The sequence below is a fragment of the Micromonospora sp. IBSANI012 genome (assembly GCF_052814045.1).
Window position 1 is genome coordinate 5,948,916 of sequence record NZ_CP199933.1, and the last position, 114,532, is coordinate 6,063,447.

The window sequence follows — 114,532 nt, forward strand, 5'->3', positions numbered from 1 at the left end:
CGCGTCGGCCAGCTCGTCCGGCACGGCGAACGCGCCGTGCAGCGCGCGTACCCGCTGGGCGCTGTTGCCGCGCGGCCCGCCGGGCCCGGCGGCACCGGTCGGGACCACGCGGCCTAGCAGCGGCAGCCGGCCCACCGCGGCGATCCGCTCGGCCAGCGAGCCGACCAGCGCGGGGTGCGTGCGGGACCCGACGGCGACCACGCCGGCCGGGCGGCGCGGCCACGGGTCGTCGCCGTGCGCCCACGCCTTCAGCACCTCCACCACGGCCGCCGCCACGTCGTCGGGGACCGGGCCGTCCGCCGCCTCCGGGCCGACCAGGCCGCGCAGCCGCCCACCCCAGCCCAGGTCCGACAGACGTCCCACGGCCCGCCCGGGCAGCGCCTGCTCACCGGCGGGAATCCGCCCCTTCAGCGGTACGCCGACCGCGTCCAACCCGGTCGGCCAGAGCTTCTTCGGCGGGATCTCCACGCCGGGGCGGCCGAGGAAGGTCTGCGCGGCGGTCAGCGCCGCGTCGGACACCTCGGGTGTGAACAGCGGCTCGGCGCAGCGGTCGCACCGGCCACAGCCGCCCGCCCCGGTGTCGTCCAGGCACTCGCGCAGGTAGCGCATCCGGCAGCCGGAGGTGGTCGCGTACTCCCGCATGGCCTGCTGCTCGGCGGTGCGCGCCTGGGCGACGCGGCGCAACCGGGCCTCGTCGTAGACCCAGGGCTCGCCGGTGGCGAGCCAGCCGCCGCGGACCCGGCGGACCGCGCCGTCGACGTCGAGCACCTTGAGCATCAGCTCCAGCCGGGCGCGGCGCAGGTCGACCATCGGTTCGAGGGCCTGGGTGGAGAGCGGCCGGTCGGTGTGCAGCGCGCCGAGCACCGCCCGGACCTGCTCCTCGGGCGGGAAGGCGAGCGAGGCGAAGTACCGCCAGATGGCCGCGTCCTCGACGCCGGGCAGCAGCAGCACCTCGGCGTGCTCGACGGCCCGGCCGGCCCGGCCGACCTGCTGGTAGTAGGCGATCGGCGAGGGCGGCGCGCCGAGGTGCACCACGAACCCGAGGTCCGGCTTGTCGAAGCCCATGCCCAGCGCGGAGGTGGCGACCAGCGCCTTGATCTTGTTGTCCAGCAGGTCCTGCTCGGCGGCCCGCCGGTCGGCGTCGTCGGCCTGCCCGGTGTAGGAGGCCACCGACCAGCCACGGGAGCGGAGGAACTCGGCCGTCTCCCCCGCCGCCGCCACGGTCAGGGTGTAGATGATCCCGGAGCCGGGGAGCCGGTCCAGGTGGTCGGCGAGCCAGGCCAGCCGGTGCGCCGGGCTGGGCAGGTCCAGGACGCCCAGCCGCAGCGACTCGCGGTCGAGGGTGCCGCGCAGCACCAGGGCGTCGCCCAACTGCTCGGCGACATCGGCGGTGACCCGCTCGTTGGCCGTGGCGGTGGTGGCGAGCACCGGGGTGCGCTCGGGCAGGTTGCCGAGGAAGGTACGCAGCCGGCGGTAGTCGGGCCGGAAGTCGTGCCCCCAGTCGGAGACGCAGTGCGCCTCGTCCACCACCAGCAGCCCGGTGGTGGCGGCCAGCTTCGGCAGGACGGTGTCCCGGAAGTCCGGGTTGTTGAGCCGTTCCGGGCTGATCAGCAGCACGTCCACCGCACCGGCGTGGATCTCGGCGGTGATCTCGTCCCACTCGTCCAGGTTGGCGGAGTTGATGGTGCGGGCCCGGATGCCCGCCCGGGCCGCCGACTCCACCTGGTTGCGCATCAGCGCCAGCAGCGGCGAGACGATCACGGTCGGCCCGTGCTCGCCGTGCTCCCGCAGCAGGGCGGTGGCCACGAAGTAGACCGCCGACTTGCCCCAGCCGGTGCGTTGGACGCACAGCACCCGGCGCCGGTCCACCACCAGGGCCTCGATCGCCCGCCACTGGTCCTCGCGGAGTCGGGCGTGCTCGCCGGCGAGCCGGCGCAGCACCGCCTCGGCCCGCTCCCGTACCGCCGCCCGATCCTGGCTCATCCGGCATTTCTACCAGCGGCGCCGGACATCTCCGAGCCGGCCGGGAGTTCGCCCGGTCACCGTGGCGCGGTCGACGGGGCTGTCGCGGGCGGCAGGGGTGGCAGGAAGAGGAGGACGTCACGCAGACCGTCACTGACGGTCGGCGGAAGCAGGCAACGCCCGGCCAGTTCCTCCATCGACCCGAACGGACCGCGCAGCCAGCGGTCCATCACGACCTGGCGGCGCTGCTCCGCGCTGAGCCCCGGCAGCCCCGCGATCACGTGGTCGGGAACCGCGTTGATGTCGACCAGTCCGCCGTCGTCGAAGGCCCGGGGCAGGTCGGGTCGGCCGATGGCCAGCTCGTGTCGGGCCGCCGGGTAATGGTGCAGCAGGTAACGGGCCTGCTCACGACGTACCCGGCGATGCTCTGCGAGGGGGTCCGGCGGCGGGCTCCCGGTGCCGGTGATCGCCTGCCAGAGCCCACGGCTGAGCAGCACCACGTGCCCGGCCCCGAGCAGCCAGCAGACCGCCACCAGCCCCGTCACGAGCACCACCTCGACGTACGACGGTTCCGCTTCCGGGTCGCCGGTGGCCAGCACCCCGAACGCCACGGCCGCGGCAGCCAGGTACCCGACCGCCGCCAGCCCGAGCCGCCAGCTGCGCCGCCACAACGCGTACGCCCCGATCACCGCCCACGTGAAACAACCGAACGAGAGCAGCGCCAGGGCGCCACCGGCGATGGTGCCCAGCGCGCTCGCCCAGCCGGGAGCCTGCCGGCGCGCACGCGCGGGCGCCGGCGGCTCGGGCAGGAACGGCGGCAGCCCGCCGGGGTACGCCGCCGGGATGGCCGCGACCGAAGGTGGGGTGGTCGGCACCGCGCCGGCGATGGCGTACGGATTCGGACCCGGCGGCACCGGGACGGAACCCGCCGGCATGGCGTCCAGAGCCGGACCACCCGATGTCGGACCGGCCGGGGTGCCCGGCTCCGGGGCCCGGTCTTGGTCGGCGGAGATGGGGCCGACCTGCTGCGGGACCTGAAGACCCGGAGCCGCCACCGGGGTGACCTGCCGCGGAACCTGATCCTCCGGGGCCGGCGCCGGGGTGGCCTGCGGCGGCTGGTTCCCCGCGGCGAGGGCGGGGCTCACCTGCTGCGGGACTTGATCCTCCGCAGCCGGGACCGGGATCGCCGGGGTCGAGGCCGGCGCGGGCGGGACCACCGGGGTCAAGGCCGCCGGGGTCGAGGCCGGCGCCGGGACGGCCGGGGCCGGAGCAGAGGCCGGCGGGGGCGGGGTGGGCTGCCCGGCCGTACCGGCGGGCAGGAGCGCTGGGTCGGAGCGCAGGATGCGCCGGTGCAGCTCCTGGAGCGCGTTGCCCGGCTCGATGCCGTACTCCTCGCGCAGCAGGTCGCCGATCTCCCGGTACGCGGCGAGCGCCTCGGCCTGCCGGCCGCTGCGGTAGAGCGCCAGCATGAGCTGGTGGCGCAGCCGCTCCCGCAGCGGGAACTCGGCCACCAGCTCCACCAGCTCGCCGATCACCTCGCGGTGCCGGCACAGCTCCAGCTCCAGCTCGGCCCGGGTCTCCAGGGCGGCGGCCCGTAGCTCGACCAGCCGGTGCCGCGCCGAGTCGAAGAGCGGACCGGGCAGGCCGGCCAGCGGTTCACCGCGCCACAGCTCGGTGGCCGCCCGCAGCTCGGCGACCGCGTCGATGGGTCGCCCCTCGGCGCGCAGCCCGCGCGCCCGGTGCACCGACCGTTCGAACCGGATGGCGTCCACCGCCTCCGGCGGCACCCGCAGCCGGTAACCGGCCTCGGTGAGGGTGAGCACCTGACCCGGCGTACGCGGGGAGCGGTCCGGTTCGAGCACCCGGCGCAGTCCGGCGACGTACTTCTGCACGACGTTGGGGCCGTTGGCCGGCGGATCCTCCGGCCAGACCGCGTCGACGATCTGCCCGGTCGGCACCGCGCGGCCCGCGGCGAGCAGCAGCACGGCCAGCACGGCGCGCTGCTTGCCGGGGCCGGTGTCGATCTCCCGGTCGTCGTACCAGGCCCGCTGAGGACCGAGAATCTCGAAACGCAGCGTTCCTGACATGCGAGTTTCCGCTCCTGACACCCCCGCTCGTGCCGGCGGCAGCCGCACGGCAGTCGGACGGCAGCATAGCGGCAGCCATCCGGCAGTGGCGGCCCGCAGCATCGTCATCGGCAACACCGGACATCCGAGAAAGAGAAACCGATGACACAGCGCACCCGTACCGCCGGGCTCCTCCGTCGGGTCGTCACCGCCACCACCGCCGCCCTGGCCGCGACCACCCTGGTCGCCGGCTGCGACGCCGGCGACGGCGACCGGGCGGCCGCGCCGGCGGGGTCGAGCGCCGCGCCGACGCCGAAGGCCGCGCTGCTCGCGGCCGTCCCGGACGGTACGGAGGGGACGTTCCGGTTCACCGGCCACGACTCGTCCAGCGACATCTCCGGACTGGTCGACCCGACGGCGAAGGGGGCCGAGCTGACCACCGCCGTCAAGGACCCCGACCTCGGCTTCACCACCCGGATGTCGTTCCGGATCGTCGCCGACCAGACCTGGATGAAGGTGAAATTCACCGGCACGAAGGGGCTGACCGGCCTGCCGAAGCTGCCCGACCGCTGGCTCAGGCTGGACCGCGCGCGGCTCGCCGACGCCGCGAGCGCGCCGGTCTACGACGGCGTGGACGTCGGCAACACCGGGCCGCTGATCGAGGCGGCGACGGCGGTCGAGGAGAAGGGCGCCGGCCGGTACGCCGGGACCGTCGACCTGACCGCCGGCGAGGCGGCGAAGGTGCTCGACGCCGAGGAGATGACCGCGCTCGGCGACGCGGCGAAGGCGGTGCCGTTCACGGCGGAGGTCGGCCCGGACGGCAACCTCGCCAAGCTGACCCTCCAGGTGCCGGCGGTGGGCCGACACAAGGCGTACGCGTACCTGGTCGAGTACCGCGACTACGGCACCGCCCCGAAGGTCACCGCGCCGACGGGCGCCGCCGCGCAGGACGCGCCGAAGGTGGCGTACGAGCTGCTCAACGGCTGACCGAGGACGAGGAGTGGGGACGCGGCCGCACGGGGGGCCGCGTCCCCGCTCACGTTCCGGGGGTCAGCGGCCGAGCACGGACCCGCCGTTGACCCCGAGCACCTGACCGGTGACGTACCCGGCCGAGGGGCCGGCCAGGTAGCGGACCGCCGCGGCGACGTCGTCCGGCTCGCCGGCCCGCCCGACCAGGGTCGCCGCGACCCGCTTGGCGTGCCCCTCGGGGGTCATCCGGTCGCCGAAGAACTCGGTGTCGGCGACGTAGCCGGGGCTGACCACGTTGACCGTGACCTGTTCCGGGCCGAGCTGGGTGGCCAGGTCGTACGCCCAGCCGTGCAGCGCCGCCTTCGCCGCCGAGTACGCCCCGCCGCCGCCCCGCTGGGCGGCGATCGAGCTGAGCAGGATCACCCGGCCGCCGGGGCGGCGCAGCGCCGGTCGCAGCGCCTCGGTCAGCAGCACGGCGGTGAGCACGTTGGCGTCGAAGTTGGCGCGCCAGTGCGCCGCCACCCCGGCCGGCGTGCCGGTGTCCCCGCCGAGGTAGCCCCCGGCGTTGTTGACCAGCACGTCGACCGCCCGCTCCGCCACCGCCTCGACGACGAGGTTCGCCTGCTCCGGGTCGGTCAGGTCGGCGACGACGGCGCGTACCGCGCCGGCCCGCCCGCACTCCGCCGAGATCCGCTCCGCCGCCGCGGCCAGCACCACCGCCCGCCGCCCCACCACCAGCACGTCGAGCCCGTCGGCAGCCAACCCGGCCGCCACCGCCCGCCCGATCCCCGTCCCCCCACCGCTCACCACGGCCAACCGCTCCCCCACCGCGCCTCCCCTACTGCTCCCTACCGTCCCCAGCCAGAACCCCGTCGATCATGAAGTTATCGCCACCGCCCACGGCGCCTCGCGGCAATAACTTCATGATCAACGGGGTCGAGAGGGGCGAGCGGGGGGTGGGTGGGGTTAGTGGGGGCGGCGGGGGGTTAGGGCGGTGCGGAGGGGGGTGAGGCGGGAGGCGAGGCTGGCCAGGCCGCCGGGGAAGAAGTAGACGGCCAGGATGAAGACGGTGCCGAGGACGAAGAGCGGCTGGCTCAGCGGGCGGCTGAGGACGGCCGGGAGGCTCTCCACGGCGTCGCTGGTGCCGAAGGCGGTGAGGCGGTGGTCCAGGTACATGTAGAGGATGCCGCCGAGCACCGGGCCCCAGCGGGTGCCGGGGCCGCCGAGCACCACCATCACCAGCAGCGACAGGGTCAGCTCCGACGAGGTGATGTGCGGCGAGGCGCCGCCGACGATCAGGCAGTAGACCACCCCGCCGCTCGCGGCGAGGCCGCCGGCGAGGGTGAACGCCACCAGCTTGAACCGGTACGGGTCGAGCCCGAGCACCCCGATCCGCCGCTCGTCGTCGCGCAGCCCGGCCAGCACCCGCCCGGTGGGCGAGCCGGAGACCCGGTGCACCACCAGGACCACCACCGCCAGGTACGCCAGCGCCAGCCAGTACAGGTTGACCGTGTTGGTCACCCCGACCAGGGCCGACGGCAGCCCGGACACGTCCAGCGGCAGCCCCTCCTCACCACCGGTCCACCCGCCGAAGTCCCGGGCCACCAGGATCGCGCCGACCTGGGCGAAGGCGAGCGTCACCATGGCGAAGGCGATCCCCACGGTGCGCAGCGCGACCGCGCCGAGCAGCGCGGCCAGGGTCGTCGCCCCGGTGACGGCGAGCAGCGCCGCCTGCCACAGCGGTAGGCCCGCCCGGGTGACCAGGATGTCCGTGCCGTAGACGCCGGCGGCGAAGTAGAGCGCGTGCCCGAACGACAGCATCCCGGTACGGCCGAACAGCAGGTCGTAGCCGGCCGCCAGCCCGCCGAAGACCAGGCAGACGGCGAGCAGTTGCAGGGTGCCCGGCGAGTTCAGCGGCCCCTCGAAGATCCCCGGCAGGCTGACCGTCGAGTACGGCAGGATCGCCGCCACCGCCAGCGCCGCCAGCGGCAGCCACGGCCGTACGTCGTGCCAGCGGCGGCGTCCCGGAGTCAGCTCGTCGGGCACCGCCGCGGGCGGGGCCGGGACCTCGGGACTCTTGACCTCGGTCATGCCGTTGCCACCTTTCCGGCGAAGCCCTGCGGACGCAGCAGCAGCACCACGGCGAGCAGCCCGACCACGCAGATGTCGCCCAGTCCGGACTCGCCGTAGTAGTTGACGAACTGTTGCAGCAGCCCCACCGCGACCGCGGCGTACGCGGACCCGACCACCGAGCCCATCCCGCCGATCACCACCACGATGAACGCGAAGATCAGCAGCGAGCCGCCCTGACCGGGCGAGACGGTGCCGAAGTAGACGCTGCCGAGCGCGCCGGCCAGCGCGGCGGCGGCCCCGCCGATCGCGAAGACCAGGGTGAACGCCTTGCGGACGTCGATGCCGAGGGCGGTCACCATCTCCCGGTTCTCCACCCCGGCCCGGATCACCAGGCCGTAGCGGGTCCAGCGGAGGAAGGCGAGCAGCGCGCCGAGCACCAGCACCGCGGCGACGATCAGCAGCAGTCCGCCGTTGGGCACGTTCGCGCCGAGGATCGAGGTCACCTGACGGGTCCACTCGGGGCGCGGGAACGGGCGCGCGTCGGCGCCCCAGGTCGCCTGGAGCAACGCCACCCCGGCCAGCGACAGGCCGACGGTGACCAGCACCTGCTCGATGGTCCGCGAGTAGAGCGGCCGGATCAGCACCAGCTCCACCAGCACCGCGACGAGGGCACCGGCGAGCACGCCGAAGGCGACGGCCACCACGAAGCCGAACCCGTCGGAGCCGGCGCCGGGCAGGTTGCCCGCGGCCCACCAGGTCGCGTACGCGCCGACGCCGAGGAAGAGCCCGTGCGCGAAGTTGAGCACGTCGGCCAGGCCGAAGACCAGGGAGAGCCCGGAGGCGACCAGGAAGTAGAGCGCCGCCAGGCCGAGCCCGGTCAGCGCCAGCAGGATCACCGTGTTCACGAGTGCACCTCCGCCGAGCCGACCCCGAGCAGCGACTTGGTCAGTCCGGTTTCCAGCAGCAGTTCCTGGGCGTTGCCGGCCCAAGCCACCCGGCCGGCGGCGAGCACCACCGCGTCCCGGGCCAGCCGCCGGACCACGGCCAGGTTCTGCTCGACCAGCAGCACCGGCACGGACTCGGCCACCCGTTCCAGCACCTCGGCCACCTCGGTCACCACCTTCGGCGCCAACCCCTTGGTCGGCTCGTCGACCAGCAGCAGCCGGTTGTCGTTGAGCAGCACCCGGCCGATGGCGAGCATCTGCTGCTGCCCGCCGGAGAGCGAGCCGGCCCGTTGCCGTCCACGCCGGTCCAGCTCCGGGAAGAGCGCGAAGACCTTGTCGTACGCGGGGGTGGTGCCCCGCCGCTCGGCGAGCCGCAGGTTCTCGGCGACGGTGAGGCCGGCGAAGACGCAGCGGTCCTCCGGCACGTAGCCGAGCCCGCCGCGGACCAGCCGGTGGGTGGGGCGGGCGAGCAGACTCTGCGCGCCCATCCGGATGGCGCCCCGGACCTCGCCGTTGCGCGGCGTCAGGCCGACGATCGCGCGCAGCGTGGTGGTCTTGCCGACGCCGTTGCGCCCGAGCAGCACGGTGACGCCGGTCGGCGCGACCGTGAACGACACGCCCTGGAGGATGTGCAGCCCGGCGATCCGCACGGACAGGTCCTCCACGCTGAGAACCGGTTCACTCATAGCGATTCCCCCAGGTACGCCTCCTGGACGGTGGCGTTGGCCATCACCGTGTCCGGGGTGTCGCAGGCCAGCAGCGCGCCGTGGTGCATCACGGCGATCCGGTCGGCAAGTTCCAGGATCACGTCCATGTGGTGTTCGACCATCAGCACCGCCCGGCCGCTGTCGCCGGTCAGCGACTTGATCACCGCGACCAGCTCGGGCACGTCCTCGGCGCTGACGCCGGCCATCGGCTCGTCCAGCAGCATCACCCGGGGCTCCCCGGCGAGCAGCAGGGCGATCTCCAGCTTGCGCTTCTCGCCGTGGGCGAGGGTGCCGGCGAGCGCCGCGCCCCGGTGCTGCAGGCCGACGCGGTCGAGCGCCGCGTCGGCGGCGGCGGCCACCTCCCGGTCGGCCGCCGCCCGCCGCCACAGCTTCATCGAGCCCCCGCGGTACGCCTGCACCGCGAGCCGGACGTTCTCCCGGACGGTGAGCGAGCCGAAGACCGAGGACGCCTGGAAGGTGCGTCCCAGCCCGAGGCGGGCCCGCCGGTGCGGGGGGAGGGCGGTGATGTCCTCCCCGTCCAGCAGGATCCGGCCCTCGGTGGGCCGGCGCAGGCCGGTGATCAGGTTGAACAGGGAGGTCTTGCCGGCGCCGTTCGGCCCGATCACGCCGAGGAACTCCCCGGGCGCCAGGTCGAGGTAGACGCTGTCGACGATGGCGACCTCTCCGATCCGCCAGGTCAGACCGCGGGTGGCGAGCACGGTTCAGCCCTTCATCTGGGTGACCGGCGGCGCGGTCTCGTCACCGGTCAGGCTCTTCTGGGCGGCGGCGGTGAACGCGGTGCCGCTGCCGGAGAGCTTGGCCTGGTACATCGGCTGGAGCAGCGCGTGGTCACCGGCGCGGATGGTCATCGACCCCTTCACCCCGTCGAACGTCCAGCCTTCGAGGGCCTTGACCATCTTCTCGACGTCGTCGCCCCCCTCCTGTACGGCGCGGACGACCATCTGCGCGGCGGCGAAGCCGTCCGGGTGGAACAGGTCGATGGTCCCGCCGGGGATCTTCGCCTTGGCGGCCTTCGAGGCCTCGGTGTCGCTGGCCCCGTCGAAGTAGTGCGACAGGAAGGAGATCTTGCTGCCGGCGGCGCCGAAGGTCGGCCAGGAGGCGCGGATGTCCAGGCCGGTGACGACCGTGGTCGAGCTCAGCACACCCTGCTGGTCGAGGGTCTGCCACATGGCCGGGGCGGTGGTGCCGGCCCAGGCGACGAAGAGCAGGTCCGGCTTGGCGGCCTTGATCTGGCTGGCGAACGGGGTGAACTCGGTGGCGCTGGCGGGGGCGCGGACGCTGCTGACGCTGGCCCCGGCGCCACCGATGACGGCCTTCACGGCGGCCTCGTTGGCGTCGCCGAAGGCGCCGTCCTGCGCGAAGACGACGACCTTCTTGCCGGCCGGGTCGCCGATGAACGACTTGGCCGTCACCACGTCCTGGTACGACTGCCGGCCCGAGCGGAACGTGTACCGGTTCGCGCCGGTGAGCGCATCGGTGGCGGCCGGGCCGGAGATGAACAGCACCTTGTTCTGGGCGGCGATCGGGGCGACCTGGAGCGCGACGCCGGACGCGGTGGAACCGGCAATGATCTTCGTACCCTTGCCGATCAGGTCCTTGGCGGCGGAGACCGCCTTGGCCGGGTCGCCGGCGTCGTCGACCTCGGCGACTTCGATCTTGCGGTCACCGACCTTGCCGGTGCCCTTGGTGGCGTAGTCGAGGCCGGCCTTGAACCCCTCGATGTACTGCTTGCCGTAGCTGGCCAGCGGCCCGGACTGGGAATACACGAGGCCGACCTTGACCGGTGCGGCGTCGCCGCCGCCGGAGGCGGTGTCCTGCGGGCTGCCACAGGCCGTGGCCGCGAGCGCGGCCGCCATCGCGGTGGCGGCGGAAAGGAACACCCGTCGCGTGTGCCGGATCGTCATTGCGACTCCAGGTGGGGACAGGGGGAAGTGTCAGTTGTCGGCTCACGCTAGAAGTGACGCCACCCACGGGCTATGTGGCCGAAACACACAAGTAACCGGGGTAGGGTAGCCGGCCGTTACAACCGCCCCCGGCCGGTGGATCGCCGCCCCGTGCCCGGTGGCCGCCGGCACCACCGGGCGGGACGCCGCTGTGTCGCGTTCCGCCATCGATCCCGGACGCGCGGCGGCCCGGCGGTGTGTTTCGCCGGGCCGCTGCGATCAGGTACGGGTCAGAGCTGGAGGTGTGCCTTCCGGCGCATCCGGCTGAGCCCGATCAGGAGGCCGCCGGCCGCCAGCAGGCCGCCACCCAGGGAGAGAGTCTGGGCCATGGTGTCGCCGGTGACCGGCAGCTCGGGCTTGCCGCCCTTGCCGTCCCAGCCACCCTTGTCGTCCTTGTCGTCCTTGTCGTCCCAGCCGTCCTTGTGGTTCTTGTCGTCCCTACCGTCCTTGTCGTCCCAGCCGCCCTTGTCGTCCTTGTCGTCCTTGCGGTGGTCGAACTTGCCGTCCCGGATGCAGATCGTGACGGTAGCCGGGTCGGAGACCACGGTCCGGTAGCCGTACCTGCCGGTCGCCCGGGCGGTGTTGACCACCTTGCCCTTCTTGACGTCGGCCCAGGTCACCACGTACGGCTTCACGGCGTGGCAGTCGGTGCTGGTGCCCGGCGCCAGCGTGGTGCTGTTGCAGCGCACGTGGCCGGCGGTCGGGTCGTGCACCCCGACCTCGGTGATCTTCACGGTTCCGGTGTTGGCCACCCGGTAGGTGTAGAAGATCTTGTCGCCCTTCGCCGCGAAGCCGTCGTTCGCACACTTCTTGTGGCAGTCCGACTCGACCCGGGCCTTCTTGTCGATCGACAGGCTGACCTGCGGGTCCGCCGGATCTCCCGGATCGCCCGGATCGCCCGGATCCCCCGGGTCTCCCGGTGGAGGCGTCGAATCGGAGGCGGCGCAGGTGTGGGCGAGCACGAAGGACTGGGCCGTTCCGGAGATCACCGCGGTGGCGCCGGTGAGCGTCCAGCCGGCGGGCAGCCGGATGAAGGCCCGGCTCACGCCCTCGAAGTCGACGATCTCACTGTTCGGCGTGCCGGGGATCGCCCGCGTGACGGTGCCGCCAGGCGTGCCGAACGTCGTCGACAGCGACTGGAAGATGCCGCTGGTCTGCGGGTTGCCGGGCAGGTCGAACACCCAGGTTTCCTCGTCCGGGAAGGGCCCGCCGCCGGGATAGCAGAACTGCGTGGCGTCCGCCGCCCTCGTCGGCACGTTCGCCGGGTTGATACTGATCGTCTGGGCGGCCAGGGCGGGCGTGCCACCCAGCAACAGGGCGCCGGCCAGCAGCCCGACGGCGGCCAGCCGCGCACCGATGCTCGCCCGCCTGCTCTGCGCAGAGGTCATTCTCATCTACATCCCCCGTGTCGTGGATCCTTGACACGGTTCGAAACGACCCATAATCGGACATGTTACGCAAAGCGGACACGAATCCCTCGGACGGTGGAAGGTCGTCCAATCCTCACCGAGGACGGGCGGGGGCGCACTCGCCTTCGTGGTCGGCCGGGAGCGGGCACCGTCGGCCGCCGTCGAGCAGCCGGTCGCACCAGACCCAGTGGCGTACGCACTGGGCGTCCTCGGCCGACACGGTCGTGCCCAGCCGGTCCACGTCGGCGAGGAAGCCGAGCGACCGGCAGATGACCCGGGCGAAGCGCCGCGCCCGGTCGAGGTCCGTCGCCAGCACGGGCAGGTGCACGACGAAGCGCTCCTTCTGCACGACATCCTCCCCTGGGCCGGAGCCTGTTGAGGTCCGGCCCCGCGGTTTGCCGAACCAACCGGAGCCGGACGGACCGAAGCTACCCCAAATGTTTGTGTAGGTCGAGCCTCTTTTCTGACGACACGACAACCTGTTGCAGTTACTGGTGTAGGCCGGGCATGATCGAGGAGCCGAACCAACCGGAGTCCTCACCATGCCCACAGCCGAAGCTCCATACCGCCAGATCGCCAACGACCTCACCGCGAAGATCAGAAGCGGGGAGCTGAAACCGGGTGACAAGCTGCCCTCCACCCGGGAGTTGGCCGAAACCTACGGCGTCCACATGAACACGGCCTCCCGTGCCTTGTCGCTGCTGCACGACCGCGAGCTGATCACCGGTCAGCCGGGACGCGGCACCTACGTCGCCGACCGCCCCGGGCGATAACTCCCGACGCCCTACACACGTGATGTCGTGAACGACTCACGCCCGCCGCGCCCGGGCTCAGCCGGCCGAACTTGAGTCGTTCCCGACATCAGCTCGAAAGGCTCCGGCGAGGACACTCTGACATCGCCTGATCCATCCACGTCATCACGTTCGTAGCGGCGAACACGACCACGCCCGGCCGCGGCGACGAAGCGGTGCCCGGCGAGACGCGAACGACCGGCAGGCCCGCGTACCCCGGTAAAGGCGTGTGGGGTGACCGGCCGCAGCCGGTCACCCCACATCACCCACGACGCCGCGCGGACGCCGGTCAGAGTCCCGCGCGGGCCGCCACGGCGGTGTCGGGCTGGTCGGCGAAGACGCCGTCCAGGCCCAGGCCGTAGAAGAGCTCGTACTCGGCGGTGATGTCGCCGCGGGCGTTCGGGTCGGCGCCGATCCGGAAGTCGACCGGCAGGAACTGGTTCTCGGCGCGGAAGGTCCAGGCGTGCACCAGCAGCTTCACCCGGTGCGCGTCGCGGATCACCGAGGTCGGCGCGAGCAGCTTGCCGGCGGCGTCCCGGGGCACGATCAGGTTCTTGTTGAGGCCGACGCCGTCGGCGTACGTCGCCACCCAGGCCAGGCCGGCGGCGGTGGCCAGGTCGGCGTAGCGGCGCGGGTCACCGGCGGCGGTGAAGTCGTAGGGGGCACCGACGGCGTCCATGAGCTGCACCAGCCGCACGTCGATCATCCGGTCGAGCTTGCGCAGGTTGGCCGTCTCGAAGGACTGCACGAAGACCGGATCGTTCCGGTGGGTCAGCCCGTTCCTGTGCAGGACCTCGACCAGCGGCTCCTCCAGCGTCAGCCCGATCGAGGCGAAGTAGCTGGGGTGCTTGGTCTCCGGGTAGACGCCGATCGTCCGGCCCCGCGCCTTCGACTCGGTGCGGGCCAGGTCGATGACCTCCTGGAAGGTCGGCACCTGGAACTTCCCGTCGAAGGCGGTGTTGGCCACCCGCACCTGCGGCAGCCGCTCCTTGGCGCGCAGCGTCTTCAGCTCGGCCAGGGTGAAGTCCTCGGTGAACCAGCCGGTGACCTTGACCCCGTCGATGGTCTTCGTCGCCTTGCGTCCGGCGAACTCCGGCCGGGCCGACACGTCGGTCGTACCCGAGATCTCGTTCTCGTGCCGGGCGACCAGCACGCCGTCCTTCGTCGAGACCAGGTCCGGCTCGATGTAGTCGGCGCCCATCCGGATCGCCAGCCGGTAGGCCTCCAGGGTGTGCTCGGGGCGGTAGCCGCTCGCGCCGCGGTGGCCGATCACGATGGGCCGGTGGCTGGCCCGGTCCTGGCCGGCCTGGTCCGCGCGGTCGGCGTCGTCCTCGCGGGCCGACGCCGAGCCGGGGACGGCGACGGCCACCGCGAGCAGGGCGGCGGCCAGGCCGAGGGCGGAAAGGGTACGTCGCAACGCCGTCTCCTGTCGTCGATTGGTCGCCGCCCAGCAGACCGGTCCGGGCTGACCGCCAGTTGGTCGGCGGCTGACCAGCCGGTGAACCCTGCGGGATACGCCATTCACCGACCCGAAGATGCCCGAAACCGGAAGATTGTCTGGTGCGCCGGTTCCTTCGTCACCCCGTCCGGCTGGTGCCGCTCGGCTTCCTGGTGGCGATCGCGACCGGCACCGGCCTGCTGATGCTGCCCTGGGCGACCAGCGAGCAGCGCTACACCCCGCTGGTCACGGCCCTGTTCACCGCGACCTCCGCCGTGTCGGTCACCGGCCTGGCCGTCAACGACACCCCGAACTACTGGAACGGGTTCGGGCTGGCGATGATCACCGTGCTCACCCAGGTCGGCGGCCTGGGCATCCTCACCGGCGCGGCCCTGATCAGCCTCGCGGTGTCCCGGCAGCTCGGGCTGCGCAACCGGCTGCTGGTCCAAGCCGAGACGGCCGAGTACGGCGTCGGCGACGTGGGCTGGCTGCTGGCGCGCATCGCGATGACGGTGGTGGTCACCGAGGCGCTGATGACCCTGGTCGTCACCGGGCGGCTCTGGCTGACCTACGGCTACCCGCCCGGCCGGGCGCTCTGGTCCGGCACCTTCCATTCGATCCAGGCCTTCAACAACGGCGGGTTCACGCTCTACTCCGACGGGCTGCTCGCCTTCTCCCGGGACCCCTGGGTGGCGCTGCCGCTGGGAATCGGCGCGATCATCGGTGGCCTCGGCTTTCCCGCCCTGTTCGAGGCGGCCCGGCACTGGCGCCGCCCGGCCCGCTGGGCGGTCGCCACCAAGCTGACCATCTGGGGCAGCATGGTGCTGGTGGCGGGCGGCTTCCTCGCCCTGCTGCTCGCCGAATGGGGCAACCCCCGCACCATCGGCACCTACGACGCGCCCGGCAAGGTGCTCGCCGCGTTCACGCAGATCGCCCTCAGCCGCACCGGCGGCTTCGACGTGATCAACATCGAGGGGCTGAGCGAGGAGAGCTATCCCCTGCTCATCGCCCTGATGTTCATCGGCGGTGGCAGCGCCAGCACCGCCGGCGGCATCAAGGTCTCCACGTTCTTCCTGCTCGCCTTCGTGATCTGGGCGGAGGTGCGCGGCGAGCCCGATGTCGTGGTGGGCCGGCGGCGGGTGGTCGGGTCGAGCCAGCGGCAGGCGATCACCGTGGCGCTGCTCAGCGTCGCGCTGGTGGTCATCGGCACGGTCGGGCTGATCCTGATCACCGAAGGGGTCCGGTTCAACGAGTCGCTCTTCGAGGTGACCTCGGCCTTCAGCACCACCGGCCTGTCGGTGGGGCTCACCCCGAAACTGCCCGAGCTGGGCCAGTACGTGCTGACCGTCCTGATGTACATCGGCCGGGTCGGGCCACTCACCCTCGGCTCGGCGATCGCGTTGAACACCCGGCGCCGGCTGTACCGCTACCCGAAGGAGCAACCCATTGTCGGCTAGAGGAACGAGCGACGGCGACATCGCGGTGATCGGGCTGGGCCGGTTCGGCTGTCACCTGGCCGACGCGCTGACCCGGCTGGGCCACGAGGTGCTCGCCGTCGACCGGGACTCCGAACAGGTCCAACGCTGGGCGCCGTATCTGGAACGGGTGGTGCAGGCGGATTCGACCGAGGAGGACGCGCTGCGCCAGCTGGGTCTGGCCGACTTCCGGCGGGTGGTGGTGGCGATCGGCGCGTCGCTGGAGGCGAGCGTGCTCACCGTCCTGGCGCTGACCGAGATCGGCGTGCCGCAGATCTGGGCCCGGGCCACCTCGGACAAGCACGCGAGGATCCTCGCCTCGGTCGGCGCCCACCACGTGATCTTCCCCGAGGCGGAGACCGGGGAACGGGTGGCGCATCTGATCGTCAGCCGGATGCTCGACTTCATCGAGTTCGGCGACGACTTCGCCATCGCCAAGGTGCCGGTGCCGCCGTCCCTGGTCGGCCGGTCGCTGCGCGACCTGGCCCCCGACCGCTACGGCGTGCTGGTGGTGGGCGCGAAGCTCCCCGGGGAACGCTTCCGGTACGCCACCGCGGACACCCGGCTCAGCAAAGACGGCGTGCTGATCGTCGAGGGGACGATCGCTCAGGTGCAGCAGTTTGCCAACCTCGGCTGACTGCTCACTTCCCCTTGCTCTTGCTCTTGCCTCCCTTCGCCGGCGCTACCGGCCGCCTTTTCCCTTGCTGTCACCCGACCCCTTGCCCTTGCCGGAGGTGCCGGACTTCGCCTTCGACGTGCCGGACCCACCGCTGCCCGAGGACTTGACCGTGGTCTTCGCCGGCGGCTTCTTCGGCGGCGCCTTCGGGGTCGCCTTCGGGGTCGGCACGGTGGTCGGCATCGCCCCGGCCACCCCGGAGACCCGTACGCCGCAGGCGTTCTCGCCGATCTTGAATTCCAGCGGCAGCGGGTTGCCGCCGGCGTACCGGCCGGACAGGGCGATCTTCTCGGAGGCCCCGGGTGCCAACGACTCCCGACCGGCGGCCGGGCCCACCCGGACCGTCCGGCCCTCCTGCCGTACCGTCGGGCCCGGGGCGGTGAGCGTCTGCTGGCCGGGGAAGGCGAAGCTCATCGTCCAGTCCCGCAGCTCGCGGGTACCGGTGTTGGTGAGGGTGAGCTGGGCGGCGAAATCCGTGCCGGAGTCGCTGCGCAGCGCGTACTCGACCTCGCAGGGGCTCGGCTGCTCCAGGCCCATCCGCGCCTCGGTGGGCTGATCGACGCCACCGCTGGCCGGGGTCTTCGAGGTCATCCCCCACATCGCCGCGGTGACCGCGACCAGGCCCGCGGCGGCCACCCCGGCCTCCACCCGACGCCGCCGGGTCGCCACCCGGCGGCTGCGGGTCCGACCGGAGAAGGGCAGCGCGTCGGTGTCGGTCGACCAGGGCAGGATCGTGGTGCCGGCGCTGGCCAGCAGCGCCGGGTCGAGCGTGCCGGGCGCCGGGGAGACCGGCACGGCCGCGATCATCCCGGCCGCCTCGGCCAGGGTACGGGCCAGCTCGGCGGTGGTCGGCCGATCCTCCGGCTGCTTGGCCAGGCAGCGGTGCGCCAGCTCGGCCACCTCGGCGGGCAGCCCCGGCACCTCCGGCATCGGCTCCGGGTCGTTGTACATGTGCGCCCGCAGCATCTCGGTGGTGGTGCTGGCCTCCCACGGCAGCCGGCCGGTCAGCATCCGGTAGAGCAGCAGCCCGACGGCGTACACGTCGGTGGCCGGCGAGACCTGGCCGTTGTCCAGCCGCTCCGGCGCAAGGTAGGCGGGGGTGCCCAGCAGGGCGCCGTCCGGTCCCTTCTCGCTCTCCCCCACCAGCGCGGAGATGCCGAAGTCGACGACCTTCACCCCGTTCGGGGTCAGCATGACGTTGCCGGGGGTGACGTCCCGGTGAACCACGCCCCGGGCGTGCGCGGTGGCCAGCGCCGAGGTGACCTCGGCGGCGATGGTGACCGCCTCGCGCCAGGCCAACTTCCCGTCCCGGCCGAGCTGCACGGTCAGCGGGGCACCGTCGACCAGCTCCATCACGACGTACGGCACGGTCAGGCCGACCTGCTCGGACTCGCCGTAGTCGTACACGTTGGTGATGTTGGGGTGGCAGAGCCGCGCGGCGGCCTGGGCCTCGACCCGGATCCGGTGCCGGAAGGCCTTGTCGCTGGCCAGCCGGGAAGCGAGCACCTTCACCGCGACCTGCCGACCGAGCACCTCGTCGTAGCCACGCCACACCACGGACATGCCGCCGGCACCGAGCTGCTCGATCAGCCGGTACCGCTCACCCAGCAGCTGCGTGCCGTTCTGGATTCCACCACCCATGGTCGGACGTGTTGCCCGGGAAGGACCCCGCTACACCTCGCTGGTCGTAATCGGTCAGCGGATTCACCCGATCAGGCTGTCGCGAGCAGTTGGTCCACCGGCGCGTAGTCGTCGGTGAGGACCAGCGCGTCGTCGACGAAGGCGGCCAGCTCCCCGCCGGCCAGCAGGTCCGGCACCGCGTCGAGGCGGCCCAGCCGCTGGGTGAGCGCGTCCACCGGCAGCGGCGCGTCCGAGGCGACGATGAGGAAGTTGGAACCCTGCTGACCGGCGATCGCGGCGGCCGGGGCGACCAGCGCGACGTGCCGGAACTCGGCGGCGACCGTGGCCAGCTCGCTGCGGATGAAGCGGCCCGGCGGATAGTCGATGACGTTCTGCACGTACATCCCGCCGGGCCGGAGCACCCGGCGGACCTCGGCGGCCATCTCCCGGGTGGCCAGGTGCCAGGGCACCACCAGGTGGCCGAAGGCGTCCCCGACCACGAAGTCGCGGCTGTCGGTGAGCTCGCCGCCGACCAGCATCCGGGCGTCACCCACCACCGCGCGCAGCCCCGGCCCCGGCCGTACGCCCAGCAGCCGCCGGTCCAGCTCGACCAGCTCACCGTCGATCTCGAAGACCACGTTGTCGGTGCCGGGGCGGGTGGCGCTCAGGTAGCGCGGCACGGTGAAGCCGCCGCCGCCCAGGTGCAGCGCGTCCAGCCGCCGCCCCGCCGGCGCGACCACGTCCGCCGCCGCGCCGATCCACTGCGTGTACGCGTACTCCAGGTGGGTGGGGTCGGCCAGGTCCACGTACGAGTGCTCGGCGGAGTTGAGGTAGAGCACCCGCCCACTGGCGCGGGACGGGTCGTCGGCCACCCGCGCGCAGTGGTACGCCGTCTCCACGTCGCACGGGTTCGGGGCGACCGCGCTGAGCCCCGCCCCGAGCAGTCCGAGCACCGCGAGGGTGGCCTTGGTCCGGGCCGCGCCGGGCAGCCCGCCGCCCTCCTGCCGGCGCAGGTGGAACCCGAGCGCGAGGCCGGTGACCCCGAGCAGCACCGCCAGCGCGATCAGGATGACCGTGGTGGGCAGCGCCGCCACCAGCACGAAGCCGGTGACCAGGGTGGCGGTGATGCCGCCCAGCGTGCCGATGCCGGAGAGCCGCCCGACCACCTGCCCGGTGCGGCGCAGGTCGGCCAGTTGGAGCTTCACCACCAGCGGGGTGACCGCCGCGAGCAGGGCCGCCGGAACGAAGACCGCGAGCGCGGTGAGCAGCAGGATGGCGCTGGCCGCGCCGCCGCGCAGCACCTCACCGGCGTACCGGACCACCGGCAGGGTGACCGCCGTGGCGATGCCGGCCAGCACCAGCGCCGGGGCCAGCAGGCCGCGCGGGTCCCGCCGGTCGGCCAGCCAACCGCCCGTCCACGCCCCGTACGCGATGGCGGCCAGCGCGATGCCGATCACCGAGCTGGTGACCTGGAGGGTCACCCCGACGTACGGGCCGACCAGGCGGAGCGAGACCGTCTCCAGCACCAGCACGGCACCGCTGGAGAGGAAGACCAGGAACGCGGCGAGCCCGTTGGGCAGCGCGCGGGCGGCGGCCGGCGCGGGCGCCGGGGTGACCACGACGTCGGACGATGAGCTGCTCACCGTCGCGATGGTACGCAGCGTCCCTGGCGCTCCGGGTCAGTACATCGAAAGATGAACATGGTTTGTGTGGTCGGCGGCCGGGCTGCCGGATCCGCTGTACGACCGCCAACCCGTGTTCGGCATCCAGATCTGCCGGTACCAGATCACGTAGAGCACGCCGAGCCGGCTGGCGTTGTTCTTGAAGTAGTTGGCCAGGCTGTCGCCGTACGCCTTGTCCCCGCCGGTGGCCGTGCGGTCCTCGAACCCGCCGGTGGCGGCGGCGAAGTCGCAGGCCCGCCCCTTCGGGTGCTCACCGTCGCCGCCGCTGCGGAAGCAGGAGACGTACCGCTTGTAGCCGGCGGCCTGGGCCTGCCGGAGGGCGTGCAGGGTGCGCGGGGTGATGCAGCCGTTGGTGGTCGGGTCGTCGACCGAGCAGGACTCCGACGGCCAGGACCCGTCCGAGTTGCGCGGCGCCGGGCTCGCCGAACGCGAGCCGCCGCTGAAGCCGGAACTCGTGCCGGAACTGACCGTGGCGAGCGCCCGCTCGGCGTCCCGCTTCCGCTTGGCCAGCGCGGCGAGCTGCTTCTGCTGCTCGCGCACCTCGTTGTCGATGGCCGCCTTGGCCTGCGCGGCGGTCTGCTTGGCCTCGGACAGCTCGCGTAGCCGCTTGGCGTCCCGCTGGCCCATCACGTCCAGCTCGGCGGCGCGTTGCAGCAGCGCCTGCGGGCTGGCGCTGTTCAGCAGCGCCGAGGCGGTGCTCAACCGACCCAGCCGGTACGACTGCGCGGCGACCTCGCCGACCTGGGCGTTCAGCCCGACCAGCCGCCCCTCGACCGTCTTCAGCTCGCCGGTCAGGGCGGCCTGGCGACGCTTGGAGTTGTCCAGCTTCGCCTTGGCCTCGATGTGGCCCTTGGCGGCGGCCTCCAACGCCTCACGGAGCTTCTTGGTGCCACCCTCGTTCGGCTCCGCGGCGGCCGGCGCGACGCCGGCGCCGAGCAGCAGCGCCACGACGGCGAGCAGCACGATCAGCGGCCGGCGGGCGGCCGGCCTGGTGAGGCTGGTCCTCGGCACGACAGTGTCCTTCCTCGGCCGCCAGGGGGACGGCGGCGCGGCGGCGGCCCCGCCGGGCTCCGAAAGGACGGGCCTGCGGGCGGCGACCGCCGGACACGATACCGGACCCAGGCCGGTTGACCAGGCCCGCAACCGCCGAGGGCATAGATCGTCGACGCAGCGTCCCGACGTGGTCGCAGAGCGCCGCGACAGCCTGCCGGCCTCGTCTGCGGCGTCGTGATCCACTCCGATTGCGGCGAGTCGCGGCTTTCGGCCGCCCCGACACCGCGACGCGCCGCAAACGCGGCGGAAAGCCGAAGGGTCGGGTCAGCCGCCGAGGAGGGCGCCGCGGACCTCGTGCCAGGTCCGCTCGTCGGCCGCGACCAGCAGCCCCTTGTCGTCGTCGGCCGGGTGGTACTCGGCGCCGTCGAACCGGCGGGCCACGCCGCCGGCCTCCCGCACCAGCAGCACTCCTGGGGCGTGGTCCCAGGGCAGGGTCCGCCAGAAGAGCACGAACTGCTGCTCGCCGGTGAGCAGGTCGAGGTACTCCCGTCCGGCGCAGTGCTGCCCGGCCAGCAGTTCGCCGATCCGCTCCCCGCCCGCCTCGGCGGTCCGGCGGGTCTCCGGCGGCAGGAACCGGGTCATCGCGGTGCCGCGCAACGCGCCGAGCGGCGGTACGCCGTCGGCGGTACGCACCGGTCGGCCGTCGAGCACGGTGCCCTCCCCGGCGACGGCCACCGCCAGCGTCTCGGCGAGCGGGTCGAGCACCCAGGCGGCGGCCGGCTCGCCATCGGTGAGCAGCGCGACCATCAGCGCGAACGGGCGTCGGCCGGCGGCGAAGTTGCCGGTACCGTCGATCGGGTCGACCACCCATACGTCGCCGTCGCCGCGCAGGTGGCGCAGCAGGGACGGATCGTCGGCGACCGCCTCCTCGCCGACCACCACCGAACCCGGCCGCAGCCGGCGCAGCGCGGCGGAGATCTTCTCCTCCGCCCGCCGGTCGGCCACCGTGACCAGGTCGCCGGGGGCCTTCTCGGCGACGTCGGCGACGTCCAGCCGGCGGAACAGGGGCAGCACGACCTCGGCCGCGGTCTCCCGCAGCAGCTCGCCGACGTCGTCCCGCAGCCGGTCAGCCACGCGGCGGGAGCTTGACCACGCTGACGAAGAACTCGTCGATCTGCCGGACCACCGAGATGAAGCGCTCGAAGTCGACCGGCTTGGTCACGTAGGCGTTGGCGTGCAGCTGGTAGCTGCGCAGGATGTCCTCGTCGGCCTGGGAGGTGGTGAGCACCACGACCGGGATGCGGCGGAGCTGCTCGTCCTCCTTGATCTCCTCCAGCACCTCGCGGCCGTCCCGGCGGGGCAGGTTCAGGTCGAGCAGGATCAGGTCCGGCGTCACCGCGTCGCCGTACGGGTCCTCGCGGCGCAGGTAGGCCAGCGCCTCGGCGCCGTCGGAGACGACGGTGAGCCGGTTGCGCAGCTTGTGCTCCTCGAACGCCTCCTGGGTCATCAACACGTCACCCGGGTCGTCCTCGACCAGCAGGACCTCGATCGGGCTCTTGCCGTCCGCTGGCGCGGTCATCTCACCGTCTCCTTCATGCCACCCGTTGTACCGTGCTCCGGCGCCGCCTCGGGCGTGTCTGCGCCCGCCGGGCCGTCCGGCTGCCGGCCCACGGTCGGCGCGGAAGTCTCCGGCTCACCGTCGGCGTCAATCTCCACCACCGAGGCCAGGTCGTCACCCGCCGGCTCCTCGCCGGTGACCGCCTCGACCTCGGCCTCCGCCGCCGCCCGGGCCGCCTCGACGTCCTCCGGCAGCGCCGGCAGGGTGAAGCGGATCGCGGTGCCCTCGTCGGTGTCGGTGTCCACCCAGACCCGGCCACCGTGGTACTCCACGATCTTCTTGACGATCGCCAGGCCGATGCCGGTGCCGGGGTACGCGTCCTTGGCGTGCAGCCGCTGGAAGATCACGAAGATCTTGTCGGCGAACTCCGGCTCGATCCCGATGCCGTTGTCCTGGCAGGTGATCTCCCACTCGTCGTCGACGAGCCGGGCGGAGACGTGCACCTTCGGCGTGACGTCCGGGCGGCGGAACTTGATCGAGTTGCTGACGAGGTTGGCCAGCAGGTTGGTCAGCAGCGGTTCCTCGCCGCGGATCACCGGCATCTCGTCCCAGGTCAGCGCGGCGTCGGCGTACTGGCGGGCAGCCTCGGTCTGCCCGGCCACGTCGCCCATCACCTTGTTGAGGTCGACCTCGGTGAAGCCGGTGGTGAGCCGGCCGATCCGGGAGAAGGCCAGCAGGTCGTTGATCAGGCGCTGCATCCGCTGCGCGCCGTCGACCGCGAAGGCGATGTACTGGTCGGCCCGCTCGTCGAGCTGGCCGGCGTAGCGGCGCTGGAGCAGCTGGCAGAAGCTCGCCACCTTGCGCAGCGGCTCCTGGAGGTCGTGCGAGGCCACGTACGCGAACTGCTCCAGGTCGCGGTTGGAGCGGGTCAGCTCCTCGGCCTGCTTCTGGAGCTGGCTGTTGACCCACTCGATGCTCTCGCGCGCCTCGCGCACCTCGGCGAGTTCCCGGGCGATCTTCTGCCGCATCGCGTCCACGTCGCCGGCGAGCTGTTGGAACTCCGGTGGGCCGGACCCGGCGATGCGGTGCTGGTAGTCGCCCTCGGCGACCTCCCGTACCTGCTCGGCCAGCCCGGTCAGCGGCTTGATCACCATCCGGTCCAGCGACAGCAGCAGCACCGAGCCGGCCACCGCCACCACCACCGCCGCGACGATCAGCAGGACCACCAGGATGTTGCTGCTCTGGTAGACCTTGTCCGCCGTGCGCTGCCGCTCGTCGAGGATCTCGGCCTGGAGCGCGCCGGTCGAGGCCCGGATCTGGTCGAACTGCTGCCGTGCCTGGTCGGTGATGAGCGCCTGGCCGGCCGCCGTGCCGTCCCGCTCGGTGGTGGTGATCACCGGCTGGGCGACGGCGCTGCGCCAGTCGGCCGCCTGCTGCTCCACCACGGCCAACGCCCGCTGGATGTCGGGATAGTCACCGATCAGCGCGTTCATCTTGCTGACCGTGTCCCGCTCCTGCTGCAGGCCGCTGTCGTACGGGGCGAGGTCGGCGCGGTCGGCGCTGACCGCGTACCCCCGGATTGCGGTCTCCTGGTCGAGCAGGGCGTTCAGCAGTTCCTGGCCCTGCACTCGCAGCGGGCCGGTCTTCACCAGCACCGCGTCCATGTTCTGCCGGGTCTTGGTGGCCAGCGCGGCCTCGGCCGCGGCGAGCCCGAGCAGCAGCACCACGACCACGGTGAGCAGCACGCTCACCCGCCGGCGCAGCGTCCACCCGGGGCGGTACGAGTTCACCGGCCACCGCCGCGGGTGACCAGCAGCATGGCGACGTCGTCGGCGAGCGGACCACCGTTGATCTGCTCGGCCCGGCCGACCAGCCAGGCCGGCAGCTCGGCCAGCGGCACCGCCTGGTTGGCCGGCTCCTCCAGCAGGCCGACCAGCCCCGGCACGTCCAACCGGTCGTCGCCGTCGCCCACCCGTCCCTCGATCAGGCCGTCGGTGTACATCAACAGGGACCAGTCATCGGTGTCGAACTCCAGGTCGAACGCTACGGGTCGGCGGGGTCGTACCCCGAGGAGCAGGCCACCGCGCGCCGGGACCGGCGTGATCTTGCCCCCGGAGAGCAGCAGCGGCGGCGGGTGCCCGGCCAGCCGGACGGTGGCCCGGTTGCCGTTCAGGTCCAGCCGGACCGTGGCGACGGTGGCAAAGATCTCCTGGAGTCGGCGCTCGCTCATCAGCACCTGTTCGAGGGCGGGCAGCACGTCGTCGTCGGCGACTCCGGCCAGGATCAGCGCCCGCCAGGCGACCCGCAGCTCGACGCCGAGCGCGGCCTCGTCCACACCGTGCCCGCAGACGTCGCCGACGATCAGGTCGACCCGGTCGGGCCGGGTCTGCACGACGTCGAAGAAGTCCCCACCGATCAGGGCGGCGTGCCGGCCGGGACGGTAGAAGGTGTGCACCGACACCTCGTCGGTGCTCATCAGCGGCTGGGGCAGCAGGCCGCGCTCCAGGCGGGCGGACTCGGCCTGGCGCAGCTCCACCTCGCGCAGCCGCCGGGCGTTCTCGTCGGCCCGCTTGCGTTCCACCGCGTAGCGCAGCGCGCGGGTCAGCAGGACGCCGTCGACCTGTCCCTTGACCAGGTAGTCCTGGGCTCCCTCGGCGACCGCGACGATGCCCAGGTGCTCGTCGGAGCGGCCGGTCAGCACGCAGACCGCCGCGCCGCTGGCCATCTCCAGCACCTTGCGCAGGCCGTCCAGGCCCTGGGCGTCGGGCAGCCCGAGGTCGAGCAGCACGCAGTCGACGCCGGCCACCCGCTGCCGGGCCTCGCTGAGGCTGGTGGCGACCAGCAGGTCGATCATCGAGTTGGTCTCGGCGAGCAGCTCGCTCACCAGGAAGGCGTCACCCTCGTCGTCCTCGACCAGCAGAACCCGCAGCCGCTCGCCGGGCGGCAGGTTGGGGTTCGGCCCGAGGCCCCCCTGCGGGTACGGCGCCACGGAGGGACCGGCCATGCCGGGCCCCCGGTGCGGCCGGGTCACCGCCGCGAGACGCGGGAGTTCGCTGGTGATGTCGGGCTCCTTCCGAGTGCCCCGCTGATCCTGTATTAGACAACGGTCGCACACAACACGGCCGTGCCGGCACGGGCGTACCCGGGCAAGGCCGTCACACGGACAGCGGTCGGGCGGGAAGGAGCGTTACGGGAGGCCCCGGGGTGTCGCGGCTCACCCCCGGCGCGGTGCAGGATGATCCTCACCCTTCGCCCCACCCCCGAGGAGCCCGCCGTGGGCGCACCCGTAGTTCCCGCCGCCGAGGAGTCCCCCGGGCGCACCCCCGTGGTCCGCGCCGCCGATCGGGCGCTCGCCCGGCCGCGCCGTAGAGCGCTCGCCGCCGTCGCCGCGCTGGTCGCGCTGCTCGCCGTCGGCGCCGCCGTCCTGGTCGGCCTGCGTACCCCGGCGCCGCGTCCGGCGGACGCGCCGGCCGGCGAGTTCAGCGCCGCCCGGGCGTACCGGACGGTGCAGACCGTCGCGGCCCGCCCGCACGTCGCCGGCAGCCCGGCCAATGATCAGGTACGCGAGCACCTGGTCGGCGCGCTGCGTGGCCTCGGGCTGGAGACCGAGGTGCAGGACGCCGTCGCCCCGGAGGCCGGCCAGCTCCAGCGGGGCAACGGCAACTACTCGATGGGTCGGGTCCGCAACGTGGTCGCCCGACTTCCCGGCACGGACTCGACCGGCAGGATCTTCCTGGTCGCGCACTACGACTCGGTGCAGTCCGGGCCGGGCGGCAACGACGACGGCGCCGGCACCTCCACCATCCTGGAGGTGGCCCGCGCGCTGACCACCGGGCCCCGCCCCCGTAACGACATCGTCTTCGTGCTCACCGACGCCGAGGAGGCGTGCCTGTGCGGCGCGTCGGCCTTCGTCGCCAGCCATCCGCTGGCCAAGGACGGCGGAGTGGTGCTCAACCTCGAGGCGCGCGGCTCGACCGGGCCGGTGATCATGTTCGAGACGTCGCGGAACAACGCGGACCTGGTGAAGCTGTTCGGCCGGGCGGCGCCACATCCGGTGGGCACCTCGTTCGCGGTGGAGATCTACCGACTGCTGCCGAACGACACCGACTTCACCCCCTTCCGCGACCAGTACGACCTCGACGACCGTCCGCGCTTCATCGGGTTGAACTCGGCCTACATCGACGGCGGCGCGATCTACCACACGCCCCTGGACACCCCCGAGGTGATGGACCGGGCCAGCCTCCAGCAGCACGGCGACAACGCGCTCGGCCTGGCCCGGGCGCTCGGCCGCGCCGACCTGCCGACGCTCTGGTCCGGCGACGACGCCACCTACTTTCCGGTGCCGGGTGGGCTGGTCCGCTATCCGGGCTGGCTGACCTGGCCGCTGGCCCTGGCCGCGGTGATCGGCGTTCTCGCGCTGGGTCTGTTCGCCCAGTCGCGGGGCCGGACCACCGGGAAGCGCCTGCTCGCCGGCTTCGGCCTGGCGCTGGTCCCGATCGTCCTCGCCCCGCTGACCGCCCAGCTGTTCTGGGCAGCGGTCACCGCGATCCGCCCCGGCCACGCCGAGCTGCTCGACCCGTACCGGCCGACCTGGTACCGGCTCGCCGTGGTGGCGCTCGCCGCGACGGTGCTCCTCGGCTGGTACGCGCTGGTCCGGCGCTGGGCCGGGCCGATCGCGCTGGCGATCGGCGGGCTGGCCTGGCTGGCCCTGCTCGGCGTGCCCCTCGCCCTGTTCGCACCGGGCGGGTCGTACCTGGTCGTCCTGCCCGCCCTGGCCGGCGTCGTCGCCGGCGTCGTCGCGCTGAACACCCGGATCGACGGGCCGTGGCCGGTGGTCGCGGTGACCGCGGCCGCAGCGGTGGGCGTGGTCATCCTGCTGCCCACCGTGGTGCTGCTCTTCCCCGCACTGGGCATGGCGATGGGCGGGGTCGCCGCCCTCTTCGCGGTGCTGCTCGGCCTGGCCGCGCTCCCGGTGGTCGACCTGCTGCACCCCCAGGCCGGCGGGCAACGTGCGATGCGCGCGCTCCGCGCCCGGAGGCTGGGCGCGTTGCCGGTCGGCGCCGCCGCGCTCGCGGCGGCGGTCTTCGCCGGGGTGGGGCTGTCCGTCGACCGCTTCGACGCCGCGCACCCCGCGCCGACCCACCTGATGTACGCCATGGACGCCGATACCCGGCAGGCGCGCTGGCTCAGCCACGAGGAGAACCCGCAGCCGTGGACCGCGCAGTACGTCGGCGGGGTGGCCAGGGTCGGTGGCGAGTTCCCCGGCCTCGACGACGCGGAACTGCGCTCGGGGCCCGCGCAGCCGGCCGACCTGCCCGCTCCGAAGCTGGAGGTGTTGAGCGACACCGCCGACGGCGACGTGCGCCTGCTGCGGCTGCGGGTGACCCCCCAGCGTCAGGTCCGCCTGCTCACCATGCATGTGGACGGGGACAGCGCCGAGGTGCTGAACGCCGAGGCGGAAGGTCGGATGAACGAGCTCTCCTGGCCATCGCCCAACCCACCGTGGACCGCGGGGTTGACCTTCCACGCGCCCCCGCCGGAGGGGATCGAGGTCACCCTGAAGCTGCTGCGCAAGGGCGAGCGGGTCCGGATCCGGGTGATGGACGTCAGCGACGGGCTGGACGGCCTGCCCGGCTTCCGCCCCCGGCCCGCGGGCGTCGGCGTGGCCGGCTCGCACAGCTCCGAGATGCTGGCGGTGGCCCGGACGTATCCGTTGTAGCCGGATCGGCGGGGGCCGGTGTTCCGTCCGGGCCCTGTGGAGCTGATGTCATGAACGATTCAGGCAGCGCGCTCGCTGTGGGTGGAATGGCCGGGTGGGGCGCTGATGGCCATGACGGCGGTGTCGTCGGTGAGCCCGGCACCGAAGGTACCGAGCAGATCGGTGACGGCGGCGACGGCGGCGACGGCGTTGGTGGGTGCGAGATCGGCGGCGAATCGGGCGAGCGCTGCGCTTCCGTAACGGCCGTCGGGGGTCTCGCTGCTGACGGTACGGGCCTCGGTGAGTCCGTCGCTGTAGAGCAGCAACGTATCGCCGGGATTCGCCACGACAGTGGTGTTGGTGTATTGGGAGTTCGGAAAGGCCCCCACGATGCGGCCCTTCGTGAATTGGTAGTCGGCGGAGCCGTCGGCCCTTAGCAGCAGTGGTTCGGGGTGTCCGCCGCTGGCGATGACCGCGGTGAATCCGCCGACGGCCGGTGTGGGTGTGAGGATGCCGAAGACGACAGTGCAGTAGCGCGCGTCCTCGCGGTATTCCTGCCAGAGCACGGTGTTGAGGTTGTGCAGCGCGGTGGCAGGGTCGGGGTTGTAGACGGTCGCGGCGCGCAACGTGTAGCGGGCCAGGGCGGTGACGGCGGCCGCTTCGACGCCTTTGCCGCTGACATCGCCGAGAAAGAATCCCCAGCGGCCGTCGTCGAGGGGGAACAGGTCGTAGAAGTCGCCGCCGACTTCGTCGGTGGAGGCCATCCGGTAGTACGCGGCGCTCTCCAGTCCAGGCGGGGCTTGCAGCACGGCGGGGAGCAGACTTCGTTGCAGTTTGCCGACGAGTTGCCGTAGCCGTTCGTCCTCGCGTTCCGCGGCTCTGCGGGCGTCGAGGAGCTCTCGTTCGTAGCTGCGGCGTTCGCTGGCATCGAAAATGGCCGTGCGGATGAGTTGGGGTTCGCCTTCGCTGCCGGCCTTGACGACGGAGGTGACGAGGACCGGCAGGCGGGAGCCGTCCTTGGTGCGAAGCTCCAGGGCGATCCCGCGGATCTCGCCCTGCATGGCCAGCATGGGTGCGAAGTGGGTTTCGTGATAGATGCGACCCCCGCCGGTGAGCAGATCGCTGAAGCGGCGCCGGCCGACGAGTTCCTCGCGGGTGTAGCCGAGCCAGGCCAGCAGGGTGCTGTTGATCTTCGCAATCGTGCCGTCCAGGAGGGTGGACAGGTTCCCGCACGGCGCGTTCTCGTACAGGTCTTCGAGGTTGTCTTCGAGCAACGACGGGAACCCCACCTCGCTCGGCCGGGCGCTCCCGTCATCGCTCCGACCTTGGCCGGAAGGATCACGCCCGGCAGCGGCGGTCATCGGTAAGCGGCCCTGACGAACGACGTGATCGCTGCGTTCGTGGCCTCCGGCGCGCTCAACTGGGGGCAGTGCCCGGTCGCGTCCAGGGTGACCAGCTGACTTCCGGCGATCTGCGCGTGTACGAATGCGCCGACCTCCGGCGGCGCGATGGCGTCCTGGGCGCACTGCAGGATCAGCGTGGGAACCTTGACTGCGGCGAGGTCGGCACGGTTGTCGGACAGGAACGTGGCACGGGCGAACACCTGCGCCATCGCGGGGTCCGTCCGGCAGAAACTTGCCGTCAGCTCTGCACCCAGCTCCGGCCGCTCCGGATTGCCCATGATCAGGGGGGCCATGCTCGACGACCAGCCGAGGTAGTTGCTGTCGAGCGACTCGAGCAACTCGTCGATGTCGTCGCGGGTGAAACCGCCTCGGTAGTTCGCGTCGTCGATGTAACACGGTGACGGCGTGACCAGCACGAGTGCGGAGAAGCGGTCCGGTTCGCGGTTTGCCGCGAGGACGCCGATGCTCGAACTGACCGAGTGTCCGACGAAGATCGGCTGCTGAAGGTCCAGGTCCTGGCAGATGCTCAGCACATCATCGGCGTAGCCGTCCAGGGAGGCGTACCGGTCGGCGTCCCAAGCCGCCGGGTCAGCCTGGCCTGATCCGACGTGGTCGAACAGCACCACCTGGGCCCATTGTCCGATTTCGGCGGTAAGGTGGCGCCACATGTGCTGGTCGCAGCCGAAGCCGTGCGCGAGCACGACGGTGGGACCGCCCTCGCGACCGGCCACCCTCACGTTGTTGCGGTTCCGCACACGCATTCACCTATCCTCCATCCTCGGCACCTCGGGACCAAGTGCCCGCTCACCTGGGCAAACCTTGTCGTGCCCGGCCTGCGAGCCCCGCAGGACGGCACACCCGAGCGCGAGCAACGGCGGAAGATGCTGCTTACTTCCAGCGGTAATGATCCTGTAGCAATGGAGACCCGATCAAACGGGGCGACACGCCGTCTGACCTGCGGGCCAGATAGCCATCGGTAGCCATCGTTTGTCACTGCTGGTCAGCGCTTCACGGCCTGACGACGGCCTGATCTTGTAGCCCCTCGTCGCCCAACGAGGCCTGCCGAAGCTTCCGCCCACGACGTCCGGTGGCTGAAGCCGTGCGCACTCGGCATGATCGTGCGATCGAACCCATCACGCTGGATCGGCGGTTCCGCCCATGGCGCTACGGCGTCGGCCATTCCCAACTGTTGCTGCACGCGCACGCCGGCAGCAGCCACGACGAGCACATCAATGTCTTTTTCGAAGATGTCCGCGCAGTCAAGCTCCGCTCGTCCTACCACCCGCTGATCCTTCAACCCGCAAACCAGGACACCCGCGCCAGCATCCTCGCCTTCGCCCAGGTGCCCCCATGCCACCAAGCCCGGTTCCTCTGCCTGACCCTGCCGACACCGGACGCCGAGTCCGGATTCATCGTCTGCGCACGAGCCACCGTCCTGGCCACCAACGCCAGCGGCCCTGGCGATGCCTACACCTGGAACGAGCACTCCCGTCTGCTCTACGTGCTGAAACAACCACGCCTGCCGTAACCCGATTGCCAGCCCGGGAAGCCTTCCGTCCGTCCCGGTTGCAACCCGAGTTAGTCACCCACTCGGCCGGCGTCGGCATTCCCCCGCTGCGCCTCCTAGCCATCCCGTCGGCCTTCGTCCGCACACTGTGGAGTGGGTGGGGCCTGCCCGGTCAAGGTGGAGCACCCAGCGGCTGAACGACCTTGACCGGGCAGGCCCTGCCCGCTCGGCTCTGCCCGGACGGAGGCTGTCGGGATGGCGCCAACCATCCCGGAGCGCCCGAGGCCCCGCCGGAGGCACCCGCCCTTGTCCCGATCAACACCGAAGCCCCGGATCTGCCAGCACACATGGCGGCCCGGGGCTTCGTCGTATGTCGCGCCGCCGGCGGGCTAACACCGACGCGCTGGCGGCCGAAGGCCAGAGGCGCGGCGGCGAGCCATCGGCCCGGCCCAGGTTCGGCGGCGCGAGCGGCCTGCGAAGCGGGCCGCCTTGATCTCGTACAGAAAGTTCTCACATAGCCCCGTTCTGGGGAATGTCGTGTCTCGGCACCTGTGTGACACATCGGTATCAGGACCTGAATGACACTCCGTCGCCTCTTAGCGCCGGCCCGACGGCTGGGCCAGGTCGGTGAGCTGGTCCGAATCGGCGGCGACGGATAGAAGGAACTGACCGGCCTTTGCCGTCGCCCGCCCGTGTAGCGCGGCCACGGCCGCAGATCCGTGTTCACCAACGCTGGCGCGTGGTACGAATGCCTCAACGCGGGCACAAAGCCACAGGACGGGCGGGTCGATGAGGAGTAGGGCGGGCGAGCTGCTGCGGAAGCCCGAGGAGCCACAGCAGGCGACGTTCCTGGAACTGTTCTTCGACCTTGTGCTCGTCCTAGCGATCACCCAGCTCTCACACGGGCTGATCCAGCACCTGACGTGGAGCGGCGCCTTCCAGGCGCTGGTGCTGCTGCTCGCCGTTTGGTGGGTCTGGACCTACACGGCGTGGATAACCGACTTGTACAACCCGCAACGGCCGGCGATACAGCTGCTGGTCATCGCAACCATGCTCGGTGTCTTCGTGATTGCGGTCGCGCTGCCCGACGCGTTCGGCAAGCGAGGCCTGGTCTTCGCAGGCACCTACGTCGCTATCCACATCGGCCGTCAACTCTTCCTCGTGCTCGCCCTGCGTGGCCACGGGGCGCAGCGTAGAGCCGCGCGGGCCTTGTTCTGGTTCGGCGTGTCCGCCGTGCCGTGGATCGCGGGGGCGCTCGCGGACGCGACGGCGCGAGGGGCGCTGTGGACACTCGCGTTGGCCGTGGAATACATGGCAGTCGTACTCCGCTTCCCCATTCCGGGGCTTGGCCGCCTACCCACATCGGCGTGGCCGATCGTGGCCGAGCACCTGGCCGAGCGATACCGGCAGCTTTTCATCATCGCGCTCGGCGAGTTGATCCTGCTCTCCGGTCTGACCCTTTATGGCAGCGGCGTTGCGCCCGACCGGACCGCGGCGGCCGTGGTGTCGTTCTCCACCACGGTGCTGCTGTGGCGGATCTACATCTACCGCGCTGGGGAGGTGCTGCCCGCTGTCATCGCAGCAGCGCCCGCCCCACACCGCCGTGCCCGATCGGCGGCGGTCGCTCATCTGATCATGGTGGCCGGTATCGTCGCCACCTCCGTCGGCGTCGAACTCGTCATCGCTCACCCGTTCGGGCACACCAAACCGGCCTGGATCGCCGTCATCCTCGGCGGGCCTGCGCTGTTCGTGGCCGGACGTGCCGTCTTCGAATACCAGGTCTTCAAGCGCGTCTCCCGGGATCGGCTGGTCGGACTGCTCGTGCTGGCCGCCCTGACACCGGCGGCGCTCCTCATGCCGCCGCTGCTGGCAGCCCTCGCCGCCACCGCAGTCCTAGCCGGGATCGCCATCGCCGACGCCGCCCGCGCGAGAAAACACCCACCCGAGCCGCCGTCACCACCCGGCTAGCCGGAAGTGTCACGCACGTCCTGATACCGGTCTGTCACGCAGGTCCCGAGACACGACACCCCGTTCTGGGGAGAGCAGGAAGGAGGACCTTGTGATAGACACTGGTCATGCCGGCCTCCTCCTACCTCATCGGCCGTCGCCTCGGCAAAGTCTCTCAGGTCCTCAACGACGGGCAAGATGTCGCGGATTTGTTGTTTGCGGCCCAACGCCTTGATGGCACCAACCTTTCAGGCGTCACCTTCAGGCACTGCACGTTCGCGAACATTAGTTTCAAAGACTGCGTCGTCGAGGACATGGCGTTCGTCGACTGCGTATTCGTGGATTGCTACTTCCGCGGCACCCTTCTTAAGCAATCCAAATTTGAGGCATGCAAGTTCATTGACTGCGACTTCACAAAGATTGACCTTCGCAGCAACGATTTCCGCTATTACAATCACTTCAAGGGATGCTGGCTTCCGCGCCGAGCCCTAGAGCACGGAGGATTACCAACCGAGCCAAACCTGAAGCATCACCTATGCGCGAATCTGTCTGACGAGGCGAGGTTGGCTGGCGCACTCAAGGACGCAGAGTGGTATAGGCAGGCAGGCGTCAAGGCTAAGGAAGCACACCTTTTCGCGGCAATGTTTCATTTGTCCCCCTACTATAAGGAAAAGTTCCAAGGCACCGAATGGGTGTCGGCCTATGTCGACTACATTGCCAGCCGCGCCCGTGGATGGCTTGGGGCTACAAGAGAAGCTACCAAGTCGTGCTTCGAAACTGGGCCATTGTAACTCTAATTGGGTTCCCCTTGCTACTCTTCCTTGGTAGGGATGGGCTGGAGAAGGCAAGTGGACCAATTCGCTGGACCGACGCATGGATAGCCAGCATCGGTTCAGTGCTTCCCGGATCTAGCATCTCTCAGATCAAATATGAATCCGAATTCGTGCAGACAGTGGCGTTCTTGGAAGTTCTGGTTGGATTCGTTTTTGCGGGTCTCATGGTGACCCTTCTATTCAGGGCGGTCTTCGAGCGATGGAAGTGACCGAGCCGTTCGTTGTCGTTCTCTATGGATCGCATGCCCGCGGTGCTGCAGATGAGCAAAGTGATCGCGATCTCCTAGTTGTGTCCGACGACTCTTCTGTCTATTCGGGCATCGAGGCTGCGAACCCCCAGGCTTGTGTCAGTCAGTACAGGTGGAATGAGTTTAGGGCCATGCGAAACGCCGGGTCGCCATTCCTCGTCCATCTGAAGCTTGAGGGCAGGGTTATCGGTGGAAACGACCATGGTCTTCGCCATTACCGTACACTCCTCGCGGACTTGCCCGCCTACGCAAAATCTCGCGAGGACGTCCGTGCATTCGACATGTCGCTCGATGACATAGAGTCGGCAATCCGAGAGCGGGACAGCACTCCAGAATTCGAGGCTGCGGCCGTTGCGACGACAATTCGGCACGCCGCCATTCTTGGTTGCTACCTATTAGGGCAGCCGAGGTTTGAGCGTTACGCTGCAATTGAGCACTTCTGTTCGCAGCGAAATCTCCCAGCCGAAATCGCGGAACAGTTTCCAAAAATCTATGCGTACCGCATGTCCCTTGCTCGTCTCCGTCGCTGGCCGGATGACGCGAACTATGAGTTGGTTAAGCTGTGGACCCAAAGAGCTAGGATCCTGGTAAAGGAGGTGGATCGACTTGCGGTATGAACGTTGTATTGCTCGACTAGACGAGGTCGTGCGGGCAGCCGATGAAGCGACATCGGCATATCTGATGCGCACGCGCCTTCAAAGAATGCTGGTAGCCACGACTCGCCTGATCGCTGCTGAACTTGGTGTGACTGTTCGGGGGCCTGTAGAGGTCGAGGTTCCGGCAGACGTGCCGGAGCACGTGCGGGCGATAGCGCCGTTGTTGAACTCCCTCACGGCGGAAAGCCGGCGCTTGGCTCAGCGGAGCGAGTCCCTAGATGAGCGGTGGCGGAAGGGCTGGGCTCGACTTAACGAGGATCTGGGCAAGCTGCGCGCCGTACTGGTTGATCTGGAGAAGGAGGCACGTGTGCCGTCTGCGGATGCTGCTAGCGGGGGTTCTAGCTGAGCCGGCCTGCGTCCCCGTACCATCCTTCTGTGGATGGACTCCTTCAGCGCGCGTCGCAGATTGCTGAACGCCACCTTTCGTGTCCGCTGCCTCGCAGATGGCGTCATGTGGAGGCTGTGGGTGCGAAAGCACAGCGGCTGGGGCTCTTGGTGGGTCCGGACGCTGAGCTGCTCGCCGCTGCGGCCTGGTTACATGATATTGGTTATGCGCCCGACGTTGCCGATACGGGGTTTCATTCCCTGGACGGTGCGAGGTGGCTGCTGCGCCAAGGCTTCAGTCTTCGACTGGCTGCTTTGGTTGCCCATCACTCGTGTGCATCCTACGAGGCGGACGAGCGTGGCCTGGGTGATGCGCTGGCGTCCGAGTTTCCCTTGGAAACGTCTGCTACATCGGATGCTCTCTGGTACGCAGACATGACAACCGGACCGGACGGCCAAGACTTCACCGTCCAGGAACGCCTTGCTGAAATCCGAGAAAGGTATGGCCCAGACGATTTGGTGACACGCTTCTGGATGAAGGCCGAGCAACCGCTAATAGAAGCCGTCCGGCGGACGCAAGCGAGGATGGCGTCTCACCCAATGTAAGGCTCGTTCCGCCGCTCGTAACCGTGTTCGATACGGAGTCTCATCGATGGGTGCATTGCTAGCTCGTTTAGTTCGTCGCGCCTGACCCACTGGACAGCCGACGACTCATCGCTCGTGGTCGGCTCGCCGCTCAGGTACTGGCCGCGAAAGCAGATCGAAAACTGCTGCCGCACCTCGCCGTCGCTGTACTCCACGACGTGGTTCGGGTTGGTGTAGATCCCAACCACGCCGGTCACCTCGACCTCGACGCCGGTCTCCTCGCGCGTCTCCCGTACGGCAGTCTCGGCGATGTACTCGCCGAAGTCCTGGGCGCCGCCGGGCAGTGCCCACAGGCCGTTGTCGGTTCGCTGGATCAGCAGCACCCGTCCATGCTCGTCCTGAACGAAGACGGTTACGGCCACGACGATGCTGTTCGGCTTCGGGGCGTTCGGGTTGTTGAAGTGCTCGATCCGGTCGGAGGAATCCACGCGGAGTCCTAAATGAGGGCGGTGCCCACCACAAGCGCGATGATGCCTGTGACCCAACCGAAGAGCAGGCCCAGGCCGAGGCCGCGGTCGCCGCGTAAGACCAGCACACTGCCCGGCACCGCGCAGCAGGCGAACAGTGCCAGCTGGAGGAGTACGACCAGGCAATCCACCATGAACAGCGAGTCCGGGCTCGCGTAGTGGACGAACGTGTAGTACGAGAAAAGCCAAAGGCCGCTTGCGGGCAGGTGGCCGGCGAGGGCGATGCCGATGCCGGCGGCGAAGCGCCCAGGTCTGACCAACCCCAGGCGTGCCGGCAGTTCAGCCGGTACCGATGGCCGCTGCTGCGGTCCTGCCCACTCGGGATCGGGCGAAGAGGGAGGCGGAGCAGCCATCACAATTGGCCTCCACGGCCGCATCTCGCAAGCCACGCTGTGCGATTCCGTGGAGAGACCCGAAGCATGCACGGAGACTACGGCGACCCGGCGTGCACGTGGGGCCCCTCTGAAGCGCTGCTCGGCCCAAGGCGCCGACGGACGCGGCGTTGCGGTTCCCTAGGCTCCGCCGAATGTCCCGCAGATCCTGATAACGAACTGTCACGCAGGTCCTGAGACCGGACAGCCGGCTGCCGGCGGAGTTGTTCAAAGTTTCTGTACGTCTTCAAGGCGGCCCGAGACGGGCCGCACGCACCGCCGCCTGGGCGCGCGCCGGCCGCTTAGCTGTCGCACGCGGCCGACACGCCAACGCCCGGCGGCTGGCGCGGAAGCGGAAAGCCCAAGGGCCGCCGCAGAACGACAGACCTTTTCGGTGAGGGATTAAGCCGGCAGCCGGCCGGGCCGCGCGGCCACGAGCCCGCGCGGCGCAAGGAAACGCACGCCAGCCGCGACGGCGACCTGGCGGCGGTCGCGAGGTTGCGGCTACTGCGCCTCCGGCGGGGGCGCTCGGGCTCCGAGATGGTTGCAACCCGTCGGCGGGTTGCGGTCCGTGGTTGGTTGCGCGGGCCATCCCGCCGGCCGGCGACCCGGGCAAGCCGAGCAGACCACCGCCCGACCCGCCAGCGTTCCGACCGCGCGTCAAGGCCGTCTTGACGTCTGCCTGGCCGCGGCACTACCGCCGTCGACCACCGCTTCGCCAGCGGCCGATTGAATCGCCGCCGGGCACAGATCCGGCACAACCGAGCGCGAGCAACGGCGGAAGATGTCGGAAACCGACGGAATGCGTTCCGGCAGGTCGGAGGCCGTTTGGGAGTGACGTGGGAGGTCGGAGAACCGAGGCTTCTACTTCCAGCGGAAGTGCACGAAGAGCCGGCCGAAGTTCTTCGAGTCCTTCTCGACCCGGTGGTAGAGCTGCTTGACGTCCTTCTGGTCGAGGAACCGCAGCACCCGCTTCTTGAGCTGCCCGGAGCCCTTGCCGGGGATGATCTCGACGAGGGTGGCCTTCTTCGCCACCGCCTCGTCCATGATCCCGCGCAGCGCCCGGTCGATGTCGTGGCCCTTGTTGAAGATCTCGTGCAGGTCCAGCTTCAGCTTCATGCCGCGCCCACCGCCAGGTCAGCTCCCATGCGCCCAATCGTAGGCGGGCCCGCGGCCGGCCCGCGGACACGCGTCGGGGCGGCCCCGCAGGGCCGCCCCGAGGATCGTGCGTCAGCGACCGAGCCCGACCCGGGTCTCCACCCGGCGCAGCGCGGTCGTGTAGTCGTCGTTGGTCGAGTGCATCGCCGCGGCGATCCGCAGGTGCCGCAGCGCGTCCGCGTGCCGGTTCAGCCGCTCCAGCGTGCGGCCCAGCACGTGGTGTGCGTAGTGGTCGCTCGGGTCCCGCTCGACCAGCTCGCGCAGCTGCTCCTCGGCCCGGTTCAGCTGGGCCGACTGGAAGTACGCGCGGGCCAGCAGCTGGCGTACCGAGGAGTTGCCGGGCTCGGCCTCCACGATCGGCTCCAGCAGCCGGGCCGCCCCGGTCGGGTCACCCGCTTCGAAGAACATGGTCGCCCGCCGGTACTCCGCGAGAAGATCCATCCCGACCCACCTCCTCCTGTCGAGCCGTCTCTCGTCCGACGCTGGCACAACACCGGCCGCTCCGCGAGTGTTCCTGGACCGCAATCGCTCAGGGGGCCGGGTCGTACCGGCCGTCGATCAGCTCCCACGCCCGGACACCGCCCACGATCCCGGCCGTGTTCGGGACGACCACGACATCCTCGCCCATTCGGGCCAGTTGCTCCGGCCGGATCAGCCGGGAGTTGCCCCCGCCCAGGTAGAGCCGGTCCCAGCGGAACACCGGGCGCAGGCCCTCCACCACCTGCCGGATCCGGCGGGACCAGAACGCGTCGCCGAGCCGGCGCCGCTCCGGCTCCCCGACGTACGTGTCGTAGGTGGTGCCCCAGCGCACCGGCGCGTGCGACAGCTCCAGGTGCGGGGCGAGGCGCCCGCCGTCGAACAGCGCGCTGCCCAGCCCGGTGCCGAGGGTCAGCACCAGCTCGCAGCCGGTCCCGGCGACCACCCCGGCCCCGTGCACCTCGGCGTCGTTGAGCACCAGCGCCGGCACCCCGAAGGCGTCGCCGAGCGCGCTGCGGACGTCGTACCCGGACCACTCGACGACCAGGTCCGGGTCGACCCGGCTGCGCGGCCCGGAACGGGTCACGTAGTGCGGGGTGGCCACCACCACGCCGTGCCGGATCATGCCGGGCATCCCGACGGTCACCCGGTCCGCCGCGGGCAGCCGGGCGCCGAGTTCCACCAGCGTCTTGACGAAGAGCGCCGGCGGCAGGGGGTACGGCGTGGGCACCCGCAGCGGCCGGGCGCGCATCGTGCCGGCGGCATCCAGCACGCTCGCCTTGATCCCGCCACCGCCGCAGTCGATCGCCAGTGTGGTCACCACGGGAGTGAGTCTGCCTCGCGTCCCAGGCCCGCGTACCGCGGGTCGCCCGATCCGGCGCGCGCGGCGGCGACGGTACGCTCGGCTCCTCATGAGCGCCACGCTGATCGTCAAGGACCTCGCCGCCGGGCACGGTGACCGGCTGCTCTTCTCCGACCTGGAGCTGGTGGTCGCCCCCGGCGACGTGGTCGGGCTGGTCGGGGTCAACGGGGCCGGCAAGTCCACCCTGCTGCGCACCCTGGCCGGGCTGCTGCCAGTGGAGCTGGGCAGCGTGTCGCTGAACCCGCCCACCGCCACCGTCGGCTACCTGCCACAGGAGCCCGAGCGCCGGCCGGGCGAGGCCGTCCGCGACTTCCTGGCCCGGCGCACCGGGGTCACCGCGGCGCAGGCCGCGCTGGACGCGGCCACCGAGGCGCTGACCGCGGGCGGGCCCGGCGCGGACGACGCGTACGCGGACGCGCTGGAGCGCTGGCTCGGTCTCGGCGGCGCGGACCTGGAGGAGCGCGCGGAGCAGGTCGCCGCGGAGCTGGGGCTGACCGTCGACCTGGACCACCCGATGACCGCCCTCTCCGGCGGCCAGGCGGCCCGGGCCGGGCTGGCGTCGCTGCTGCTCAGCCGGTACGACATCTTCCTGCTCGACGAGCCCACCAACGACCTGGACCTGGCCGGTCTGGAACGGCTGGAGCGGTTCGTCACCGGGCTGCGCGCCGGCACGGTGCTGGTCAGCCACGACCGCGAGTTCCTGACCCGGACGGTGACCCGGGTGCTGGAGCTGGACCTCATCCAGCAGCAGGTCCGGCACTACGGCGGCGGGTACGCGGCGTACCTGGAGGAGCGCGAGGTGGCCCGCCGGCACGCCCGCGCCGACTACGAGGAGTACGCCGACACCCGCGCGTCGCTGGAGGCCCGGGCCCGCACCCAGCGCGCCTGGATGGAGAAGGGCGTGAAGAACGCCCGGCGCAAGGCCACCGACAACGACAAGATCGGCCGCAAGTTCCGGGCCGAGGCGACCGAGAAGCAGGCGGCGAAGGCGAAGCAGACCGAGCGGCTGATCGAGCGGCTGGAGGCGGTCGAGGAGCCGCGGCGGGAGTGGGAGCTGCGGATGGAGATCGCCGCCGCGCCCCGGGCCGGCGCGGTGGTGGCCTCGCTGCGCGGCGCCGTCGTCCGCCGGGGCGGCTTCACCCTCGGCCCGGTGGACCTCCAGATCGACTGGGCGGACCGGGTGGCGATCACCGGGGCGAACGGCTCCGGCAAGAGCACCCTGCTCGCCGCGCTGCTGGGCCGGCTGCCGCTGGACGCCGGGCACGCCGCGCTCGGCCCGGGCGTGGTGGTCGGCGAGGTCGACCAGGCTCGGGGGCTCTTCCTCGGCGATCAGCCCCTGGTGGACGCGTTCGGTGCCGCCGTACCCGAGCTGACCCCGGCGGACGTGCGGACGCTGCTGGCCAAGTTCGGCCTGCGCGCGGAGCACGTGCTGCGGCCGGCGGCGACCCTCTCCCCCGGCGAGCGGACCCGGGCGGCGCTGGCGCTGTTGCAGGGGCGGGGGGTCAACCTGCTGGTGCTCGACGAGCCGACCAACCACCTGGACCTGCCGGCGATCGAGCAGCTGGAGTCGGCGCTGGCCAACTACCCGGGGACGCTGCTGCTGGTGACCCACGACCGGCGGATGCTGGACGCGGTGAGCGTCAACCGGCGGCTGCGGGTGGATGCCGGACGGATCGCCGAAGATTGATCCGTGCCGACCGGCGCGCGGCGGGTGAGAATGAGCCCATGCTCAAGTGGGAGTACGCGCTGCTGGTGCGGCGACGTCAGGCGGCCACCAACGACATCGGGTGGGAGGTCGTCTTCGTCTGGTACGGCCCGGACGGCTCGATGGTCGACGTCACGCCGTACGGCGACACCGCGCTGGCCCACCTGAACCGGGCCGGCGACCAGGGCTGGGAGCTGGTGGCGATGAGCGAGGACCCGTCGCTGCCCGGCAACACCGAGCTGCACCGCTACCACCTCAAGCGGCCGAAGGCGACCGCCGCGCCGCGCCAGCGGATACGGGGCGGGGGCCGGTCCGCCCGGCGCACCATTTCCGGCTGAACCGGGCGCGCCACGCATACCGGGCGGCGATGCGGGTAACGGCCGGCGGGAGGTGGCCATGGTCGCGCTGGCTCAGAAGCCGCCCTCGGCCGAACGGCTGCGGGCGATCGACGGATTCCTCGCCGAGGCCTGGGCGGACCAGGTCCGCCACGACGAACGGCTGCGGGGGCTCGCCGTGGACGTGCGGTTCGACCGGGGGGTCGCCCACCTGACCGGTGCGGTGACCGAGCCGGCCGAGCTGCGGATGGTCCGCGACCTGGTGGGCCGGCTGGCCGGCGTGTACGGCGTGTGGTCCCGGGTCGGCGTGGGCGGCCGGGAGCCGGTGGTGGTGGACCTGGGCTGCGGCGGCCAGAAGCAGTACCCGACCAACCTGGGGCTGGACATCTTCCCCGCTCCCGGGGTCGACGCCGTGGCGGACCTGTCCGGCTCGCTGCCGCTGGCCGACGACTCGGTCGACGTCTTCTTCGCGGTGCACATCCTGGAGCACCTGATCGACTTCCTGCCGCTGGTGGACGAGTGCCATCGGGTGCTGCGTCCGGGCGGCGTGCTGCACGTGATGAGCCCCTGGTGGGGGCACGTCAACGCCGTGGCCGACCCGACCCACGTACGCCTGCTCGACGTGCAGACCATCAAGGGCATCTGCGGCCAGCGCCCGCCGGGCACCCCGCGCTGGTACCCCCTGCACGCCGGCTGCGACGGCGCCTCCATCTTCGCCGACCTCACCCCCCTCCCGCCCACCGAGCCCCCACCCTCCCCCTCCCACCTGGCCCGCTTCTTCGCCTGACCCCTGCCTCACCCCCGTTGATCATGAAGTTATCGCCGCGACACGCCGACGAGGCGAGCGATAACTTCATGATCAACGAGGGCCGGCGGGAGGGCGGGAGGGCCGGGGGTCAGTGGGGGTGGGTGCTTTCGCGGGGGGTGAGGCGGTAGGGGGCGGTGAGGTCGCGGGGCGGGGTTTCGCGGTCGCCGTCGACGCGGGCGGCCAGCAGCTCGACGGCGAGCCTGCCGATGCGCTCCTTGTCGGGGGCGATCGTGGTCAGCGTGGGCACGCTGAACCGGCCGTCCTCGATGTCGTCGAAGCCGGCCACCGCGACGTCCTCGGGCACCCGCAGGCCGGCCTCGTGCAGGGCGCGCAGGGCGCCGAGGGCGAGGGTGTCGTTGAAGCAGAAGACGGCGTCGGGGCGTACCCCGGTGGCGAGCAGGTGGCGGACGGCGGCGGCGCCGTCCGCGCGGTGCCAGGCCGGCGCGGGCGCCACCAGGGCCTCGTCGTAGGCGATGCCGGCGTCGGCGAGCGCGGCGGCGTAGCCGGCCAGGCGCAGCCGGGCGCTGGCGCCCTCGGGGGTGCGCTGCGACCCGACGGCGGCGATCCGGCGGCGACCGAGGCCGACGAGGTGGGCGGTGATCTCCCGCGCGGCGGCCACGTTGTCGATGCCCACGTGGTCGGCCGGGCCGTGGTCCACCCGCTCGCCGAGCAGCACCATCGGCGTGCCGTCCAGGCCGGCGAGGTCCTCGGCGGTGAGCGCGAGCGGACTGAGGATAAGGCCGTCGATCATGTGGTCGCCGATGCCGGCGGCGGCCACCCGCTCGCGCTCGGCCCCGCCGCCGGTCTGGTCGATCAGCACCGTCCAGCCGCGCTCGGCGGCGGCGGTGACGACGTGCCGGGCCAGCTCGGCGAAGTACGGGATGTCCAGCTCCGGCACGGCCAGCGCGATCACGCCGGTACGCCCCTTGCGCAGGTTGCGGGCGGAGAGGTTGGGCCGGTAGTTGAGCTCTGCGATGGCCTCCTCGACCCGGGCCCGGGTGTCCGGCCGGACGTGCAGGTAGCCGTTGACCACGTTCGAGACCGTCTTGACCGACACCCCGGCCCGCTCGGCCACGTCCTTGAGCCTGTGTCGCACGCTCTCGTCCTCCCCGCCGGTCGTCGTCCCCGGACTCTATCGCGCGACGGCCTCTTTACAACGTTGCTTACAACGTTGTACAAACCTGTGGTACGGCGTGACCGCAGTCACCCGGTACGGCAGAGGAAAGGTGGCAACCCTTGCGCAACGCCCGGCTGACGATCGATCCGGCCTTCGCGATCGGCCCCGCTGACCGGCGGCTCTTCGGCTCCTTCGTCGAGCACATGGGGCGCTGCGTCTACGGCGGGGTCTACGAGCCCGGCCACCCCACCGCCGACCCGCGCGGCCTGCGCGGCGACGTGCTCTCGCTCACCCGTGAGCTGGGCGTCTCCGTGGTCCGCTACCCCGGCGGCAACTTCGTCTCCGGCTACCGCTGGGAGGACGGCGTCGGCCCGGTCGGCGACCGCCCCCGCCGGCTCGACCTGGCCTGGAAGACCATCGAGACCAACGCCTTCGGGCTGGACGAGTTCATGACCTGGGCCGCCGAGGCCGACGTCGAGCCGATGATGGCGGTCAACCTGGGCACCCGGGGCGTGCAGGAGGCCTGCGACCTGCTGGAGTACGCCAACCACCCGGGCGGCACCCAGCTGTCCGACCTGCGCCGCAAGCACGGCGCCGAGGAGCCGTACGGGGTGCGGCTCTGGTGCCTCGGCAACGAGCTGGACGGCCCGTGGCAGGTCGGCCACAAGACCGCCGACGAGTACGGCCGGCTCGCCGCCGAGACCGCCCGGGCGATGAAGATGATCGACCCCTCGATCAGCCTGGTCGCCTGCGGCAGCTCCAACCGGCGGATGCCCACCTACGCGTCCTGGGAGGCGACGGTGCTGGAGCACACCTACGAGCACGTCGACTACATCTCCGCGCACACCTACTACGACCCGTCCGACGGCGACCAGGCCAGCATCCTGGCCTCGGCGGTGGACATGGACAACTTCATCCGCGAGGTGGTCGCCACCGCCGACCACGTGGCCGCCAAGCAGCGGCACCGGCGCAAGCTCAAGGTCTCCTTCGACGAGTGGAACGTCTGGTACGAGTCCCGGCTCAAGGCCGACCTGGACCGGCGCGGCTGGGTCGAGGCGCCCGCGCTGATCGAGGACGACTTCACCGCGGTCGACGCGGTGGTCGTCGGTGACCTGCTGATCACCCTGCTCCGGCACGCCGACCGGGTCGGCGTCGCCTGCCAGGCGCAGCTGGCCAACGTGATCGCCCCGATCCGCACCCGCACCGGCGGGCCGGCCTGGCGGCAGAGCATCTTCCACCCGTTCGCCCTCACCGCCCGGTACGCCCGGGGCACCGTGCTGCGCACCGAGCCGGTCACGCCGGACTACGAGACGAAGCGGTTCGGCGCGGTGCCGGTGCTGGACACCGTGGCGGTGCACGACGAGGAGTCCGGCGAGCTGACCCTCTTCGCGGTCAACCGGGGCTCGGACGACCTCCCGCTCGACCTCGACCTGCGCGGCCTGCCCGGCCTGCGCGCGGTCGAGCACCTGAGTCTCGCCGCCGGGGACGACCCGGAGGCGATCAACACCGAGGCCGAGCCCGACCGGGTGACGCCTCGCGCACTACCCACCCCCACCCTCGACGGCGGTCGGTGCTCCGTGCGCCTGCCCGCGGTCTCCTGGAACGTGCTGCGCTTCGCGTCTCGGCTCTGACCAGGGAATACTTCGTCCCGTCCCCCAAGGAGAGAACCGCATGATGCACAACGAAATGAGCCGCCGGCACCTGCTCGGGCTCGGCGTGGGCCTCGGCGCGGCCGCTTCGCTGACCCTGGCCGGATGCGGCGGCGGCAGCGCCAGCAAGTCGACCGCGACCGGCAACGGTGGCAAGGAGTACACCGGCCCCAAGGTCTCGCTGAACCTGTGGAACGGCTTCACCGGCGGTGACGGCGACATCTTCAAGAAGTTGGTCGAGCAGTTCAACGCCGAGCACCAGAACATCGCGATCGCGGTGAACACCTACCGGTGGGACGACTACTACAGCAAGCTTCCCGGCGCGGTCTCCAGCGGCTCGGGCCCGGACATCGCGGTCATGCACATGGACCAGCTGGCCACCTTCGCCGCCCGCGGCGTGATCACCGAGCTGGACGACGTGGCCAAGGCCCTGGAGCTCAGCGAGGGCGACTTCGCGCCGACCGTCTGGAAGGGCGGCCTCTACAACAACAAGCGGTACGGCATCCCGCTGGACATGCACCCGCTCGGCTTCTACTACAACAAGGCCGTGATGCAGAAGGCCGGCCTGGACCCGAACAAGCCGCCGACCACCCGGGACGAGTTCACCGCCGCGCTGACCGAGCTGAAGAAGTCCGGCGTGCAGGGCTTCTGGATCAGCCCGTTCCAGTTCACCGGCGGCATGACGTTCTACTCGCTGCTGCACCAGTGGGGCGGCACCCTCTTCGACGCCGAGGTCACCAAGGCGACCTTCAACTCCGACCCGGCGGTCGAGGCGTGCACCTGGCTGGTCGACCTGATCAAGCAGGGGCACTCGCCGTCGAACGTCGGCCAGGACGGCGACTACCTCGCCCTCAAGAGCGGCAAGAACGCCTTCAACTTCAACGGCATCTGGCAGATCAACGACATCGCCAAGGACCCGAGCGCGCAGATCGGCGTCGCCGAGCTGCCGCAGATCGGCAGCCAGAAGGCCGCCTGGGCGAACTCGCACAACTTCACCATCGTCAAGCAGCGCAGCGCCGACAACAACAAGATCTCCGGCGCGAAGGTGTTCATCAACTGGCTCAGTGAGCACTCGCTGGACTGGGCGAAGGGCGGTCAGGTCCCGGCCCGCAAGGAGGTCCGGGAGGGTGCCGAGTTCAAGGCCATCCCGAACGTCGCCACCCTCGCCCCGGAGCTGGAGTACGCGGCCTTCCCGCCGGCCGTTCCCGGGCTGGGCGAGGTGGTCACCACCTTCTACACCTCCTTCAACGAGGCCGTGCTGGGCAAGAAGTCGCCCAAGCAGGCCCTCGACGACGGCGCGGCCAAGGCGACCAAGCAGCTGGAGGACAACCGCAAGAAGTACGGGAGCTGATTTCCCGTGGCGGACGTGATCGAGGTCGGGGCGGCGCGCAGGGACGCGCCGCCCCCGGCGGGCGGGAAGAACCGCCGGGGCGCGACGGAGCGGGGCAGCCGCGCGACCCCGTACCTCTTCCTCGCGCCGTACCTGCTGCTCTTCCTGGCGTTCGGGCTGCTGCCGATCCTCTTCGGCGTCTGGCTGAGCGTCCACCAGTGGGATCTCCAACTGCCCAACCGGCCCTTCGTCGGGCTGGACAACTACCGTGACCTCTTCGACAGCGAGTCGGCCATCTACGGCGACTGGTGGTCCAGCGTCCGGGCCACCGCGATCTTCACGGTCTTCTCGGTGCCGCTGCTGGTGGTCGTACCGCTGGGGCTGGCGCTGCTGCTCAACCGGTCGTTCCCGGGGCGGACGTTCTTCCGGGCGCTCTACTTCGCGCCGTACGTGCTCGGCGTGGCGGTGATCGGCCTGCTCTGGCGCTTCCTGCTCGACGCCAACCTGGGCCTGGTCAACCGGCTGCTCGGCGCGGTCGGCCTGCCGTCGGACACCCCGTGGGTGACCGACGTGCCGTGGGCCTGGGTGTCGCTGGTCGGGGTGACCGTCTGGTGGACCTCCGGGTTCAACGCGGTGATCTACCTGGCCGGCCTGCAGGACATCTCGCCGGATCTCTACGAGGCGGCGAAGATGGACGGGGCGAACGCCTGGGACCGGTTCCGCAACGTCACCCTCCCCGGGCTGCGCCCGGTCATGCTCTTCGTGCTGACCACCACGATCCTCGCCTCGGCGAACGTCTTCGGGCAGTCGTTCCTGATCACCCAGGGCGCGCCGGGCCAGCAGACCCGCACCGTGGTCTGGCGGATCGTCGACGAGGGGCTGCGGGACAACGACGCGGGCCGGGCGGCGGCGATGAGCATCGTCTTCGCGCTGGCGCTCGCGGTGATCAGCATCGTCAACTTCCGGTTCTTCCGGTACCGGGAAGACTGAGGGGCCGACCATGACGACTCTCCGCCGCTTCACGCGCTACGCGGTCCTGGTGCTCCTGGCCCTGGTCTTCCTGACCCCGCTGCTCTGGATGGCGATCACCTCGGTGAAGACCTACGGCGACGCCCAGAAGATCCCGCCGAGCTTCGTGCCCCACCCGTTCTCCATCTACGGCTACGAGCAGATCCTCGGCAACACCTCGAACCCGGTGCTGCGCTGGTTCGTCAACAGCATGCTGGCGGCCGCCCTGCACGCGCTGCTGGTGCTGGCCACCGCCTCGATGGCCGCGTACGCGCTGGCCCGGCTCCGGTTCCGCGGCCGGGCGGTCAGCTTCGCGCTGATCGTGGGGACGCTGTTCATCCCGCCCACCTCGCTGATCATCCCGAACTTCGTGATCGCCGACCGGCTCGGCTGGCTGGACACCCTGACCGTGGTGATCGTGCCCGGCGCGGCCAGCGCGTTCGGGGTGTTCTTCCTGCGGCAGTTCTTCCTCAGCATCCCCGCCGAACTGGAGGAGGCGGCGGTGCTGGACGGCGCCAACCACTGGCAGATCTTCACGCAGGTGCTGCTGCCGCTCTCCAAGCCGGCCCTGGCCACGCTGGCCGTGCTGTCGTTCCTGACCAACTGGAACGACTTCCTCTGGCCGATCTACGTGCTGTTCAGCCCGGAGCGGCTGACCCTGCCGGCGGGCCTGGGCCTGCTCCAGGGCGCCTACGTCAGCGACTACCCGGTGATCATGGCCGGGGCGGTGCTGGCCAGCGTGCCGGTGCTGATCCTCTTCGTGGCGGCCCAGCGGCACATCATCCAGGGCGTCTCGCGCAGCGGCCTGAAGGGATGAGCGCCGGGCACACCCGGCTACGCGGTGCGGCGGCGGTCCTCGCCGCCGCACTGCTCGTCGCCGGCTGCGGCGAGAACGGTGCGAACGACCCGACGAGTACGCGGAGCGACCCGAGCATGTTCACCAACCCAGTGGTACGCGCCGACGCCCCCGACCCGCAGGTGATGCGGGCCGGTGACGCCTGGTGGCTGTTCCACACCAACAGCGGTGGCCGCAACGTGCCGGTGCGGCGCTCGGCCGACCTGGTCGACTGGAGCGAGGCCGAGGACGCCCTGCCCGAGCTGCCCGGCTGGGCGGACCCGGGGAAGACCTGGGCGCCGGAGGCGATCCAACTCGCCCCGGACCGGTTCCTGCTCTACTACACCGTCGCCGGGCGGGATTCCGGCCGGCAGTGCGTGGGGCGGGCGGTGGCCGGCAGTCCGCAGGGGCCGTACCGGGACGACTCGACCGAGCCGTTCATCTGCCAGGCCGAACTGGGCGGGGCGATCGACGCGAGCCCGTTCCGGGACACCGACGGCAGCCTCTGGCTGGTCTGGAAGAACGACGGCAACGCGATCGGGGTGGACACCTGGCTCTGGTCGCAGCGCCTGTCCGACGACGGGCTGCAGCTCATCGGCGAGCCGACGAAGCTGCTGAAGCAGACCGAGCCGTGGGAGGGCACCCTGATCGAGGGCCCGTTCTTCCACCGCCACGACGGGCGGTTGTACCTCTTCTTCGCCGCCAACGCGTACGACCGGGCCACGTACGCCGAGGGCTACGCGGTCTGTGAGAGCCCGACCGGCCCCTGCGTGAAGGCCGCCGAGAACCCGATCCTGAAGACCAACGAGGTCGCCTCCGGCCCCGGCCACGCCTCGATGGTCGTCAAGGACGACCGGACCTGGCTGGTCTACCACGCCTGGCCGCCCGGCCAGGAGGGCAGCACCGACCCCGGCCGCCAGGTCTGGCTCGACGAGGTCACCTGGGAGAACGGCAAACCCGTCGTGAAAGCCCCCACCGCCACCCCCCAACCCCGCCCCTGACACCCACACCCCCGCCCGCCGTGGGCGCACTTTCACGGAAAGAGTGGCTATCCCGCCTCGGATAGCCACTCTTTCCGTGAAGGAGGCCCCTCGTGGGGGGGTGGGGTGGGTCAGCTGGCGGGGGTGGGGGTGCGGGGGGTGGGGGCGGGCTCGGCGGTGGCGAGGCGGTTGCGGCGGTAGCCGTAGCCGAAGTAGATGACCGCGCCGAGCAGCATCCAGATCAGGAACCGGATCCAGGTCTCCACCGACAGGTTGAGCATCAGGTAGAGGCAGGCCAGCGCCGAGACGATCGGCAGCACCGGGGAGAACGGCACCTTGAACGGCCGGTCCAGGTCGGGGCGCTTGCGGCGCAGGATCGGCACCGCGACCGAGACCAGCACGAACGCGCAGAGCGCGCCGATGCTGACCAGGTCGGCCAGGGCCGACAGCGGCAGGAAGCCGGCGAGCAGCGCGACCGCCACCGTCATCACCGCGGAGATCCGGTACGGGGTGCCCCAGCGGGGGTGCACCTTGGCGATCGACGGCGGGATCAGGCCGTCCCGGGAGATGGCGAAGCCGATCCGGCCCATGGCCACCAGGTCGACCAGGATCACGCTGGTCAGGCCGGCGATGGCCGCGATGGAGACCAGCACACCGGCCCAGCCCGCGCCGGCCGCCTTGAAGGCCGAGGCGATCGGGGCGCCCCGGTCGATCTCGGTGTACGGCACCATGCCGACCACGACCAGCGAGACACCGATGTACAGCACGGTGGAGATCAGCAGCGTGCCGAGCAGGCCCAGGGTGAGGTCGCGCTTGGGACGGCGGGTCTCCTCGCCGAGGTTCGCCACGGCCTCGAAGCCGGTGTACGCGAAGAAGACCACCGCGGCGGCGCTGAGCACCCCGGCGAAGCCGAAGACCGAGGGCTCCAGCCCGAACAGCGCCTGGGTGACGGGCTGCTTGATGCCGTCGTCGGCGGCGCCGGCGGGCTCCGCCGGCGGGATGAACGGGGTGAGGTTGGCGGCCTTCACGAAGAACAGCCCGGCGGCCACGATGAAGACGCAGATGGCGACCTTGACCAGCACCAGCAGGTTGGTGACCCGGGCGGACTCCCGGATGCCGACGATGGCGACCACGCCGAGCAGCAGCACGATGCCGATCGCGCCGAGGTTGACCACGCTGCCCTCCTCGCCGAACCAGGCGGTGGGCAGGCCGAAGAGTTCGGCGAGATAGCCGGACCAGCCCCGGGCCACCACCGCCGCGCCGAGGGCGAACTCCAGCAGCAGGTCCCAGCCGATGATCCAGGCGACGATCTCGCCCATCGTCGCGTACGCGTAGGTGTAGGCGCTGCCGGCGGTCGGCACGCTGGAGGCCAGCTCGGCGTAGCAGAGCGCGGCGAGCAGGGCGACCACCCCGGCGATGGCGAACGAGATCACCACGCCGGGCCCGGCGCTGTCCCGGGCCTCGATGCCGGTCAGCGTGAAGATGCCGGTGCCGATCACGATGCCGATGCCGAAGCCGGTGAGGTCGCGCGCGCCGAGGTGGCGCTTCAGCCCGAGCTTGCCGTCGCTCCCGTCGGCCTCGCCTTGGGCCAGGACGTCCTTGATCGGTTTGGTGCGCAGCACGGACACCGCGTTCACCCCTTCCTTGACCGCCCCCGTGGCGGCCGGTGACCGGCGATGCTACCCAGCACAGACCCCCGCCAATCACCACTTCACGGGCTGATCGGGCGCTGACCGGGCGTGTGGGGACCGTCACGGTTCGCACGGTGGCCGACGTCGCAGCCCCCGGCGGGTCGGGCCCGTATCCGGACATCCAGGTCGGACCCTTGCGCGAAGCCCATCAGGTGTGAAAATTTTCTACCAGCGGTAGATAGCCGCTGGCGAATCTTGCCACGGATGCCGCGACAACCGGGAGCCCGACGAAGGGACACACCGCATGAAGGCAACTCGGCTCCGAGCCGCCGGGCTGGCCGTGGCACTGCTCGGCGCGCTGGTCGCCGGCACGCCCGCGAGCGCCGCACCGGACACGGCGGCCACCGAACCCGCCACCACCGACTGCATCACCGACCCGGCCACCCCGAAACGCCAGTTCCGGGCCATGTGGATCGCGTCGGTCACCAACATCGACTGGCCCAGCAAGGCCTCGCAGACCGCCCCCGACCAGGTCGCCAAGCAGCAGGCCGAGTACCTGGCCTGGCTCGACCTGGCGCAGAAGCTCAACCACAACGCCGTCGTCGTCCAGGTCCGGCCGACCGCGGACGCGTTCTGGCCCTCGCCGTACGAGCCGTGGTCGGAGTACCTCACCGGGGTGCGCGGCCAGGACCCGGGCTGGGATCCGCTGAAGTTCCTCGTCACCGAGTCGCACAAGCGGAACCTGGAGTTCCACGCCTGGTTCAACCCGTACCGGGTCTCCATGCCGGCCCCGGGCGGCGCCGGCGCGGACCTCACCAAGCTCGCGCCGAACCACCCGGCGCGGCAGCACCCGGAGTGGACCTTCGCCTACCCGCCGGCCGGCGTGGCCGGCAGCCGGCTCTACTACAACCCCGGCATCCCCGAGGTCCGCGAGTTCGTCCAGACCGCGATGATGGACGCGGTCAACCGGTACGACGTCGACGGCGTGCACTTCGACGACTACTTCTACCCGTACCCGAGCGGCACCCACCAGGTGCCGGACGACGCCACCTTCGCCGCCCACAACCGGGGCTTCACCGACAAGGCGGACTGGCGGCGGGACAACATCAACCTGCTGATCCAGGAGATGAACGCCAAGATCAAGGCGGTCAAGCCGTGGGTGAAGTTCGGGGTCAGCCCGTTCGGCATCTGGCGTAACAAGTCGGCCGACCCGCTGGGCTCGGACACCACCGGCAGCCAGTCGTACGACATCATCTCCGCCGACACCCGCACCTGGGTCAAGCAGGAGTGGATCGACTACGTGGTGCCGCAGCTCTACTGGTACATCGGCCAGTACCCGGCCGCCGACTACGCCCGGCTGGTGCCGTGGTGGGCCGAGACGGTGCGCGGCACCCGGGTGCAGCTCTACATCGGCCAGGCCGACTACAAGAGCGGCGACCCGGTGTACGGGCCGTTCTGGCAGAACCCGCGCGAACTGTCCGACCACCTGACGCTCAACCGGTCGTACCCGGAGGTGCTCGGCAACGTGCACTTCTCGGCCGTGCAGGTGCGGGCCAACCGGCTCGGCGCCACCGACATCTACGCCGCCGAGCACTACTCCCGGCCGGCGCTGGTGCCGGCGATGCCGCACCTGCCCGCCAAGCCGCTGCTGCCTCCGGTGGTCACCTGGGCGGAGCGGTCCGACGACGGGGTGCGGCTGAGCTGGCGGCAGCCGGCCGACGGCCGGGGCCCGTTCGGCGACGCCACCTCGTACGCGGTCTACCGCTTCGACTCGGGCGAGCGGGTGGACGCCTGCGGCTTCGCCGACGCGTCGCACCTGGTCGGCACCCTGCGCGCCGACGACGCCACCGCGGTGCAGTCCTTCGTGGACGCCACGGCGGAGCCGGGGCGGACGTACACGTACCACGTGACCGCGCTGGACCGGCTCTGGAACGAGAGCCTGCCCAGCCCGGCGCGGGTGGTGCGCTGACCCAACCGCGAATGCCCCGGGCGGTCACCGCCCGGGGCATTCGTCTGTTTCATCGTCTGTCATCAATAGTACCCGCCGGTAACACATCGAGTTATGGGAATTGCTCGAAACTGGTCCGACCCACGGTGATCCACCGGTCACCGGTCGTAGGCCACCCCCGCGGAGGTACCCGAATGTCCAGACGACTCGCCACCCTCTTCGCCGCCGGCGCGTTCGCACTGCTCGCCATGCTCGGCGTGAGCTCGCCCGCGTTCGCGGTGACTCCCCAGCAGAAGCTCTCGGTGCTCTCCAGCTGGACCCAGACCAGCGCCAGCAGCTTCAACGCCTGGAACTCCGCCCGGCTGAACAAGGCCGCCTGGGCCGACTACGCCTTCGACTGGTCCACCGACTACTGCTCGTCGAGCCCGGACAACCCGCTCGGGTTCAACTTCACCCTCTCCTGCGCCCGGCACGACTTCGGCTACCGCAACTACAAGGCCATGGGCCAGTTCTCCGCCAACAAGGCCCGCGTGGACAGCGCCTTCTACGAGGACCTGAAGCGGTCCTGCGCCACGTACAACGCCGTCGTCCGGCCGGCCTGCTACAGCCTGGCCTGGACGTACTACCAGGCGGTCCGCACCTTCGGCTCGGTCGCCGCCGTCCAGCAGTCCGACATCGACCGGGCCGCCCGGATGAAGGCCGACGCGGAGCGCCGCGCCGCCCTGCGCGGCTGACCCCGCCACCGTCGACTCCGCCGGGCGTCCCCGACCGGGGCGCCCGGCGGCGTCAGGCCCGCTCCCGGCGGTCCAGCTCCTGCCGGCCCGGGCCACCCTGCCGGGGCGCGGCCGCCCCGGCGGTCCGGAACCGGATCGAGTCCGCCCTCAGATCGGGGTGCTCCACCGCCAACGCCAGCGCCGCCGCCTCCTCCAGGCCCAGCTCGCCCCCCTCGCCGTACGCGGCGTCGAAGGCGGCGTCGCCGAGCACCCGGCGCAGCTCGGCCTGGCGCTCCAGCCAGTAACCGCCGTAGATGCCCGGGGTGCCCCGCAGCTGCGCCCGGGTCGCCTGCGCCGCACCGAAGAGCCGGGCGGCGGTACCCAGCTCACCGCCGGCGGCGCAGCGGACCGCCACCGCGTTGACCGTGTCGCAGGCCCGGCCGTGGTAGCCGTGGCTCATCCGGGACCGGAGCGCCACCAGCAGGTGCTCGTGCGCGGCGACCAGGTCGCCCCGGGCCAGGGCGACCATGCCGAGCAGCATGTCCACCGACCGGCGGCCCCGCTCGACCGGCCGCGCCGCCTCCACCGGGCGGGCCGCGCCGAGCAGCTCGGCCGCCTCGTTCAACGCGCCGCGCCGCCACAGCAGCTCGGCCAGGTTGTAGATGGCGAAGAGCGCGTCGCCGGTGACCTGCTGCTCGTGCGCCCAGTCGATCACCTCGCGGCAGACCCGCTCCGCCTCGGCGAACTGCCCCATGTCGATCAGCGGCGCCGCCCGCCCGGCCAGCACCCGGGCGAGCAGCCCGGCGTCACCGGCCTGCCGGGCCGCCGCCTCCGCCCGCTGCGAGTAGCGCAGCTCCTCGGCGAACTCACCGTCCGCGCCGGCGTGCAGCGAGTGCAGGTGGTACGCCGCCGCCAGCTCCCCCTCCGGGATCGCCTCGCCGGTCTCGGCGAGCCGCCCGTAGAGCCGGAACAGCCAGAGCCGCGCCTCCCGGGACAGCCCCCGCTCCCGCCACCACTGGTCCAGCCCGCCGGCCAACCGCAAACCGGCCCGGGCGCTGCCCCCGGTGGCACACCAGCGCAGGGCGGCCCGCAGCTCACTGGCCAGCGGGTCGAGCGCGTACAGCGAGAGGGTCACCGGCTGGCCGTCCGGGCCCAGGTGGGCGCGCTCCAGCGCGTGCGCCGACCAGGCGACGTGCCGGTCCCGCGCGGCCTGCTCCTCGCCGGCCTCCACCAGCCGGCGGGCCGCGTACGCCCGGATCGGGTCGAGCATCCGGTAGGTGCTGCCCGACGCGTGCGGCTCGGCCAGCAGCATCGACTTGTCCACCAGCACCGACAGCGGGTCGAGCGGGTCGTCGTCGAGCAGCCACTCCACCGTGGACAGCTCCACCGGGCCGGCGAACACCGCCAGCCAGCGCAGCAGCCGCGACGCGCGCGGCCCCAACGTCCGGTACGACCAGGTGACCGTCGCCTGCATGGTGAGGTGCCGCTCGGTGGCGGAACGCTGCACCGCCCGGTGCGCGGCCGACGGGGGCACGCTCCCGGCCGCCGCGGCGGCCAGGTCCACGGTGTCCTGCTGGTTGCCCATCCAGCCCCGGTCCGCCGGCGGCTCCGGCACGACCCGCCCGGCGTCCAGGGTGCCGAGCACGTCGTCGAGGCGGGCGGCGAGCTGCCCGACGGAGAGCACCCGGAGCCGGGCGGCGGCCAGCTCGATCGCCAACGGGAGGCCGTCCAGCCGCCGCACCACCCGACGCAGGTCACCGGCCTCCGCCCAGTCCGGCGGTCGGCCACCCCGGGCCGCCGCCGTCCGATCCAGCAACAGCGCCACCGCGTCGCTCTCGGTACGCCCCGGCTGCGGCTCCACCGAGAGCGGCGGGATGCGCCAGACCACCTCGCCGGGCAGGCCGAAGGACTCCCGGCTGGTGGCCAGCACCCGCACCCCGCTCCCGCCGGCGAGCAGCCGGGAGATCACCTCGGCGCAGGCCGCCGGCTGGGCGTCGCAGGTGTCCAGCACCACCAGCATCTGCCGGGCGGCGGCGTACTCGACCAGGGTGTCCAGCATCGGGCGGCCCGGCTCGGGGCGCAGCCCGAGCACCGCGGCGACCGCGAACGCCACCAGCCCCGGGTCAGTGACCGTGGCGATGTCGACGAACCACACGCCGTCCGGGTACGCCTCGACCATTCCGCCGGCCAGCTCGACGGCCATCCGGGTCTTGCCGGCGCCGCCGGCACCGAGCACGGTGACCAGCCGGTGCCGGCGTACCAGCAGGTCGAGCTCCACGCGCTCGGTCTCCCGGCCGATGAAGGAGGTGACCTGGGTGGGCAGGTTGTGTGGCACCGCGTCGGCGGTGCGCGGCCGGGGGAACTGCCGCTCCAGGCCGGGCGCGACGAGCTGGAAGAGCCGCTCCCGGTCGTCGAAGCCGCGCAGCCGGTGCAGGCCGAGGTCGAGCAGGGACGCGCCGCACGGCAGCGGTTCGGCGTGCCGGACGGTCGCCGCCGAGCAGAGCACCTGCCCCCCGTGGGCGGCGGCGGCCACCCGAGCGGCCCGATGCACCTCGGGGCTGGCGTACTCACCGTCGCGCGGCTCCGCGTAGCCGGTGTGCAGCCCCATCCGCACCCTGGGGGTGGCCTCCGGGGTGGGCCAGTCGTGGGTGGACAGCGCGCGTTGGGCGGTCAGGCAGGCGGTCAGCGCCGCCGCCGCGTCGGGAAAGGCGAGGAAGAACGAGTCGCCCTCGGTCAGCAGCTCCGCGCCGTCGGTGCCGGCGAGGGTGTCCCGGAGCAGCCGGCGATGCTCCCACAGCACGGGGCGGTAGCCCGACCCGAGCAGCTGGGCCAGCCGGGTCGAACCCTCGATGTCGGTGAACACAAAGGTCACCCACCCGCTCGGGAGGTGGATCCGTGGCGACATGCGTGGAACCTCCGCCCGTGACGTCGGCTTCATGCTGCCCTATGGTCGGGCCGTCACGCATCGTGAGAACGGCCGGGCGGCGTCCGCCCCAAGGTGCCATTGCCGCCGGTCAGCGGCAAGGTCTGCGCCGCCGAACGGGCCGGTCGTGGCCGCTCAGCAGCAGCCGCCACCACCGCAGCAGCCACCGGCCGGCGCCGGCGGGGCGCCGCCCACCGGTCCACCACCGCCCCGGCCGGTCACCGCGACGGTGGAGAGCAGCTTGACCGTGTCGGCGTGTCCCTGCGGGCAGGACGCCGGATCACCGGCCCGGGCCATCGGGCGGTTGACCTCGAAGGTGTCGCCGCAGGCGCGGCAGCGGAACTCGTACCGGGGCATGCTCCCAGCGTACGGCCGGGCCTGACGGTCGCACCCGGATGGGTGATACTCGACGGGTGGCGAGCGGCGAGGAACCATCGACGGTGCGACCCCTGCGACCGGCGACGCCGCCCGACGGGCCGATCGGCAGCTCCGGCGCCGAGCCGGACCCGACCCCGGTCCCCCGTCCCCGCCGCCCCTTCCTCGACCCGTCCGCCGCCGAAGCGTCGACCGCGACCGCCGCCGGCAGCGCACCGACCACCGTGGAGCCGACCGACGGTGGGGCGGCGCAGGCCGGGGCGGGGACGCCCGGCAGGGCGAAGGCGGACGCCCGGACGACCGACGCGACGGAGGCCGGCCGGGAAGACGTCGACGCGAGCAAGGCCGACGCGGAGAAGGCCGGCGCGGGAAAGGCCGGCGGTCAGGCCGCCGACACGAGCAAGGCCGGCACGAGCAAGGCCGGCGCCGACAAGACCGACGCAGAGACCGGCGACGGGAGCAGGGCCGGCGCGGAGACCGGCGCCACGCCCACCGACGGACTCGAGAAGGATTCGGCGAAAGCCGACGCCAAGGCCGGCGGCGAGCCGGGACGGCGGCGCCGGATGCCGTTCGCGCACGCCGTACGGCTCCCCCCGCCCCGGCAGGCGGTCGTCGGCGCGGCCCGGGCCACCCGGGCCTGGTCCCGGCGCCCGAGCGGCCGGCTGACCCTGCCCGGGGTGTTCCTCGTCGCGCTGGTCGCCGCCACCGCGGTGGTGGGCGCCGTGGTGGTCCCGTCGGCCGTCCGGTCGCCGAAGCCGGTGGCCGTGGACGCGAGCGACGGCGCCGTGGTCGTACCCGCGCCGGGTGCGCTGCCCGGCGCGACCGCCGTGCCGGTGCTGCCCGGCGCGACCGCGCTGCCCGGGCTGCCGCCCGCGACCGGGCTGCCCGGCGGTGTGCCGCCGACCGGCCCGGTCGCCCCGCCCGCCACCGGCCGCCCGGCGGACGCCCTGGCCGCCTGGGCCCAGACCACCGGCGCGCGGGTCGGCATCTCGCCGGTGGCCATGCAGGCGTACGGCTACGCCGAGCTGGTGCTCGCCGAGACCAACCGGAGCTGCCAGCTGAGCTGGACCACGCTCGCCGCGATCGGGTACGTCGAGTCGCGGCACGGGCAGGCCAACGGCGCCACCCTCCAGTCGACCGGCCGGGCCGAACCGGAGATCATCGGCGACCCGCTCGACGGGCAGGGCGGCCGGTCCCGGATCACCGACACCGACCGGGGGCTCTTCGACCGGGACACCGTCTACGACCGGGCGATCGGGCCGATGCAGTTCATCCCGACCACCTGGCAGGAGATCGGCGTCGACGCCGACAACGACGGCCGCAAGGACCCGCACGACCTGGACGACGCGGCGCTCGCCGCCGCCCGGTACCTCTGCAAGGGGGGCCGGAACATGACCATCCCCGGCGACTGGTGGGGCGCCATCCTGTCCTACAACGATGTGCGCCGGTACGCCCAGGATGTCTTCGACAAGGCCAACCAGTACGGGGTGTCCAGCCGTACGTGACGTGATCGTCCGCATACATTGCCGGACCAGACACTTCCCCCCGGCAGCCGATGACGGCAAGCTAGACGGGTGATGGTGCGCGAGTGGGATCCCCGGACCGCGTCGTCCGACGAGGTCGCGTCCGTGCTGGACACGCTGAACGCGGTCCTGGCGGCGGATCTCCCGCAGGACCCGCCCTGGCGGGAGAGTTCCCTGCGGGAATACCTCTCCGAGGTGATGCCGGGTGAGCGGCGGATCTCCTGGGTCGCCCAGGCGGAGCCCGGGCCGGACGGCCGGCCCGGCCCGATCCTCGGCCACCTGCACGTGCTGCTGCTCGGCGACATCGGCGTGCTGGAGGTACTGGTGCACCCCGACGCCCGGCGTACCGGGCTGGGTCGTGAGCTGGTCCTGCTCGCCGGCCGCCGGGTCTACCAGGAGGGCTTCCAGTCGATCGGCGTCGAGGTGGTCGGTGACACGCCGGCCGTCGCCTTCTACGAATCGCTCGGCTTCACCCGGGAGTACGTCGAGACCCGCAGCGTGCTCGACCTCGGCGCGGTGGACTGGCCGGCGCTGGCCGAGATGGCCACCGGCATCGGCGCCGGCTACCACCTGGAGTTCTGCCCGGGCGGCCCGCCGGACGACCTGATCGAGGCGTACGCGCGGGCCAAGGCCGAGGTGCGCGACGTCGACGACGGCGAGCTGCGCCCCAGCTCATACGACCCGCAGCGGCTGCGGGACAGCCTGGACACGCTGCACCGGCGGGGCATGAAGCCGTACATCGTGCTGGCCCTGCACGAGCACAGCGGCGAGGTCGCCGGGCTGACCGAGGTGGTGGTGCCGGCACAGCACCCCACCCGGGCCGACCAGTACGACACCATCGTGGTGCAGGACCACCGCGGCTACGGCATCGACCGGGCGATCAAGGCCCGGATGCTGCTGGAGCTGCGCTCGGCCGAGCCGACGCTGGCCGAGGTGCAGACCTGGAACGCCCAGGCCAACGAGGCGATGCTCAAGGTGAACGCCGAGCTGGGCTACCGCCCCGACCGGGAGTGGTGCGAATACAGCGTGGACGTCGCCGAGCTGGTGCACCGACTCGACGCCGCCCGCTGACCGCGAGTTCACCACGCCGCTCCCCGCGGGGGATGGACGGCGGCCAGCAACGACACTTAACGTGCGTTAGTCCCCGTCCACCCATCGTGGAGGCCTTATGCGCCCGCGCCGCAGATACGCCGCGCTCGCAACCGCCGCCGCCGTCACCCTTCCGGTCATCGGCGTCGTACCCACCGCGGCCATCGCCGCGCCCACCGACCTGTTCATCTCCGAGTACGTCGAAGGCTTGTCGAACAACAAGGCGGTCGAGCTGTTCAACGGCACCGGCTCCCCGGTCGACCTCACCGCCGGCGGCTACCAGCTCCAGCTCTACTTCAACGGCTCGACCACGCCGACGAACGTCGCGCTGAACGGCACCGTCGCCGCCGGTGACGCCTTCGTCTTCGCCGCCTCCTCGGCCGCCCCGGCGGTGCTCGCCCAGGCCGACCAGACCACCGGCGCGTCGCTGTTCAACGGGGACGACGCGATCGTGCTGCGCAAGGCCGGCGCGGTGCTCGACTCGATCGGCCAGGTCGGCGTCGACCCCGGTACCGAGTGGGGCAGCGGGCTGACCAGCACCGCCGACAACACGCTGCGGCGGCTGCCGTCGGTCTCCATCGGGGACACCGACCCGTCCGACGCGTTCGACCCGGCCGCCCAGTGGACGGGCCTGCCGACCGACACCTTCGACGGTCTCGGCGCGCACACCGTGGACGGCGGCGGCCCGGTCGACCAGCCGGCCACGCTCAACTGTGGCGGCGCGCTGACCCTGGAGGCCGGCGCGACCGCCACCCGCCAGGTCACCGCCACCGACGCGGACGACACGGTCACCGATCTCGCCGTCACCTCGGTGAACCCCACCCCGGCCACCGGCTCGATCAGCCGGACGGCCTTCACGCCGGCCACCGCCGCCGGCGGCACCGCCACCGCCACGGTCACCGCGACCGGCCTGCCCGCCGGGGCGTACGCCGTGACGCTGACCGCCACCGACGCCGAGGGCGGCACCGCCACCTGCACGCTGACCGTCCAGGTCACCACCGTGCTCTCGGTCGGCGAGGTGCAGGGCCCGACCCGGGACGACGAGAACCCGCGGACCGACCGCTCGCCGCTCGCCCCGGCCAGCGGCAACGGCACCAGCTCCGCCCTGTACGACGTGCGCGGCGTGATCACGCAGAAGTCGCTCACCCGCACCTCGGCCGGCGCCGACCAGTACGGCTTCTACCTGCAGAGCCGGACGGGCGCCGAGGACGGCGACCCGCTCAGCTCGGACGGCGTCTTCGTCTTCATGGGCTCGTTCACCACGCTGATCGGCGGCTACGCGCCGACCATCGGCGACGAGGTCGTGCTGCGCGCCCGGGTGTCGGAGTTCTTCAACCAGACCCAGCTCTCCAGCGCCTCGCTGGTCCGCAAGCTCGCCTCCGGGCTCGACGTGGACACCGACGTCACGGTGGACGACGCGACCCCGCCGGCCGACGCCACCGCCGCGGATCGGTTCTGGGAGCGGCACGAGGGTGCCCGGCTCCGGGTCCGCGCCGGCAGCGGCGTGACCGGCCCCCGGGACGTCTTCGGCTCCACCGCCGACTCCGAGGTCTGGGTGGTCGACCGGGAGGACCCGCTGATGACGCGGACCGACCCGTACGCCCGCCGGGTGTTCCGGGACGCGCACCCGCTCGACGACGTGTCGGGCCAGCTCTTCGACAACGGCAACGGGCAGCGGATCCTGCTCGGTGGCGGCGGCGTGAAGGCCACCGCCGGCGACTCGACCGCGCTGCTCCCGCCGGCCCGCACGTTCGACACGCTCGCCGCGGACGCGTACGGCGCGGTCTCCTACGGCTTCAGCAAGTTCAGCGTGCAGCCGGAGGCGCTCTCCCTCACCGCCGGCGTCGACCCGTCGGTGAACAACCCGCCCGCGCCGGCGGACCGGTCCCGCGAGGTCGCCGTGGCGACCTACAACGTGGAGAACCTGTACGACTACCGGGACGACCCGTTCGACGGCTGCGACTTCACCGGCAACGCGGGCTGCACCGGCGTCTCGCCGCCGTTCGACTACGTGCCGGCCGACGAGGCCGACTACCGGGAGCACCTGACCGAGCTCGCCGACCAGATCCGGACCGACCTGCACTCGCCGGACCTGATCCTGGTGCAGGAGGCCGAGGACCAGGACATCTGCACGGTCTCCGGCACCGAGCTGGCCTGCGGTGACAGCAACAACGCCGACGGCGCCCCGGACACCCTCCAGGACCTGGCGCTCGCCATCGCCGCCGCCGGTGGCCCGGCGTACGCCGCGGCGTACGACCGGACCGGCGCGGACGCCCGCGGCATCACCTCGGCCTTCCTGTACCGCACCGACCGGCTCTCGCTGGCCGAGGCGACCGCCACCGACCCGCTGCTGGGCGCCAGCCCGACGGTGGAGTACCGCGCGGCCGGCCTGCCGTCCAACGTGGACGTGCAGAACCCGAAGGCGCTCAACGCGGTGCTCCCGGCGGACACGGACACGTCGACCGGCAAGGACGGCAACAACGTCTTCACCCGCGCGCCCCAGCTGGGCAAGTTCATGGTGAAGGCCGCGCCGGACGCGACCGAGCAGTTCACCCTGTACGCGCTGAGCAACCACTACTCGTCCGGCCCGGACAGCCGGGTCGGGCAGCGCACCGAGCAGGCCGCGTACGGGGCGGCGATCGTCACCGCGATCGAGCGGTCCGACCCGGACGCCCGGGTGGTCTACGGCGGGGACCTGAACGTCTTCCCGCGCCCGGACGACCCGATCGCCACCGGTGCGAACCCGACCCCGTCGGACCAGCTCGCCCCCCTGTACGAGGCGGGCCTGCACAACCTCTGGGACAACCTGGTCGCCGACGTCCCGGTGGCGGCGTACTCGTACAGCTTCCAGGGCTCGGCGCAGACGCTGGACAACCTCTTCGTCAACGACGCGCTCCACGATGACCTGGTGCAGGTGCGGGCGGCGCACATCAACGCCGACTGGCCGGCCGAGTTCACCGGGGACGGGTCGCGGGGCGCCAGCGACCACGACCCGCAGGTCGCGCGGTTCCGCGCCCAGCCGTCGCTGCGCGTCGGCGACGCCTCGGTGGTCGAGGGCGACAAGGGCGACAGCACGCTGACGTTCACCGCGACCGTGTCGCGGCCGCTGTCGGTGCCGACGACGATCTGTGCCGCCGCCGTCGGCCTGACCGCCACGGCCGGGTCGGACTTCGACCCGTACGTCGGCTGCAAGGTCCTGCCCGCCGGGCAGACCTCGCTGGCCTTCCCGGTGACCGTGCGCGGTGACCGGAAGGTCGAGGCGGACGAGAAGATCGCGTTCGCGGTCGCCGGCCCGCTCAACCTGCGGTTCGCCGACCCGCTCGCGGTCGGCACCATCACGAACGACGACTGACCGTTCGACGTACGGGCGACGGCCCGCCGTCCCGGGTTCTCCCCCGGACGGCGGGCCGTCTCAGTACCGCTCCCGCATGTCCTTCGGCGGCGGCAGGTGGCGGTGCTGCGCCACTCGCACCTCCCACTGGCTGCGGCGCCGGCGGGCCTCTCGGTCGATCGGGCAGCGGTGGAAGGTCTCCGGCGGCCGGGCCAGGCCGTAGATGTCGCCCCACCACTCCCCCGGCTCGGGGTCGAGGATGGTGTCCAGGTGGGAGGGGTATCGCCGCCCCGCGCCGTCGCGGGTGTCGTCCCAGTCCGCCATCGGCTGGATGACCCGGCCGTCCGGGTCGACCACGGCGAGGTAGAGGCCCGCCGCGCCGAGCAGCCGTTCCAGCACCGCGAGACTGGGCGTCATCTCCCCCGTCTCCACCCGGCCCACCGTCGACGGGGCGACCCTCGCGAACCGGGCCAGCTGCCGCTGCCCCAGGCCGGCGATGCGTCTGGCTTTGCGGACCAGCCCGGCGATCGGAAACTGGCCGACGGTCGGGCCGGTGGGCGGCGGGTCGAGCGCGGAAGCCATGCCGGCACCCTGCCGGCCGCCCTCCACCAGCGGCAAGCCCTGTGGACAGGGCTGTGGAAAACCCGTGCCGCTGTGGTGGAGGCTGACGCGCTGGCCGGGCAGCCCCGACCACCGACCACCCCTCTCGCACGCTTTGCTCTGCTGTCCCGACGGCAACACTGGAAGCGCTCCACCGTTGCGGTGGCGGCAGCAGAGCAAAGCGTGCGGGACAGGGAGGTGGCGGCAGCGCCGAGTGCAGGGGCGTGCACGGGCAGAGGCGTGCAGGGGCAGGGGCGTGCACGGGCAGGGGCGTGCACGGGCAGGGGCGTGCGCCACGGGCAGGGGCGCCACAGGCAGGGGCGCCGGCTACGCCGCAGGCGAGGGGGCCGCCTACGCCACAGGCAGGGCCACCACCACTTACGCGACAGCCAGGAGCGGCGTGTGCGAAAGGACAGCGGCGGCGGCACCAGCGGGCGCCGCCGGCGGGGCTACCGGCTGTCCGGGTTCACCGTCGCGGGCTCCGCGCCCGCCGCCGGCTCAGTAGCGCTGGCGGAGCAGCTGGGCGGCCTCGACCGCCCAGTAGGTGAGGATGATCTGCGCGCCGGCCCGGCGGATCGAGGTGAGCGTCTCCAGGATCACCCGCTCCCGGTCGATCCAGCCGTTCGCGGCGGCCGCCTCGACCATCGCGTACTCGCCGGAGACCTGGTAGGCGGCGACCGGGACGTCCACCGCGGCCCGGACCGCCGCGACCACGTCGAGGTAGGGCAGCGCCGGCTTGACCATCACCATGTCGGCGCCCTCGGCGACGTCCAGTTCGACCTCGCGCAGCGACTCGCGCAGGTTGGCCGGGTCCTGCTGGTAGGTGCGGCGGTCGCCCTCCAGCGCCGACTCGACGGCGTCGCGGAACGGACCGTAGAAGGCCGAGGCGTACTTCACCGCGTACGCCAGCACCGCGACGTCCTGGTGACCGGCGGCGTCGAGCGCCCGGCGGACCACGCCGACCTGGCCGTCCATCATCCCGGACGGCCCGACCACGCCGACGCCGGCGGCGGCCTGGGCCACCGCCATCTCGGCGTACGCGGCCAGGGTGGCGTCGTTGTCGACGCCGCCGTCCGGGGTGAGCAGCCCGCAGTGTCCGTGCGAGGTGAACTCGTCCAGGCAGAGGTCGCTCATCACCACGGTGGCGTCGCCCACCTCGGAGACGACGTCCCGGATGGCGACGTTGAGGATGCCGTCCGGGTCGATGCCGCCGGAGCCGGTCGCGTCCCGCGACGCCGGCACCCCGAAGAGCATGATTCCGCCCACGCCGGCCTGGACCGCCTCGACGGCGGCCTTGCGCAGCGAGTCCCGGGAGTGCTGGAGCACCCCCGGGAGCGACGCGACGGCTCGTGGCTCGGTCAGCCCCTCCTTGACGAACATCGGCACGACCAGCTCGGCCGGGTCGACGCGGGTCTCGGAGACCAGCCGCCGCACGGCCGCGTTACGGCGCAGCCGGCGGGGCCGGATCTCGGGGTACGGCACGGGAGCCTCCTGTCAGCGGAACCTCAGGGCGGTCGGCCCCTGCACCTTCGAGCCGCGGCGCTGCTTGGCCGGCATGGCGGCCAGCTTCTCCCGCAACTCGACGGCGTAGGCGGCGAGCGCCTCCACCAGGTCGGGCACCGAGGCGTGCGCAGGCTGCACGTCGACCCGCAGGCCGAACTCCGTCGCCGTCTCCGCCGTCTTGGGCCCGATAACAGCAACAACGGTACGCGCGTGCGGCTTCCCGGCGATACCGACCAGGTTCCGGACGGTGGAGGACGAGGTGAAGAGCACCGCGTCGAACCCGCCCGACTTGATCGCGTCCCGGATCTCGGCGGGCGGCGGGGCGGCCCGGACGGTCCGGTACGCGGTCACGTCGTCGACCTCCCAGCCGCGCTCGGTGAGCCCGGCGGCGAGCGTCTCGGTGGCGATGTCGGCGCGCGGCAGCAGCACCCGGCCCACCGGGTCGAGGATCTCGTCGTGCGGCGAGAACTCGGCCAGCAGCCCCTCGGAGGACTGCTCCCCGGACGGGACCAGCTCCGGCTGGATGCCGAAGGCGCGCACCGCGTCGGCGGTCGCCTCGCCGATGCAGGCGATCTTGACGCCGCCGAAGTGGCGGGCGTCCAGACCGTGCTCGGCGAACTTCTCCCAGACCGCCCGGACGGCGTTGACCGAGGTGAAGATCACCCAGGCGTACCGGCCGTCGACCAGGCCCTTGACCGCCCGCTCCATCTGGGCCGGGGTGCGCGGCGGCTCGACCGCGATGGTCGGCACCTCGCACGGGATCGCCCCGTACGCGCGCAGCCGGGCGCTCATCGCACCGGCCTGCTCCTTGGTGCGGGGCACCAGCACCTTCCAGCCGTACAGCGGGCGGTTCTCCCACCAGCTCAGCTTGTCGCGCTGGGCGACGCCCTCACCGACGGTGAGCACGACCCGGCCGGTGAAGCCGAGCGCCGCCGCGACGAAGGAGTCGACAGTCGACGTGGTGGTGTACTGCGTCTCGCCGGTGCCGTCGCCGGTCACCCCGACGCCGGTGGTGCCGTCCACCCCGGCGGCCAGCAGGCCGTCCCGGATGGCGGCGAGGTCGCCCGCGTCGACCGCGAGGGCCAGCGAGCCCCGGCCGACGGCCGCGGCCAGCGCGTCGAAGTCCAGCGTGCTGACGTCCTCGACGTCGGCGGCGGTGCGCACGCCCGGCAGCGGAACACCGGCGTACGTGGCGACACCCTCGGCCTGGCCGACCCCCGGGACCACCTCGAAGTGTGCGGCGGTACGCGCCACCGCCTGCACCTCCTTGACCACCGAGTCGTGGCCGAACGGGTCGCCGGCGACCAGGTGCACCGCGTTCAGCCCGGACCGGGCGGCGGAGATGAGCACCTTGGCCACGTCGCCCGGCACACCCTCGGCGGGCGTGAACTGGGCGTCGGACCTGGCCTGGGCGCGGACGGCGTCGAGCAGCGACTCGGGGACCCCCCGGTCGTACACCACCTGGTCGGCGTCGACCAGGGCGTCGTGCGCCCGGCGGGTCAGCAGGCCCGGGTCGCCGGGGCCGGCCCCGACGAACGCGATCCGGCCTACGGGCTTACGGGTGCGGGTCATTCTGTGCTCCCAAATTGCTGGGTCCCCGGGCCGGTGTGTCCTTCGTGGCCGAGGATCGAGTCGGCGCCGAGTTCGAGGAGTTCGGCGGCGAGTGCCTTGCCGATCTCCGCCGCGTCGGCGGGCGTACCGGTGCGGGACAGCCGGAGGTCTCGGGTGCCGTCCGGGCTGATCACCGCCCCGCGCAGGTAGATCTCTTCACCGGCGTCGCCCTCGGCGAGTTCGGCGTAGGCGGCGACCGGAGCGGAGCATCCGGCCTCCAGGGTGGCCAGCAACGCCCGTTCCGCGGTGACCGCGGCCCGGGACGGTGCGTGGTCGAGCACCGCGAGCAGCTCAACCAGGTCGTGGTCGTCGGCCCGGCACTCCACCGCCAGCGCGCCCTGGGCGGGCGCGGGCAGCATCAGCATCGGGTCGAGCGTTTCCGTGATCACGTCGGTCCGGCCCAGCCGGGCCAGGCCGGCCCGGGCCAGGACGACGGCGTCGAGGTCGGCCTCCGGGCCGAGCACCCGCCGCAGGCGGCTGTCCACGTTGCCCCGCATCGGGGTGACCTCCAGCTGCAGCCCGAGGGCGTGCAGCTGGGCGATCCGGCGCAGCGCGCCGGTGCCGACCACGGCGCCCGGCGGCAGCTCGGCGAGGGTACGACCGCCCGTGGCGACCAGCGCGTCGCGCGGGTCCTGCCGGGGCGGCACCGCCGCGATGTGCAGCCCGGCCGCCGCGGCGGTGGGCAGGTCCTTGTACGAGTGCACCGCGAGGTCGATGGTGCCGGCGGTCAGCGCGTCGCGCAGGGCGGAGACGAAGACGCCGACGCCGAGCCGGTGCACCGGGGCCGCCGAGCGGTCACCGGCGGTGACCACCTCGACCAGCTCGACCTCGCGGCCGGTGGCCGCGGTCAGGGCCTCGGCGACGTGGCCGGACTGGGCCATCGCCAGGGCGCTGCCCCGGGTACCGAGGCGCAGGGGCGTGCTCATCGCTCACCTCCGGTGGGCGGGACGTCGACGACGTCGAAGGAGGGCCGGCCGTCGGCGTTCTCGACGACGTCGGGAACGGTGTCGACCGGCGAGGTCTGCGGCACCTGGAGGTCGAACAGCTCCCGCAGCAGGGCGGCGTACTGGTCGCCGCCGGGCTCGGCGGCGAGCTGGCGGACCCGCACGGTGGGCTGGTGCAGCAGCCGCTGCACCACCCGGTGCACCGTCCGGGCGACCTCGGCGCGCTGGTCGTCGTCGAGGTCGGGGCGGCGCTGGGCGAGCCGGCGCAGCTCGGCGGTGACCACGTCGTCGGCGCGGCCCCGCAGCGCGGCCACGGTGGGCGCCACGTCGGCCCCGCGCAGCCAGCTCAGGAACGACTCGACCTCGCCCGCGACGATCCGGGCGACCTCGGCGGCGTCGGCGGCGGCCGGACCGTCGGCGAGCAGCGCGGCCATCCGGTCGATGTCGATCACCTCGACGCCGGGCAGGTCGGCCACCCCGGGCTCGACGTCGCGCGGCACGGCCAGGTCGAGCAGGACCAGCCGGCCCCGGTCGGCGTCGCGGCCGGCCAGCGCCCGGGTGACCCGGTCGAGGGTGAGGACCGGTTCGGTGGCGGCGGTGGCGGCCACTACGATGTCCACTGTGGAGAGCGCGTCGACGAGCTCGGCCATCGGCACGGCGTTCGCCCCGTACGACTCGGCCAGGCGTACCGCCCGGTCGGCCCCCCGGTTGGTGACGGTGAGCGGCCCGGCACCCCGCCGGGACAGCGTCGCCACGCCCAGCGCGCCCATCGCGCCCGCGCCGACCACCATGGCGGGGCGGCCGGAGAGGTCGCCGTCGAGGTGCTCGGCGGCCAGGTCCAGCGCGGCGGTGACCACGCTCTGCCCGGCGCGGTCGATGTTCGTCTCGGCGTGCGCCCGCTTGCCCACCCGCAGCGCCTGCTGCATCAGCTCGTGCAGCAGCCGCCCGGCCGAGTCGGCCCCGGTGGCCCAGTGGTACGCGTCGCGCAGCTGGCCGAGGATCTGCGCCTCGCCGACCACCATCGAGTCGAGCCCGGCGGCGACCCGGAAGACGTGGTCGACCGCGGCGGCGTCGTAGTGCACGTAGAGGTGGTTGGCCAGCGCCGCCGGCGGGGCGCCGGCCTGCTCGGCGAGGACGGCGCAGATGTCGCCGAGGCCGCCGTGGAAACCGGACACGGCGGCGTAGACCTCCACCCGGTTGCAGGTGGAGACCAGCACCGCCTCGGCGACGTACGGCTGGGCGACCAGGCGGTCCAGCGTCCGGGTGAGGTCGGCGGGGGCGACCGCCAGCTGTTCCAGGGTGGCGACGGGGGCGGTGCGGTAGGACGCGCCGACGACGAGCAGTTTCACGTGCCGATCGCCTCCTGGGTGTCGGTGGCCGCGAGCCCGCCAGGCAGAGCGGTGAGGGCGGACCCGCCGGTGGCGGGGAGCGCGGTCAGCGACGCCTTGCGGTGCTCGTGGAAGGACAGGATCTGCAGCTCGATGGCGAGGTCGACCTTGCGCACGTCGACCCCCTCCGGCACCGAGAGTACGCACGGCGCGAAGTTCAGGATGCTCGTCACGCCGACGGCGACGAGCTGGTCGGCGACCGGCTGGGCGGCCGAGGCCGGGGTGGCGATCACGCCGATCGAGATCAACTCCTCGGCGGCCACCCGGGCGAGGTCGTCGACGTGCTGCACGACCAGGCCGTTGATCACCTCGCCGACCCGGGACGGATCCGCGTCGAAGAGCGCGGCGATCCGGAAGCCACGGCTGGCGAAGCCGTCGTAGCCGGCCAGGGCGTGACCGAGATTACCCACGCCGACCAGGGCGACGGCCCGGCACTGGGTGAGCCCGAGCACGTACTCGATCTGCTCGATCAGCAGCGCGAGGTCGTAGCCGACGCCCCGGGTGCCGTACGAGCCGAGGTGGGAGAGGTCCTTGCGGAGCTTGGCCGAGTTGACCCCGGCGGCGCTGGCCAGCCCCTCGCTGGAGACGGTCTCGTGACCGCTCTCGGCGAGGTTGTGCAGCGCGCGGAGGTACTCGGGGAGCCGCGCGACGGTCGCCTCCGGAAGATCCGGGAGCGCCGGTACGGCACCGGCGCGGCCGGGCGCGCCAGGGTGACGGTGCTGACTCATGAGACTCCGTGCGGTGCGATCCTCGGCCAGCTCCGGTGCCCGGCCATTTCGGGACCCCCGCTCGCGGCCGAGAGTGCCGGCCGTGCTAGCGGGGCGCGTCGGAACTACAGAGTAGGCGCTTGTGAAGACGTGCACAAATCGCGATCTTGCTGACTCGCGACACCCCTCCACCAGGCCCTCCATTCCGCAAGATCGATCCGGCGGCCTTGGCCGGCGCCGCTCGGCGATTATTGCTCAATTCCGACTTCTCTGACCAATCACACAAGGTCCGGCGGGCACGTGGCGTACCCCTCACCAGCACCGGAGCCGGTCCCACCCGGCGCGGCACGCCGGGCCCGGCGTGCCGCGCCGGCCGGCGGTAGGGCCAACCCGACCCCGAACGGGGCAGCCCGCCGGGTGGGCATTCCGGGCCCGGCGTCCCTAGCCTCGGAGCATGACCACCGCCACCGCGGTCACGCCGGTACCGAGCGTGAGCCGCCAGCTGATGCGCGACACCGGGTACGTCCTGCTCGGCCTCCCCCTGGCGCTGTTTGGCCTGGTGGTGCTGACGGCCGGCCTCGCGCTCGGCGTCGGGTTGGCGGTGCTGGTGGTGGGCCTGCCGATCATGACCGGCACGCTCTACACCGCGCGGGGGCTGGCCGACGTGGAGCGGCTGCGGCTGCCCACGGTGCTCCGGATGCCCCGGATCCGCCCCCGCTACCTGACCCCGCCACCGGCGGCCGGCGCCTGGCGACGGATCTTCACCCCGATCCGGGACGGGCAGTCCTGGCTCGACCTGGCGCACGGCATCGCCCGGTCGGTGGTGGCGGTTGTCACGTTCGCCATCACCGTCGCCTGGTGGGTCGTCGCGCTCGCCGGCACCCTCTACCCCGCGTACGACTGGGCCCTCCCCTACGGCCCGGACGACCGCAGCCTCGCCGACCTGCTCGGTCTCGGCGACGGGCCGGTGGCCCGGATCGGCCTGAACACCGCGATCGGCCTGATCTTCCTGCTCACCCTGCCGATCGTGGTCCGCGGCTCCGCGCTGCTCCAGGCCGGCTTCGCGCGCGGCCTCCTCACCGGCGTGGCCGAGATGCGCGACCGGATCACCGTGCTGGAGGAGCAGAAGCGGGCGGCGGTGTCGGCCGAGGCGGCGGCCCTGCGCCGGCTGGAACGGGACATCCACGACGGCCCCCAGCAGCGACTGGTCCGGCTGGCGATGGACCTCAGCCGGGCCCGGCAGCAGCTCGCCACCGACCCGCAGGCCGCCGCCCGGACCCTGGACGAGGCGATCGCCCAGACCCGGGACACCCTGGCCGAGCTGCGGGCGCTCTCCCGGGGCATCGCGCCGCCGGTGCTGGTCGACCGGGGCCTGCCCAGCGCGGTGGCCGCCCTGGCCGGCCGCAGCCTGGTGCCGGTCGACCTGACCCTCGACGACCGGCTGGGCAACCCGAAGGGCCGGCTCGACCCGCTGGTGGAGAGCACCGCCTACTTCGTGGTCGCCGAGGCGCTGACCAACGTGGCCAAGCACAGCGGGGCGACCGGCTGCGCGGTGACCGTGCAGCGCCACGACGACCAGCTCGACGTCACCGTCGGTGACGACGGGGCCGGTGGTGCGCACGTGGCGAAGGGGCACGGCCTCGCCGGCATCGCCGACCGGGTACGCGCCGCCGGCGGCGTGCTCCGGGTGGACAGCCCGGTCGGCGGGCCGACCAGCGTGCGGGCCGTGCTGCCGCTGTGACCCCGGCACCCGCCCGGACGTGGTAGACACCGCGACATGCGAGTACTGATCGCCGACGACGCCGTACTGCTCCGGGAGGGCCTGGTCCGGCTGCTCACCGAGCAGGGACACGAGGTGGTGGCCGCCGTCGGGGACGGTGAGGCGCTGGTGGAGGCGGTGGTGGCGCACCGGCCGGACGTTTCGATCGTGGACGTGCGGATGCCACCCACGCACACCGACGAGGGGCTGCGCGCGGCCGTCCGGGCCCGCGAGCTGGTCCCGCGTACGCCGATCCTGGTGCTCTCCCAGTACGTCGAGGTGTCGTACGCCGACGACCTGCTGTCCACCGCGGGCGGGGGCGGCGGCGGGATCGGCTACCTGCTCAAGGAGCGGGTGGCCGCGATCGACGAGTTCCTCGACGCGCTGGCCCGGGTGGCCGCCGGCGGCACCGTGCTCGACCCGGAGGTGGTCGGCCAGCTGCTGGTCCGGCGCCGCCGGGACGACCCGCTGGGCGAGCTGACCCCGCGCGAGCGGGAGGTGCTGGCGTTGATGGCCGAGGGCCGGTCCAACGCCGCCATCGCGAAATCCCTGGTGGTCACGGACGGCGCGGTGGAGAAGCACGTCCGCAACATCTTCACCAAGCTCCACCTGCCCCCGGACACCGACCACCACCGCCGGGTCCTGGCCGTCCTCGCCCACCTCCGCGCCTGACCCCGCCAGCGGCGGGGGCCAGGGTCAGGGGAGGTGGGTGGCCAGGGTCACCGCTTCGGTGAGGGTGTCGGCGGTGGGGTGGGGGGTGGCGCGCAGGGCGGCGGGGTCGGAGAGGCCGCCGGTGTAGAGGACGCAGCGGGCGCCGACGCTCTCGGCGGCGTGCGCGTCGTCGACCGAATCGCCGATCAGCACCACCGACTCGCCGGCCAGCCCCAGCTCAGCCAGGTGCTTCTCCAGCCACTCCGCCTTGTGGCCGCCGCCGACCGTGGCGCGCAGCCCGTCCACCCGGGCGAAGTGCGGGGTCAGGCCGTAGGTGTGCACGGTCGGCACCAGCTCGTCGTGGAACCACATCGACAGCAGCGACTGGCTGCCCGGCCAGGCGGCGATCGCCGCCAGCGCGTCGTCGGCCAGCGCGCAGCTGGTCAGCCCGGCCCGGTACGCGTCGTGGAAGATCCGGTCGAGCGCGCCGAACGCCTCCGCGTCGATCGCCCGCCCCAGCATCTCGGCGTAGTAGTCGACGATCGGCCGGCGGAACCGCACCCGGTGCTCGTCGACGGTCACCGACGGGCCGCCGGCGCTGGCGAAGGCCACGTTGGTGGCCTGCACCACCAGGCTGAGGTCGTTGAGCAGAGTGCCGTTCCAGTCCCACACCAGGTGGTCGCGCGCAGGGGTCATTGCAGCAGCCTAAGGGCCTCCTCAGAGCTGCGGTGTGGTCAGGTCCCGCAGCAGCCGATCCTCCTCGACCCGCCAGTAGCCGTGCTCCTTGCCGTCGAGCAGCACCACCGGCAGCCGGTCGCCGTAGTCCCGCTCCAGCTCGACGTCGCCGCTGACGTCCTTCTCCACCCACTTGTCGCCGGTGACCGCCACCACCCGGTCCAGCGCGGCCTTGGCGTCCTCGCACAGGTGGCAGCCGGGCCGGGTGATCAGGGTGAGCCGGGCGTCACTGGACATCGGGGACCTCCGTGCGTCGGGGCCGGGGCGGCGTCGCCGGGGACAGCGCCGACCGCAGCTGGGTCTTGCGTACCTTCCCGATCACCGAGTACGGCAGTTCGTCGACGAACTCGACGGCGGTCGGGCACTTGAACCGGGCCAGGTTACGCGCGCAGTGGGCGAGCAGCTCCTCGCCGGTGACCGGACGCCCCGGCGCCGGCACCACGTACGCCCGCACAGTCTCACCCGTGCGCGGGTGCGGCACACCCAGGACGGCCGAGCCGACCACCCCCGGGTGCGCCTCGAGCACCAGCTCGACCTCGCGCGGGTAGACGTTGAAGCCGTTGACCAGGATCAGCTCGCCCAACCGGTCGACCAGGAAGAGGTCCCCGTCGTCGTCGGCGTAGGCGACGTCGCCGGTGGCCCACCAGCCGTCCGCGTCCGGACCGCCCCGGCCGTCCGGCCAGTAGCCGACGAACAGGTTCGCCCCGCGGACCACGATCTGTCCGGGGTCGGTGCCGGGCGAGGAGTCGGCGAGCCACGGGTCGTCGTCGGGGTCGTCGTCCGGCTCCGCGACGCCGTCGCGCCACAGGTCGATCCCGTCGCCGCCGACCAGGCGCAGCTCGACGCCGGGCAGCGGCCGGCCGATCGAGCCGGGCTTCGGCTCGCCGCCGACCAGGGTGGTGGTGAGCACCGGCGCGGTCTCGGTCAGGCCGTACCCGACGTGCACCGGATGCCCGGTGACCTCGGTGAAGCGCGCCGCGGCGGCCGGGTCCAGCGGCGCCGCGCCGCAGACCGCGACCCGCACCGACGCCATCGCCGCGACGACCGCGTCGGCGTCCGCCGTGGACCAGGCCAGGAACATCGACGGTACGCCGACCAGCACGCTCACCCGGTGCCGGGCGATCTCGTCGAGCGCGCAGCCGGGGCCGAGCTCGTCGACCAGCACCCCGGTCGCGCCGTGGTGGATCACCGCGCCCAGCCCCGTGTTCAACCCGTACGCGTGGAAGAGCGGCAGCGCGAGCAGCACGGTGTCCCCGGGCCCGACCACCGGCGGGGAGATCCGGCCCACCTGGTCCTGGTTGGCGGCCAGCGCCCGGTGCGGCAGCATCGCGCCCTTGGGCTGCCCCTCGGTGCCCGAGGTGTAGAGCAGCACCGCCAGGTCGCTGCCGGGTCGCGCCGGCGGCTCCCCCGCCTCCTCGGGCAGGGTGGTGTGCACGGCGGTGAGCGCCGGCAGCTCGAGACCGGCCACCCGGTCCCGGACGGCCTCGGTGCCGCACAGCAGCGTCGCGCCGGAGTCGGCGAGCACGTGCCGCAACTCCCGGGCGGTGAGGCCGGGGTTGACCGGCACCGCGACCAGCCCGGCGCGCAGCGTGGCGAGGTAGGCGACCACGAAGTCCGGCGTGTTCGGCAACGCGATCGCCACCCGCGCCGGCGGGTCGGTCGGCACGGCCGGCCCGGCGGCGGCCAGGCCCCGGGCCACCGCGCTCACCCGGGCGTCCAGTTCGGACCAGGTCAGGGTCTGCTCGCGCCAGTGCAGCGCGGGTCGGTCGCCCTGGTCGGCGGCCGTCCGGTGGAGCCGGTCGGCGAGGTCGGGCCCGGAGCTGTCAGTGGCGTCCTGCACGGTCGCTGAGTCTGGCACAGCAGCCCCCGAGGGACCATGCTTGCGCCGGGGGCACGCCGCCCTTCCGGCGACACGCCGACACGCCGAAGGCGGTTCACTTCCACTCCGACCTGGACCTTCCACTCGGGATCAAAGCGCGACGTGAAAGTCAACCGCACACGACGGACAACGGGTCCGCCATCGGTGCGACGGGGCGGGAAATACTTTGGCCCTGTGTAACGGACTTGCCACGCGCGGGTGACGTTGGCCCTATCATCACTCGGGTCGGCTCACCCCATTTGCCGTGAGTCGACACCCCTCAGCCCGAGGAGGCCCCCGTGCCTGTGAGCGCATTGGACCAGCACCTCAGGGGGATCTGCCGCCCGTCGGCACACCCCTGTGCGACCCTGCCCGCCCAGGGCGGACCGGACGCCGCGGCGACCCGTCGCCGCACCGCCCGGTCGGCCGGCGCGCGGACCGGGGAGGCGCGGTGACCACCTTCGGCTACGCGGAGCGGCCCGCCGGCCTGACCGGCCCGACACCCCGGACGTCGCCCAACGAGCGGCTGGATCCGGGGCACGGCTCCGATCGGCGCAACCGGCACAACGAGGCCCCGGCCCGGCCCGCCGTACCCGGTGGGAACGCGAAACCGGCCGGCCGGGTCGCGTCGCCGGCCCGCCCGACCATGCCGGCGCAGAGCCGGCGGGTCGGCGAGCCGCCGGCGGTGACCGACCCGTCCGGTGCCGAGACCGCCGTGCTGCCGGCCGTGCCCGCCGCCGACACCGCCGTGCTGCCCGCCGTGCCGGCGACCACGACCCCGGCGACCGGGTTCCCCAGCCGGCCCGACCCGTCCGACCCGGCGACCGAGGTCTGGGCGCTGGTGGAGCGCGCGCAGGCCGGCGAGGCCGAGGCGTTCGGCCTGATCTACGACCGGTACGTCGACACCGTCTTCCGCTTCGTCTACTTCCGGGTCGGCAACCGCCAACTGGCCGAGGACCTCACCTCGGACACCTTCCTGCGGGCCCTCAAGCGGATCGGCAGCTTCACCTGGCAGGGCCGCGACCTCGGCGCCTGGCTGGTCACCATCGCCCGCAACCTGGTGGCGGACCACTTCAAGTCCGGCCGCTACCGGCTGGAGGTCACCACCGGCGACGTGCTCGACGCCGACCGGGAGGACCGGGGTCCGGAGGGCAGCCCCGAGGCGGCGGTGGTCGAGCACATCACCAACGTCGCGCTGCTCACCGCCGTCAAGCAGCTCAACCCGGAGCAGCAGGAGTGCATCGTGCTCCGCTTCCTCCAGGGTTTCTCAGTTGCCGAGACGGCGCGCGCGATGGGCAAGAACGAGGGCGCGATCAAGGCATTGCAATATCGCGCCGTCCGCGCCCTGGCCCGCCTGCTCCCGGACGGTTTCCAGCCCTGAGCCGCTGAGACGACGATCACTCTTCGTGATTTCGGCAGCGGCCGGCCCGTAACCCGTGCCCGTCGCGGACCGTTTCTCCGGGTGCGACCGGTGGTTGCCCCGGCGCCCCCGGACCACCCGGTCCGGAGCAGCGCGGCCGGCCAACACCTTCGTCCGTCGGCGTACGCCGCCGCCGGTCGCTGGGAACCACCGCGGCCGACCGGCCGTGACCAGCGAGAGGGGGTGCCTGCGGTGGACAGTGACCTCTTCTCCCGTCGTCGGGCCGCACGTTTCGCCCAGCTTCTCGACGAGGCGAACGGCGGCCGGCGTCACCATGTCCGGTCCCGTGCCGACGACCGGCTCACCGCCCTGGTGGGGGTCGGTCAGCGACTCGTCGCCGCGCGGCCGGACGTCGAGGTCGACGCGGAGTTCCGCACCGGGCTCCGCGCCATGCTGGTGGCGACCGCGGAGCGGGAGGGCATGGGCGCGGCGACCGCGACCACACCCGCCCGCACGACCGAGCCGGCTTCGCGTGGCTCGCTGCTGGGCGCGGTGACCGCCCGCCAGATCCGCGCCCGGGGCGCCATCCTGGTCGGCATCGCCGCCGGCGCCGTCGCCGTGTCGGGCATCTCCGCCGCCAGCGAGGACGCGGTCCCCGGCGACGCGCTGTACGGCATGAAGCGCTCCACCGAACGCGCCCAGCTCGCCCTGGCCAGCTCCGACCTCAGCCGGGGCCAGCTCTTCCTCGACTTCGCCCGTACCCGGCTGGACGAGGCCGGCACGCTCCGCGGCGACCTGGCCGGGTTCAGCGCGGTGCTGGACGACATGGACACCGACACCCGCCAGGGCGTACGGCTGCTCACCACCACCGCCGCCCAGCGCTCCGACCCGGCCGGGCTGGACGCGGTGAACACCTTCGTGACCGGGCAGCGCAAGGCGGTCGGGGGCCTGCTCGACGGGGCCAGCCGCGCCGAGCGGGACCGGACCCGCCGTTCGCTGGCCCTGCTGGACGCGATCCGCAAGCGCTCCGACGGGCTGCGCGCCGCCATCGCCTGCGGCCTGCCCGCGCCGGTCGGCAGCGACGCGCTCGGCCCGGCCCCGGCGACCTGCCCGGGCGACCGCTGAGCAGAGCCGTTCACGCCACAGTTGCACCTTCGGACGGCCGCCCGTAACCGACCCCCGACTACGCTCAGGGGTGCAGCGGTCGTCGTACGGAGGGAGGTCGGATGGCCCGCACCCGCAAGGTCACGGTCAGCACCGACGTCCACGGGCACACCGCAGGCTGGGCCGACGCCGAGCTCGACCGGCCCGTCCCCGCTGAGCCGGACCCCACCGCCGCGGCCTTCTTCGACGTGGACAACACGATGATGCAGGGCGCCTCGATCTACTGGTTCGCCCGTGGGCTGGCCGCCCGCAAGTACTTCACCACCGGGGACCTGGCCCGGTTCGCCTGGCAGCAGGCCCGGTTCCGGCTGCTGGCCACCGAGAACGCCGTCGACATGTCGCAGGCCAAGGAGGCCGCCCTGGCCTTCATCGAGGGCTGGCGGGTGGACGAGATCGAGCGCCTCGCCGAGGAGATCTTCGACGAGCTGATGGCCCCGCGCATCTGGGCCGGTACCCGCCAGCTCGCGCAGCGGCACCTCGACGCCGGCGAGCGGGTGTGGCTGGTCAGTGCCGCCCCGGTGGAGATCGGCCGGGTGATCGCCACCCGGCTCGGCCTGACCGGTGCGGTCGGCACGGTGGCCGAGGTGGTCGACGGCGCGTACACCGGGCGGCTGGTCGGCGACCTGATGCACGGGCCGGCCAAGGCGGAGGCGGTCGCCCAGCTCGCCGCGGTCGAGGGGCTGGACCTGGCGCGCTGCGCCGCCTACAGCGACTCCGCCAACGACCTGCCGATGCTCACCGCCGTCGGGCGGGCGGTCGCGATCAACCCGGACGGGACGCTGCTGCGGCAGGCCCGCGAGCGTGGCTGGGAGGTGCGGGACTTCCGCACCGGGCGGCGGGCGGTCAAGATCGCCGTACCGTCGACCGCCGCGGCCGGGCTGCTCGCCGGCGCGGTCAGCGCCGGCCTGGCCCTGCACCGCCGCCGCCGCACCCCCTGACCCCCACCACGAAGCGCCCACCCCGACCCGCCCCACCACGAAGCGCGCACTTACAGAGAAAGCGTGGCTATCCGACGAGGAATAGCCACGCTTTCTCTGTAAGTGCGGGGTGAGTCAGGGGCCGAAGGGGTCGGGGCGGCGTTCCAGGAGTTTGTGCAGGGTCTGCTGGATCGTTTCGCGGACCTGGTCGGCGAGGTTGAACACGACCAGCGGGTCGTCGGCGGAGTCGGTGAGGTGCGCCGTCGGGATCGGCGGGCAGAACTCGATCAGCCACTTGCTGGGCAGCGGCACCATGCCCAGCGGCCCGAGCCACGGAAACGTCGGCGTGACCGGGAAGTACGGGAGCTTCAGCAGCCGGGCGAGCGGCTTGATGTCGGCGAGCATCGGGTAGATCTCCTCGCCGCCGACGATGGCGACCGGCACGATCGGGGTGCCGGTGCGCAGCGCCGCCGAGACGAAACCGCCCCGACCGAACCGTTGCAGCTTGTAACGGTCGGAGTAGAGCTTGCCGATGCCCTTGAAGCCCTCGGGGAAGACGCCGACCAGTTCACCGTTGCCGAGCAGCCGCTCCGCGTCCGGGTTGCAGGCGACCGTACCGCCGGTCTTGCGGGCGATCTCGGAGACCACCGGCATCCGGAACACCAGGTCGGCGCCGAGCAGCCGCAGGTAGCGGCGCGCCGGGTGCTGGTCGTGCAGGGCGGTGGAGAGGATCAGCGCGTCCAGGGCCACCGTGCCGGAGTGGTTGCCGACGACCAGGCCGGCGCCGTCGGCGGGCACGTTCTCCAGGCCGGTGACCTCGGTGCGGAACCAGTCCCGGTAGAGCAGGCGCAGCAGCGGGTGGAAGACGGAGTCGGTCAGGTCCGGGTCGAAGCCGAACTCGTCGACCTCGTACTCGCCGGAGAGCCGCCGGCGCAGGAAGGCCAGGCCGCCGGCGACCCTGCGGTCCCAGTGGTCTCCCGGCCGGTCCGGCACCGCCGCCCCGGCCAGCGCGTCCGCCGGGATCCGCCCGGCCTCGTCGCCGGGGGTGGACCGGTCCCGCGCCCCGGTCGCCGGCTCGTCGACCCGGGTGTTCAGCTCGTCGGTCCCGGTGCCAGGCTCGTCGGTCCCGGCGTCCGGGTGGTCGGTTCCGGCGTCCGGCTCGTCGCTGGTGGACGGGGTCGCACCCGCGCGGGCCGACGGCACGGGCTGGTCGGTGGCGGAGGTGTCCGGCTCGGCCAGGGCCGCCGGCTCCGGTGCGGCGGCGGCCGTGGTGCGCCGGTGCCCGTTGCTCCGCGCCGGCTGACCGTCCGGCCCGGCCACGGTCAGCGGTACGTCGTACCGGCCGTCGGGCCGCTCCTCGGACCGGCTCACGAGCGCTCCCGGACGGCCGACCGGACCTGGCGGATGCTCTCCAGCACCAGTTGTTCGGCGGTGGCCAGGCTGTCCCGGGTGAGCACCACGCCGCCGTGGTGGGCCCGGATGAAGTCGTCGAACGCGGCGGCGGTGGAGCGCGGGGTGAAGCCGTACTCCCGCTCCAGCCGGCTGGTGTCGACCACCCGGCCGTGCACGAAGAGGTCGACCTGGTCGAGGCCGTAGCGGCCGAAGCCGAGGTTGCGGGCGAGCGCGGCGGCCCCGGACAGGCCCGGCTCCAGCACCGGCACGGCGACCCGACCGGCCCGGCGGATCGCCTGGGAGAGCGAGAGCACCCCCGGCCCGGCGACGTTGTAGGTGCCCGGGTGCTCCTCGGCGATGGACCGGTGCAGCACCTCCAGGGCGTCGTCGAAGTGCACGAACTGCAACCGCGGGTCGCGCCCGAAGACGGTGGGCACCACCGGCTGGGAGAAGTAGCGGGTGAGCGTGGTGTCGGCGGTGGAGCCGATGAACGGCGCGAAGCGCAGCACGGTCGCGGTCACGTCGGGACGGCGGCGGCGGAAGCCGCGGACGTACCCCTCGATGTCGAGGATGTCGCGGCCGAAACCGCCGCGCGGCACCTCGCGCGGCTCGGTCTCCTCGGTGAAGACCGCCGGGTCGCGGAAGGACGCGCCGTACGCGGCCGTGGAGGAGCGGACCACCAGCTTGCGCAGCCGCGGCGCCCGCTGGCAGGCGGCGAGCAGCTGCATGGTGCCGATGACGTTCTGCTCCTTCATCGCCGCCCGGCCGCCGTGCTGGGGGTCGGGCGAGCTGACCAGGGCGAGGTGCACCACGGCGTCGACGTCCAGGTCGACGAGGAGCCCGCTGAGCGAGCCGAGGTCGAGCCGGACCCGCTCGACCCGGTCGAGCAGGTCGGTGAACTCGGGGCCGGGGGTGGCCGGGTCGACGCCGATCACCCGCTCGATGCGCGGGTCGGCGGCGAGCCGGGCGGCGACGTGCGCGCCGAGATAGCGGCCGACCCCGGTCACGACGACGACCCCCGGAGCACCTGAGGTGCCACCGGGGGTCATCTCGTACGCCCTGACCGGCAGACGGGACCGAGCCGGGACGTCCGCGGCCTGATCACCTGAGCCTCCGAGGGTCGACAGTTGGCAAGTGGTGCCGGAAGCCGGGCCGTGGCCCGGCCCCGGTCACTTGCCGAGACGGCGACGCTGGACGCGGGTCTTGCGCAGCAGCTTGCGGTGCTTCTTCTTAGCCATGCGCTTGCGGCGCTTCTTGACCACCGAGCCCATACGACAGCCTTTCAATGCAAACGTGCGGGGCGGACGAGTGGCGCCACGTTCGGTGGCGCCGGTGACCGCTTGCGGACAACGGACCGGACCAGCCTGGTGGCGTCGGGGCTCACCGGCGAGGGTCACGATCGGCTCCAGGGTAGCCGGAGCGCGTCAGCAGGACCAACGCGCCCCCGTCGATGCCCGTTACGTCGCAGTCGGCGCACCGCCCGGCGAGGGGTCAGGCGGTTTCCTGAAACGCGCCCCGGAGATAGTCGTGCACCGCGTGCTCCGGCACCCGGAACGACCGGCCGACCCGGACCGCGGTGAGCTCACCGCTGTGCACCAGGCGGTAGACCGTCATCTTGGACACCCGCATGACCGACGCCACCTCGGCGACGGTGAGGAACTTGACATCCGACAGCCGACCGTCGGACTGCGACCCGGCCATGGCTCACCCGACCCATCCCATGCCCGGCGCGTACCGAGCGACCGGAGCTTCCGTCCGGGCCGGCAACGCGCGTGTTACCAGTACGGTAGCGGGGCCGCTGTGACCGGCGCGATCCCTTCGTACAACTGATCATGCCCGGATCGCCGTTCACCCGACCGTGACCTGCCGTTTCGCCCCTGCCTGCGCTCAGCGTCCCGTTCCCGGGACCGGTGGCGGCACCGGCCCCGCGAGGCCCGCAACGGCGATGCGGGCGGGCTCATTCGGCGCGCAGCGCGACCACCGGGTCGAGCCGGCCGGCCCGCTGCGCCGGCACCACCCCGAAGACGATGCCCACCGCCGCCGACACCCCGAACGCCAGCGCCAGCGACCACCAGGTGATCGCGGCCGGGATCGGCGACAGGGCGTCCACCAGCAGCGCGGTGCCCACGCCGATCGCCATCCCGGTCAGCCCGCCGATCGCGGTGAGCAGCACCGCCTCTAGCAGGAACTGCACCCCGATGTCGCGGGGGCGCGCGCCGACGGCCTTGCGCAGGCCGATCTCCCGGGTCCGTTCGCGCACCGAGACCAGCATGATGTTGGAGACGCCCACCCCGCCGACGAGCAGCGAGATACCGGCGATGGCGGCGAGCACGCCGGTGAGCACCCCGAGGATGTCGCCGAGCACGCCGAGGATCTGCTGCTGGGTGACCGCGCTGAACTCGGTGTCCGGGTGCCGGCGGGACAGCTCGGCGACGATCCGGTCGCCCAGCTCGCCGATCCGCTCCCGGTCCGGGGCCTTGACCGCGATGCCGTCCACCCGCTGGGTGCCCCAGAGTCGCTGGGCCGCGGTGACCGGCACGTGCACCTCGTCGTCCCGGTCGACGCCGAGGCTCTGCCCGAGCGGCGCGAACACCCCGATCACCCGGAACCGGACGCCGGCGAGCGCGACCTGCTGGCCGAGCGGATCCCGGTCGGGAAAGAGCGCGCGGGCCACCGAGTCGCCGAGCACCGCCACCCGGCGGCTGGTGTCCACGTCGGCGCCGGTCAGGTAGCGACCCCGGGCGAGCGAGCGGGTGAAGACCGTCGGGGTGGTCTCCAGCACCCCCTGCACGGTGGTGAAGTCGGAGCGGTTGCCGGCCCGGGCCGTCGCGCCGGAGGCGATGGTGACCGCGACCCGGCTGGGATCGCCGACCACCCGGGCGACCGCGTCGACGTCGGAGAGGGTCAGCGGGGAGACCACCGGCGCGGTGCCCACGTCGATCCGGCCGGGTACCACCAGCAGCAGGTTGGAGCCGAGCCCCTCGACCTGCTGTTCGACCTTCTGCTTCGTACCGGTGCCGATGGCGACCAGCAGCACCACGGACGCCACGCCGATGATCACGCCGAGCATGGTCAGCGCGCTGCGCATCCGGTTGGCCCGCAGCGCGTCCAGCGCCACCCGCCACGCCTCGGCGAGCCTCACGACGCCCCGCCGGCCCGCTCGTCGCCCGCGCGGTCCGTCCCGACCGCGTCCACTCGGGAGGTCCCCCGGGCCGCAGCGTCCGCGCCGGATCCTGGTCCGGCCCCGGGGTCCGCGTCCGGTCCTGGCCGGTCGGCGGCGTCCACCTCGGAACCCGGTCCGGCCACTTCGGGGGTACGCGGGTCGGCCGCCGGATCGCGCGGAAGGCGTCCGGTGGCTCCGGTGGCGCCACCGGAGCCACCGGACGGGTGCCCCGGGCCGCTTCCGGACGCGGACCGGGGCTCCGCGCTGGGAGCGTCCACCAGTGTGTCAGGTGCCGTCACGGGCCCGGACGCCGGTCGATCATGAACGGTCGAGGCGGTGTCCGACACCACCACCCCGTCGCGCATCGCGATCCGCCGTCGGGCCCGGGCCGCCACCTCGTTGTCGTGGGTCACCATCACCAGCGCCACTCCGGACTCGGCGTTGAGCTGCTCCAGCAGGGCCAGCACCGCCTGGCCGGTCACCGTGTCCAGGTTGCCGGTCGGCTCGTCGGCGAGCAGCACCGTCGGGTCGGTGACCAACGCCCGGGCGATCGCCACCCGCTGCTGCTCACCGCCCGAGAGCTGGTTGGGACGGTGGTCCAGCCGGTGCCCCAGGCCGACCCGGCCGAGCATCGCGGCCGCCCGCTCGCGCCGCTGCCGGGCCCCGACGCCGCGGTAGACCAGCGGCAGCGCCACGTTGTCCACCGCCGACGTCCGCGGCAGCAGGTGGAACGCCTGGAAGACGAAGCCGATGGTCTCGTTGCGCAGCGTCGCCAGCTCCGGCGCGGAGAGAGCGCCGACGTCCCGGCCGCCAATCACCAGTCGACCGCCGGTGGGCTGGTCCAGCCCGCCGAGCAGGTGCATCAGGGTCGACTTGCCGGAGCCGGACGGCCCGACCACGGCCACGTAGTCCCCCGGCGCCACGGTCAGCGAGACGCCGCGCAGCGCCGGCACGGAGACACCGTCGAGCTGGTACGTCCGGGAGACGTCCACCGCCTCGATCGCCGCCGGACCGCTCACCGACACTCCCCCGTCGGCGCACTCGGCGCGCTCACCGGGTCACCTTCGTTCGCGACTGCGGGGCTCGCAGAGCCGGCTCACTCCTCGCGCTCACCGGACCTCCTGGCCGTCCTGGACCTGGTCGGCGCCGCGCACCACGACGCGGTCGCCGGCCTGCACCCCGTCGAGGATCTGCACCAGGTCCTGCCCCTGCACGCCCACCGTCACCGGCGCCCGGCCCGCCCGGCCGTCGCGAACCAGCCAGACGGCGTCCCGGCCGTCGGCGGAGAACACCGCCGAGGCGGGAACGGTGACCGCGTCGGCGGCCTCGCGTACCCGCAGGTGCACCACGGCGTTCATGCCGGGGCGGGGCGCCGGGGCGGCCTCGCCCTCGCCGAGCCGGCCCGCGCCGAGCGAGAGCCGCACCCGGTAGGTGACCCCGCCCCGGGCGGAGCTGGTGGGCAGCACGTCGACCGAGCGGACCGTGGCGTCGTAGCTGGCGCCGGTGACCGCGTCCAGTTCGACGTCGGCGACCAGGCCGGGGCGGACCAGCAGCACGTCGGTCTCGTCGACCTCGGCGAGCAGGCCGAGCGCGCCGGTGTCCACGATGGTCAGCACGGGCGTGCCGGCGGTGACCCGGCCGCCGGCGACCACCGCGTCGTCCACGCCCGGCGGCGGCCCGGCGCGGGACGGGGTGAGCGCCGACGGGTCGATCCCGGCGGGCACCTGCCCGCCGCCGAGGAGGGCGGACAGGTCGGTGCCGCCGCCGGCGGGAGGGCCGCCGGGCTGCACGACTCCCCCGATCGGGGCGCGCAGGGTCAGCGCGTCGACGGTCGCCTTCGCCAGGTCGTACGCCTGCCGGGCCTGGAGCCGTTGCGCGGCCGACAGCGCGCCGACCGCCGAGTTGAGTCCGGCGACGCCCCGCTGCACCGAGCGGACGGCCTGGTCGGCGGTGCGCGCCGCGGCGGCGTACTGCTGCTGGGCGGAGGTCACCTGGGCTAGCAGCGCGTCCCGAACCTTCTGGTCGGCGATCTTCCCGGCGGCGTCCCGGGCGGCGTCGAACGCCTCGTCGGCGGCCTTGTCGGTGCCGCGACGGCGGGTGCCCAGGTCGCCCACGCCGACGCCCCGGCCGGCCCGTTCGGCGGCCCGCAGGGCGTCGCGGGCTTGACGGAGGCGCTCCTGGGCGGACGGGGAGCTGATCACGGCGAGCACCTGACCACGCCTGACCCGCTGGCCGGGCTGAACCCGCAGACTGCTGACGGTGCCGTCGGCGGGTGCGGTGAGGGTGGCCGCGGCGCGGGCGGTCACGGTGGCCGGAGCGTCGATCACCTCGGCGACGGCGGCCCGGCTGGCCGGGGCCAGCGCGACGGTGGACTCGTCGTCCCCGCAGGAGGCGGCGGTGGTGCCGGTGAGGACGACGACGGCGAGCAGGGCGGTGAGCAGGCGGGGCCGCGTGGCTACGGGGGGCCGCGGCGAATCGGGGCGGCGCACGGGCCAACCTTAGCCCGGCGTCGATACGACGCCGAGCGGCGCGACCGGCCTACCGGGCGGACCGCGTCCACCTGGCGACGAGTCGGTCCGCTGTCATCGGACGGTCGCCCGGACGTAGGCGACGCACTCGTCGTGCAGGGCGGTCCACGGGTCGCCGAGGACCTGCTCGGACGCGTCGTCCAGCGACCGCCGGTCGTGCACCACGGCCCGGAAGAAGTCGAGCACCTGCCGCTCGCCGTACCGGTCGACGAGGTGGCGGACGGCCAGGTAGCCGACGCCGTAGCTGCCGCCGACCCGGTCGGCCGGGGCGGCGTCGGCCGGGGTCAGGGCGTCCAGCCGGCCGTTCCACCCGCCGGCGACGAGCTGCCCGGCCTCGTCCAGCCCCTCGTAGCGGCTCACCGGTGCCCCGTCGGCACCGGCGTACTCGGCCAGCCCCTCCACCAGCCACCAGGTCTGCTTGCCCGGGTAGCCCCGCGCCGGCAGCGAGGCGGCGTGGGTCAGCTCGTGCCGCAGCAGCTCACCGGTGGCGGTGGCGGTCAGCCCGTCGGCGTTGAGCACCACCTCGTGGTGGCCGCCGCCGATGGTGACCGCGTACCCGGCGGTCCACTTCGGTCGGCCGCCGCCGTACCAGCGTCGCCACTCGGGGCCGCCGGCGTAGAAGATCCGGTAGCGGTCCGGCGGTGGGCCGGCGACCGCGTACCGGTCGGCGACCGTCGCCGCGGACTCGGCCTCGGCGAGCAGGCCGGGCAGCTTCCCGCGAAACGCCGGGGTGGTGGCCACCATGGTGCGCGGGCCGACGGCGACGACCAGGTCGCTGACCTCCCAGGGTCGGACCCCGGCCTGCGCGGAGCGGGACTCCTCGACGGCGACCAGCAGCGGCGCGCCGCCGGTCTCCCGCCAGCGGGTGCCGATCAGGACCGGGCTGGGCGCGCAGTCCGGCACGAGAAAGCAGTACCGGAAGGTGACCAGTTGCCGCCACTGCCCCGCCTGCCCGGCGACCGGGGTGGGCAGCCCGGACGGCTCGGCCCGCCACACCGTCACCCGGAGCGCGCGCAGTGCGGCGAAGCGGCGGCCCAGGTCGGCGCGGGCGGCGGGGTCCGCTACGGCGAGGAAGCCGCGCCGGTCCCCGCCGAGCAGGGCGCTGGCCTGCCGGGCGAGCTGGGCGGAGAGCTGGTCGCCCACCCGGCGGGCGGCCGCCGTGGCCGGGTCTGGCGTGCGGGTGGCGGGGCGGTCCACCGTGGCGCGCTCGGCGGTGCGGTCGACCAGGCCGGCCAGCAGCGCCGCCGGCACCCCGCAGCCCACCAGCGCCAGCACCACCGCGACCGCCGCCCAGAGCGGCCAGCGGCGGCGTGAACGCGGCTCGCCCACCCCGGCGGTCGGGCGCGGCTGGTCGATCCCGCTGGTCGGGCGCGGCTCGTCCACTCCGTCGGTCGGGCGCGGCTCGTCGACCCGGCCGGCCGGGCGGGGGTCGTCGACCCCGTCGACCGGGCGCGGCCCGCCGCCGTCGGCCGGGCGCGGCTCGTCGACCCCGTCGACCGGGCGCGGCCCGCCGCCATCGGCCGCGCGCAGTTCGTCCATCCCGTCGGCCCGGCGTGACTCTTCGACCGGGCACGGCTCGTCCATCCGGTCGGCTCGGCGTGGCTCGTCCACCCGGTCCGTTGGGTGCGGCTGATCCACCCGGCCAGTCGGGCGCGACTCGTCGCCGGCAACCGGGCGCGACTCGTCCCCGTCAGTAAGGCGCGACTCGTCCACCCCGTCGGTGAGGCGCGGCTCGTCATGCCCGTCGGTCACCGGCGAAGGGTACGACCAATCGGGGCGATCCGGCCAGAGCCGCCCGCGCGCCGGCAGCATGCCGGCGGGCCTGCACACGCGGCACGAACCTCCTGCCGCAGGACGGTGGCCTGCACGGACGGTGACCGGGGCGGCGTCGGAAGGGGGTGGCTACTCGCCTATCGAGCTGATGACGTGAACGACTCACGGAACGCCCGACCCCGGTGGCGGTGGCGACAGACGTCGTCTCTGCGTCTGGCAGAGACGGGCCGTCGCCCGGCCGGCCTCGGGACGACAGCCACACGCGCGTCAGGGGTGGCCCGAATCGTCTACGACATCAGATCGAAAGGGCGCGACCACTGCAGGTGGGGTGCCGTGGACGGGCCGCCCACGGGAGCCACCACCAGCGGTCCCGTCAGCGGTTCACCCCGGCAGGCGCCGGGATCGGGCCCACCAGCAGCCACCACCGGGAGGGAGGACCACGGGCTACCCGGGCGGCCCGAGCAGGCGACCGGGGCCGGTCAGGCCGGGTGACCGCCGTGGCTGAGCAGCGCCCGGTCCACGGCCCAGAGGGCGACCAGACCCACCGCCAGCAACGGGTGGCCGGCGAGGGCGAGCAGCACGCCGGCGGCGAGGAAGCAGGCAGCCTGGACGGCGTACTTGGCCGGCGGGGCGAGCCGGACCCGGGCCCGGGGCGAGCAGAAGACGCCCCAGACCAGCGCGATCAGCAGCGGCGCGCCGAGCCCGGCGAGCAGCCGGACGGCCAGGCCCGCGTCGAGGGTGAAGCCCCACCAGCCGGCGGCCACGAGCATCGCCACCTCCACCAGGAAGGCGATCGTCAGCAGCACGAGCCTCATCAGGACCTCCAGTCCCGGTACGCGGTGTCCAACGCGGCCACCAGCTGGTCGAAGGACCGGTCGATGCCTCGGGGCAGGCCGAAGCCACCGGCCGCCTCCAGGGTGACGAAGCCGTGCACGGCGCTGCGGAACAGGCGTGCGGCGTCGACCGCGGCGTCACCGGTCAGGCCGTAGCCGCGCAGGATCGCGTAGACGGTGTCGAGGGCCCGCCGGCCGGCGGCGACGTGCTCGGGGTCGGCCGGGTCGGGCACCCGCTGCGCCGCCGGGTAGCGGCCGGGGTGCCGGCGGGCGTAGTCGCGCCAGGCGGTGGCGACCGCCCGCAGCGCGTCCGCCCCGGCGCGCCCGGCGGCGGCCGAGGTCATCGCGTCGGCGAGTTCGTCGACGGCCAGCGCGGCCAGCTTCTGGCTCAACGCGTCGGCACCCTTGACGTGCTTGTAGAGGCTGGGCAGCGCGACGCCGAGCCGGCCGGCGAGCGCGGCCAGGGTCAGCCGCTCGTAACCGACCTCGTCGGCGAGGCGGGCCGCCTCGCGGACCACCGTCGACGGGGTGAGCCCGGCCCTAGGCACGCGTGGTCACCGCCAGGAACTCGACGAGCTGGGCAGCGGTGGCCGCCGGCTGGTCGGCGTGCGGGTAGTGGCCGGAATCGGCGATCATGCGGGCTTCGGCGGTGACGAAGAGGCGGCGGGCGGCGCGCGCCTCGCCCCCCGGATCGGCGAAGTCGGGATCCTTCGCGCCCATCAGCACCAGCACCGGCTGCCGCACGTCGGCCGCCCGGGCCGTCCAGTGCCAGGCGACCGGCGCGACCACACCGCGGACCGCCGCCATCCGGCCGCGCAGGCCGGCGACCAGCTCCTTGCGGTACGCGGCGTCGTCGGCGGGCCGGCCACAGGGGAAGAGCGTCCGGTGGAACATGCCGAACAGCCGGGGACTGCGCAGCACCGCCGCCTGGGCGACCCGCATCGCCGGGTTGGGCCTGGGCTGGGCGACGAACGCGCCGATCTGCACGATGCCGTTGACCAGCTCGGGCGCGTCCCCGGCGGCGAAGACGACGGCCGCCGCGCTGGACGAGCTGCCGACCAGGGTGGCCGGGCCGCCGAGGGTACGCACCACGGCCAGCAGGTCCGAGCCGACCTCGGCCGGGGCGTACGACGGCCAGTGGGCGCTGGAGTCGCCGTGCCCCCGGACGTCCACCGAGGCCACCCGGTAGCCGGCCGCGACGAGCAGCGGGATCAGGTGGCGGAAGGATCGCCGGTTCTCCCCCATGCCGTGCGCGAGGACCACCAGGGGTCCCTCGCCGTGCACCTCGTACGCGATGGTGCCGCCGTCCCGCTCCACCTGGCTAATGCTCATAGCTTTAAAGCTAAGTGCATTAGCCTAATCTGTCAACGGCGGACTTGACCTGAAGTCCGGTACAGCTCCGATGATCACCGCATGACGTCGACGGGAAGCCTGGCACCTGGAGCTGGTCGGCGGGGAGCACCTAGTGGTCGAGCCGCGCCCGACAGAGGAGGACCTGTTCGTGCTCTACCTGGACGGGCCGGTCGAGGCGGACCTGGTCACGAGACTGGAACGGGCCGGCGGGACGAGAGTCTCCGCCGGCCCGTACTGGGACCGCTGGGGGGTGACGGTGGCCGATCCGGACGGCTACCGGCTGGTGCTGAGCACCCGGGGCTGGTCGAACGCCTGAGTCACTTCTTGGAGACCAGGGCCCGGCCGAAGAACACCAGGTTCGCGGGGCGCTCGGCGAGCCGGCGCATCAGGTAGCCGTACCAGTCCTCGCCGTAGGGCAGGTAGGTCCGCACGGTGTAGCCCTCGCCGACCAGCCGGGCCTGCTCCTCCGGCCGGATGCCGTACAGCATCTGGAACTCGAAGCGGTCCGGGCCGCGGTCGAACCAGCGGGCCCGGTCCTCGCCGATGGCGATCAGGCGCGGGTCGTGGGTGGCCAGCATCGGGTAGCCGTCCCCGGACATGAGCACGTTCAGGCAGCGGACGTAGGACTTGTCCACCTCACGGGCCGACTGGTACGCCACCGACTCCGGCTCCTTGTACGCGCCCTTGCAGAGCCGTACCCGGGACCCGGCGCCGGCCAGCTCGCGGCAGTCCGACTCGGTCCGCCGCAGGTACGCCTGGAGCACCGCACCGGTCGACGGGAAGTCCTTGCGCAGGTTGGCCAGCACGCTCAGGGTCGAGTCGGTGGTGGTGTGGTCCTCCATGTCGAGGGTGACCGTGGTGCCCACCTCGTCGGCCGCCAGGCAGATCGCCCGGGCGTTGTCGTACGCCAGCTGCTCGTCGAACTTCTGGCCCAGGGCGGAGAGCTTCACGCTGACCTCGGCGGGCGGGGTGAGCCCAGCGGCGGAGAGCAGCTTCAGCAGCTTGAGGTACTCGTCGCGGGTGGCGTTGGCCTGCTCGGGAGTGACGGTGTCCTCGCCGAGGTTGTCGATGGTGACCGCGAGGCCGTCGGCGACGAGTTCGCGGGTCGCGCGCAACGCGTCGTCGGTGCCGGCGCCGGCGACGAACCGGCGGACGACGTCCCGGGTGAACGGGGCCGTCGCGATGAGCCGCTCGACCTGGGATGACCGGGAGGCGGCGAGGATGACGGAACGGAGCATGAGCCGAGCGTAACGCCCGTGCACCGCGCTTCGTCGGGGGGCGGCCGAGCCGCCGCGACGCCCCGTGACAGTCGTCCCAATGGCATCACGAGCACCGTCCGGGGGGCGACGGAAGTGGCGTCGATCAGCTACAACGATGCCGTGGATGGACACCCCCGCCGCCGGCTCCGGTCGGCCTCCGTGCAGCTGGGCGCGCTCACCGCCCTGGCGCTCGCCCTCTCCGGCTGCAACATGACCTCCGACGACGATGATGACGACGACTGCGCCCTGGGTCCGGCCGGCGGCGGGGACACGGTCGCGCTGGCGATGCGGGTACCGGCGGTCACCACCGGCACCGCCGCCGCCGAGCCCCGGCCGGTCGCCGCGGCCCTGCCCGAGCGCGGCGGCTTCGGCACCCACCTCGCCTCCTGCGGCGGCTGAGGTGCGGCGCGAGGCGGCCACCCCCCGCCCGGACTGGGACGCCACCATCCGCGAGCAGGGCCTGGTGTACGTCGACACCGAGCTGCCCGACGGCGGGACCATGTCGTACTGGGACGAGACGGCGGCGTACGCCTTCGACCTGACCGAGGTGCTGCGGCTGGAGGAGGCCACCGAGGAGCTGCACCGGATGTCGGTGGCCGCGGCCGAGCACGTCGTCGCCCGCGGCCGGTACGCCGAGTTCGGCATCCCGGCCTGGGCCGCCGAGGCGGTCGCCCGGTCGCTGCGCGAGCGGCCGCCGACCCTCTACGGCCGCTTCGACCTCGCCTACGACGGCAGTTGGCCGCCGAAGCTGCTGGAGTACAACGCCGACACCCCCACCGCACTGGTCGAGGCGAGCATCATCCAGTGGTACTGGCTGGAGCAGACGCACCCGGACGCCGACCAGTGGAACAGCCTGCACGAGCGGCTGGTGGGCGCCTGGGCCAAGATCGGCGCCGGCCTGCACGACCGACGGGTGCACGTGACCTGGTCGAACGAGGAGGAGTCGGGCGAGGACCAGATCACCGCCGGGTACCTGGCGGAGACCGCCCGCCAGGCCGGACTGGACGTCACGCTGCTGCCGATCCAGCACGTCGGCTGGGACGGCCGGCGCTTCGTCGACGCCGACGACCGACCGCTGACGACCTGCTTCAAGCTCTACCCGTGGGAGTGGATGCTCGCCGAGCCGTACGGGCCGGCGGCGCTGGAGCCGGGCACCCCGACCACCTGGATCGAGCCGGCCTGGAAGCTGCTGCTGTCCAACAAGGCGCTGCTCGCCGTGCTCTGGGAGCTGTACCCGGGGCACGAGTACCTGCTGCCGGCGTACCTGGACTCGCCGCGCGGAATGCCGGAGTACGTGGCGAAGCCGCTGCTCGGCCGGGAGGGCGCCTCGGTGCGGATCGTCACCGGCGACGCCGAGATCACCAATCCGGGCGACTACGGCGACGAGGGCTTCTGCTACCAGGAGTTCAGGGCGCTGCCGGACTTCGCCGGCAACCGTACGGTGCTGGGGAGCTGGATCGTCGACGGCGAGTCGGCCGGCGTCGGCGTGCGGGAGAGCGAGAGCCTCATCACGGACGGTTACGCGCGGTTCCTGCCGCACTACATCGACGCGCCGCGCGCCCCGTGAGTCGTCTACCGTTGGTGTCGTGAACTTCGACGCGTACGCCCGGACCGGCGTTGACCTCGTCAACGCCCGCCTGGACGACCTCGACGACCTGCGGGCCCTCTTCCCGGACGACAACGCGTGGATGCGCGACGAGGTCGCCGAACGGGACCTGGCGATTTTCCGGCGGGCGCAGAAGCGCCTGCGCGACGTGTTCGAGTTCGGCACCTCCGGGCGGGACGTCCAGGCGGTGGCCGAGCTGAACGCCCTGCTGGAGGCGTTCCCCGTGCAGCCGCGGATCTCCGGCCACGACTCCAGCGACTGGCACATGCACGTGACCAGCCGGGGCGCGTCGGTCAGCGCGGAGTACCTGGCCGGCGCGGTCTGGGGGCTGTCGGTCTGGCTCTGCGAGTACGGCAGCGCCCGGTTCGGGGTCTGCGCGGACGAGCGCTGCGGCAACGTCTACCTGGACACCTCGTCCAACTGCTGCCGCCGGTTCTGCTCGGAGCGCTGCGCGACCCGCTCCCACGTGGCCGCCCACCGCGCCCGCAAGCGCGCCGCGGTCGGCGAGCAGCAGCTCCCCGTCCCCACCCAGGCCGACTCCCTCACCCCCGTCCCCTGACCCACCCGACCACCCGGCCGCGTGGCCACGCGGCCGCGCAGTCGATCATGAAGTTGTTGCCCCGACACGCCGAGGCGGCGGGCGACAACTTCATGATCGACGGGGAGAAGCCCGGGGCCGGGAGCCGGTCAGGCGTCTACCGGGGAGGGGGCGGTGAGGTGGGCGCGGGCGAAGGCGAGGGCCTCGCGGAGGTCGGCCTCGCGGTCGGCGCGGCTCTTCGCGCCCCGGGTGGTGACCTCGACGGCCACCGAGCCGGTGAAGCCCCGGCCGGCCAGTGAGCGCAGCAGCTCCGCGCAGGGCTGGCTGCCGCGCCCGGGCACCAGGTGCTCGTCGCGCCCCTCGCCGGTGCCGTCGCCGAGGTGCACGTGTGCCAGCCGGTCGCCCATCCGGTCGGCCATCGCCAGCGAGTCGGTGTGCGAGGCGGCGCAGTGCGACAGGTCGAGGGTGTACGAGGCGTACCCGGCCTCGGTCGGATCCCAGCCCGGCACGTACGGCACGAACTGCCGGCCGGCCATCCGCACCGGGTACATGTTCTCCACCGGGAAGCGCAGGTCCGGGTACTCGCCGGCGATCGCGTCGAGCCCCTCGGCGAAGTTGCGGGCGTAGTCCCGCTGCCAGGTGAACGGCGGGTGCACCACCACGACCGGCGCGCCCAGGGTGGCGGCCATCTCGGCCGAGCGGCGCAGCCGCTCCCAGGGGTCGGGGCTCCACACCCGCTGGGTCACCAGCAGGCACGGCGCGTGCACCGACAGGACCGGCACGCCGTAGTGCTCGGAGAGGCCGCGCAGCGCACCGACGTCCTGGCTGACGGCGTCGGTCCAGACCATCACCTCGACGCCGTCGTAGCCGAGCGCCGCGGCGAGTTGGAACGCCGCCGCGGTCCGCTCAGGGAAGACCGAGGAACTGGACAGGAGCACGGGGACGCGGGAAGTCACGCCCCTCAGGGTAGCCCGACCGGTCACCACGCTTCAGGACGAGCGGCGTCAAATGACGCAGAACGACCGACGCGGATCACATCGGCTCCAGCTGATCCAACCGGCGGAGGATGACGCCCTCGCGCAGCGCCCACGGGCAGATGTCCAGCGACGGGACGTCCAAACGACGCATCACCGCCTCGGCCACCACCGCACCGCCGAGCAGCTGGTGGGCCCGACCCGTGCTGACCCCCTCCAGCTCGGCCAGCTGGGCCGGCGGGATGTGCCGGATGAAGCCGAGCACCTGCTGCAGGCCGGTGCGGGTGAGACTGCGCCGGGCCCAGAGCCCGGCCCCGGACGGCGCCGCGCCAGCCAGCCGGGCCAGCATCCGGAAGGTCTTGGAGGTGGCGACGGGGCGCTCCCAGCCCACCCCGGCGAGCTTCTCCACCACCGGGTCGAGCAGCCCGTCGACGTACTCCCGCAGCTCCTCCACGGCCTCGGCGGACGGCGGCACCTGCCCGGCCGGGTCCACCCGCAGCCGCTCCCGACTCAACCGCCCGGCCCCGAGCGGCAGGGAGACCGCGACGTCCGGGTCCTCGTCGATGCCGGCCGCCAGCTCCAGCGAGCCGCCGCCGATGTCCATCACCAGCAGCCGCCCCGCCGACCAGCCGAACCACCGCCGCACCGCCAGGAAGGTCATCCGCGCCTCGTCGGCGCCGGAGAGCACCTCCAGCCGTACGCCGGTCTCGTCGCGGACCCGGGCCAGCACCTCGGCGGCGTTGGTGGCGTCGCGCACCGCGGAGGTGGCGAAGGCGAGCAGGTCGTCGGCGGCCAGCCCGGCGGCGGCGGTACGCGCCATGCCGACCGCCTTGACCAGCCCGTCGGCGCCCTCCTCGGTCAACGCCCCGTCCGGGCCGATCTGCTCGGCCAGCCGGAGCACCACCTTCTCCGAGTGCGCCGGCCAGGGGTGCGCCCCGTGGTGGGCGTCGACCACCAGCAGGTGCACCGTGTTGGAACCGACGTCGAGGACACCCAGTCGCATGCTGTCGACCCTAGGGCCAACACGTTTCCGCGGCTCGCCGGCCGGCCCCGGTCACCCCGCGTACGCTGGTCCGGGTGACGAGCCAGGTGGAACTGCACGTACTGGTGGACGACCCGGACGACCCGCGCAGCCGTGAGGTGGAGCTGGACTTCCCCCGCGAGTGGATCGAGTTCGTCGACCCGGCCGACGAGCGGCACCTCGTCCGCGCCGACCTGACCTGGCTGTTGTCCCGCTGGACGTGCATCTTCGGCAAGGGCTGCCACGGCATCATCGCCGGCCGGGCCACCGACGGCTGCTGCTCGCACGGCGCGTTCTTCACCGACGGCGACGACGAGAAGCGGGTCCGGGCGGCGGTCAAGCGACTCACCCCGCAGACCTGGCAGCACTTCCGCAGGGGCGTCAAGAACTGGACCGCGGAGGACACGATCGACGGCAAGAACCCGGCCCGGCGCACCGCCACCCGGGACGTGGACGCGCCGTGCGTGTTCCTCAACGACGCGGACTTCCCCGGCGGTGGCGGCTGCGCCCTGCACGGTCAGGCGCTGCGCGACGGGGTGCACCCGCTGGAATACAAGCCGGACGTCTGCTGGCAGCTGCCGATCCGCCGCGAGCAGGACTGGACCAAGCGACCCGACAACACCAAGGTGCTGGTCTCCACGCTGACCGAGTTCGACCGGCGGGGCTGGGGCGCGGGCGGGCACGACCTGGACTGGTGGTGCACCTCGTCCACCGACGCCCACGTCGGCACCGAGCCGATGTACGTCTCGTACGGCCCGGAGCTGACCGCGCTGATCGGCGCGCCCGCGTATTCGAAGCTGGCGGACTTGTGCGGGGCGCGGCTGCGCCAGGGCCAGGTCGCCCCGCACCCGGCCAGCGAAGGCTGACCGCCGAAGCTACTCCCGCGCGTCGGCCGGCAGGACGACCACCCCGTCGTCGTCGCTGTGCACCTCGGCTCCCGGCGTGAAGACGCAGTTGCCGAACGACACCGGCACGTCCCGCTCGCCGGCTCCCGCCTTCGCGCTCTTGCGCGGATTGGCGCCGAGCGCCTTGATGCCGATCGGCAGGGCGGCCAGCGCGGTGACGTCCCGGACCGCGCCGTTGATCACCACCCCCGCCCACCCGTTCGCTGCCGCGGTGCCGGCGATCAGGTCGCCCATCAGGGCGGTGTGCACCGATCCGCCGCCGTCCACGACCAGCACCCGGCCCTCCCCCGGCTCGGCGACGATCGACTTGAGCAGGGCGTTGTCCTCGAAGCAGCGCACCGTGACGGCCGGCCCGGCGAAGGCGCGGGCGGCGCCGAACTGGCGTAGCTGGGTGTCGCACGAGCCGAGCACGTCGCCGTACCGGTCGTAGAGGTCGGCGGTCGGAGTCAGCATGGTTCTTCCCTCTCTGGTCGGGGTGTCGGATCGGGGGGCGGGCCCTGGTGCAGTCCGGTCGCGGCGACGGCCGCGCCGGCCAGGCCGGCGGCGGTGCAGGCGAGCACGCCCGCCGCCCCGGCGCCGGCGGCGAGCGCGCCGGCGGCGCTCGGGATGACGACCTGGCCGAGCCGGTTGCCGGTGAGGCGCAGGGACATCGCCCGGCCGCGCAACCCGGGCGGGGCGGACTCGGCCAGGAACGACATGGTCAGCGGTTGCCCGGCGCCCAGGCCCAGCCCGGAGACCGTGACCACCACCGCCATCGCCCAGAGCGGCAGGGGCGGCAGCAGCAGCCCGACACCGGCGGCGGAGAGGGCGACGGTGCCGACCAGCAGCCGGCGCCGGCCGACGGCGGCGACCAGCCGGCCCAGCAGCAGCCGCGAGGCCATCGACGCGACCGCCCGCAACCCCAGCAGTACGCCGATCGAGCCGGCGGCGATGCCCCGCTCGGCACCGAGGGCGGGCAGGTAGACCAGGGTGATGTCGACCGCCGCCAGGACGACGCAGCTGACCGCGAGGGCGCGCACCAGTCCGGGCTGGCGGAGCAGGCCGGCCAGTCCGCCGGCGGCCGGTCCCGCCGCCTGCCGGTGGTGCGCCGAGGGGCGGAGGAACGCGGCGGCGACCAGCAGTGGCAGGGTGAGCGCGGTGGCGCCGAGGAAGATCGCCCCGGTGTCCGGGATCGGGCGGTCCCCGCCGAAGACCACGATCAGGCCGGGTCCCAACGCCTGGCCGAGCGAGGCGGCGAAGGTGTAGTAGCCGAAGGCCGCGTCGTACCGGTCCGCCGGGGTGCGGTTGGCGACCAGCGCCTGCTGGCCCACCACCGCGCAGAGGTGGCCGGTGCCGAGCACCATGCTGGCCACGACCAGGCCGGCGACCGAGTCGGCGAAGAGCACGAAGCAGGCGCCGGCGGCGGCGAGCAGGCCCGACCCGGCCAGCACGATGCGGCGCTCGCCGAACCGGTCGACCGCGTGGCCGGAGGGGACCGCCAGCACCAGCGGCACGACGGCGAAGCTGGCCCCGAGCACGCCGAGCCAGGCCGCCGGCACGTCCAGGTCCAGGGCCTGGTACGCGGACGCCGGGCGGAGCATGAAGGTGACCGCCTGCACCACGATGGTGTGCGCGAGCAGCAGGCCCGTCTGGGTACGCACGGGGACCCCGGTCAGCCCGGGATCCCCGTGCGCGACGCGCGACATCCCACTCAGTCGGCCTTCACGGCGAGCACCGGGCAGGGCACCCGGAGCAGGATCTCCTGCGCGGTCGACCCCATGATCAGCTTGCCCACCGGGGTGCGGTGCCGGATGCCGATCACCACCAGCGAGATCTCCTCCGCCTCGGCGATCTCGGCGATCTCCTCGGCCGCGTCCCGGCCCCGCATCAGCTGCCGGACGGTGTGCGGCACCCCGTCGGCGGTCAGCTCGCGGACCACCCGGGCCAGGTCGCCCGCTTGGGCGAAGCGCGGGTCGACGTAGGCGTCGCCACGCGAGGTGTTCACCACCAGCACCGGCTCGTCGCGGAACCGGGCCTGCTCCACGGCGGCCCGCAGGGCCGCCTCACCCAGGGCCGAGGGGACGTACCCCACCAGCACGGTCATCGGGTCACCAGCCTTTCCCGAACTCCTCGGACGACGAAGCGGCCGAGCACCGGCCAGAGCAGCACCACCACGATCACCGCGTAGATCGTCCAGGAGACCCAGCCGCCGAGCAGGCCGTGCAGCTCGCCGCCGGAGAGCTGCAACGCCCGCCGGCCCTGCAGCTCGGCGCGCGGGCCGAGGATCACCCCGACGATCAGCGGCAGGATCGGCAGCCCGAACCGCCGCATGCCGAACCCGAGCAGGCCGAGGGTGAGCAGCAGGAACAGGTCGAACGGCTGGGCGTTGACCGCGTACGCGCCCATCGAGGCGAAGAAGAGGATCCCGGCGTAGAGGTACGGGCGGGGAATCCGCAGCAGCCGCGCCCAGGCGGGCGCGAGCGGCAGGTTCAGCACCAGCAACAGCAGGTTGCCCACGAAGAGGCTGGCGATCAGCGTCCAGACCAGACCGGACTCCCGCTCGAAGAGCAGCGGGCCGGGCTGGATGCCGTACTGCTGAAAGGCGGCCAGCATCACCGCGGCGGTGGCGTTGGTGGGCAGGCCGATGGCCAGCATCGGCACGAGCGTGCCGGCGGCGGAGGCGTTGTTGGCCGCCTCCGGGCCGGCGACGCCCTCGATCGCGCCCCGGCCGAACTCCTCCGGGTGCTTCGTCAGCTTCTTCTCGGTGGCGTACGAGAGGAACGTCGGGATCTCCGCGCCGCCCGCCGGCAGCGCCCCGAACGGGAACCCGTACGCGGTGCCGCGCAGCCACGGCTTCCAGGACCGCTTCCAGTCCTGCCGCCCCATCCAGGGCCGGCCGACCGGGATCACCTCGGCGGCGCGGCGGCGCAGGTGCGCGGCGATCCAGAGCGCCTCGCCGACGGCGAAGATGCCGACCGCCACGACCACCACGTCGATGCCGTCGGCGAGTTGCGGGATGCCCAGGGTGAGCCGCTGCTGGCCGCTCACCGCGTCGATCCCGATGGTGCCGATGACCAGGCCGATCAGCAGCGAGGCGAAGCCGCGGACCCGGGAGGCCCCGAGCACCGCGGTGACCGCCACGAACGACAGCAGCATCAGCGCGAAGTAGTCCGGCGCGCCGAGGCTGATCGCGAACTGCACCACCGGCGGGGTCACCACCACCAGCAGCAGGGTGGCGATGGTGCCGGCGACGAACGAGCCGATCGCGGCGGTGGCCAGCGCCTGCGCCGCGCGTCCCGCCTTCGCCATCTTGTTGCCCTCGATCGCGGTCACCACCGAGGACGACTCGCCGGGGGTGTTCAGCAGGATCGAAGTGGTCGAGCCGCCGTACATGCCGCCGTAGAAGATGCCGGCGAACATGATGAACGCCTGGGTGGGCTCCATCCCGTAGGTGACCGGCAGCAGCAGTGCCACCGTCATCGCCGGGCCGATGCCGGGCAGCACGCCCACGGCGGTGCCGATGGTCACCCCGAGCAGCGCGATCAGCAGGTTCATCGGGGTCACCACGTTGGCGAACCCGTCGAGCAGGTTTCCGAGGTTGTCCATCACAGGATCCCTTGCAGCACGCCCGCGGGCAGGTTCACGCCGAGCCCGATGGCGAACGTGTAGAAGGTGATCAACGACAGCGCGACGGCGATCAGCAGGTTGCGCACGTGGTGCCGGTTGCCCAGCGCGAAGGCCGAGCCCCAAAAGAGCAACGTCCCGCTGATCACCCAACCGAGCCGGTCGATGAGCACGGCGTTGACCAGGAACGCGCCGATCAGCAGCAGTACCGTCCGCCAGTCGATCGGGGTGGTCAGATCGACGTCCTCGCCGGCCTCCGGCTCACCGCTGCCGCCGCGGGCCACGTCCACCGCGTAGATCGCGGCGACGATCAGCAGCAGCACACCGAGCAGGATCGGCACGGGCTTCGGGCCGATCGGGTCGGCGGTGCTGATCGCGTGCCCGGTACGGGCCGCGTCGACGATGACCAGTCCGCCGACCAGCGCCAGGAACGCGCAGACGGCGTACTGCGCCCGGTCCGGCTTCCCGGTCCGGTCCGCACCGTCGGCCGGGTTCGCGGCCGCGGGCGCGTCGTCGGCCGCGGCGGGCCGCGCCACCGCCGGCAGGTCCGGCGTACGCTCCGCGGCCGGCGGGACCGCCTCGGCCCCCGCCGCGGGGGTCGCCGGATCGGCGGCCCCCGCGGTCGGTTGCGCCGGGATCGGCGGTACCGCGGGGATGGTCCCCTCGCGCGCCGCCGGGCGGGGCGGCGGGTCGCCGCCCCGGTCCGGTGAGGTCGTCATGCCGGTCATGCCAGCCCGAGCTGCTTGAGCAGGTCGGCCACGGACTTGTCCTGCTCGGTGAGGAAGGTGCCGAACTCGTCGCCGGTGACGAAGGCGTCGGTCCAGCCCCGCTTGGCCAGCTCGGCCTTCCACTCCTCGGACTCGTGCATCTTCGTCAGCGCGTCGATCCAGACCTTCTTGTCGGCGTCGCTGATGCCGGGCGGCGCGACGATGCCCCGCCAGTTGGTGAAGACCAGGTCGATGCCGGCGGACTTCAGCGTCGGCACGTCCTTGAGCGCGTCGATCGGCGCCTCGCTGGTCACCGCGAGGACCCGGATCTGGCCGGCCTCGACCTGGTCGAGGAACTCGCCGAAGCCGCTGGCGCCGAAGGCCACCTTGCCGCCGAGCACTGCCGGCAGCAGCTCGCCGCCGCCGTCGTACGAGACGAAGTTGACCTGGCGCGGGTCGATGCCGACGGTCTTGGCGAGCTGCATCGGCAGCAGGTGGTCGGGGCCGCCCGGCGAGGAGCCGCCACCGACCGCGATCCCCTTCGGGTTGGCCTTCCAGGCGGTGACCAGGTCCTGGATCGTCTTGTACGGGGAGTCCTTCGGCACCACGATGGCGCCGGCCTCCTCGATCAGCTTGGCCAGCGGGGTGGTCTGGGTCAGCGTCGCCTTGGACTTGGAGGTGTACGAGGCACCGACCACGCCCAGCCCCATCTGCATGGCGAGCTTGCCGTTGCCCTTCTCGTTGACGGTGCGCTGGAGGCCGACGGTGCCGCCCGCGCCGGGCAGGTTGAAGACCTGCACCCCGGTGGCGATCTTGGCGTCCTCCATCACCTTGGCCGCGGTACGGGCCGTGGTGTCGTACCCGCCGCCGGGGGTGTTCGGCACCATCAGCCGCAGCCCGGTGGCCGGCTTGCCGTCACCGCCGCCGGACGAGCCCGCGTTCTTGTCGGCGGTGGCGCCGCACGCGCCCAGCGCCAGCGCCGTGGCGGCGGCGACGCCCACGACCAGCAGTTTTCTCCGAGTTGCCATCATGTTTCTCTTCCGTTTCGAAGGAGTCCGGCGGCAAGATGATGACCCCCGGGCAGATCCCGCGTCTGCCTTGTGTCACCAGCGGAAATTGAGGTCTTTGTGGTCGCGGTCACGCCCCGCCGTACCTTGGCCGGGCAGTTGCTCGTCCTCCAGCTCGCGATCATCGTGGTCGTGCTGGTGGCCGTCGCCGCGGTCTCGCTGGCCCAGTCCGCGGCGACCTTCAACCGGGTGGAGGGGCGCCGGGTTGCCGCCCTCGGCGAGGAGCTCGCCGGCAGCCCGTTGCTGCGCGAGCGACTCAACCAGCCGGCGCCGGCGGAGCTGGTCGCCCCGCTGGTGCAGAACGCGCTGAACCGGTCCGGGGTGACCTCGGTGACCGTGGCCGACGCCCGGGGGCGGGTGGTCAGCTCCACCGACCCGACGCTGGTGGGGAGCCCGCTCGAGCTCGGCGATCCCGAGGTCGCACGGGGCCGGAGCTGGTCCGGCGAGCTGGGGGTCGGCGACTCCCGGGAGCTGGTCGCCCAGGTGCCCGTGCTCGGCGACCGCAGGGACAACCTCGGGCGGCACCTCGGGGTGGTGATGATCGGCGAGGCCGCGCCGACCTGGTCGGAGCGGCTGGTCGGCGCCTCGTCGTACCTGTTCACGTACCTGGGCATCGCCAGCCTGCTGGGGGTGGCCGGGTCGTGGCTGCTGGCCCGGCGGATCAAGCGGCAGACCCTGGGCCTGGAGCCACGGGAGATCGCCGGCCTGGCCGAGCACCGGGAGGCGCTGCTGCACGGCATCGCCGAGGGGGTGATCGCGCTGGACCCGCAGCAGCGGATCACCCTGGTGAACGCGGTCGGCCGCCGGCTGCTCGACCTGCCCGAGCACTGCCTCGGCCGCAGCCTCGCCGACCTGCGGATCTCCGGTCGGCTGCGGGACGTGCTGGCCGGCGCCGACGGCGGCCCGGAGGCCCGGGACGAGGTGGTGGTCCGGGGCGGCCGGGTGCTGGTGATGAACCGGATGACGGTCGCCAAGGACGGCCGCCGGCTCGGCTCGGTGACCACCCTGCGGGACCGTACCGAGCTGGCCCGGCTGGAGCAGGAGATCGGCTCGTTCCGCAGCACCACCGAGCTGCTCCGGGCGCAGACCCACGAGTTCGCCAACCAGCTGCACACCATCTCCGGGCTGATCCAGATCGGCGAGCACGACGAGGTGGTCCGCTACGTCGACGCGCTCAGCCGGCACCGGGCCTCGCTCGACCTCACCGTCACCAGCCGGATCCACGACACGGCGGTGGCGGCGCTGCTGATGGCGAAGTCCGCGCTGGCCGCGGAGCGCCGGGTGGAGCTGCGGATCTCCGAGCGGACCGGGCTGGACCGACTGGCGCCGGAGGTCGCGGCGGACGTGGCGACGGTGCTGGGCAACCTGGTCGACAACGCGGTGGAGGCGGTCGCCGGCGGCCGGGACGCACCGGTCGGCGCGACTACCGGTGGTCGCGACGGCGCGGCGGCCGGCGAGCCTGACCCGGACCGGCCGGCCTGGGTCGAGGTCGAGCTGCGTCGGGACGCCTCCTCGGTGGAGATCGTGGTCCGCGACTCCGGCCCGGGGATCGCACCGGAGCTGGCCCAGGAGGTCTTCACCCACGGCTTCACCACGAAGGCGGCCCGGGGCGGCGAGCGGGGCATCGGGTTGGCACTCACCCGGCTGGTCTGTCACCGTCGCGGCGGCGAGGTGGCGGTGACGAACACCGAGGAGGGCGCGATGTTCACGGCCCGGATGTCGGTGACCGGCACTCTGGAGGGGGTCCGGTGATCGACGTACTGGTGGTCGACGACGACTTCATGGTGGCCCGGATCCACCGGGGCTTCGTCGAGCGGATCGACGGCTTCCGGGTGGTGGGCACGGCCAGCACCGGCGAACAGGCGATCGCCGCCGTCGACGAGCTCCGCCCCGACCTGGTGCTGCTCGACCTCTACCTGCCGGACATGTTCGGCCTGGACGTGGTGACCCGGCTGCGGGCCGCCCGGCACGACTGCGACGTGCTGGTGATCAGCGCGGCCCGGGAGGCCGAGGCGGTACGTCGGGCGGTCCGCTACGGCGCGGTCAACTACCTGCTCAAGCCGTTCGGCTTCGACGAGCTGCGGACCCGGCTGGAGCAGTACGCCGCCCGGCGCAACGCGCTGCGCGCCACGGTGGTGAGCGACCAGGCCGACGTGGACCGGGTGTTGTCCCGCAGCGGCGCGCACATCGCCACCTCGGCGCTGCCCCGAGGCCTCAGCGCGGAGACCGCCGACCTGGTCGAACGTACCCTGCGGGGACACTCGGGGACGTTCTCCGCCGCCGAGTGCGCCAACGCGGTGGGCATCTCCCGGGTCAGCGCCCGCCGTTACCTGGAGCACTTCGCCGACACCGGGCGGGCGGAGGTCAACCTCCGGTACGGCTCCGCCGGCCGCCCGGAGCGTCGCTACGGCTGGGTCTCCTGACGGCCTACGGCTCGAACTTGTAGCCGAGGCCGCGCACGGTGACGATGAACCGTGGCGCGGACGGCTCCGGCTCGACCTTCGAGCGCAGCCGCTTGACGTGCACGTCCAGCGTCTTGGTGTCGCCGACGTAGTCGGCGCCCCAGACCCGGTCGATGAGCTGCCCCCGGGTGAGCACCCGGCCGGCGTTGCGCAGCAGCAGCTCCAGCAGCTCGAACTCCTTCAGCGGCAGCTGGACCGCGGCGCCGTCGACGGTCACCACATGCCGCTCGATGTCCATCCGGACCGGGCCGGCGGCCAGCGTCGGCGCGCCCGACTCGGTCACTTCGGGGCTCTGCCGGCGCAGCACCGCCCGGATCCGGGCCACCAGCTCCCGCGGCGAGTACGGCTTGGTGACGTAGTCGTCGGCCCCGATCTCCAGGCCGACCACCTTGTCGATCTCACTGTCCCGGGCGGTGACCATGATGATCGGTACGTGCGAGCGCTGCCGCAGCTGCCGGCAGACCTCCGTCCCGGACATCTCGGGGAGCATCAGGTCGAGCAGGACGATGTCCGCGCCGGTCCGGTCGAACTCGGTGAGGGCGGAGGGGCCCGTCGCAGCGACGGACACCTCGAAACCCTCCTTGCGGAGCATGTACGACAGGGCGTCGGAGAACGACTCCTCGTCCTCGACCACCAGAACGCGGCTCAACGGTGCTTCCTCTCGTGCGGTCAGACCTGGCGAAGCTCGGCCGGGCCGGCCTCGATCCCAGCCGACGGCAGTATCGTCTCCAGGTCGGCCGGGGGGCTGGCCGGTAACCGGAGAGTGAACGTCGAGCCCCCTCCAAGAGTGCTCGTCACCTCCACCCGGCCGCCATGGTTGCTGGCGATGTGTTTGACGATGGCCAGGCCGAGGCCGGTGCCACCGGTGGAGCGGGAGCGGGCCTGGTCGGCCCGGTAGAACCGTTCGAAGATCCGGTCCACCTCGTTGGGGGCGATGCCGATGCCCTGGTCGGTGACGGCGATCTCGACGTGTTCCTCGTCGGCCCGGGTGGCGACCCGGACGGTGGTGCCCTCGCCCGAGTAGTTGATCGCGTTCTCCACCAGGTTGGCCACGGCGGTGGCGATCTGGGCGTCGCTGCCGTACACGGTCAGCCCCTTCTCGCCCTCCGTCAGCACCTGGATCTGCCGGGCGGCGGCCGCGGTCCGGGTCCGGTCGAGCACCTCGGCGACCACCCAGTCGACCGCGACCGGCTCCGGCGCGGGTTGCGGCTCCGCGCCCTGCAGCCGGGTCAGCTCCAGCAACTCCTGCACCAGCCGCCCCAGCCGGGTCGACTCGTGCTGGATCCGTTCGGCGAAGCGGCGGGCGGCGACCAGGTCCTCGGAGAGGTCCGGCGCGGCCGCCCCGGCGGGTTCGGTGGCGTCGAGCAGCGCCTCGGCGAGCAGTTGCAGCGCCCCGATGGGGGTCTTCAGCTCGTGGCTGACGTTGGCGACGAAGTCCCGGCGGACCCGGGCCAGCCGGTGCGACTCGGTGACGTCGGCGGCCTCGATCGAGATGTAGCCGGCGCCGAGCCCCATCGCCCGCAGGTGCACCCCGAGCGGGTTCACGCCGGGGTTGTCGCGGCCGCGCGGCAGGTCCAGCTCGATCTCGCGCCGCACGCCGGTGCGGCGCACCTGCCCGGCGAGGGTACGGATCAGTGGGTGGGCGGCGATGGAGCCGGGCGTGGGGCCGGTGCGGAGCAGGCCCATCGCCCGGGCGGCCGGGTTGACCAGCACGGGCACGTCGTCCGGGTCGAGCACGACCACGCCGGCGCGCAGTGAGTCGATCGTCCTGCGGCCGAGCCCGGTGAGGCCGCCCTGCTGGTCGTCGGGAATCGCGAGCCTCCCTGAGCTCCAGCGGGAGCCACGGCTCCCCGACGACGCCGCCCGGCGCCGCCACCACTCGCGGACGGGCCCGGACAGCAGCAGACCGGCGACCAGGCCGGTCGCCAGCGCCACGGCCACCAGGACCGCCACCACCCATTCCACCCGGCGATCGTAGGGTCATTGTTAACCTGGCTATCGCCCATAACGGGACGAATCATCCTCACTTCCGCAGAAGTTCACTCTTGGGTCTCGCGTCGTTCACCGGAGTTCACCTCGGGTCCGCTCCCCCCGCCTACGGTTGGCGCGCACCTGCTCGACCCGTTTGCCGGACGCCCCTGCGCGGGGCCGGCGGCACCGACCCCAGGAAGTGACGATGCGCGACGAGTTCCGGGCCGACCTGCAGATTGTCAGCCAGCTGCTGGTGGACATGGCGGAAGGGGTCCGCGCCGCGATGCGCCAGGCCACCCGCGGCCTGCTCACCGCCGACCGCGAGGCGTCCGAGGCCGTGATCGCGCGGGACGCCGAGATCGACGACCTCTACCAGCACGTCGAGGAGCGGGTCTGCAACCTGCTCGCCCGGCAGGCGCCGGTCGCCTCCGACCTGCGGGCCATGATCACCGCACTGCACGTCGCGGCGGACCTGGAGCGGATGGGCGACCTGGCGGACCACGTCGCCAAGACGGCGCTGCGCCGGCACCCGTCGCCGGCGGTGCCGGCCGAGCTGCGGCCGGTCTTCACCGACATGGCCGCCATCGCCGACCGGATGGCGGAGAAGATCGGCGCGGTGCTGGCCAAGCCCGACGCCGACCTCGCCGCCGAGCTGGACCGCGACGACGACGCCATGGACGACCTGCACAAGAGCCTGTTCGGCGTGCTGCTCGGCGACGACTGGCCGTACGGGGTGGAGACGGCGATCGACGCCACCCTGCTCGGCCGCTTCTACGAGCGCTTCGCCGACCACGCGGTGAACGCCGGCGAGCACGTGGTCTACCTGATCACCGGCGAGTCCACGCCCGCGCCGAACTGACCCGGGCACGACGAAGGCCCCCGGCGGACCGGGGGCCTTCGTCGTGGCGTCAGCGGCCCTGGTTGGCCACCGCCGCGGCGGCTGCCTTGGCGGCGGCCGGGTCGAGGTAGGTGCCGCCCAGGGTGTGCGGGCGCAGCTGGGCGTCGAGGTCGTAGCGCAGCGGGATGCCGGTGGGGATGTTCAGCTTGGCGATCGCCTCGTCGCTGATCTGGTCGAGGTGCTTGACCAGGGCGCGCAGCGAGTTGCCGTGGGCGGCCACCAGCACCGTACGGCCGGCCAGGATGTCCGGCACGATCGAGTCGTACCAGTACGGCAGCATCCGCTCGACGACGTCCTTGAGGCACTCGGTGCGCGGCATCAGCTCGGCCGGCAGCAGCGCGTAGCGCGCGTCGCCGACCTGCGAGAACTCGTCGTCGTCGGCGATCGGCGGCGGCGGCGTGTCGTACGACCGGCGCCAGAGCATGAACTGCTCCTCGCCGTACTCCTCCAGGGTCTGCTTCTTGTCCTTGCCCTGGAGGGCGCCGTAGTGCCGCTCGTTGAGCCGCCACGACCGGCGCACCGCGATCCAGTGCCGGTCGGCGGCGTTGAGCGCCAGCTCGGCGGTACGGATCGCGCGGCGCATCACGCTGGTGTGCACCACGTCGGGCAGCAGGCTGTGCTCGCGCAGCAGTTCGCCGCCGCGCCGCGCCTCGTTCTCGCCCTTCTCGGTCAGGTCGACGTCCACCCAGCCGGTGAAGAGGTTCTTGGCGTTCCAGTCACTCTCGCCGTGCCGCAGCAGGACCAGCGTCCCGACGGTGGGCCCCTCGCTCGCAGTCATGCCGATCATCCTGCCGCACCCCGCCGGTGGACACGCGGGTGGTGGCCGTGACGACCACCACGTGGAAAAACCGATGACCCGCGTTCCGGGCCGGCACTAGGTTGTAAGGCGCTTAGAACTTGGCGGTCATTACCGAAGCGGGGGCGCGGGCGTGCGGACGGTGCGAAGTTGGTTCCGGGACACCACCGGAGGGCTGCCGAGGACCTTCTGGTACCTCTGGACCGGCACCCTGATCAACCGGCTCGGTTCGTTCGTCCTGGTCTTCCTCGCCATCTACCTCACCCAGGAACGCGGCTTCTCCCCCACCCAGGCCGGCCTGGTGCTGGGCCTGTGGGGCGTCGGCGGCGCGGTCGGCACCACCGTCGGCGGCACGCTCACCGACCGCTGGGGACGGCGGCCCACGCTGCTCACCGCGCACCTCGGCGCGGCCACCATGATGCTCGCGCTCGGCTTCGCCCGGCCGCTCTGGGCGGTGGCCACGGGCGCGCTGCTGCTCGGCATGTTCGCCGAGGCGGCCCGGCCGGCGTTCGGCGCCATGATGATCGACGTGGTGCCCGAGAAGGACCGGTTGCGCGCCTTCTCGCTGAACTACTGGGCGATCAACCTCGGCTTCGCCTGCGCCGCGGTGCTCGCCGGGTTCGCCGCCCAGGCCGGCTACCTGCTGCTCTTCGTGGTCGACGCGGCCACCACCGTGGTCACCGCGCTGATCATCTTCACCCGGGTCAAGGAGACCCGCCGGGTCTCGGCCGCCCCGGCCCGCCCCGGTGGCGCCGCCCCGGTCGGCGCGCTGCGCACCATCGCCACCGACCGGGTCTTCCTGGGCTTCGTGGCGCTGAACCTGTTCGCCGCGCTGGTCTTCCTCCAGCACATCTCGATGCTGCCGATCGCGATGGGCGACTCGGGCCTCAGCCCGGCCACCTACGGCTCGGTGATCGCGCTCAACGGCGTGCTGATCGTCGTCGGGCAGCTCTTCGTACCCCGGCTGATCAGGGGGCGCAGCCGGTCGCACGTGCTCGCCCTGGCCTCGCTGGTGATGGGCGTCGGCTTCGGTCTGACCGCGTTCGCCGACGCCGCCTGGTTCTACGGCCTCACCGTGCTGATCTGGACCCTCGGCGAGATGCTCAACTCGCCGTCCAACGCCACCCTCATCGCCGAGCTCTCCCCCGACCGGCTGCGCGGCCGCTACCAGGGCGTCTTCTCGCTGTCCTGGCAGATCGCCGGGGCGGTCGCGCCGATCCTCGGCGGCCTGGTCCGGGAACGGGCCGGCAACACCGAACTCTGGCTCGGCTGCGCCGCCATCGGCGCGCTGATGGCGGTGGCCCACCTGGTCTCCGGGCCGGCCCGGGAGCGGCGGGCCGCCCAGCTCCGGCCGGCGACGCAGCCGGTCACGCCGGTCACGCCGGTCACCGCCGTCCGGCAGCCGGCCCCCCAGGCGGCCGAGGCCGCCGCCACCGCCCCGGCCGAGCCGGTCGCGGCCCACTCCCCGTCCTGAGTACGCCGACCGCCGGCACCCTGACCGGGCACGTGGACCGGCCAAGGCCGCTGCCGCCCTGCCGCCCGCCCGGCGCCCGACAGGACGCGCGGACCGGCTGGGCCGCCCTACCGACCGCCGGCGCCCGACAGGACGCGCGGACCGGCCGGGGCCGCTGCCGCCCGCCCGCCGGCCTGCCGGGCTCGGACGAGGCAGGGTGCCTGCGGGCCCTGTCGAGCTGATGACGTGAACGAATCAAGCCCGTCGGACCCGGAGCCCGAATCGTTGACGACATCAGCTCGACAGGACCTCCGACCACCGTCCGCCTCCGGCCCGCCCGAACCCGCCGTGCCGTAACGCGGGGCGCCGCCGGCGGGGCCGCTGGTGATCACCGACACGGTGGCGCGGTCGCGCGGGGCTGCATACGGTCGGGAACGAATCGGTTAACAAGGTTTCTGGAGGACAGGTGCGCGGGTTGCGGCGCTGGTGGGACGGAACTGCCGGCGGTCTTCCCGCCACCTTCTGGTACCTCTGGGCGGGGCTGCTGGTCAACCGGGCCGGCGCCTTCGCGGTGCTCTTCCTGTCGCTCTACCTCACCGCGGCGCGCGGGGCCAGCGAGTCGCTGGCCGGCGCGGTGGTCGGTGCGTACGGGGCGGGCGGGGCGGTCGGGGTGCTGCTCGGCGGGGTGCTGGCGGACCGCTGGGGCCGGCGCGCCACCCTGCTCGCCGCGCACCTGGCGGCGGCGGGGCTGATGGTGGGGCTGGCGTTCAGCCGGCACCTCGCGGTGATCGCGGCGCTGGCCGCGCTGGTCGGGATCGCGCACTCGATGCCGAGCCCGGCCTTCGTCGCGGCGATCGTGGACGTGGTCCCCGAGCACCGCCGCTCCCGCGCGTTCAACCTCCAGTTCTGGGCGTTCAACCTCGGCATGGCGGTGGCCTCGCTGCTGGCCGGACTGCTGGCCGAGGCGAGCTTTCTCGCGCTCTTCCTGGTCGACGCCGCCGCCACCCTCGCCGCCGCCGCGCTGATCGCCTGGAAGGTCCCGGAGACCCTGCCACGCCGCCGCACCGGACCGGCGGGAAGCAGCCCAGAGCAGGCCGGGCGGACTGCCGGCGAGCTGGTGGCCGCGGGCGTCGGGCGCTCCCGCCCGCCGGGGCTGCACACCGCGCTGACCGACCGGACCTTCCTGGTCTTCGTCGGGCTCACCTTCGTGCTGGCCGTGCTCACCATGCAGACCTCGACGATCATGCCGCTGGCCATGCGCGCGGACGGCCTGAGCCCGTCGGCGTACGGGACGGTGGTGGCGCTGGGCGGCGCGCTGATCGTGGTGGGGCAGCTCTTCGTACCCAGGCTGATCGACCGGCGTCGGGCGCACCGGGTGCTGGCCCTCTCCACCGGCTTGCTGGCGGTGGGGTTCGGTGCGCTGGCCGTCGCCGACCAGCTCTGGGTCTACCTGGCCGCCGCGGTGGTCTGGACGGTCGGCTCGATGCTGGCCGCGCCGCCGAACGCGCAGATCAACGCCGACCTGGCCCCGCCCGAGCTGCGGGCGCGCTACCAGTCGGTGTTCTACCTGACCTTCCCGGCCGCGTCCTTCGTCGCGCCGACGCTGGGCGGGGTGAGCCTGCAGTACCTCGGTGAGCGGCACTGGCTGGTGGTGGCGGCCCTGGGTCTGCTCGCCGCGGGCGGGCACCTGCTGGCCGGGCCGAGCCGGGAGCGCCGGGTGGCGGCGCGGCGGGTGGTCGCACCGACGCGCGCCTCGCAGCCGGTGGGCTGACGGCTCCAGGCCGGGGCACTGGAGCCGTCGTTGCCGGCACCTCGGCCGAAACGGCAGAACGCCCACCACGACCGTGGTCGTGATGGGCATCCGCACCGCTTGCCCGGCGGCGGCGGGCGACACTCACCCCCGTAAGCGTCGCCCGCTCGCGCCGCCGGTTCCACGGGTGGCACCGTCCCCCAACGATGTGCTCCACCCGTTTCTTGCGCCTCACTCGTGCTCGGATCTGATCGATCCGCCGCTCCCCCGAACGGTTCCGAGCGTGGCGCGGTGCAATAAAGTTAGTTCGCCCGGATTCCGGATTCAACCCGGATCGCTGTCTCGCCGGTCACAGCGCCGACGTGGCGTCCGACACCCCTGCTCCGGGCCTCGCAACGGTCAACACGGCGTACCCGGCGACCATTCCCGTAAACACCTCAGGCCTCCTCCCGATCGGGTGACTCCGTCCGGAAGAAGTTGCTCTGCCGACCGTCGCGCAGCTCCTCCTGGTAGATGAGGTTCAGCCGCCGGGTGTCGAAGGTCCGGAACCAGTCGTCCCAGCTGATCACCTGGACCCGGCTGCTCTCCCGGTAGCCCGGGATCTCGAAGGTCAGCACCCCCGGCCGGCCCTCGCGCTCGGTGCCGGCGATGGTCGCCGGTTGGGCGCCACGGGCCCGCGCCCAATTCTGGATCACCTCGTGGTTGCTGGTGACCAGGCTGCGGCCGGGGCGCTCGGGGCGGTCCGCCGGGGAGGAGATCACCTGCGACGACCGTACCGACCGGGAACTGGATCGGCCGGTCCGTACGCCGGTGGTCCGGGCCGTGGCGGTCGCGCCGACAGCGGCCGGCGGGGCGATGACCCGCTGGGCGGGCGTGGCCCCGGCCCCGGCCTTCGCCGGAGCGGCCTTCCTCGCCGGTGCGGTCTTCTTCGCGGGCGCGGCCTTCGCGCGAGCGCCCGCCTTCGCCGGAGCGGCCTTCGCCCGAGCCCCCGCCTTCGCCGGAGCGGCCTTCCTCGCCGGGGCCGTCTTGGCGCGGGCGCCGGCCTTCGCCGGGGCCGTCTTGGCGCGAGCGCCCGCCTTCGCCGGCGCGGCCTTCGCGCGAGCGCCCGCCTTCGCCGGCGCGGCCTTCGCGCGAGCGCCCGCCTTCGCCGGCGCGGCCTTCGCGCGAGCGCCCGCCTTCGCCGGCGCGGCCTTTCTCGCCGGCGCGGCCTTCTTCGCCGGCGCGGCCTTCGCGCGAGCGCCCGCCTTCGCGGGCGCGGCCTTGGCTCGGGCCGCCTTGGCCGGTGCCGCCTTCGCCCGGGCGGTCGTCGCCTTCCGGGCCGCCGGCGCGGCCTTGCGGGCCGGCGCCGCCTTGCGGGCGGGGGCCGGCGCGGCCTTCGCCCGGGCGGTCGTGGTCTTCCGAGCGGCCGTCGTCTTCTTCGCGGCGGCCTTCGTCGCGCCGGCCTTCTTGGCGGGCGCCCGGCCCGCCGGGCCGGTGGCGCGGCGGGCCGCGGCGCCGGGGCGGCCCTCGGACCGCAGGGTCCGCGCGAGCGTCTTGACCAACTCGGGCTTGCGCAGAGCGGAGATGCCGGAGACACCGCGACGCCGCAACTGACCCCGGATGTCGTCGACCCGCATCCGCGAGATCTCCGACTCCGAAATCCCCGGAGTGTTCGGCGTCTGGTTGCCCGCCTGCTGTTTCGTCCTGGTCGCAGTTCCGCCGCGACCTGAGCTGTTCCGCTGAGCCATCACACGCTCCTCGACAGTCCGTCTCGGCCTGCGGCGGGTCCCGTTTCGCCGCACCGCAGCGGTGCGGCATACCCGTCAGGACCGGTCCGAACCTCCGGCGGACGGCTCGAAAAGGTGGGCGAAGGCGGCGAGGTTGGCGGTGGACTCGCCCCGCTTGACCCGCCACTCCCACTCCCGGCGGATCGAGCTGCCGAAGCCGATCTCCAGCATCGTGTCGAACGACTCGTCCGCGTACGTGAGCACCGCGCCGAGCAGCCGGTCCAGCTCGTCGGCGTCGATGCCGGCCCGGTTGACCCGCCCGGTGAGGTAGACGTCGCCCACCGCGTCGATGGAGAACGAGACGCCGTACATCCGGGCGTTGCGCTGCAGCAGCCAGGCCCACAGCTCCTCGCGCCGCTCGTCGGGCTGGCGCATCACGAACGCCTCGACCCGCAGCGCGTGCTCGCCGACGATCAGGTTGCAGACCGTCTTCAGCTTGTGCGTGCCGGGCAGGGTGACCGCGTAGGAACCCTCGCCGGTCGACTCCCAGTCCAGCTCACGCTCGGTGCAGACGGACTCGATCAGGGCGGCCAGGTCGCTCTTCGCGCTCATCGCACCCACTCTACGGGCGCCCGCCGGGACGCACCGGACGCGCGGAGGTGGCCCGGGTCACCAGGAACAGGACAGCGCCGGGTCCCCGGCGAGCTGGGCGGCCAGCCGTCCCCGGTGCTCGGCGATCGCCTCCCCGTAGACGGCGAGCAGGCCGGAGACGGTGCGCTGCCAGGAGAAGTTGCGGGCGTGCCGGGCCGCGCCCACCGCCAGGTCGGTCCGCAGCGCCCGGTCGGGCAGCAGGCGGGCGAGCGTGGCGGCCCAGTCGGCCGGATCGTGGCCGTCGACGAGCACCCCGCTGACCCCGTCCCGCACGGCGGTGACCAGGCCACCGACGGCGGCCGCCACGACCGGCGTACCGCAGGCCTGCGCCTCCAGGGCGACCAGGCCGAACGACTCGTTGTACGAGGGCACCGCGACCAGGTCGGCAGCCCGGTAGAGGGCGGGCAGGTCGTCGCCGGTCTGCGGGGGCAGGAAGCGCACCCGGTCGGTGACACCGAGCGATCCGGCCAGCTCCATCAGCGAGGTGGGCCGGTCGAGCCCGCTGCCGCTCGGGCCGCCGCAGATCACCACGGTCAGCTCCTCGGCGAGGGCCGGGGCGCACTCGCGCAGCGCGGCGACCGCGCGGACCAGCACGTCGGGCGCCTTCAGCGGCTGGATCCGACCGACGAAGGCCACCACGTACCCGTCGGTGGGCAGCCCCAGCCGGCGGCGGGCGGCGCGGGTGGCCGCGACCCGGTCGCCGGGGGCGGGACGGAAGCGGTCCAGGTCGACGCCGGGCTCGACCACGGCGACCCGGGCCGGTTCGGCGTCGTAGCGGCCGATCAGGTCGGCCGCCTCGACCCGGGTGTTGGCCACCAGCCGGTCGGCCTCGGCGACCACCTGCTCCTCGCCGATCACCCGGGCCTTGGGCTCGGGGCGGTCACCGGCGGCGAGCTGGGCGTTCTTGACCTTGGCCAGGGTGTGCGCGGTGTGCACCAGCGGCACTCCCCAGCGTTCCTTGGCCAGCCAGCCGACCTGCCCGGAGAGCCAGTAGTGCGAGTGGATCAGGTCGTAGTGGCCGGGCGGGCGGGCCGCCTCGGCGCGCAGCACGCCGGCGGTGAAGGCGCAGAGCTGCCCGGGCAGCTCCTCCTTGGTCAGCCCCTCCAGCGGCCCGGAGGTGATGTGCCGGACGTGCACGCCGGGCGCCATCTCGACCACCGGGGGCAGGTCACCGGAGGTGGCCCGGGTGAAGATCTCCACCTCGACGTCGGCCTCGGCGAGCCGCCGGGCGACCTCCAGGATGTAGACGTTCATCCCCCCGGCGTCACCGGTGCCGGGCTGGTGCAACGGGGAGGTGTGCACCGACAGGGTGGCGATCCGCCGGGGGCGGGGCCACGGCCGGGCACCTCGCTGACGACCGACGCCGGTGTGCATTTCCGCCACGTCCGCTCCTTCTGTCACGGTTTATGCCGTCCCGCACGACCGGCGCTTCTCGGTCAACTCGCGCGCCGGGTGTCATCTTCCCCATCGGGCTACGGAAATGCGCCCGCGCTCTCCCCCGGCGTGATCCAGTTCATCGGCGGCCCCCGCCCGGGCCGGCCCGCGACGGAGGGGACAATGTCCGGATGACCTCTGTCGCGATCGTCACCGGGGCGTCCAGCGGGATCGGCGCGGCGACCGCCCGCCGGCTGGCCGCCGAGGGCTTCCACGTGCTGGCCGCCGCCCGGCGTACCGACCGGCTGACCGGGCTGGTCAAGGAGATCGAGGCGGCCGGCGGCACGGCCACGGCGGTGGCCTGCGACGTCACCTCCGACGAGTCGGTGGCCGGGTTGGCCGCCGCGGCGCAGGCGGCGCCCGGGCCGGTCACCCTGCTGGTGAACAACGCCGGCGGGGCGCGCGGGCTGGACCCGGTGGAGTCCGGCGCGATCGGCGACTGGCAGTGGATGTACGACGTCAACGTGCTCGGCACGCTCCGGGTCACCCAGGCGCTGCTGCCCGCCCTGGAGGCGTCCGGCGCCGGCACCATCGTGATCGTCTCCTCCACCGCCGGCTTCACCGTGTACGAGGGCGGCGGCGGCTACGCCGCGGCCAAGCACGCGCAGACCGCGATCGCCGGGACGCTGCGGCTGGAGCTGTGCGGGCGGCCGCTCCGGGTGATCGAAATCGACCCGGGGATGGTGCGGACCGACGAGTTCGGGCTGGTCCGCTTCGGCGGGGACGCCGACAAGGCCGCCGCCACGTACGCGGGGGTGCCCGAGCCGCTGGTCGCCGAGGACGTGGCCGACTGCATCGCCTGGTGCGCCACCCGCCCGCACCACGTCAACGTGGACCGGCTGGTGGTCCGCCCGCTGGCCCAGGCCGCCCAGCACAAGGTGCACCGGGTCGGGCAGTGAGCCGGGCCGGTCACGGGTGAAGGCCGGGCCGGTGCGGCCCCAGGGCGTGGTGACCCGGGGGACGACGAACCCCAACCGGCTGCGGCGGGTGGACAACTGGATCGTGGCCACCTGCGGCGACCGGCTCCGCGCCGCCGCCGACCCGCTGGTGGTGGACCTCGGCTACGGCACCACCCCGGTCACCGCCGTGGAGCTGCGCGCCCGGCTGGCCACCGGGGTCCGCGCCGACGTGCGGGTGGTCGGGCTGGAGATCGATCCGGTACGCGTGGCCGCCGCCGCGCCCGCCGCCGACCCGCCCGGGTTGACCTTCGCCCGGGGCGGCTTCGAGCTGGCCGGCCTGCGTCCGGTCCTGGTGCGCGCCTTCAACGTC

101 protein-coding genes and 3 pseudogenes (2 of these 104 only partly in view) are annotated in these 114,532 nt (G+C 72.9%); 40 read left to right on the forward strand and 64 right to left on the reverse strand.

The window, feature by feature from the left end:
- Window positions 1–1,983: the 5' portion of a DEAD/DEAH box helicase gene (locus ACTWM8_RS27540; protein ID WP_446211479.1), read on the reverse strand. It extends 138 nt beyond the left edge of the window; the window shows 1,983 of its 2,121 coding nt (coding positions 1–1,983); its start codon is at window positions 1,981–1,983; its stop codon lies beyond the left edge, outside the window.
- 56 nt (window positions 1,984–2,039) lie between these two features.
- Entirely contained in the window at window positions 2,040–4,049 is a 2,010-nt protein-coding gene (locus ACTWM8_RS27545; protein WP_446211480.1) for a BTAD domain-containing putative transcriptional regulator, read from the reverse strand.
- Window positions 4,050–4,190: 141 nt separating this feature from the next.
- Between ACTWM8_RS27545 and ACTWM8_RS27550 the strand changes: the two genes are divergently transcribed.
- Window positions 4,191–5,015: a hypothetical protein gene (locus ACTWM8_RS27550; protein WP_446211481.1), complete on the forward strand. Its 825-nt coding sequence runs from the start codon at window positions 4,191–4,193 to the stop codon at window positions 5,013–5,015.
- Window positions 5,016–5,078: 63 nt separating this feature from the next.
- On the opposite strand, the gene ACTWM8_RS27555 is transcribed toward ACTWM8_RS27550, so the two are convergent.
- The 8 genes from ACTWM8_RS27555 to ACTWM8_RS27590 form a co-directional block, all read right to left on the reverse strand.
- Entirely contained in the window at window positions 5,079–5,825 is a 747-nt protein-coding gene (locus ACTWM8_RS27555; protein WP_446211482.1) for an SDR family NAD(P)-dependent oxidoreductase, read from the reverse strand.
- Between the two features lie 138 nt (window positions 5,826–5,963).
- Window positions 5,964–7,088: a branched-chain amino acid ABC transporter permease gene (locus ACTWM8_RS27560; RefSeq protein WP_446211483.1), complete on the reverse strand. Its 1,125-nt coding sequence runs from the start codon at window positions 7,086–7,088 to the stop codon at window positions 5,964–5,966.
- A complete protein-coding gene (locus ACTWM8_RS27565) occupies window positions 7,085–7,975 on the reverse strand; it encodes a branched-chain amino acid ABC transporter permease (protein WP_179801945.1) in 891 nt (296 codons plus the stop codon). The genes ACTWM8_RS27560 and ACTWM8_RS27565 overlap by 4 nt, the downstream gene beginning before the upstream one ends.
- Window positions 7,972–8,700 carry an ABC transporter ATP-binding protein gene (locus ACTWM8_RS27570; protein WP_179801946.1) on the reverse strand — a complete coding sequence of 243 codons (729 nt, stop codon included), beginning with the start codon at window positions 8,698–8,700 and terminating at the stop codon, window positions 7,972–7,974. The genes ACTWM8_RS27565 and ACTWM8_RS27570 overlap by 4 nt, the downstream gene beginning before the upstream one ends.
- A complete protein-coding gene (locus tag ACTWM8_RS27575) occupies window positions 8,697–9,440 on the reverse strand; it encodes an ABC transporter ATP-binding protein (protein ID WP_446211484.1) in 744 nt (247 codons plus the stop codon). Before ACTWM8_RS27575 ends, ACTWM8_RS27570 begins: the two co-directional genes overlap by 4 nt.
- Window positions 9,441–9,443: 3 nt before the next feature.
- Complete coding sequence (locus ACTWM8_RS27580; protein ID WP_446211485.1) at window positions 9,444–10,646, reverse strand: substrate-binding domain-containing protein; 1,203 nt, start codon at window positions 10,644–10,646, stop codon at window positions 9,444–9,446.
- Between the two features lie 269 nt (window positions 10,647–10,915).
- The gene (locus tag ACTWM8_RS27585; protein ID WP_446211486.1) at window positions 10,916–12,073 is read right to left on the reverse strand and encodes a DUF7507 domain-containing protein; all 1,158 of its coding nucleotides are present in this window, start codon (window positions 12,071–12,073) and stop codon (window positions 10,916–10,918) included.
- Window positions 12,074–12,188: 115 nt separating this feature from the next.
- The gene (locus ACTWM8_RS27590) at window positions 12,189–12,443 is read right to left on the reverse strand and encodes a hypothetical protein (RefSeq protein WP_446211487.1); all 255 of its coding nucleotides are present in this window, start codon (window positions 12,441–12,443) and stop codon (window positions 12,189–12,191) included.
- A gap of 193 nt (window positions 12,444–12,636) precedes the next feature.
- Here ACTWM8_RS27590 and ACTWM8_RS27595 point away from each other — a divergent pair, with 193 nt between their 5' ends.
- On the forward strand, window positions 12,637–12,867 hold the full coding sequence (locus tag ACTWM8_RS27595; RefSeq protein ID WP_446211488.1) for a GntR family transcriptional regulator: 231 nt from the start codon (window positions 12,637–12,639) through the stop codon (window positions 12,865–12,867).
- Window positions 12,868–13,174: 307 nt separating this feature from the next.
- Here ACTWM8_RS27595 and ACTWM8_RS27600 read toward each other — a convergent pair whose 3' ends face one another.
- Window positions 13,175–14,302, reverse strand: a complete 1,128-nt coding sequence (locus ACTWM8_RS27600; protein ID WP_446211489.1) for a glycerophosphodiester phosphodiesterase — start codon at window positions 14,300–14,302, stop codon at window positions 13,175–13,177.
- Window positions 14,303–14,445: 143 nt separating this feature from the next.
- On the opposite strand from ACTWM8_RS27600, the gene ACTWM8_RS27605 reads away from it, so the two are divergent.
- Window positions 14,446–15,780: a TrkH family potassium uptake protein gene (locus ACTWM8_RS27605; RefSeq protein ID WP_446211490.1), complete on the forward strand. Its 1,335-nt coding sequence runs from the start codon at window positions 14,446–14,448 to the stop codon at window positions 15,778–15,780.
- Entirely contained in the window at window positions 15,770–16,435 is a 666-nt protein-coding gene (locus ACTWM8_RS27610) for a potassium channel family protein (protein ID WP_446211491.1), read from the forward strand. Before ACTWM8_RS27605 ends, ACTWM8_RS27610 begins: the two co-directional genes overlap by 11 nt.
- A gap of 45 nt (window positions 16,436–16,480) precedes the next feature.
- Here ACTWM8_RS27610 and ACTWM8_RS27615 read toward each other — a convergent pair whose 3' ends face one another.
- The 7 genes from ACTWM8_RS27615 to ACTWM8_RS27645 form a co-directional block, all read right to left on the reverse strand.
- Window positions 16,481–18,115 carry a serine/threonine-protein kinase gene (locus tag ACTWM8_RS27615; RefSeq protein WP_446211492.1) on the reverse strand — a complete coding sequence of 545 codons (1,635 nt, stop codon included), beginning with the start codon at window positions 18,113–18,115 and terminating at the stop codon, window positions 16,481–16,483.
- Between the two features lie 71 nt (window positions 18,116–18,186).
- Window positions 18,187–19,737, reverse strand: coding sequence for a fused MFS/spermidine synthase (locus ACTWM8_RS27620; protein ID WP_446211493.1), 1,551 nt, complete (start codon window positions 19,735–19,737; stop codon window positions 18,187–18,189).
- A 36-nt stretch (window positions 19,738–19,773) separates the two neighbouring features.
- On the reverse strand, window positions 19,774–20,736 hold the full coding sequence (locus ACTWM8_RS27625; protein WP_446214698.1) for a coiled-coil domain-containing protein: 963 nt from the start codon (window positions 20,734–20,736) through the stop codon (window positions 19,774–19,776).
- 357 nt (window positions 20,737–21,093) lie between these two features.
- The gene (locus ACTWM8_RS27630; RefSeq protein WP_446211494.1) at window positions 21,094–21,903 is read right to left on the reverse strand and encodes an inositol monophosphatase family protein; all 810 of its coding nucleotides are present in this window, start codon (window positions 21,901–21,903) and stop codon (window positions 21,094–21,096) included.
- Window positions 21,896–22,348 carry a response regulator gene (locus tag ACTWM8_RS27635; RefSeq protein ID WP_446211495.1) on the reverse strand — a complete coding sequence of 151 codons (453 nt, stop codon included), beginning with the start codon at window positions 22,346–22,348 and terminating at the stop codon, window positions 21,896–21,898. Before ACTWM8_RS27635 ends, ACTWM8_RS27630 begins: the two co-directional genes overlap by 8 nt.
- Complete coding sequence (locus tag ACTWM8_RS27640; protein ID WP_446211496.1) at window positions 22,345–24,117, reverse strand: sensor histidine kinase; 1,773 nt, start codon at window positions 24,115–24,117, stop codon at window positions 22,345–22,347. Before ACTWM8_RS27640 ends, ACTWM8_RS27635 begins: the two co-directional genes overlap by 4 nt.
- The gene (locus ACTWM8_RS27645; protein WP_446211497.1) at window positions 24,114–25,331 is read right to left on the reverse strand and encodes a PP2C family protein-serine/threonine phosphatase; all 1,218 of its coding nucleotides are present in this window, start codon (window positions 25,329–25,331) and stop codon (window positions 24,114–24,116) included. The genes ACTWM8_RS27640 and ACTWM8_RS27645 overlap by 4 nt, the downstream gene beginning before the upstream one ends.
- A 270-nt stretch (window positions 25,332–25,601) precedes the next feature.
- Here ACTWM8_RS27645 and ACTWM8_RS27650 point away from each other — a divergent pair, with 270 nt between their 5' ends.
- Window positions 25,602–28,046 carry a M28 family peptidase gene (locus ACTWM8_RS27650; RefSeq protein ID WP_446211498.1) on the forward strand — a complete coding sequence of 815 codons (2,445 nt, stop codon included), beginning with the start codon at window positions 25,602–25,604 and terminating at the stop codon, window positions 28,044–28,046.
- A gap of 59 nt (window positions 28,047–28,105) precedes the next feature.
- On the opposite strand, the gene ACTWM8_RS27655 is transcribed toward ACTWM8_RS27650, so the two are convergent.
- Both ACTWM8_RS27655 and ACTWM8_RS27660 read right to left on the reverse strand, forming a co-directional pair.
- Window positions 28,106–29,299 carry a PP2C family protein-serine/threonine phosphatase gene (locus ACTWM8_RS27655; protein WP_446211499.1) on the reverse strand — a complete coding sequence of 398 codons (1,194 nt, stop codon included), beginning with the start codon at window positions 29,297–29,299 and terminating at the stop codon, window positions 28,106–28,108.
- Between the two features lie 83 nt (window positions 29,300–29,382).
- A complete protein-coding gene (locus tag ACTWM8_RS27660) occupies window positions 29,383–30,189 on the reverse strand; it encodes an alpha/beta fold hydrolase (RefSeq protein ID WP_446211500.1) in 807 nt (268 codons plus the stop codon).
- 326 nt (window positions 30,190–30,515) lie between these two features.
- On the opposite strand from ACTWM8_RS27660, the gene ACTWM8_RS27665 reads away from it, so the two are divergent.
- From ACTWM8_RS27665 to ACTWM8_RS27685, 5 genes are all read left to right on the forward strand, one after another.
- On the forward strand, window positions 30,516–30,956 hold the full coding sequence (locus ACTWM8_RS27665; protein ID WP_446211501.1) for a hypothetical protein: 441 nt from the start codon (window positions 30,516–30,518) through the stop codon (window positions 30,954–30,956).
- A 768-nt stretch (window positions 30,957–31,724) separates the two neighbouring features.
- A complete protein-coding gene (locus tag ACTWM8_RS27670) occupies window positions 31,725–32,903 on the forward strand; it encodes a low temperature requirement protein A (RefSeq protein ID WP_446211502.1) in 1,179 nt (392 codons plus the stop codon).
- A gap of 107 nt (window positions 32,904–33,010) precedes the next feature.
- Entirely contained in the window at window positions 33,011–33,673 is a 663-nt protein-coding gene (locus tag ACTWM8_RS27675) for a pentapeptide repeat-containing protein (RefSeq protein ID WP_446211503.1), read from the forward strand.
- A gap of 241 nt (window positions 33,674–33,914) precedes the next feature.
- Window positions 33,915–34,580: a nucleotidyltransferase domain-containing protein gene (locus tag ACTWM8_RS27680; protein WP_446211504.1), complete on the forward strand. Its 666-nt coding sequence runs from the start codon at window positions 33,915–33,917 to the stop codon at window positions 34,578–34,580.
- A 534-nt stretch (window positions 34,581–35,114) separates the two neighbouring features.
- Complete coding sequence (locus tag ACTWM8_RS27685; RefSeq protein WP_446214699.1) at window positions 35,115–35,549, forward strand: HD domain-containing protein; 435 nt, start codon at window positions 35,115–35,117, stop codon at window positions 35,547–35,549.
- Here the strand turns inward: ACTWM8_RS27685 and ACTWM8_RS27690 are convergent.
- From ACTWM8_RS27690 to ACTWM8_RS27710, 5 genes are all read right to left on the reverse strand, one after another.
- Window positions 35,537–36,016 carry an NUDIX hydrolase gene (locus ACTWM8_RS27690; protein ID WP_446211505.1) on the reverse strand — a complete coding sequence of 160 codons (480 nt, stop codon included), beginning with the start codon at window positions 36,014–36,016 and terminating at the stop codon, window positions 35,537–35,539. The genes ACTWM8_RS27685 and ACTWM8_RS27690 overlap by 13 nt on opposite strands.
- An 8-nt stretch (window positions 36,017–36,024) precedes the next feature.
- A complete protein-coding gene (locus ACTWM8_RS27695) occupies window positions 36,025–36,408 on the reverse strand; it encodes a hypothetical protein (protein WP_446211506.1) in 384 nt (127 codons plus the stop codon).
- A gap of 882 nt (window positions 36,409–37,290) precedes the next feature.
- Window positions 37,291–37,545 (reverse strand): Smr/MutS family protein, encoded by a 255-nt coding sequence (locus ACTWM8_RS27700; protein ID WP_030329768.1) that lies wholly within the window; start codon window positions 37,543–37,545, stop codon window positions 37,291–37,293.
- Window positions 37,546–37,656: 111 nt separating this feature from the next.
- Window positions 37,657–38,025: a tetratricopeptide repeat protein gene (locus tag ACTWM8_RS27705; RefSeq protein ID WP_088960164.1), complete on the reverse strand. Its 369-nt coding sequence runs from the start codon at window positions 38,023–38,025 to the stop codon at window positions 37,657–37,659.
- Between the two features lie 88 nt (window positions 38,026–38,113).
- Window positions 38,114–38,884 carry an ROK family protein gene (locus ACTWM8_RS27710; RefSeq protein WP_446211507.1) on the reverse strand — a complete coding sequence of 257 codons (771 nt, stop codon included), beginning with the start codon at window positions 38,882–38,884 and terminating at the stop codon, window positions 38,114–38,116.
- Between the two features lie 88 nt (window positions 38,885–38,972).
- Here ACTWM8_RS27710 and ACTWM8_RS27715 point away from each other — a divergent pair, with 88 nt between their 5' ends.
- The 3 genes and pseudogenes from ACTWM8_RS27715 to ACTWM8_RS27725 all read left to right on the forward strand — a co-directional run bounded on the left by ACTWM8_RS27715 (window position 38,973) and on the right by ACTWM8_RS27725 (window position 41,750).
- Window positions 38,973–40,610 carry an ABC-F family ATP-binding cassette domain-containing protein gene (locus ACTWM8_RS27715; RefSeq protein WP_446211508.1) on the forward strand — a complete coding sequence of 546 codons (1,638 nt, stop codon included), beginning with the start codon at window positions 38,973–38,975 and terminating at the stop codon, window positions 40,608–40,610.
- Between the two features lie 38 nt (window positions 40,611–40,648).
- Window positions 40,649–40,894: pseudogene (locus ACTWM8_RS27720) on the forward strand (hypothetical protein); the annotation flags it as partial.
- 130 nt (window positions 40,895–41,024) lie between these two features.
- Window positions 41,025–41,750: a methyltransferase domain-containing protein gene (locus ACTWM8_RS27725; RefSeq protein ID WP_446211509.1), complete on the forward strand. Its 726-nt coding sequence runs from the start codon at window positions 41,025–41,027 to the stop codon at window positions 41,748–41,750.
- A gap of 109 nt (window positions 41,751–41,859) precedes the next feature.
- On the opposite strand, the gene ACTWM8_RS27730 is transcribed toward ACTWM8_RS27725, so the two are convergent.
- Window positions 41,860–42,867, reverse strand: coding sequence for a LacI family DNA-binding transcriptional regulator (locus tag ACTWM8_RS27730; protein WP_446211510.1), 1,008 nt, complete (start codon window positions 42,865–42,867; stop codon window positions 41,860–41,862).
- 140 nt (window positions 42,868–43,007) lie between these two features.
- Between ACTWM8_RS27730 and arfA the strand changes: the two genes are divergently transcribed.
- From arfA to ACTWM8_RS27755, 5 genes are read left to right on the forward strand one after another with little or no spacing between them, the layout of a single operon-like run.
- The gene (gene arfA / locus ACTWM8_RS27735) at window positions 43,008–44,519 is read left to right on the forward strand and encodes an arabinosylfuranosidase ArfA (protein WP_446211511.1); all 1,512 of its coding nucleotides are present in this window, start codon (window positions 43,008–43,010) and stop codon (window positions 44,517–44,519) included.
- Window positions 44,520–44,559: 40 nt separating this feature from the next.
- Entirely contained in the window at window positions 44,560–45,888 is a 1,329-nt protein-coding gene (locus ACTWM8_RS27740) for an ABC transporter substrate-binding protein (RefSeq protein ID WP_446211512.1), read from the forward strand.
- A gap of 6 nt (window positions 45,889–45,894) precedes the next feature.
- Entirely contained in the window at window positions 45,895–46,857 is a 963-nt protein-coding gene (locus ACTWM8_RS27745; protein WP_446211513.1) for a carbohydrate ABC transporter permease, read from the forward strand.
- Between the two features lie 10 nt (window positions 46,858–46,867).
- Window positions 46,868–47,692 carry a carbohydrate ABC transporter permease gene (locus tag ACTWM8_RS27750; RefSeq protein WP_446211514.1) on the forward strand — a complete coding sequence of 275 codons (825 nt, stop codon included), beginning with the start codon at window positions 46,868–46,870 and terminating at the stop codon, window positions 47,690–47,692.
- Window positions 47,689–48,711, forward strand: a complete 1,023-nt coding sequence (locus ACTWM8_RS27755; protein ID WP_446211515.1) for a glycoside hydrolase family 43 protein — start codon at window positions 47,689–47,691, stop codon at window positions 48,709–48,711. Before ACTWM8_RS27750 ends, ACTWM8_RS27755 begins: the two co-directional genes overlap by 4 nt.
- A 110-nt stretch (window positions 48,712–48,821) precedes the next feature.
- On the opposite strand, the gene ACTWM8_RS27760 is transcribed toward ACTWM8_RS27755, so the two are convergent.
- Window positions 48,822–50,327, reverse strand: a complete 1,506-nt coding sequence (locus ACTWM8_RS27760) for an amino acid permease (protein WP_446211516.1) — start codon at window positions 50,325–50,327, stop codon at window positions 48,822–48,824.
- Window positions 50,328–50,625: 298 nt separating this feature from the next.
- On the opposite strand from ACTWM8_RS27760, the gene ACTWM8_RS27765 reads away from it, so the two are divergent.
- Both ACTWM8_RS27765 and ACTWM8_RS27770 read left to right on the forward strand, forming a co-directional pair.
- The gene (locus ACTWM8_RS27765; protein WP_446211517.1) at window positions 50,626–52,290 is read left to right on the forward strand and encodes a glycoside hydrolase family 10 protein; all 1,665 of its coding nucleotides are present in this window, start codon (window positions 50,626–50,628) and stop codon (window positions 52,288–52,290) included.
- Between the two features lie 173 nt (window positions 52,291–52,463).
- Window positions 52,464–53,003, forward strand: a complete 540-nt coding sequence (locus ACTWM8_RS27770; protein WP_446211518.1) for a phospholipase — start codon at window positions 52,464–52,466, stop codon at window positions 53,001–53,003.
- 52 nt (window positions 53,004–53,055) lie between these two features.
- Here ACTWM8_RS27770 and ACTWM8_RS27775 read toward each other — a convergent pair whose 3' ends face one another.
- Window positions 53,056–55,887, reverse strand: coding sequence for an ATP-binding protein (locus ACTWM8_RS27775; protein WP_446211519.1), 2,832 nt, complete (start codon window positions 55,885–55,887; stop codon window positions 53,056–53,058).
- 153 nt (window positions 55,888–56,040) lie between these two features.
- Window positions 56,041–56,262: an FmdB family zinc ribbon protein gene (locus ACTWM8_RS27780; protein ID WP_154941724.1), complete on the reverse strand. Its 222-nt coding sequence runs from the start codon at window positions 56,260–56,262 to the stop codon at window positions 56,041–56,043.
- A gap of 38 nt (window positions 56,263–56,300) precedes the next feature.
- Here ACTWM8_RS27780 and ACTWM8_RS27785 point away from each other — a divergent pair, with 38 nt between their 5' ends.
- The 3 genes from ACTWM8_RS27785 (at window position 56,301) to ACTWM8_RS27795 (ending at window position 62,244) form a co-directional block, all read left to right on the forward strand.
- Window positions 56,301–57,785: a lytic murein transglycosylase gene (locus ACTWM8_RS27785; RefSeq protein WP_446211520.1), complete on the forward strand. Its 1,485-nt coding sequence runs from the start codon at window positions 56,301–56,303 to the stop codon at window positions 57,783–57,785.
- Window positions 57,786–57,857: 72 nt separating this feature from the next.
- Complete coding sequence (locus tag ACTWM8_RS27790) at window positions 57,858–58,874, forward strand: GNAT family N-acetyltransferase (RefSeq protein WP_446214700.1); 1,017 nt, start codon at window positions 57,858–57,860, stop codon at window positions 58,872–58,874.
- A gap of 97 nt (window positions 58,875–58,971) precedes the next feature.
- Entirely contained in the window at window positions 58,972–62,244 is a 3,273-nt protein-coding gene (locus ACTWM8_RS27795) for a lamin tail domain-containing protein (RefSeq protein WP_446211521.1), read from the forward strand.
- A gap of 60 nt (window positions 62,245–62,304) precedes the next feature.
- On the opposite strand, the gene ACTWM8_RS27800 is transcribed toward ACTWM8_RS27795, so the two are convergent.
- From ACTWM8_RS27800 to ACTWM8_RS27825, 6 genes are all read right to left on the reverse strand, one after another.
- Window positions 62,305–62,805, reverse strand: a complete 501-nt coding sequence (locus tag ACTWM8_RS27800; RefSeq protein WP_446211522.1) for a helix-turn-helix domain-containing protein — start codon at window positions 62,803–62,805, stop codon at window positions 62,305–62,307.
- 516 nt (window positions 62,806–63,321) lie between these two features.
- Window positions 63,322–64,305, reverse strand: a complete 984-nt coding sequence (gene hemB / locus ACTWM8_RS27805) for a porphobilinogen synthase (protein WP_334571288.1) — start codon at window positions 64,303–64,305, stop codon at window positions 63,322–63,324.
- A 12-nt stretch (window positions 64,306–64,317) separates the two neighbouring features.
- Window positions 64,318–65,898, reverse strand: a complete 1,581-nt coding sequence (locus tag ACTWM8_RS27810) for a uroporphyrinogen-III synthase (RefSeq protein WP_441142235.1) — start codon at window positions 65,896–65,898, stop codon at window positions 64,318–64,320.
- A complete protein-coding gene (hemC, locus tag ACTWM8_RS27815) occupies window positions 65,895–66,863 on the reverse strand; it encodes a hydroxymethylbilane synthase (RefSeq protein WP_446211523.1) in 969 nt (322 codons plus the stop codon). Before hemC ends, ACTWM8_RS27810 begins: the two co-directional genes overlap by 4 nt.
- A complete protein-coding gene (locus tag ACTWM8_RS27820) occupies window positions 66,860–68,230 on the reverse strand; it encodes a glutamyl-tRNA reductase (RefSeq protein ID WP_446211524.1) in 1,371 nt (456 codons plus the stop codon). Before ACTWM8_RS27820 ends, hemC begins: the two co-directional genes overlap by 4 nt.
- The gene (locus ACTWM8_RS27825) at window positions 68,227–68,997 is read right to left on the reverse strand and encodes a redox-sensing transcriptional repressor Rex (RefSeq protein ID WP_446211525.1); all 771 of its coding nucleotides are present in this window, start codon (window positions 68,995–68,997) and stop codon (window positions 68,227–68,229) included. The genes ACTWM8_RS27820 and ACTWM8_RS27825 overlap by 4 nt, the downstream gene beginning before the upstream one ends.
- 433 nt (window positions 68,998–69,430) lie before the next feature.
- On the opposite strand from ACTWM8_RS27825, the gene ACTWM8_RS27830 reads away from it, so the two are divergent.
- Together ACTWM8_RS27830 and ACTWM8_RS27835 are read left to right on the forward strand one after the other, a co-directional pair.
- Entirely contained in the window at window positions 69,431–70,717 is a 1,287-nt protein-coding gene (locus ACTWM8_RS27830) for a sensor histidine kinase (protein WP_446211526.1), read from the forward strand.
- Window positions 70,718–70,753: 36 nt separating this feature from the next.
- Entirely contained in the window at window positions 70,754–71,407 is a 654-nt protein-coding gene (locus ACTWM8_RS27835; RefSeq protein WP_088960141.1) for a response regulator, read from the forward strand.
- A 24-nt stretch (window positions 71,408–71,431) separates the two neighbouring features.
- Here ACTWM8_RS27835 and ACTWM8_RS27840 read toward each other — a convergent pair whose 3' ends face one another.
- Genes ACTWM8_RS27840 through ACTWM8_RS27850 form a run of 3 tightly spaced genes read right to left on the reverse strand, consistent with a single transcriptional unit; the run spans window position 71,432 to window position 73,961 of the window.
- Window positions 71,432–72,082, reverse strand: a complete 651-nt coding sequence (locus ACTWM8_RS27840) for an HAD family hydrolase (protein WP_446211527.1) — start codon at window positions 72,080–72,082, stop codon at window positions 71,432–71,434.
- 21 nt (window positions 72,083–72,103) lie between these two features.
- Complete coding sequence (locus ACTWM8_RS27845) at window positions 72,104–72,358, reverse strand: glutaredoxin family protein (protein ID WP_446211528.1); 255 nt, start codon at window positions 72,356–72,358, stop codon at window positions 72,104–72,106.
- Window positions 72,348–73,961 carry an AMP-binding protein gene (locus ACTWM8_RS27850; RefSeq protein WP_446211529.1) on the reverse strand — a complete coding sequence of 538 codons (1,614 nt, stop codon included), beginning with the start codon at window positions 73,959–73,961 and terminating at the stop codon, window positions 72,348–72,350. The genes ACTWM8_RS27845 and ACTWM8_RS27850 overlap by 11 nt, the downstream gene beginning before the upstream one ends.
- Window positions 73,962–74,430: 469 nt before the next feature.
- Here ACTWM8_RS27850 and ACTWM8_RS27855 point away from each other — a divergent pair, with 469 nt between their 5' ends.
- The 3 genes from ACTWM8_RS27855 to ACTWM8_RS27865 all read left to right on the forward strand — a co-directional run bounded on the left by ACTWM8_RS27855 (window position 74,431) and on the right by ACTWM8_RS27865 (window position 77,441).
- A complete protein-coding gene (locus ACTWM8_RS27855) occupies window positions 74,431–75,360 on the forward strand; it encodes an ECF subfamily RNA polymerase sigma factor, BldN family (RefSeq protein ID WP_446211530.1) in 930 nt (309 codons plus the stop codon).
- A 231-nt stretch (window positions 75,361–75,591) separates the two neighbouring features.
- Window positions 75,592–76,464 carry a DUF5667 domain-containing protein gene (locus ACTWM8_RS27860; protein ID WP_446211531.1) on the forward strand — a complete coding sequence of 291 codons (873 nt, stop codon included), beginning with the start codon at window positions 75,592–75,594 and terminating at the stop codon, window positions 76,462–76,464.
- A 101-nt stretch (window positions 76,465–76,565) separates the two neighbouring features.
- Window positions 76,566–77,441, forward strand: a complete 876-nt coding sequence (locus ACTWM8_RS27865; RefSeq protein ID WP_446211532.1) for an HAD family hydrolase — start codon at window positions 76,566–76,568, stop codon at window positions 77,439–77,441.
- A 114-nt stretch (window positions 77,442–77,555) separates the two neighbouring features.
- Here the strand turns inward: ACTWM8_RS27865 and ACTWM8_RS27870 are convergent, their stop codons facing one another.
- From ACTWM8_RS27870 to ACTWM8_RS27920, 11 genes and pseudogenes are all read right to left on the reverse strand, one after another.
- Window positions 77,556–78,428 carry a lysophospholipid acyltransferase family protein gene (locus ACTWM8_RS27870; protein ID WP_446214701.1) on the reverse strand — a complete coding sequence of 291 codons (873 nt, stop codon included), beginning with the start codon at window positions 78,426–78,428 and terminating at the stop codon, window positions 77,556–77,558.
- A 359-nt stretch (window positions 78,429–78,787) separates the two neighbouring features.
- A complete protein-coding gene (locus tag ACTWM8_RS27875) occupies window positions 78,788–79,861 on the reverse strand; it encodes an NAD-dependent epimerase/dehydratase family protein (RefSeq protein WP_377605797.1) in 1,074 nt (357 codons plus the stop codon).
- A 120-nt stretch (window positions 79,862–79,981) separates the two neighbouring features.
- Window positions 79,982–80,209: a 30S ribosomal protein bS22 gene (locus ACTWM8_RS27880; protein ID WP_446211533.1), complete on the reverse strand. Its 228-nt coding sequence runs from the start codon at window positions 80,207–80,209 to the stop codon at window positions 79,982–79,984.
- A 94-nt stretch (window positions 80,210–80,303) separates the two neighbouring features.
- A complete protein-coding gene (locus tag ACTWM8_RS27885) occupies window positions 80,304–80,513 on the reverse strand; it encodes a helix-turn-helix domain-containing protein (RefSeq protein WP_088960133.1) in 210 nt (69 codons plus the stop codon).
- 256 nt (window positions 80,514–80,769) lie between these two features.
- Window positions 80,770–81,954 (reverse strand): ABC transporter permease, encoded by a 1,185-nt coding sequence (locus tag ACTWM8_RS27890; RefSeq protein WP_446211534.1) that lies wholly within the window; start codon window positions 81,952–81,954, stop codon window positions 80,770–80,772.
- Between the two features lie 203 nt (window positions 81,955–82,157).
- A pseudogene (locus ACTWM8_RS27895) lies at window positions 82,158–82,994 on the reverse strand (ABC transporter ATP-binding protein); the annotation flags it as partial.
- A gap of 90 nt (window positions 82,995–83,084) precedes the next feature.
- Complete coding sequence (locus tag ACTWM8_RS27900; RefSeq protein ID WP_446211535.1) at window positions 83,085–84,464, reverse strand: efflux RND transporter periplasmic adaptor subunit; 1,380 nt, start codon at window positions 84,462–84,464, stop codon at window positions 83,085–83,087.
- A 93-nt stretch (window positions 84,465–84,557) separates the two neighbouring features.
- Window positions 84,558–86,255, reverse strand: coding sequence for a hypothetical protein (locus ACTWM8_RS27905; RefSeq protein ID WP_446211536.1), 1,698 nt, complete (start codon window positions 86,253–86,255; stop codon window positions 84,558–84,560).
- A 500-nt stretch (window positions 86,256–86,755) separates the two neighbouring features.
- The gene (locus ACTWM8_RS27910; RefSeq protein WP_446211537.1) at window positions 86,756–87,091 is read right to left on the reverse strand and encodes a YrdB family protein; all 336 of its coding nucleotides are present in this window, start codon (window positions 87,089–87,091) and stop codon (window positions 86,756–86,758) included.
- The gene (locus tag ACTWM8_RS27915; RefSeq protein WP_446211538.1) at window positions 87,091–87,657 is read right to left on the reverse strand and encodes a TetR/AcrR family transcriptional regulator; all 567 of its coding nucleotides are present in this window, start codon (window positions 87,655–87,657) and stop codon (window positions 87,091–87,093) included. The genes ACTWM8_RS27910 and ACTWM8_RS27915 overlap by 1 nt, the downstream gene beginning before the upstream one ends.
- The gene (locus ACTWM8_RS27920; protein ID WP_446211539.1) at window positions 87,650–88,441 is read right to left on the reverse strand and encodes an alpha/beta fold hydrolase; all 792 of its coding nucleotides are present in this window, start codon (window positions 88,439–88,441) and stop codon (window positions 87,650–87,652) included. Before ACTWM8_RS27920 ends, ACTWM8_RS27915 begins: the two co-directional genes overlap by 8 nt.
- A gap of 88 nt (window positions 88,442–88,529) precedes the next feature.
- On the opposite strand from ACTWM8_RS27920, the pseudogene ACTWM8_RS27925 reads away from it, so the two are divergent.
- A pseudogene (locus tag ACTWM8_RS27925) lies at window positions 88,530–88,778 on the forward strand (VOC family protein); the annotation flags it as partial.
- A gap of 1 nt (window position 88,779) precedes the next feature.
- On the opposite strand, the gene ACTWM8_RS27930 reads toward ACTWM8_RS27925, so the two are convergent.
- Window positions 88,780–89,700 carry a proline dehydrogenase family protein gene (locus ACTWM8_RS27930; RefSeq protein ID WP_446211540.1) on the reverse strand — a complete coding sequence of 307 codons (921 nt, stop codon included), beginning with the start codon at window positions 89,698–89,700 and terminating at the stop codon, window positions 88,780–88,782.
- A gap of 141 nt (window positions 89,701–89,841) precedes the next feature.
- Here ACTWM8_RS27930 and ACTWM8_RS27935 point away from each other — a divergent pair, with 141 nt between their 5' ends.
- The 3 genes from ACTWM8_RS27935 to ACTWM8_RS27945 are packed head-to-tail and all read left to right on the forward strand — an operon-like array spanning window position 89,842 to window position 91,886.
- Window positions 89,842–90,120: a hypothetical protein gene (locus ACTWM8_RS27935; RefSeq protein ID WP_446211541.1), complete on the forward strand. Its 279-nt coding sequence runs from the start codon at window positions 89,842–89,844 to the stop codon at window positions 90,118–90,120.
- A 1-nt stretch (window position 90,121) separates the two neighbouring features.
- Window positions 90,122–91,288, forward strand: coding sequence for a glutathionylspermidine synthase family protein (locus tag ACTWM8_RS27940; protein ID WP_446211542.1), 1,167 nt, complete (start codon window positions 90,122–90,124; stop codon window positions 91,286–91,288).
- Window positions 91,289–91,307: 19 nt separating this feature from the next.
- Entirely contained in the window at window positions 91,308–91,886 is a 579-nt protein-coding gene (locus ACTWM8_RS27945; RefSeq protein WP_179801997.1) for a CGNR zinc finger domain-containing protein, read from the forward strand.
- 128 nt (window positions 91,887–92,014) lie between these two features.
- Here the strand turns inward: ACTWM8_RS27945 and ACTWM8_RS27950 are convergent, their stop codons facing one another.
- Complete coding sequence (locus tag ACTWM8_RS27950) at window positions 92,015–92,821, reverse strand: sugar phosphate isomerase/epimerase family protein (protein WP_377605773.1); 807 nt, start codon at window positions 92,819–92,821, stop codon at window positions 92,015–92,017.
- A 76-nt stretch (window positions 92,822–92,897) separates the two neighbouring features.
- On the reverse strand, window positions 92,898–93,842 hold the full coding sequence (locus ACTWM8_RS27955; RefSeq protein WP_446211543.1) for a Ppx/GppA phosphatase family protein: 945 nt from the start codon (window positions 93,840–93,842) through the stop codon (window positions 92,898–92,900).
- A 74-nt stretch (window positions 93,843–93,916) separates the two neighbouring features.
- Between ACTWM8_RS27955 and ACTWM8_RS27960 the strand changes: the two genes are divergently transcribed.
- Complete coding sequence (locus ACTWM8_RS27960) at window positions 93,917–94,726, forward strand: hypothetical protein (RefSeq protein ID WP_446211544.1); 810 nt, start codon at window positions 93,917–93,919, stop codon at window positions 94,724–94,726.
- A 9-nt stretch (window positions 94,727–94,735) separates the two neighbouring features.
- On the opposite strand, the gene rraA is transcribed toward ACTWM8_RS27960, so the two are convergent.
- From rraA to ACTWM8_RS27990, 6 genes are read right to left on the reverse strand one after another with little or no spacing between them, the layout of a single operon-like run.
- Window positions 94,736–95,218 carry a ribonuclease E activity regulator RraA gene (rraA, locus tag ACTWM8_RS27965; RefSeq protein WP_154941680.1) on the reverse strand — a complete coding sequence of 161 codons (483 nt, stop codon included), beginning with the start codon at window positions 95,216–95,218 and terminating at the stop codon, window positions 94,736–94,738.
- Window positions 95,212–96,405: an MFS transporter gene (locus ACTWM8_RS27970; protein ID WP_446211545.1), complete on the reverse strand. Its 1,194-nt coding sequence runs from the start codon at window positions 96,403–96,405 to the stop codon at window positions 95,212–95,214. The genes rraA and ACTWM8_RS27970 overlap by 7 nt, the downstream gene beginning before the upstream one ends.
- A 50-nt stretch (window positions 96,406–96,455) precedes the next feature.
- A complete protein-coding gene (locus ACTWM8_RS27975) occupies window positions 96,456–96,848 on the reverse strand; it encodes a universal stress protein (protein ID WP_446211546.1) in 393 nt (130 codons plus the stop codon).
- Window positions 96,845–98,350, reverse strand: coding sequence for a tripartite tricarboxylate transporter permease (locus tag ACTWM8_RS27980; protein WP_446211547.1), 1,506 nt, complete (start codon window positions 98,348–98,350; stop codon window positions 96,845–96,847). Before ACTWM8_RS27980 ends, ACTWM8_RS27975 begins: the two co-directional genes overlap by 4 nt.
- Complete coding sequence (locus ACTWM8_RS27985; protein ID WP_446211548.1) at window positions 98,350–99,087, reverse strand: tripartite tricarboxylate transporter TctB family protein; 738 nt, start codon at window positions 99,085–99,087, stop codon at window positions 98,350–98,352. The genes ACTWM8_RS27980 and ACTWM8_RS27985 overlap by 1 nt, the downstream gene beginning before the upstream one ends.
- A 5-nt stretch (window positions 99,088–99,092) precedes the next feature.
- Complete coding sequence (locus tag ACTWM8_RS27990; RefSeq protein ID WP_446211549.1) at window positions 99,093–100,103, reverse strand: Bug family tripartite tricarboxylate transporter substrate binding protein; 1,011 nt, start codon at window positions 100,101–100,103, stop codon at window positions 99,093–99,095.
- Window positions 100,104–100,202: 99 nt separating this feature from the next.
- On the opposite strand from ACTWM8_RS27990, the gene ACTWM8_RS27995 reads away from it, so the two are divergent.
- Entirely contained in the window at window positions 100,203–101,894 is a 1,692-nt protein-coding gene (locus ACTWM8_RS27995) for an ATP-binding protein (protein WP_446211550.1), read from the forward strand.
- Window positions 101,891–102,565 (forward strand): response regulator, encoded by a 675-nt coding sequence (locus tag ACTWM8_RS28000; protein ID WP_446211551.1) that lies wholly within the window; start codon window positions 101,891–101,893, stop codon window positions 102,563–102,565. Before ACTWM8_RS27995 ends, ACTWM8_RS28000 begins: the two co-directional genes overlap by 4 nt.
- A gap of 4 nt (window positions 102,566–102,569) precedes the next feature.
- Here ACTWM8_RS28000 and ACTWM8_RS28005 read toward each other — a convergent pair whose 3' ends face one another.
- Entirely contained in the window at window positions 102,570–103,253 is a 684-nt protein-coding gene (locus ACTWM8_RS28005) for a response regulator transcription factor (protein ID WP_154941669.1), read from the reverse strand.
- A 20-nt stretch (window positions 103,254–103,273) separates the two neighbouring features.
- The gene (locus tag ACTWM8_RS28010; protein ID WP_446214702.1) at window positions 103,274–104,548 is read right to left on the reverse strand and encodes a sensor histidine kinase; all 1,275 of its coding nucleotides are present in this window, start codon (window positions 104,546–104,548) and stop codon (window positions 103,274–103,276) included.
- A 232-nt stretch (window positions 104,549–104,780) separates the two neighbouring features.
- On the opposite strand from ACTWM8_RS28010, the gene phoU reads away from it, so the two are divergent.
- Window positions 104,781–105,434, forward strand: coding sequence for a phosphate signaling complex protein PhoU (gene phoU / locus ACTWM8_RS28015; RefSeq protein WP_446211552.1), 654 nt, complete (start codon window positions 104,781–104,783; stop codon window positions 105,432–105,434).
- Window positions 105,435–105,483: 49 nt separating this feature from the next.
- Here phoU and ACTWM8_RS28020 read toward each other — a convergent pair whose 3' ends face one another.
- Window positions 105,484–106,251, reverse strand: coding sequence for a phosphoglyceromutase (locus ACTWM8_RS28020; RefSeq protein WP_446211553.1), 768 nt, complete (start codon window positions 106,249–106,251; stop codon window positions 105,484–105,486).
- 151 nt (window positions 106,252–106,402) lie between these two features.
- On the opposite strand from ACTWM8_RS28020, the gene ACTWM8_RS28025 reads away from it, so the two are divergent.
- Both ACTWM8_RS28025 and ACTWM8_RS28030 read left to right on the forward strand, forming a co-directional pair.
- Window positions 106,403–107,743 (forward strand): MDR family MFS transporter, encoded by a 1,341-nt coding sequence (locus ACTWM8_RS28025; RefSeq protein ID WP_446211554.1) that lies wholly within the window; start codon window positions 106,403–106,405, stop codon window positions 107,741–107,743.
- A gap of 445 nt (window positions 107,744–108,188) precedes the next feature.
- A complete protein-coding gene (locus ACTWM8_RS28030) occupies window positions 108,189–109,493 on the forward strand; it encodes an MFS transporter (RefSeq protein ID WP_446211555.1) in 1,305 nt (434 codons plus the stop codon).
- Between the two features lie 416 nt (window positions 109,494–109,909).
- Here the strand turns inward: ACTWM8_RS28030 and ACTWM8_RS28035 are convergent, their stop codons facing one another.
- From ACTWM8_RS28035 to mshA, 3 genes are all read right to left on the reverse strand, one after another.
- A complete protein-coding gene (locus ACTWM8_RS28035; protein ID WP_446211556.1) occupies window positions 109,910–111,088 on the reverse strand; it encodes a hypothetical protein in 1,179 nt (392 codons plus the stop codon).
- Window positions 111,089–111,274: 186 nt separating this feature from the next.
- Complete coding sequence (locus ACTWM8_RS28040) at window positions 111,275–111,790, reverse strand: YbjN domain-containing protein (RefSeq protein WP_446211557.1); 516 nt, start codon at window positions 111,788–111,790, stop codon at window positions 111,275–111,277.
- Window positions 111,791–111,847: 57 nt separating this feature from the next.
- Window positions 111,848–113,212, reverse strand: coding sequence for a D-inositol-3-phosphate glycosyltransferase (gene mshA / locus ACTWM8_RS28045; protein WP_446211558.1), 1,365 nt, complete (start codon window positions 113,210–113,212; stop codon window positions 111,848–111,850).
- 182 nt (window positions 113,213–113,394) lie between these two features.
- Between mshA and ACTWM8_RS28050 the strand changes: the two genes are divergently transcribed.
- Together ACTWM8_RS28050 and ACTWM8_RS28055 are read left to right on the forward strand one after the other, a co-directional pair.
- Window positions 113,395–114,162, forward strand: a complete 768-nt coding sequence (locus ACTWM8_RS28050) for an SDR family NAD(P)-dependent oxidoreductase (RefSeq protein ID WP_446211559.1) — start codon at window positions 113,395–113,397, stop codon at window positions 114,160–114,162.
- Between the two features lie 31 nt (window positions 114,163–114,193).
- Window positions 114,194–114,532, forward strand: partial view of a class I SAM-dependent methyltransferase gene (locus ACTWM8_RS28055; RefSeq protein WP_446211560.1) — the beginning only. The gene runs 441 nt beyond the window's last position; the window shows 339 of its 780 coding nt (coding positions 1–339); its start codon is at window positions 114,194–114,196; the stop codon falls past the right edge of the window.

Bases quoted from the DNA above. Each gene is read 5' to 3' on its own strand.
- ACTWM8_RS27670 (WP_446211502.1), top strand. From the start codon at position 31,725: ATGAGGAGTAGGGCGGGCGAGCTGCTGCGGAAGCCCGAGGAGCCACAG.
- ACTWM8_RS27955 (WP_446211543.1), bottom strand. From the start codon at position 93,842: ATGCGACTGGGTGTCCTCGACGTCGGTTCCAACACGGTGCACCTGCTG.
- ACTWM8_RS27675 (WP_446211503.1), top strand. From the start codon at position 33,011: ATGCCGGCCTCCTCCTACCTCATCGGCCGTCGCCTCGGCAAAGTCTCT.
- ACTWM8_RS27725 (WP_446211509.1), top strand. From the start codon at position 41,025: ATGGTCGCGCTGGCTCAGAAGCCGCCCTCGGCCGAACGGCTGCGGGCG.
- ACTWM8_RS27835 (WP_088960141.1), top strand. From the start codon at position 70,754: ATGCGAGTACTGATCGCCGACGACGCCGTACTGCTCCGGGAGGGCCTG.
- ACTWM8_RS28020 (WP_446211553.1), bottom strand. From the start codon at position 106,251: ATGACTGCGAGCGAGGGGCCCACCGTCGGGACGCTGGTCCTGCTGCGG.
- ACTWM8_RS28035 (WP_446211556.1), bottom strand. From the start codon at position 111,088: ATGCGGGTCGACGACATCCGGGGTCAGTTGCGGCGTCGCGGTGTCTCC.
- ACTWM8_RS27910 (WP_446211537.1), bottom strand. From the start codon at position 87,091: ATGAGGCTCGTGCTGCTGACGATCGCCTTCCTGGTGGAGGTGGCGATG.
- ACTWM8_RS27800 (WP_446211522.1), bottom strand. From the start codon at position 62,805: ATGGCTTCCGCGCTCGACCCGCCGCCCACCGGCCCGACCGTCGGCCAG.
- ACTWM8_RS27705 (WP_088960164.1), bottom strand. From the start codon at position 38,025: ATGGATCTTCTCGCGGAGTACCGGCGGGCGACCATGTTCTTCGAAGCG.
- ACTWM8_RS27830 (WP_446211526.1), top strand. From the start codon at position 69,431: ATGACCACCGCCACCGCGGTCACGCCGGTACCGAGCGTGAGCCGCCAG.
- ACTWM8_RS28040 (WP_446211557.1), bottom strand. From the start codon at position 111,790: ATGAGCGCGAAGAGCGACCTGGCCGCCCTGATCGAGTCCGTCTGCACC.
- ACTWM8_RS28050 (WP_446211559.1), top strand. From the start codon at position 113,395: ATGACCTCTGTCGCGATCGTCACCGGGGCGTCCAGCGGGATCGGCGCG.
- ACTWM8_RS27580 (WP_446211485.1), bottom strand. From the start codon at position 10,646: ATGACGATCCGGCACACGCGACGGGTGTTCCTTTCCGCCGCCACCGCG.
- ACTWM8_RS27750 (WP_446211514.1), top strand. From the start codon at position 46,868: ATGACGACTCTCCGCCGCTTCACGCGCTACGCGGTCCTGGTGCTCCTG.
- ACTWM8_RS27865 (WP_446211532.1), top strand. From the start codon at position 76,566: ATGGCCCGCACCCGCAAGGTCACGGTCAGCACCGACGTCCACGGGCAC.
- ACTWM8_RS27780 (WP_154941724.1), bottom strand. From the start codon at position 56,262: ATGCCCCGGTACGAGTTCCGCTGCCGCGCCTGCGGCGACACCTTCGAG.
- ACTWM8_RS27885 (WP_088960133.1), bottom strand. From the start codon at position 80,513: ATGGCCGGGTCGCAGTCCGACGGTCGGCTGTCGGATGTCAAGTTCCTC.
- ACTWM8_RS27755 (WP_446211515.1), top strand. From the start codon at position 47,689: ATGAGCGCCGGGCACACCCGGCTACGCGGTGCGGCGGCGGTCCTCGCC.
- ACTWM8_RS27785 (WP_446211520.1), top strand. From the start codon at position 56,301: ATGGGTGATACTCGACGGGTGGCGAGCGGCGAGGAACCATCGACGGTG.
- ACTWM8_RS27695 (WP_446211506.1), bottom strand. From the start codon at position 36,408: ATGGCTGCTCCGCCTCCCTCTTCGCCCGATCCCGAGTGGGCAGGACCG.
- ACTWM8_RS27645 (WP_446211497.1), bottom strand. From the start codon at position 25,331: ATGGCCGGTCCCTCCGTGGCGCCGTACCCGCAGGGGGGCCTCGGGCCG.
- ACTWM8_RS27790 (WP_446214700.1), top strand. From the start codon at position 57,858: ATGGTGCGCGAGTGGGATCCCCGGACCGCGTCGTCCGACGAGGTCGCG.
- ACTWM8_RS27990 (WP_446211549.1), bottom strand. From the start codon at position 100,103: ATGGCAACTCGGAGAAAACTGCTGGTCGTGGGCGTCGCCGCCGCCACG.
- ACTWM8_RS27595 (WP_446211488.1), top strand. From the start codon at position 12,637: ATGCCCACAGCCGAAGCTCCATACCGCCAGATCGCCAACGACCTCACC.
- ACTWM8_RS27550 (WP_446211481.1), top strand. From the start codon at position 4,191: ATGACACAGCGCACCCGTACCGCCGGGCTCCTCCGTCGGGTCGTCACC.
- ACTWM8_RS27840 (WP_446211527.1), bottom strand. From the start codon at position 72,082: ATGACCCCTGCGCGCGACCACCTGGTGTGGGACTGGAACGGCACTCTG.
- ACTWM8_RS27635 (WP_446211495.1), bottom strand. From the start codon at position 22,348: ATGACCGCGCCAGCGGACGGCAAGAGCCCGATCGAGGTCCTGCTGGTC.
- ACTWM8_RS27680 (WP_446211504.1), top strand. From the start codon at position 33,915: ATGGAAGTGACCGAGCCGTTCGTTGTCGTTCTCTATGGATCGCATGCC.
- ACTWM8_RS27775 (WP_446211519.1), bottom strand. From the start codon at position 55,887: ATGTCGCCACGGATCCACCTCCCGAGCGGGTGGGTGACCTTTGTGTTC.
- ACTWM8_RS27975 (WP_446211546.1), bottom strand. From the start codon at position 96,848: ATGACCGTGCTGGTGGGGTACGTCCCCTCGGCCCTGGGTGAGGCGGCC.
- ACTWM8_RS27845 (WP_446211528.1), bottom strand. From the start codon at position 72,358: ATGTCCAGTGACGCCCGGCTCACCCTGATCACCCGGCCCGGCTGCCAC.
- rraA (WP_154941680.1), bottom strand. From the start codon at position 95,218: ATGCTGACTCCGACCGCCGACCTCTACGACCGGTACGGCGACGTGCTC.
- ACTWM8_RS27920 (WP_446211539.1), bottom strand. From the start codon at position 88,441: ATGAGCATTAGCCAGGTGGAGCGGGACGGCGGCACCATCGCGTACGAG.
- ACTWM8_RS27740 (WP_446211512.1), top strand. From the start codon at position 44,560: ATGATGCACAACGAAATGAGCCGCCGGCACCTGCTCGGGCTCGGCGTG.
- ACTWM8_RS27795 (WP_446211521.1), top strand. From the start codon at position 58,972: ATGCGCCCGCGCCGCAGATACGCCGCGCTCGCAACCGCCGCCGCCGTC.
- ACTWM8_RS27825 (WP_446211525.1), bottom strand. From the start codon at position 68,997: ATGAGTCAGCACCGTCACCCTGGCGCGCCCGGCCGCGCCGGTGCCGTA.
- ACTWM8_RS27570 (WP_179801946.1), bottom strand. From the start codon at position 8,700: ATGAGTGAACCGGTTCTCAGCGTGGAGGACCTGTCCGTGCGGATCGCC.
- ACTWM8_RS27545 (WP_446211480.1), bottom strand. From the start codon at position 4,049: ATGTCAGGAACGCTGCGTTTCGAGATTCTCGGTCCTCAGCGGGCCTGG.
- ACTWM8_RS27615 (WP_446211492.1), bottom strand. From the start codon at position 18,115: ATGGGTGGTGGAATCCAGAACGGCACGCAGCTGCTGGGTGAGCGGTAC.
- ACTWM8_RS27980 (WP_446211547.1), bottom strand. From the start codon at position 98,350: ATGGACAACCTCGGAAACCTGCTCGACGGGTTCGCCAACGTGGTGACC.
- ACTWM8_RS27875 (WP_377605797.1), bottom strand. From the start codon at position 79,861: ATGACCCCCGGTGGCACCTCAGGTGCTCCGGGGGTCGTCGTCGTGACC.
- ACTWM8_RS27985 (WP_446211548.1), bottom strand. From the start codon at position 99,087: ATGACGACCTCACCGGACCGGGGCGGCGACCCGCCGCCCCGCCCGGCG.
- hemC (WP_446211523.1), bottom strand. From the start codon at position 66,863: ATGAGCACGCCCCTGCGCCTCGGTACCCGGGGCAGCGCCCTGGCGATG.
- ACTWM8_RS27765 (WP_446211517.1), top strand. From the start codon at position 50,626: ATGAAGGCAACTCGGCTCCGAGCCGCCGGGCTGGCCGTGGCACTGCTC.
- ACTWM8_RS27660 (WP_446211500.1), bottom strand. From the start codon at position 30,189: ATGCGTGTGCGGAACCGCAACAACGTGAGGGTGGCCGGTCGCGAGGGC.
- ACTWM8_RS27810 (WP_441142235.1), bottom strand. From the start codon at position 65,898: ATGACCCGCACCCGTAAGCCCGTAGGCCGGATCGCGTTCGTCGGGGCC.
- ACTWM8_RS27715 (WP_446211508.1), top strand. From the start codon at position 38,973: ATGAGCGCCACGCTGATCGTCAAGGACCTCGCCGCCGGGCACGGTGAC.
- ACTWM8_RS27585 (WP_446211486.1), bottom strand. From the start codon at position 12,073: ATGACCTCTGCGCAGAGCAGGCGGGCGAGCATCGGTGCGCGGCTGGCC.
- ACTWM8_RS27560 (WP_446211483.1), bottom strand. From the start codon at position 7,088: ATGACCGAGGTCAAGAGTCCCGAGGTCCCGGCCCCGCCCGCGGCGGTG.
- ACTWM8_RS27930 (WP_446211540.1), bottom strand. From the start codon at position 89,700: ATGCTCCGTTCCGTCATCCTCGCCGCCTCCCGGTCATCCCAGGTCGAG.
- phoU (WP_446211552.1), top strand. From the start codon at position 104,781: ATGCGCGACGAGTTCCGGGCCGACCTGCAGATTGTCAGCCAGCTGCTG.
- ACTWM8_RS27770 (WP_446211518.1), top strand. From the start codon at position 52,464: ATGTCCAGACGACTCGCCACCCTCTTCGCCGCCGGCGCGTTCGCACTG.
- ACTWM8_RS27700 (WP_030329768.1), bottom strand. From the start codon at position 37,545: ATGAAGCTGAAGCTGGACCTGCACGAGATCTTCAACAAGGGCCACGAC.